This window comes from Reyranella sp. (assembly GCF_965229815.1).
GTDB lineage: Bacteria > Pseudomonadota > Alphaproteobacteria > Reyranellales > Reyranellaceae > Reyranella.
Genome location: NZ_CBDDJN010000006.1, coordinates 1405197 through 1517436 on the forward strand (window position 1 = coordinate 1405197; position 112240 = coordinate 1517436).

Here is a 112240-nt window from a genome sequence, read left to right on the forward strand (position 1 = left end):
GCGAAAATTGCCTCCACATATTACTTCTCCCCCGTTAATGTTGGATCAGTATACGGCGGCCTGACGAATATTGAACTGGTGGGATAGAGCTTGTCCGTTGGTGCTCCGGGTAACCGGTTGGTCAGCCCTTTCGCGCCTTGGGTCTCCTGATTGAGGCGTCCGACTCTTAGGATCGATGACCCAGACCACGGCTAGCCAAGGGTCAGGTGAGCGATTGTGATCTTATCTTAGGAGAGCCCCTACGGAAGCGGCGCGGGTTCCACGCTTAGGAACACGCCTAATCGTCCCTCGCGCACCATGAGTTCGTCAGCGGCCGATCAGCATCCTAGGGAGATTGCCTGATCAGAGTATCATATCTCCACGATCAACAAATGTCGGTCTCGGTCAAAACCCGCCCTCGTCCAGGGCATCGCTTCGCCAGGTATCACCGGCACGATGTCCGCCGATCAGGCGCTGTCGCGGATACTGGCCGGCACCGGCCTCTCCTACCGCATCCTTGGCGGCAATACCGTCACGCTGGAGAAGCTCGCGCGGTCCGGGGCCCTGGCTCCCGGTGTCGTGCAACTCGGCACGCTGCAGGTCGAGGGACAGAACGCCGACAATCCGCCGGAAACGGCGCTGGGACCGGTCCGCGTACTGGTAGTTGAACAGCACCGTGACGCTCGTGTCCGCGTCCGGCTTCAACGTGCCGATCGGCGGCGTGACGCCGTCCACGATCACGGGCCAGACGCTCACCCAGGCCGGCCTCTACGCCCAGGACCAGATCAAGTTCGACAGGTTCTTCCTGCTGCTGGGCTTGCGCAACGACTGGACCACGACTGTCACCGACAACCGCATGACTTTCACCTCGACCACGCAATCCGACAGCCACGTCTCCTGGCGGGCCGGACTGGTCTACGAGTTCGAGAACGGCATCGCGCCCTATGTCAGCTACTCGACGTCGTTCCAGCCGGCTATCGGCGTCGACCGGCTGGGCAATCCCTTCAAGCCGATCACCGCCGAGCAGTACGAGGCAGGCATCAAGTTCCAGCCGCCCGGCCACAAGAGCTTCGTCATGGGGTCGGTCTATCAGCTCACCCAGCAGAACGTCCTAACGACGGATCCGCTGAACGTGCTGTTCCAGACCCAGACCGGCGAGATCAAGTCGCAGGGCGTCGAGTTCAGTGCCACCATCGTGCCGACCGAGGGGCTGAACCTCGTGGAGGCCTTCTCGTACAACAATCCCAAGATCACCGAGGGGACGGCCAGCGAGATCAACCACATGCCGGCCTTCGTGCCCAACGTGATGGCCTCGCTGTGGGGCGACTACACGCTGCAGAGCGGACCTCTGAAGGGCCTGCAGTTCGGCGGCGGCGTGCGCTATGCCGGCTTCACCTACGCCACCTCGGCCAACACCTTGCAGATCCCCGGCTACAGCCTGCAGGACGCCATGATCGGTTACGACCTGGGCGCCATCTCACCGCGGCTGGAGGGCGTGATGGCCGCCGTGAACGCCACCAACATCCTCAACACGCAGTACGTCTCCGAATGCAGCAACGCGACCAACTGCCTGTACGGCCAGGGCGCCCTGGTGCTCGCGACACTGCGCAAGAAATTCTGAGGGGGATTCCGTCCCTCGGAGTGCCTGCAATGCCTGCACGGATTTGCGGCGCCCCGCGGTGCGCAAAAAACAAATAATGTTGCGCGCTTGATAAATAACCCAAGTTATTATACGCTGCCGTCGTCAGGCCAATGAAGCGGTCACCGCTGCCCTGATCGGTGCGGCCAGCCTGCTCCCCCAGGCCCGCGCGTCCGCCGGCGTGGCAATGAGGTCCTGCCGCACCTCGAGGGAGCAGTAGGGCAGCTTCCGGGGCCGCGGATGGGCGTTGAGCGTGTACTCGTAGGAATCCCGCGCCGAGTAGGGTTCGTTGTCGCCGACCACCAGCGTCGGGTCGCGGCGGAGTTCGGCCAGCAGCGGCAGCGGCAGGCGCGGATCGTCGTTCCACAGCACGCCGACATGCCACGGCCGGTCGACACCGTTCATGCGCGGCGTGAAGCTGTGCACCACGAGCAACGCCACGCGGCGTCCGCCCGCGGTCATGCGGTCGAGCTGGCGCGCGACCTCGCGATGGTACGGCCAGAAGCAGGCATCGGCGCGCGCCTTCGCCTCTTCCGGATCGAGGTTGCGGTTGGCCGGTACGGGCGTGCCGTCGCTGACCTCGGGAATCGACCCCTCGCCGCCCGGCCAGCGGTTGCAGTCTATGACAAGCCGCGAATAGCCCGAGGCGACCAGCGGGGCGTCGAGCGCCCCGGACAGCGCCTGCGCCGCCTCGAGGCCGCCGATGTCCCAGCCGATGTGCCGCGACAGCTCGGCGTCGCTGATGCCGAGCCCGGCCAGCGCCTGCGGCACCGCCTTGCTGGCATGGTCGCAGAGCAGCAGAAGCGGCGCCTGGCCCTGCTCGTTGAAGACGGAAAACGGCGGCGGATCGTCCGGCCCGAGCAGTGGTTGCATCGCGTCCCTATAGTGCGAAGATCGCGGCAATGAAAGATGCCCAAGCCCGCGCCCTGCTGCGCGACCTGTTCGACGCGGCTCTCGCCGCCGCCCGCCCCGCCACCTGCCTCGCGCCCCATATCGACGCGCTCGCGCCGCCGAAGGGAAAGACCATCGTGGTCGGCGCCGGCAAGGCGAGCGCGGCGATGGCCCGGGCGCTCGAGGACCGTTGGGCGCATCCGCTGGAGGGGCTCGTGGTGACGCGCTACGGCTACGGCGAGACCTGCCGCCGGATCGAGATCGTCGAGGCCGCGCATCCGGTACCGGACGAGAAGGGCCGCGCCGCGGCCGGTCGCATCCTCGACAAGGTCCGGGGACACGGGCCGGACGATCTCGTCCTCTGCCTGATCTCCGGCGGCGCCTCGGCCCTGCTGGCGCTGCCGGCGCCCGGCTTGACGCTCGCCGACAAGCAGGCGGTCAACCGCGACCTGCTGCGCTCGGGCGCCAACATCGGCGAGATGAACACGGTGCGAAAGCACCTCTCCGCCATCAAGGGCGGCCGCCTGGCGGTCGCCGCCCAGCCGGCGCGCGTGCTGAGCTGGCTGATCTCCGACGTGCCGAACGACGATCCCGGCGTCATCGGCTCGGGCCCCACCGTGCCCGACCGCACGACCTTCGCCGACGCCCTGGCGGTCCTGCGCAAGTACCGCATCGATCCGCCCGCGGCCGTACAGGCGCATCTCGACAAGGGCGCCGCGGGCGGCCTCGAGGAGACGCCGAAGCCCGGCGATCCGCGGCTCGCCCGCGTCGAGACGGTGATGGTCGCGACGCCGCAGCGCTCGCTCGATGCGGCCGCGGCGGTCGCGACGGAACGCGGCCTCGATGTCGTGATGCTGGGCGACAGGCTCGAAGGCGAAGCCCGCGACCTCGGCGCGACGCATGCCCGGCAGGCGCTCGGCCTGGCGCGACAGGCCGGACGGCCGACGGTGATCCTGTCGGGCGGCGAGACGACGGTCACCGTGCGCGGCAAGGGCCGTGGCGGCCGCAACGTCGAATACCTGCTCGGCGAGGCGATTGCGGCTGATGGCGCCGCCGGGATCTGGGGACTCGCGGCCGACACGGATGGCGTCGATGGCGCCGAGGACATCGCCGGCGGACTCTTCGCGCCCGATTCGCTGACCCGCGCCCGTGCGCTGGGCCGCGATCCACGCGCCATGCTGGACGACAATGACGGGCATTCGTTCTTCGGGATGCTGGGCGACAGTCTCATCACCGGGCCGACGAAGACCAACGTCAACGATTTTAGGGCAACTCTGATCGCGCCATGACCAATCGCACTCGTTCTCGGTGTCATCCTCTTGTGGACCGCGAGCCTCCGGCTCGCTTCGGATTCACGAGCGAGCCGGAGGCTCGCGGTCCGGAAGACCATGAGTGCCGCGGCGCGGCGCTTCCCCGGCCATGACCGTCTATCCCGGCTCCTGCCACTGCGGCGCCATCCAGCTTGCCTTCACCTCGGCCAAGGCGCCCGACGCGCTGCGCGTCGGGCGCTGCGCGTGCAGCTTCTGCCGTCGACACGGCGCGCGGACCTGCGGCGATCCCGACGGCTCGGTCGAATTTCGCGCCGCTCCCGGGAGCCTGTCGCGCTACCGCTTCGGTCTCGGAATCACCGATTATCTCCTGTGCGCGCGTTGCGGCACCTACCTCGGCGCCATGATGGAGGACGGAGACAGGTCGATCGGCATCGTCAATGTCAATGCGCTGGACATCCGGGACACGTTCGATCCCGCCCCGCCGCTGCACGTCTACGACGGCGAGGACGAGGCGCGCCGGCGCAGCCGGCGGCGAAAGTTCTGGATGACCGCGACAGTGCTGGCTTAGGGTCACATCATGGCCATTCTCGGAGTCATCGCCGACGATTTCACCGGCGCCACCGACATCGCCGGCATGCTGGTCAAGGGCGGCATGCGTACGATCCAGACGATCGGCGTCCCGTCGAAGGGGGCGATCCCCGACGATGTCGACGCCGTCGTCGTGGCGCTGAAGACTCGCTCGATCGCGGCCCGTGACGCGATCGCCCAGTCGCTCGCCGCTCTCGACGTCCTGAAGAGAGCGGGCTGCCGGCGCTTCTTCTTCAAGTACTGCTCGACCTTCGATTCCACCGATGCCGGGAACATCGGTCCGGTAGGCGATGCGCTGATCGAGGCGCTCCAGGTGAAGCAGGCGATCTACTGCCCGGCCTTCCCCGAGAACGGCCGCACGATCTTCTTCGGCCATCTGTTCGTCGGCGACGTCCTGCTGTCGGACTCGCCCATGCGGCACCATCCGCTGAACCCGATGACGGACGCGAGCCTGGTGCGCGTGCTGGCCCGCCAGACTCCGCACAAGGTCGGTCTGGTGCCGCTGAAGCAGGTCCAGTCGGGCTCGGCGACGTTCCGGGCTGCGCTCGACAGGCTGGCAGCCGACGGTACTCGCCATGTCGTGGTCGATGCTGTTGCCGACACCGATCTCGGGATCATCGGCGAGGCAGTGGGCGACGATCTGCTCGTGACCGGCGGCTCGGGCGTGGCGCTGGGGCTGCCCGCGGCGTATCGCCGGCGCGGCCTGCTGGCGCACAAGGCCAACGCCGACGCCTTGCCCGCGATCGCCGGCGCCAGCGCCGTCCTGGCCGGCTCCTGCTCGGCGGCGACGCTCGGGCAGATCGCCGCCTTCAAGGGACCGCATCTCCACCTCGACACCGACGCCATCTGCCGCGGCGATGCGGTCGGCGAGGCGGCGCTCGCCTGGGCGCGGGACAAGCTCGGCGACGGGCCGATCCTGCTGTCGGCCAGCGAATCGCCGGATGCGGTGAAGGCCCTGCAGGCCAGGTACGGCGTCGAGAAATCGAGCCACGCCATCGAGAAGACCATGGCAGGCCTGGCCAGGGGACTGGTCGCCGGCGGCGTGGGCCGCCTGGTCGTGGCAGGCGGCGAAACCTCCGGCGCGGTCGTGAGCGCGCTCGACGTGACCGCCCTGCGCATCGGACCCGAGATCGATCCCGGCGTGCCGTGGACGGCGTCTGTCGGCGACCGGCCGATCCTGCTGGCGCTGAAGTCGGGCAATTTCGGCGCGCCCGACTTCTTCACCAAGGCATTCGACCAGCTATGAGCGCCAAGGAAACCAGGACACGCGAGGCGATCTGCGCGCTGGGCGCCAAGCTCGCCGCGCGCGGGCTCTGCCCCGGCACCTCGGGCAACATCAGCGCCCGCATCGACGACGGCTGGCTGATGACGCCGACCAACTCCTCGCTGGGCGAGCTCGAGCCCGGGCAGCTCTCGAAGCTCGACCTCGACGGCAAGCATGTCGGCGGCGACCCGCCCACCAAGGAGGCGCTGCTGCACCGTTCGGTCTACGACGTGCGGCCGAAGGACGGCGCGATCGTGCACCTGCACTGCACCCACGCCGTCGCCATCTCGTGCCTCGACCCCTCCTGCCATCACAACGCCGAGACGACGCTGCCGCCCATCACGCCCTACTTCGTGATGCGCGTCGGCAAGCTGCCGCTCGTCCCCTACTTCAAGCCGGGCGACCCCAGGCTGGCCGATGCGATCCGCGACTATGCCAAAGGCCATCGCGCCGTCCTGCTGGCGAACCATGGTCCGGTGGTCGCCGGCACGTCCCTCTCGGCCGCCTCGGCCTCGATCGAGGAGCTGGAAGAGACCGCCAAGCTCCACCTGCTGCTGCAGGGCTTCAAGGTCCGCCTGCTGAGCGACACGCAGGTCCGCGACGTCGAGGAAGCGTTCCCGTCGTGAATTCCCCGCTGTCACCCCGAGCGAAGCGAGGGACCTTTCGCTTGCCTCCAAAGGCCCCTCGCTTCGCGCGGGGTGACAGCTTCACCTGGACATAGAACCATGCCCAAGCTCGCCGCCAACCTCTCCTGGATCTACCAGGAGGTTCCCTTCCTGCAGCGTTTCGGCGCCGCCGCCGCGCACGGCTTCGAGGCCGTCGAGATCCTTTTCCCCTACGAGGCCCCGGCAGCCGACATCGCTGCCGAGCTGAAGAAGCACAAGCTGACGCAGGCCCTGTTCAACCTGCCCGCGGGCGACGCCAGCAAGGGCGAACGGGGCTTCGCCGCCCTGCCCGGCCGCGAGGCCGACTTCGCCGCCGCGCTCGACAAGGCGCTCGACTATGCCAGGGTCCTGGAGTGCCGCACGCTGCACGTCATGTCGGGCATGATCGCCCCAGGCGCCGACGTGACGGCCATGCACAGGACGTTCGTCTCCAACCTGAAGATGGCCTGCGACCGGACCGCCAAGAGCGGCCTCACCCTGGTGCTGGAACCGATCAACCATCGCGACATTCCCGGCTACTTCACCAACACCACGACCCAGGTGAAGCAGATCATGGACGAGGTCGGCGCACCGCATCTCAAGCTGCAGCTCGACCTCTATCACTGCCAGGTCACCGAGGGCGACCTCACGCGGCGCACCGAGGCGCTGTTCCCGATCACCGCCCACGTGCAGATCGCCGGCAATCCCGACCGCAACGAGCCCGACATCGGCGAGGCCAATCACCTCTATGTCCTCGATGTGCTCGACCGGCTGGGCTACCAGGGCCATGTCGGCCTGGAATACAAGCCCAGGACCACCACGGCGGCCGGCCTCGGCTGGGCGGCCAAGTACGGCATCAGGGCCTGATCCCATGGCGGACAAGAACACACCGGTCATCGCCTTCGTCGGCCTGGGCTCGATGGGCCTCGGCATGGCGAAGAACCTCCTGAAGCATGGCCACAAGGTGATCGGCGTCGATCCGAGCACCGCCGCGCGCGACGCCTTCGCCGCCGCCGGCGGCAGCGTGGCGGCGACCCCGGCCGAGGCCGCCGCGACGGCCGACGTCGTCATCGTGGCCGTCGTCAATGCCCAGCAGGTGGAGACCGTGCTCTACGGCGAGGGCGGCGCCGTCGCTTCCCTGCGCAAGGACGGCCTGGTGATGCAATGCGCCACCGTGCCCGCAGCCTTCGCCAAGTCGCTGGGCACGCGCCTCGCGGCCTCCGGCCACGCTCTGCTCGATGCGCCGATGTCGGGCGGCCGCGCGCGGGCGGAATCCGGCGAGCTCACCTTCATGGCTTCGGGCGCGCCAGCCGCCTTCGCCGCCGCCGAATCGATCCTGTCGGCGACGTCGGCCAAGGTCTTCCGGCTGGGCGACGCGGCGGGCATCGGCTCGCTGGTCAAGACGGTGAACCAGCTCCTGGCGGGCGTGCACATCGCCACGGCCGCCGAGGCGATGGCGCTGGCCGCCAAGGCCGGCGCCGACACGCGCGAGGTCTACGAGGTGATCTCGGCCAGCGCCGGCAACTCGTGGATGTTCGGCAACCGCGTGCCCCACATGCTCGACGACGACTACACGCCGCTGTCGGCGGTCGAGATCTTCGTCAAGGATCTCGGCCTCGTTCTCGACACCGGCCACGAGCATCGCCTGCCGCTGCCGCTCGCCGCGGCGGCGCACCAGCTCTTCCTCGCCGCCGCCGGCGCCGGCTGGGGACGGCTGGACGACGCCGCCGTCGTGAAGGTCTACGAGCAGGCGGGCGGCTTCAAAGTGTCATCGGCGCGGAAGTAGACTTCCGGGATGCATCGCGACCGCTTCACCAAGATCGTCGCCACGCTGGGTCCCGCCTCGTCCGGCGCCGACCGCCTGCGCATCCTGTTCGAGGCCGGCGCCGACGTCTTCCGCCTGAACTTCAGCCACGGCACCCACGAGGACCATCGCCACCGCGTCGACCAGCTGCGCGCGCTGGAGAAGGAATACAAGCATCCAATCGCCATCCTGATGGACCTGCAGGGTCCCAAGCTGCGGCTCGGCACCTTCGCCGACGGGTCGCTCGACGTCAGGAAGGGCCAGACCCTGCGCTTCGACCTCGACAAGGCGCCGGGCACCGCCAAGCGCATCCCCCTGCCCCATCCCGAGATCTTCAAGGCGGCGAGGGCCGGCGGCCGGCTGCTGGTCGACGACGGCAAGGTCAGGCTGCGCATCGTGGCGCACGATGCGCGGACGATCGACACCGAGGTGGAGATCGGCGGCAGGATCAGCGACCGCAAGGGCGTCAACCTGCCCGACCTCGTCTTGCCCCTGTCGCCGATGACACCCAAGGACCACAAGGACCTGGCCTTCGGCCTGTCGCTCGGCGTCGACTGGGTGGCGCTCTCCTTCGTGCAGCACGCCCACGACATCGCCGAGCTGAAGAAGATCGTGGCCGGCCGCGCCGCCGTCATGGCCAAGCTCGAGAAGCCGGCGGCGATCGACCATCTCGACGAGATCATCGAGCAGAGCGACGGCATCATGGTGGCGCGCGGCGACCTCGGCGTGGAGATGCCGCCGGAAGTCGTGCCGCCGCTGCAGAAGCGCATCCTCGCCGCCTGCCGCGTGCTCGGCCGGCCAGCCATCGTCGCCACCCAGATGCTGGAATCGATGGTCAACTCGCCGACGCCCACCCGCGCCGAGGCCTCCGACGTCGCCACCGCCGTGTACGACGGCGCCGACGCGGTCATGCTGTCGGCCGAATCGGCATCCGGCGCCTATCCGGTCGAGGCGGTCACGATCATGGATCGCATCCTGAAGAGCGTGGAGGCCGATCCGCTCTACCGCCGGCTGATGGATGCGAGCCGCCGCGAACCCGAGGCGACGACCGCCGACGCCATCAGCGCGGCCGCGCGGCAATGCGCCCACACGCTGTCGGCCGCGGCCATCGTCACCTACACCAACACCGGCTCGACGACGCTTCGCGCCGCGCGCGAGCGCCCCGACGTCCACATCCTCTGCCTGACGCCCAACCTCGCGACGGCGCGGCGCCTCACGCTCGCCTGGGGCGTGCACGCGGTGCTGAGCGTCGACGCCCACAACTTCGCCGACATGGTGGCGCGGGCCGTCCGGGTGGCGCGCAAGGAAGGCCTGGCCGCCGAGGGCCAGCGGCTGGTGATCACGGCCGGCGTGCCCTTCGGCACGCCCGGCGCCACCAACATCCTTAGAATCGCCTACGTCTGACCGCCAAAAAGATCGGGGATGGCGTCAAAGGTTGCCGCGTAATTTCATCGGAACCCAATTGACGCAGAGGCGACAGTGAACGCCACCGACAACAAGCCGCGCAGCGCCGTCCGGCCCTACCGCCGCCCGATGCTCACCTGGATCGACTTCCTGGTGATCGCCGCCATCATCCTGACGGCCGCGGCCATCGTCAGCTCGACCGTGGGACGGGCGCGCGCCGCCGAATCCGTGAGCACCCGTGCCGCGATCACGTACGATCCGCCGACCTATTCGACGGAAGTGGGCCAGATCAGCGACGACCCGGGCCTCATCAAGGCCAAAATACGGCTGGCCGTCGGCGCGCCCTGGTCCTGAGCGCGCGTCACTCCCGCGGCCGGCGGTCGACCACCCGCCGCGCCTTGCCCAGCGACCGTTCGATGCCGCCGGGCGCGGCGATCTCGACCTCGGCCGACAGTCCGCACATGCCCTTGAGCCGGCGCAGCAGTTCGTCGGCCGTCCGTCCCGCCGCATCGCCGTCCAGCACGGTCCTCGCCTCCACCCGCACGAGGATCTCGTCGAGCGCGCCGGTCCGGCTCAGCTCGATGACATAGTGCCCGGTCAGCACCGGGTCGCGCAGGATCTGTTCCTCGACCTGACTCGGGAAGAGGTTCACGCCGCGCACGATCAGCATGTCGTCGCTGCGGCCCGTGATCTTGGCCATGCGCCGCATCGACGTGACCGAGCCCGGCAGCAGCCGCGTCAGGTCGCGGGTCCGGTAGCGGATCACCGGCATCGCTTCCTTGGTGAGCGAGGTGAACACCAGTTCGCCCGGCTCGCCTTCCGCCACCGGCGCACCGGTCTCGGGATCGACGATCTCCGGATAGAAATGGTCCTCCCAGATCGTCGGGCCGTCCTTGGCCTCGACGAACTCGCAGGCCACGCCCGGCCCCATGACCTCGCTCAGCCCGTAGATGTCGACCGCGTCGATGCCGGTCCGCCGCTCGATCTCGGCGCGCATGCCCTCGGTCCAGGGCTCGGCCCCGAAGATGCCGACGCGCATCGCGGTGTCGCGCGGATCGATGCCCTGTCGCTCGAACTCGTCGGCGACGGCCAGCATGTAGGAAGGCGTCATGAGCACCACCCTGGCGCCGAACTCCGCGATCAGCTGGACCTGCCGCTCGCCGAAGCCGCCCGACATCGGCACCACCGTGCAGCCCAGTCGCTCGGCGCCGTAGTGCGCGCCCAAGCCGCCGGTGAACAGGCCGTAGCCGTAGGCATTGTGGATGATGTCGCCCGGACGCGCGCCGCCGGCGTGCAGCGAGCGCGCCATCAGGTCGGCCCAAAGGTCGATGTCGCGCGCCGAATAGCCCACCACCGTCGGCCGCCCGGTCGTTCCGCTCGAGGCATGGACGCGCACGCAGCGCTCGCGCGGGACCGCCAGCATGCCGAACGGATAGGCGTCGCGCAGGTCGGCCTTGACGGTGAAGGGAAAGCGATGCAGGTCCTCCAGGCGCACGAGATCGTCGGGTTGGACCGATGCGGCCCGGCACTTGGCCCGGTAGGGCGCCTGGTTCTCGTAGGCGTGGCGCAGCACCGCGCGCAACCGCTCGAGCTGCAAGGCGCGAAGCGCATCGAGCGACAGCCCGGTCTCGGGAAACAACGGCTCCGTCATGGTCACCTGAATCCGAATCGGCGATAGGCATAGCCCAGGCCGACCAGCGCGGCGCCCAGGCCCAGGAGGGAGAATACCCGCAACAGGCCCTGCAGGCCCGCCATGTCCACCAGGAACACCTTGGCCACCACGACGCAGACCAGCGCCATGCCGGCGTGCCGCAGCGCCACGGTCTGGCGCAGGAAGCCCAGCGCCAGCAGGACCACGCCGAACAGCAGCCAGATCGCCGAATAGGCGTAGAGCTCGACACCGCTGGCGGCGAAGCCCGGCCGCTCGAAGCCGGGATCGAACAGGTGGCGGACCTCGAACGAGACGTAGGCGAAGGCGAGGATCGAGGCCACGCCCTCGGTCACCGCCGCCGCCGACCAGCCCGTTTCGACATCGATCCAGCGTCGCGCCAGGCCCGCCATCGCGGCCGGCACCGCATAGGCCAGCAGCAGCCCGTTGAGGACAGGCCACCGCCCCACGCCGGCCTCGTCGAACACCGGGTTCAGCAGCATGACCTGGCCGATCACCGCGAGGACCGCCGCCAGCGCGCCGCTGCCGCGCCAGGCCCAGAGGGCCACCGGATCGCGATGGCGGCGTGCCCACCAGAGTGCTGCCAGCGCAAAGGCGCCCCAGGCCAGCACGTACGCCGCGCGCTCCATGAAGCCGGTCTGCGGCGCGGTCATGTCGACGGGCTGGAAGAGGCTGCGCGTTTCCAGGGTGATCAGCGCGAAGCCCAGCAGCGCCACCGACGCCTCGGTCGCGGCCGTCAGCCAGCGGTCGCCGGTTCGGCGCACGACGCGCAGGCCGACCGCCAGCGAGGCGATCGCGAGCCCGTAGCCCCACAGGATCCAGTTGATCACCGGCGTCACGCCCAGCGGATAGGACAGCAGCTCGGGATTGAACACGAAGCGCACGACCACGACGGCCAGCAGCGGCCAGCACAGCCGGTACAGCGCCCGCAGGCCGAGCCGGTCGGCGATCAGGGCGATGGCGGCGAACTCGACGGCGTAGGCGACCGTGATCCATTCGCGGCGCAGTTCCAGCGCGATGGCGGCGGCGACGAAGAAGACGACGCCGGCCGCCAGCACGCCCACCGCCTCGGCCGCGCCCGGCATGGACTCGCGCCAGCGCATCAGCCGTTCCACGCCGACGAGGAACGGCAGTGCCAGCGCGATGCTGATCAAGCCCCACGGCGTGCCCGGCGCCCCGTCGCGCAGCATCCACCAGATCAGCAGGAAATGGCCCAGTGCCGCGCCGACGCTGAGGGCTGCCCACGCGCCGGGTCGCGCGGCATTCCACATCAGGGCAAACGCGGCGACGGCGTAGAAGCCGCCGAGCAGGCCGGCCGTCCAGCCGAACGAATCGGCCGGTCCCCACAGCGCGAGGGCTGCGAGCGACAGCAGCGGCGCCAGCCCCGCGACGTTCTGGAAACGCGGCGTCCATCGCCCGAGGACGAACAGTCCGGCACCATGGGCGGCGAGCGCCAGCCAGCCGGCAGCCTGCCGCCCCTCGTCCTGCAGGATGAGGGCGACGATCAGCAGGCCGGTGACCCCGAGGGCCGTCCAGACCAATGCCGCGACCTCGAGCGGCGGCCGGTCGCCCTCGCCCAGCCGGCGCCACGTCGCCCACACGAACAGGCCGGCCAGTCCCACCAGGAAGGCGCCCACCCAGGCGAGACCGCCGGCGAGCGACGACATCCAGAGCAGCGTCCAGGCGGCAGATCCGGCCAGTACGCCCCAGCCCAGCGGCCACCAGCCGCGCAGGCGGATCACGGCCAGGGTTCCGGCGGCGATCGCCAGCAGATATCCGAACAGGACGGGCGTGTTGGGCGTCGTCGCCCCGACGATCGCGGGGCTCACGAAGCCGCCGACGAAGGCCAGCACGGCCACGAAGAAACCGTGGCGCAACGACAGGCCGATGGCGAATGCCGTCAGGGCCGCGGCGCCGCCGCCGGCCGCCACCTTGGAGATCATGTCGTAGAGCGAGCTTGCGGCGAACAGCGCGCCGTAGAGCGCCGCGACGCCCGCCGCCGCGAGCGCCTGCGCGACGCGCCGGTCGCCCCGCGCCACCCGCTCTGCGACGCCGATCAGGGCGAACCCGAACAGCGTCGCCAGGATCACCCGCACTTCGGGCGACAGGTAGCCTTCCTCGATCGAGTAGCGCACGAGGAAGACGGCGGCGAGCGCCAGGGTCACCGCGCCCACCCAGACGGAGGCGCGGGCGCCCAGCCTCTGTTCCCAGCCGACCGCCACCGGCTCGACAAGCGGCGGCGGCGCGAAGGGGGGCAGGTCCATGGGCGGAGACTCGGCAGGCAACGCCCCGCCGACCGAAGTCTCTTCAGCCGATTGCCCGTCGGCTGGCGGCACGGCGATCGCCGCGACCTCGGCGGCCGGCGCCGCGAGCGCCGGCGGCGCGGCCGCCTCCGGCGCCGCGAAGGGCGGCGGCAGCGACGCTTCGGCCAGCCGCCGCTTCACCATCGCCAGATCGGCGGCCATCCGCTCGTTCTCGCGGCGAAGGCGCGCGGTACGCGCCAGCGCGACGATGGCGAGCAGCGGCGTGCCGAGCGCCCAGGCGATGGCGACCAGGATCAGGAAGAGGTCTTCCATCGGCCGGGACCGAGGGGCGCGCGGCCTGGCCGGTGCCGCCCCTACTCGGCGGCGACCCGCGTGGCCGTCGACACGAACTCGGCGCGGCGATCCTTGGCCACGGTGCCGCGCTTGACCACCAGCCGATGGTTCTCCTTGCGGGCGGCGCGCTTGATGTCGGCCAGGACGTCGCCGTCGCACAGGACGAAGTCGGCGCTGTTGCCTTCCTTGATGCGGCCCTGGTCGGCGAGCCGCATCAGGTCGGCGGCGCTCGCCGTCGAGAAGAACAGCGAATCGCGGGCCGAGACGCCGATCTCGCACATGTATTCGAGCTCGCGCGCATTCTCGCCGTGGCGGTTGTGCGGCGTGCCGGCGTCGGTGCCCATCGCGATGCGGCCGCCGGCCTTGTAGTACATCTTGATCGAGGCGATGTGGCGGTCGAACACCCGGCGCGCCTTCTCGATCACATAGTCGGGGATCGAGCGGTCGCCGTCGTCGTAGCCCTTGAGGATGTTCTTCACCGCGGCGAGCGTCGGCACCAGCCATACGCCGCGCTCCTTCATCTCGGTCACGCACTCCTCGGTCATGAAGATGCCGTGCTCGATGGAATCGATGCCGCCGCGCACGGCGTTCAGGATGCCGAGCGCGCCCTGGGCGTGGCTGGCGCAGCACTTGTGGAAGCGGTGCGCCTCGGTGATCCCGGCCTTCATCTCGTCGGCCGAGTAGTGCGCGTCCTCGGGATTGACGCCCGGCGTCATCACGCCCCCGGTCGCCATGATCTTGATCAGGTCCGAGCCGGCATGGACCTGCTCGCGCACCGCCTTCACCACCTCGTCGAGTCCGTCGGCGACGCGGCCTGTGCGGTTGCCGTGGCCGCCGGTCATGCAGATCATGCGGCCCGCGCAGCGCATCGTCGGACCGAGGAAGCGGCCGGCATTGAAGGCGTCGCGCAGCGCGAACTCGATATAGTCCTTGCCGCCGCAGTCGCGCACCGCGGTGATGCCGCCCTCGAGGGTAGCGCGCATGAACTCCATGCCGCGGACCGTGATCTGGGCCGGGGTCATGCGATCCTGCACCGCGCCCGGATTGCCCTCGGCGCCGCTCAGCGAATGGACATGGCAGTCGATCAGGCCCGGGATCAGCGTACCGCCCGAGGTGTCCACCTTTTCACCGGCGAAGCCCGCGAACTCGGCGGCAGGTGCGACGCGCTTGACCCTGCCCTCTTCTTCCAGGACTGCCTGCCCATCGTGAACCTTCTCGCCATCGAACAGACGACCGCCGACATACAACGTGGCCATGACCAACCCTTGGTGTTTCGAAAATCTGGCGGACTCTGCCCGCCCGCCCCCGCGGCCGCAAGGCATACGGCATCCTGAGCGCGTTCCGGGGCCGCGACCCGACGCGCGGCCCGCGGCAGCCGGGTCAGCGACCGGCCGTGCGCTGCTCGCAGCCCAGCGGATCGGCCGGAGTGTCCCCGCCCAGCGCCTTGAGACGCGCGATCTCGTCCTCGATTCCGGCGATGTGCGGATTGTACTTGCGCGCCAGCTCGAAGGCCGCGACCGCCCGCGAATACTCGCCGAGCTCGGCCCGGATCATGCCGAGGCCGGAATAGGCACCGAAATGGCGCGGCTCCCGCTTCACCGTCTCGCAGATGTCCGACAGCGAGGCCTTGAAGTTGCCGAGCAGCCAATAGGCTGTCGCCCGCTTGTTCCAGGCCTCCGACAGGTCCGGCGCGATCTCGATCAGCCGCGTGAAGGTCTCGACCGAGCCCTTGAAGTCGCGCTGCTGCATCTCCTCGATGCCCTGCAGCATCATCTGCCGCTGCGCGCCCTCGGGGACCATGACCCACTGCTCCCAGATGGCGGCCTCCAGCGACTGGATGGCCACCGGATCGGTCGCGCTCTGAAGCTTGGCAAACAAGGTGTCGAGCATGGTGTCGCTCCCGCCGCTCTGCGCCCCCGCGCCTGCCCCGAGCATCAGCCCGACGAGGGCCAGGAGGCAAGCGCGGAGAAGGTTCATCTCAATGCCCGCCCAGCGCGCGCGGCTGCGGCCCGCCGGTCGCCCAGTCCAGCAGTTCGACCGTGTGCACTACAGGAATGCCCGTCCCCGCGGCGATGTTGCCGACGCAGCCGAAGTTTCCCGCCGCGACGATGTCGGGCCGCACGCTCTCGATGTTCGCCACCTTGCGGTCGCGCAGGCGCCGCGAGAGCTCGGGCTGCAGGACCTGATAGGTTCCGGCCCAACCGCAGCAGAGATGCCCTTCCGGCACGTCCTTCACGGCGAAGCCGGCGTCGCGCAGGAGCGTCTTGGGCGGTTCGACGATCTTCTGGCCGTGCTGCATGGAACACGCCGCATGATAGGCGACGGTGAGCGGGCGCGGCGTCACGTTCGCGAGACCGACCTCCAGCATGACCTCGCTGACGTCGCGGGCCAGGCGCGCCACCTGCTCCGCCTTCTCCCGCCACTGCGGGTCGTCGGCGAACATGGCGCCATAGTCCTTTACGGTCGTGCCGCAGCCCGAGGCGTTGATGACGATGGCGTCGAGGCCCGCGCCGTCGATCTCGTGAATCCAGGCCGCGATGTTGCGCCGGGCCAGGCCCAGCGCCTCCTCGTTACGGCCGACATGCAACACCGAGGAGCCGCAGCAGCCCGAGCCCGCGACGTTCACGACCTCGATGTCATGGCGGGTGAGCAGCCGCACCGTCGCCTCGTTCACTTCCGGCGCCAGAACCTGCTGGCCGCAGCCGGGCATCAGCGCCACCCGCTTGCGGCGCAGTCCCACCGCCGGGAAGGTCTGCGGACGATCGACCGGCGAGGGCCCGGCCAGGCGATCCGGCACGGCCTCGAGCATGGCGCGGACCCGCCGCAGGAAGGTCGCGCCGCCGGGATCGGCGCTGGCCGCCGGCAGCAGCGGCGCCAGCGGCCGCGCCAGCCGCCCCAGCACCATGGCCCAGCGGAACGGCGTCGGCCGCGGCATCAGCCAGGCCAGCAGGCGGCGCAGCAACCGGTCCGGCCACGGCCGCACGTAACGTTCCTCGATATGATGCCGCCCGTGATCGACCAGGTGCATGTAGTGCACGCCCGACGGACAGGTCGTCATGCAGCTCAGACAGGACAGGCAGCGGTCGACGTGGCGCACTTCCGACTCGGTCGGCGCGCGGTCGCCCTCCAGCATGGCCTTCATGAAGTAGATGCGGCCGCGCGGGCTGTCGCGCTCGTCGCCCAGCAGCACGAAGGTCGGGCAGGTCGCCGTGCAGAAGCCGCAATGCACGCACTTGCGCAGGATGTGCTCGCTGCGCGCCGTCTCGGGATCGCTGAGCTGGGCCAGGGTGAAGTTGGTCTGCATGGTCAGCCCATCCGGCCGGGATTGAACAGGCCCCGGGGATCGAAGCTTTCCTTCACGCGGCCGGCGAGTGCGGCCAGGGCCGGGGGCTGCGGCTGGAAGACCGGCACGGCGGCGCGAACGGCCGCGTCGGCGCGGATCAGCGTCGCGTGGCCGCCGGCCGGGCCGATGGCGCCGCGGACGATCGCGTGGTCGCCGTCAACGCTTGGCGGTAGTGCCAGCCACACCAGGCCGCCCGACCAGTCGTAGAACGCCTTCGCAGCCGAACGCTGTGCCCGGATGCGCCCGACGATGGCGGGACCTTCGGTCGGCGGGCAGGAGATCTTCCAGACGATGTCGGCGGGCGCCGGCACGAGCGGCGCCGCGTCGCGCACCTCGCGCCAGAAGGCGCGACTCTCCAGCGTGCCGAGTTCCTCGAGCGCGGCACCCGTCCCGGCGAGCAGCCCGCGCAGCCCCTGGAGCCGGGCCTCGACCGACGGCGCCACGCCTTCGAGGCGCAGCGCGGTGCGGTCCCCGACATGCGCCGCGCCCGACACGTCGTGCGGGCTGCCCATGGCGGCGCACATCGCCGTCACCGCGGCTTCGTCGGAGAGCCCATGCAGCAGCAGCGTCCGGGTCTGGTCCGGCGCGGGAAGGACCTTGACCGAGACCTCATCGAGCACGGCCAGCGTGCCCCACGAGCCGGCCAGCAGCTTGGACAGGTCGTAGCCGGTCACGTTCTTCATGACCTTGCCGCCCGACTTGAACGCCTCGGCGCGGCCGTTGACGCCGCTGAAGCCCAGCAGATGGTCGCGCGCGGCGCCGGCCGAGAGGCGGCGCGGCCCCGCGAAGTTGCCCATGACGGCGCCGACCAGCGTGCCCTGCCCCGCCTCGCGGCCCAGCAGCGGCCCGAGATCGGGCGGCTCGAAGGCCAGCATCTGGTTGCGCTGGGCGAGCAGCGCCTCGACCTCGCTGAGCGGCGTGCCGGCGCGCAGCGTCACCACCAGCTCCTCGGGCGCATAGTCGACGATGCCGGAGAGGTCCGACAGGTCGAGCACCTGGTCGCACTCCATCGGCCTGCCCAGCGCGAGCTTGCTGCCTTCGCCGCGCACGTCCAGCGTCGCGCCCTCGGCCAGTGCCCATTCCACCGCCTGCCGCAGCTCCGCGGACGAGCGCGGCTTGATCGTGCCGGCCATGTCCTAGAACCGCGGGATGTCGGGAAACGGAATCTTGTTCTGGGTCACGACCAGCCGCCCGAGCTCGGCGCAGCGCCTCAGCTTCGGAAAGACCTTGCCGGGATTGAGCAGGTGGTCGGGATCGAAGGCGCACTTCACCCGCATCTGCTGGTCGAGGTCGATCTCGGTGAATTGCTCGCCCATCAGGTCGCGCTTCTCGATGCCGACCCCGTGCTCGCCAGTGAGGACGCCGCCCACCCGCACGCAGAGCCTGAGGATGTCTGCGCCGAATTCCTCGGCGCGGCTCAACTCGCCCGGATCGTTGGCGTCGAACAGGATCAGCGGATGCAGGTTGCCGTCGCCGGCATGGAAGACGTTGACCACGCGCAGCCCGTGGGCCTTCGACAGTGCGCGCATCTCGGCCAGCACCTCGACCAGCCGGCCGCGCGGCACCGAGCCGTCGAGGCACATGTAGTCGGGCGAGATCTGGCCGACCGCCGGGAAGGCGGCCTTGCGGCCGGCCCAGAAGAGCACGCGTTCCTGCTCGTCGCGGCTCACGCGGCAGGTCGTGGCACCGCGCTCGCGGGCGATCGCCTCGACGCGTCCGACCAGATGGTCGACCTCGACCGCCGGCCCGTCCAGCTCGACGATCAGCAGGCCCTCGGCATCGAGCGGATAGCCGGCGCCGACATAGGCCTCGGCGCACTGGACGGCATCCTTGTCCATCATCTCCATGCCGCCCGGGATGATGCCGGCGGCGATGACGGCGGCGACGCAGTCGGCGGCGCCGGCCTCGGTCGGGAAACCCAGCAGCACCGCCCGCGCCGTCGAGGGCTTGCGCAACAGGCGCACCGTCACCTCGGTGACGACACCCAGCAGCCCCTCGGAGCCGGTCATCAGCCCCATCAGGTCGTAGCCACCGGCGTCGAGATGCTTGCCGCCCAGGCGCACCACCTCGCCGGTCATCAGCACCATCTCGATGCCCAGCAGATTGTTGGTGGTCAGCCCGTACTTAAGGCAGTGCACGCCACCCGAGTTCTCCGCGACGTTGCCGCCGATCGAGCAGGCGATCTGCGAGCTTGGGTCGGGCGCATAGTAGAAGCCTTCGTGCTCGACCGCCTTGCTGATGCCGAGGTTGGTGACGCCGGGCTGCACGCGGGCGCAGCGGTTGGCGTAGTCGATCTCTAGCACGCGGTTGAACTTGCCGAGGCCCAGAAGGATGGCGTCGCCCACCGGCATGGAGCCGCCCGACAGCGAGGTGCCGGCGCCGCGCGGCACGACCTTGACCTGGTTGTCCTGGCAGTAGCGGAGGATGGCCGAGACCTGCGCCACCGTCTCGGGCAGCACCACGACCAGCGGCATCTGACGGTAGGCCGAGAGCGCATCGCATTCGTAGGGGCGCATGCCGCCCTCGTCGTCGATCACGCCCTCGCCTGGCACGATGGCGCGCAGGGCCGCGACGATCTCCGACCGGCGGGCCAGGATGGCGGGATCGAGCGGCGGCATCTCCATGCGCCGATCCTAGAGCACATTAGGGTCGGCTGGAATCGGCCCAACCGGATGCGCCCGTTGAAACGGGCATCTCCGATTCGCCAAATGAAAAAGCGGCGGAAGCCGGAGGCCTCCGCCGCTCTCGAACGGCAAAAGACGCGCGGGCGCTATCCCTGGCGAGCCTTGAAGCGCGGGTTGGTCTTGTTGATCACGTAGACGCGGCCCTTGCGGCGGACGATGCGGCTGTCCTTGTGGCGCGCCTTCACGGACTTGAGGGAATGACGGATCTTCATGGTTCTTCTCGACAAAAAGCCCCGGCCGAGCCGGGGGAATTCCGAAAGCGGCCGGAAAATAGGGACTGGGAACCCTCCCGTCAACCCTCGGAAGGGCGGATTCGGGGCCAAATCCGCCAATGATCCTAAGCACTTGGCAGCCTTGCCTGGCTGCGGGCCGGCCGTCACCGGCGAAACCGCCCTGCCGCGGCCCCGTCAGGCGGCCTGCTTCTTCATCTCCGCCGCCAGGTCGGCGAGCTGGTCGAGGCCCGAGCCGAGGCCTTCCGCCATGCCGGCGCCGACATGGGTCGCCCTCTGGGCGATCGAGGCGAACAGCGTCCGGATGGTGAGCAGCGTCCGGCCATTCTTCTCGTCGAACGTGACCGTCATGACCATCTTTTCCGCGCCGGGCAGCTCGAACCCGTTGCTAAAGACGATCCGCCGATCGGGCACGATCTCGAGATAGGCGCCGCCGAACGGCGTCTGCTGCTGGCCGCCCGGGCCGGTCATGGCGGCGCGCCACTGACCGCCGACGCGGAAGTCCATCTCGCACATCGTCACCGGATAGCCGACCGGACCGAACCACCGCTTGAGATGCTCGGGCCGGCTCCACGCCTCGAACAGCAGCCGGGCCGGCGCGTCGAAGCTGCGCGTGACGATCAGTTCCCGATCGGCTTCGGGCTCACTTGCTGCGGCGCCTGCCATGGCGTCCCTCCCTGCGCTTGAGTTCCTTCACGTAGTCGTCGAGCCGGTCGAGGCTCTCGGCCCAGAACCGGCGATAGTCGCCCAGCCACTCGGCGGCGCCTTCGAGCGGCGCCGCGTTCAGCCGCACCGGGCGGAACTGCGCCTCGCGGCCGCGCGACACCAGCCCCGCACGCTCCAGCACCTTGAGATGCTTGGAGATGGTGGGCTGGCTGAGCGACGACGGCTCGACGAGCTCGTTCACCGTCGCCTCGCCCGCCGCCAGCCGCGCCAGGATCGCGCGACGCGTGGGATCGGCGAGGGCGGCGAAGACGCGGTCGAGTTGTCCGTCCATATATTTCCCAATAGCTATATTCTCACATAGCTATCTACAGGATGCCGTATCGTCAAGCGGCTTTGACAGCTCCGTTGGCGGCATGACTATTGCGTCGACCGGCGCCAGTTGAGGGAGAGCCACGTTGGCGGAAGCATACGATCCGATCGAGCTGGAGCTGTTCAAGAACGCGATCTTCTCGATCGCCGACGAGATGGCGCTGACCGTGTTCCGCACGACCTACTCGGGCGTGCTCAAGGACAACATGGACTACTCGACGGGGTTCGCCGACGCCGACGGCAAGCTCGCGGCCCAGGGCCTCACCCTGCCCGGCCATCTCGGGTCGGTGCCGACTGCCCTCGATTCGATCATGCGCCACTTCAAGGACGACATGGCGCCGGGCGACGTCTTCATCATGAACGACCCGTTCGACGGCGGCATGCACCTGCCGGACATCTTCGTGTTCAAGCCACTGTTCCACGAGGGACGGCGTCTCGCCTTCGCCTGCACCGTCTGCCACCACATCGACGTCGGCGGCCGCGTCGCCGGCTCCAACGCTTCAGACTCCACGGAGATCTACGCCGAGGGGCTGCGCATCGCGCCGATGAAGCTCTACGAGGCGGGCAAACTCAACAAGACGATCATGACGTTCCTGGAGAAGAACGTCCGCCTGCCGGTCCAGCTGTTCGGCGACCTGCGCGCCCAGCTCGCCGCCTGCCACATCGGCGAGACCCAGTTCGCCGAGATCGTCGCGCGCTACGGGCCGGACAGGACGCGGGCCTACCTCAAGGAGGTCATCGACTACGCCGAGCGGCTCACTCGGGCGGCGCTCGAGAAGCTCCCCGACGGCGAGTGGAGCTTCGAGGACTGGATCGACGACGACGGCGTCGACTACGGCAAGCCGATCCGCCTGTTCGTCACCATCCGCAAGAAGGGCGGCCACATGGTGGTCGACTGGACGGGCACCAACCCGCAGGTCAAGGGCGCGCTGAACAACACGCTGTCCTTCACCAAGGCGGCCTCCTACACCGGCGTGCGCTCTGTCCTGCCGCCGGGCATTCCCAACAACGAAGGCGTCTTCCGCGCCATCGAGGTCGTCTGCCCGCCCGGCACGGTCGGCAACGGCGTGCTGCCGGCGGCCTGCGCGGCCCGCGGCCTCACCGGCTTCCGCATGGTCGACTGCATGTTCGGCGCGCTCGCCATGATGCTGCCGGACAAGGTCAAGGCGGCGGGCGACGGCGGCAATACCGGCATCTCGATCGGCGGCTACGATGCCGGGCGCAATCCCTTCGTCTATGTCGACTTCACCTGCGGCGCCTGGGGCGCGCGGCCGTGGGCCGACGGGCTCGACGGCAATTCGCACATGTTCGCCAACATGGCCTCGCACTCGATCGAGGTGACCGAGGCCGAGCAGCCGATGCAGCTCCTGGCCTACGAGTTCGTGGCCGACCGCGCCGGCGCCGGCAAGTATCGCGGCGGCGTTCCGTTCCGGCGCGACTACCGCTTCCTCGAGGACGAGGGGATGCTGCAGGTCCGCTCGGACCGTCGCGACCATCGGCCGTTCGGCCTCTACGGCGGCGGGCCCGGCGCCCCGTCGGAGAACTGGCTCAATCCCGACGGCGAGAACCGCCTGCTGCCGTCCAAGCTCACCATGACCATCCACAAGGGCGACGTGTTCCGCCATGTGCTGGCCGGTGCCGGCGGCTGGGGCGATCCGCTGGAGCGAGACCCGGCGGCGGTGCTGCGCGACGTGCGCAACGAACTGCTCTCCCCGGCCAAGGCGCTGGCCGACTACGGCGTCGTTGTCGACACCTCGACGTGGACGGTCGATGCCGAGGCCACGGCGCGGCGGCGCGGCGAGATGAGGAGCGCCCGCGGCTGGAAAGAGGTGCCCAAGGTCCAGTGGCAGGATCCCGAGCCTCTGCGGCGCGCCGCGGAGTAACCCCATGACCGTCTCCTTTCGCGCCGGTGTCGATATCGGCGGCACCTTCACGGATATCGTGCTGCTCGGCTCCGACGGCACCATCCACACCAAGAAGATCTCGTCGAGCGTCGGCAACTACGCCCAGGCGATCGTCGACGGGCTGGGCGAGGTGTTCACCGAGACCGGCCTGTCGGGCGCGGCGATCGACGAGATCCGCCACGGCACGACCGTCGCCTCCAACGCCATCCTCGAGCACAAGGGCGCCCGCGTCGGGCTGATCACCACCAAGGGCTTCCGCGACGTGCTGGAGATCCGCACGCTGCGCATGCCCAAGCTCTACGACATCGGCTGGACCAAGCCGCCGCCGCTGGTCGAGCGCTACCTGCGCCAGGTGGTCGACGAGCGCGTCGATCACCGGGGCCACATCGAGCGCGGCCTCGACCGCGCCGACGCCGAGCGCGCCGTCGATGCGCTGCTGGCGGAGAAGGTCGAGGCCATCGCCATCTGCCTGCTGAACTCCTTCACCAACCCGGCGCACGAGGCGCTGCTGAAGGAGGTGGTGGCCGCCAAGGCTCCTCAACTGCCGCTCAGCGTCTCGGTCGAGGTCCTGCCCGAGATCAAGGAGTACGAGCGCACCTCGACGACGGTGATCAACGCCTACGTCATGCCGATCGTCGCGACCTACCTCCGGGCCCTGCGCAAGGGGCTGGACGATGGCGGCATCGCGGCCCAGCTCCTGCTGATGCAGTCCAATGGCGGCCTCACGACCGACGCCGCCGCGGCCGAGAGGCCGATGAACATCATCGAATCAGGCCCTGCGGGCGGCGTGGTCGGCGCCCAGGCGCTCGCCCGCGCCAAGGGACTCGACAAGATCATCACCTTCGACATGGGCGGCACGACCGCCAAGGCCTCGATGGTCGAGCACGGCGAGGTCGCGCGCGCCCAGGAGTATGCGGTCGGCGCCGGCATCATGATCGGCTCGCGCCTGCTCACCGGCGCCGGCTACACGCTGAAGGTGCCGGCGATCGATCTCGCCGAGGTCGGCGCCGGCGGCGGCTCGCACGTCTGGATCGACGCCGGCGGGGCGCTGCAGGCCGGTCCCGAGAGCGCCGGCGCCTTCCCCGGCCCGGTCTGCTACGACAAGGGCGGCGAGGAGCCGACCATCACCGACGCCAACGTGCTGCTGGGCTATATCAACCCCGACCACCTGGTCGGCGGCGCCCTCAAGCTGAACGCCGCCAAGGCCCGCGCCGTCTTCGAGGACAAGGTGGCGAAGCCGCTCGGCATGTCGGTCGAGAGGGCGGCCTACGGCGCCCACCTGATCGTCGCCTCCAACATGATCCGCGCCATCAAGGCGGTCTCGACCGAGCGCGGCCGCGACCCGCGCGACTTCTCCCTCTTCGCCTTCGGCGGCAACGGCCCCCTGTTCGCGGCCGGCATGGCCGCCTCGCTCGGCATCGGCCGCGTGGTCGTGCCGCCCTCGGCCGGCCTCTTCTCCTCGTTCGGCCTGCTCTACGCCGACGTCGAGCACCACTATGCCCGGACCTTCCGGCGCCTGCTGCGCCAGGCCGACCTCGGCGAGATCGACGCCGCCTGGGCGGCGCTCGCGGGCCAGGCGACGGCGCAGCTTGCAGCCGAGGGCTTCACCGGCGCGAGCGCCCGCCTGCGCCGCTCGGCGGCGCTGCACTACAAGGGCCAGAGCTACGAGCTGGTCGTTCCGGTCCCCGACGGGCCGATCGACGCCGCGATGGTGAAGCATCTCGAGACGGCCTTCGCCGACGAGCACGAGCGCACCTACGGCCACCGCGCCGGCCCCGACGAGCCGGTCGAGCTGGTCTCGATCCAGCTCGTCGGATCGGGCCTGCGCGACGGCGGCGCGGTGCCGGCCCAGGCCAGGCCGAGCCGGCAGGCGCCGCCGGCGCAGCCCGCCCGCCGGGCCTGGTTCGGCGACGCCCACGGCTGGATGGAGACCCCGGTGGTCGGCCGGGCCGACCTCGACGGCGGCCGCGACGGGCCGCTGATCGTCGAGGAGTACGATTCGACCTGCGTCGTGCCGCCGGGTTGCCGCGCCGAACGCGACGCCGCCGGCAACATCGTGATCACGATCGCCTGAAGCAGCGGGACGGGCCCGGCCTTCCCGGCCGACCCGTCTCCCCAAGCTAAGGGTTGGCCGCGAGGCCGGGCAGCCAGAGCGCCACGTCGGGCCACACGACCAGCACGACGATCATAAGCATCATGGTGATGACGAAGGGCGCGGCGCCGATGATGACGTCGTCGATGCGGCCGCGCTTGCGCAGTCCCTGCACGACATAGAGGTTGATGCCGACCGGCGGGGTGATCATCGCCAGCTCCATCAGGATGATGACGATGATGCCGAACCACACCTGGTCGTAGCCCGCCTTGAACAGGATCGGCGCGATGATCGGCACGGTGGCGACCATCATCGACAGCGTCTCCATGAACATGCCGAGCACGAAGTAGAAGCCGACGACGACCAGCAGCAGCTCCAGCTTCGAGAGGCCGAGGCTGGTGATGAAGCGGTTGACCTGGCCGGTGAGGCCGATCGAGGTGATCACAAAGTTCAGGAAGTAGGCGGCGAGCAGGATCGCCATGATCATCGCGGTCGTGCGCATCGTGCCCTCGAAGGCGACGAGCAGCATGCGCACGGTAAGCCGACGATGCCAGGCGGCGATCGCGACGGCGGCGATGACGCCCAGCGCCGCCGATTCGGTCGCGGTCGCCCAGCCGGCGTAGATCGATCCCAGCACGGCGAGGAAGACGATCAGCGGCGGCAGCAGGTCGGGCAGCGCGGCGAAGCGCTGGGACCAGCTCGTGATCGTGGGCGTGCCGCCCATACCGGGCCGCAGCAGGCAGATCGCGATGACCGTCAGGCTGAAAAGACTGGCCAGGATCACGCCTGGCAGGAACCCCGCGAGATACAGCTTGGGGATCGAGGTGTCGGTCAGCACCCCGTAGACGATCATGTTGATCGAGGGCGGGATCAGGATGCCGAGCGTGCCGCCGGCGGCGATCGTGCCGAGGAAAAGCCGCTCCGAATAGCCCCGCTTCTCGACCTCGCCGAGCGCCACCGTGCCGATCGTCGCCGCCGTGGCGACGCTCGATCCCGAGGTTGCCGCGAACATGGCGCAGGCCGCGATGTTGGAATGCATCAGCCCGCCCGGCAGCCAGGGCACCCAGAGAACCAGCGCGTTGTACATGCGCTCGGCCATGCCCGAGCGCAGCAGGATCTCGCCCAGCAGCACGAAGAACGGGATGGCGACCAGCAGAAAGTTGTTGGACGTACCCCAGGCGATCTCGCCCATCGCCAGCGACAGGGGCAGCTTCGAGTAGATCGCCGACAGGGTGAGCCCCAGCACGCCGAGCGCCGCGGCGACCGGTATCGCCAGCGCGAGCAGCCCGATCAGGACCAGCAGCGTGATCAGCAGCATGTCAGGCGCCACCCTCGCGCGTCCGCCGCTCCTGCAGGTCGCGGATCTCCTCCTGGACCTCCTCCTCGGCCGAACGCGTGCTGATCAGGCGCGCCGTGCCGCGCAGGTCGCCGGCCGCGAGCCGGCGCAGCGCGTCCACCAGCAGCAGCACGCCGATCGCCACGAAGGCGACGAGGCCGGCCATCCAGACGAGCTGGGGGACGACCGTCGGGGTCTCGAGCGCCGACTGGCTGCGCGAGCCCGAGGTCCAGGACTGCTCGACGACGCCCCAGCCATGCCAGGCGGTCAGGGCGAAGAAGCCGACCAGCAGGACCAGGGCGACGAGGTCGAGGACCAGCCGCAGCCTCTGGGGAAACAGGACGTAGAGCGAATCGATGCGGATATGGGCGCGGTCGAGCAGTGCGGCGCCCAGGCCCCACACCGTGCCGATGGCCAGCGCGTAGCCCGCGAGCTCGTCGGCTCCGCCGATCGAGCGCGTCAGGAACTTGCGCAACAGCACGTCGATGCCGATCAGAATGGCGGCGAGCAGGACGAGCGCGCCGCCGAACCACAGGCCCCACTGGGCGAAGCGGCGCACCCCGCTCATCGAGCGCTCGTTGCGCGACCGGCTGGGATCAGGGCGTCGGCGCCGTCAGCCCCAGCGTCTTGCCCACGGTCGCGTTCCACTCCTTGGTGCACTCCGCGCCGCAGCGCTTGGCCCAGCCGGCCAGGACGGCGCCCTCGACCAGCTTCTTGTGGACCGCGGCCTCCTCCGGCTTGACCGGCACCAGAGTCATCTTGGCGAGCTTGCCCATGGTGCAGGGCTGCTTGCCCGTGTTGCAGTTGTCGGCCTCACCCACCGTGGTCTTGATGGTGGCCCACATCTTGTCTTCGTAAGCCTTGAACTGCTCGGTCAGGAAGGCCTGCGTCTTGGGATCGAGCCGCTTCCAGGTGTTGAGGTTCACCGCCACCACGTTGATGCTCCAGCCCAGCGACATCGGATACTGGGACTTGGTGACCTCGGGCCAACCGGCGGTGTTGCCCGACAGGCTGCCGGTGACGGCGCAGTCGACCACGCCGTTGTTCAGCGCCGGCACGACCTCGGCGAAGGCCATGCTGACCGCCGTCGCCCCGAGGCCGCCCAGGAAGTCGCGCATCGTGTTGTTGAAGACGCGGATCTTCTTGCCCTTGAAGCTGTCGAGCCCGGTGACGACGTCGCGGCACCAGAAGACCTGGGGCGTGTTGCCGCCGAAGGCGAGCAGCTTGGCGTTCCAGTTCTTCTGCATCTGGCGGTCGATCACGTCGCGGTAGGCGTTGCACGCCGCCCGCGCCTTGTCGGGATCGAGCGTGAGCCCGGCAAGGTCGCAGCCCTCGAAGCGGGGATCGTCGCCGGCCATCTTCGAGATGTCCATGCCGGCGAAATCCATCACGCCGAGCTTCAGCAGGCGCAGCATGGTCTTGTCGTCGATGCCCATCTGGTCGAGCGGCGTGACGTCGACGCTGATGGCGCCCTTCGAGGCTTCCGGAATGGTCTTGCGCCAGAACGGCAGCTCGTCGTGGATCGACACCGGGGTCGGGCTGTTGAGCCCGATGACCTTGAACTGGTTCTTGGGCAGTTCCTGGGCGGCAGCCGCCGACACCGCGGCAACGGCGAGCGCCAGACCCGATACAACGCGCTTCAGCATGAGCAACCCCTTCTCCGACTCCCCGTCCATCCGGTGGAAGCAGCAAAATGCATGCCACGCATTTCTGTGGTGGACGTCAGTCCCGCCGAAGGACGATCTCGCGTCAACGGTGGATCCGAAATGCCCCGCTTCGCCCGGGCGTGGCAGCGCAGCCCTATTCCTCGGGCTCTGTCGTGAACTCGAGCGGATGGCCGTTCTGGCGGCCGGCGTTGGTGCCCTCGCTTGCCTTGCTCTCCGCGATGTCGCGCGTGTAGGCCGCGACCACGCAGGCGCCGCGCTGATGGGCCGTCATCATGATCCGATGGGCCTGATCCTCGCTCATGTGGAAGACCATCATCAGCACGGCCGTGACGAACTCGCGCGGCGTGTAGTCGTCGTTGATGAGGATGACCTTGTAGAGCCGCGGCTGCTCGATCCTGGGCTTGGCGATGGTATCGGGCTTGACGTCGATATCGCTCATCGGCCGCCTCCTGCGCTCCGGTCCGCCGACAGATTGAGCCGGTCGGCGGAGGCATTGCAACTGTCCGGTCAGGCCGACGCTCCGGCGGCGGATCGCGCCGCCGCCTTCAGGTCCTTCACCAGGCCGAGGAAGGCTTCGCGCCGCGCCGCCTCGTCGGGCATGCGCAGGATGGCCGAGGGGTGGGCCGTCACCATGCCGCGCCGGCCGTCCTCGAACTCGATCACGCGGCCGCGCAGGCGGGAGATCACCACGCTTCGGCCGCAGAGCGCCACCGCTGCCGTGACGCCGAGCGCCAGGATCAGGCGCGGCTCCACCAGCGCGATCTCCCTTTGCAGCCAGACCCGGCAGACCTCGACCTCGCCCCGGTTCGGACGCCGGTGCAGCCGCTTCTTGCCGCGCGGCTCGTTCTTGAAGTGCTTCACCGCGTTGGTGATGTAGGCCGTCTCGCGCGGGATGCCCGCCGCGGCGAGCGCGCGGTCGAGCGCCGCGCCGGCGGGGCCGACGAAGGGCCGGCCGGCCCGGTCCTCCTGGTCGCCCGGCTGCTCTCCGACCAGCATCAGGGCCGCATCGGGCGGCCCTTCGCCGAACACGGTCTGCGTCGCATGGCGGTAGAGCGGACAGCGCGTGCACCCCGCCGCCTCGCGCGCCACCGCCTTCAGCCGGTTGGCGGCGGACGGCATGTCAGCCCTCCTCCAGCAGTCGCCTCAGCGCCTGCGCGTCGTGCGGCGCCTTGAGCTTGTCGGTGTTGTCGAAATAGACGAACACGTCGCGCGGCACGGGCTTGGCCGGCACGCCGGCAAAGGCCCCGTCGCGCATCGGCCGGCCGTCGCGCCAGGCGCGGATGCGTCGCGCCCAGCGCGCCAGTTCGTCCTCGCCGTAGCCGCTGCGGTAGAGCTCACGCGAACCGTGCAGCCGCACGTAGACGAAATCGGCCGTGAGGTCCATCAGCAGCGGCCAGTCGACGGTGTCGGCGCAGACCAGTGCGATGTCGTACCGCCGCAGCAGGGCGATAAACGCCGGATCGCGGAAGCTCTCGTGGCGCACCTCGATCGCGTGCCGGAGACGCTGGCGCGGCGCCGGTGTCCTGAGCCAGGCGCGCGCCTTGAGCCGCCGGTCGTGTCGGCGGCCGAGCGCGGCGGCGTCGCCCGCGGTGCGCGGCAGCAGCGCGAAAAAGGCCTCGAGCCGTTCGGCATCGAAGCGGAAGGTCGGCGGAAGTTGCCAGAGGACCGGCCCGAGCTTACCCCCGAGCCGCAGCAGGCCGGAGGCGATGAAGTTGGCCAGCGGCGGTCGCGGCTCCTTGAGGCGTTTCATGTGCGTCAGGAAGCGTGGCCCCTTCACGGCGAACACGAAGCCGGACGGCGTCTCGTCGGCCCAGCGGGCAAAGGAGGCCGGCCGCTGCATGCTGTAGAAGGTGCCGTTGATCTCGACCGTGTCGAACACCGAGGCCATATGCGCGAGCTCGCGGTCGTGCGCCAGGCCTTTGGGGTAGAAGCGCCCCCGCCAGGACCGGTAGGTCCAGCCCGAAAGGCCGATCCGGACCGAGCCGGACCGTATCCTGCGCGATGCCGCCATGACGTTGCGAACGCCGCGCCGTGTCGCCGGTTGCCCTCGCGGCCCGCGTCGCCCCGGTCCACCCGCGCCTTACGACAGCGGCTCCTTCAGGAAGCGGTCGACCAGCCGGTCGGCGCGGCTGCGGTCGGTGAACACGAGGTGCCGGGCGAGGTTGCGCGGCGAGGAAGCCAGATAGAAGCGCTCGTACTGCTCGTTGCGGCTGCCGAGGGCGCTGCCGGCGAAATCCCAGGCCAGGCGGAAGATGCGGATGCGTTCCTCGGCCGGCATGCCCTTGGCACCGGGCAGGTACTGGTCGATCAGGCGACGCAGGTCCTTGTCGGCGAGCTGCGCCGCCGTCGGCGCGGCGAAGACGTTGTGCGACCCGATCAGCCGCAGGATCTCGTTCACCCGCGGGAACCACAGCGGCAGCGTGGCGCGCAGCGCATGCAATGGCCCGACCGACGGAGTCCACAGGCCGCCCGGCCATTCGACCGCCTCGGCCTCGGCCGCGATCACCGCCGAGCGCGTGAACTCCGAATAGCTCCAGATCTCGCCGATCATCCGGTTGGTCTCGGGGTCCGCCGCATTGATGGCCGCCGCCATGCGCAGCGCCAGTCCCCAGGCGAAGTCGAGCTTCACCGAGGCGCGGATCATCGTCTGCTGCTGGATGTTGGGCGGCCAGCTCGTGGTCATCACCTTGTTGTAGGCGGCGAGATTGCAGTCGATGAACAGGCGGTCCCGCGGCACCTCGACGTCGTCGAAGATGACGAACGCATCCTGCTCGTCGAACCGGCTCGACAGCGGATGGTCGAAACGGTTGCCCGGTGCCGCGGCGCTGTCGCGGCACAGGAACTTGAGCCCCGGCGTGCCCATCGGGATGCAGAAGGACAGCGCATAGGCATCGGCGCCCGCCGGCAGCGGCGACGCCGGATAGACGGCGATCTCGTCGGCGAACGGCGCCAGGGTCGCCAGCACCCGCGCGCCGCGCACCACGATCCCGTGCTCGGTGTCGCCGACCTTGCGCAGGGCATAGGGATTTCCCGCCTGCGGCGCGTCGCCCGTGGCCTTGTCGACGGTCGGCTGGACGATCGTATGGGTGAGTGAGATGTCGTTGCGGCGGAGGAACTTCTGGTACTCGACCAGCCGCGCGGCGCCGGCCTCGTTGCCGTTCCAGCCCCATTCGTCCGGCCGGCCGGCAAAGCCGGCATAGGTCACGTTCATGTAGTCGGGCGTGCGCCCCATCAGGCCGACCGAATACTCGGCGACCTTGCGCAGGGCGCGGCCGCGCCGCGCCAGATCCTCGCGCGAGCGCGGGATCATGTGGCTGACGGCGACGGGCTCGCCGGTCTCCCCGTCCGGCATCAGCAGGATGTCCGGATGGCGATGCTGCAGGTCGAAGACCTCGGCCAGCGCGTGGGCCGCCCCGCTGAGCTTCGGATGGTCGACGACGTCGGTGATACGCTCGCCGTCGACCCAGATGTCGCGCGGGCCCCGGAGGCCCTTCAGGAACTGCTCACCCGTGCGTGCCGGCATCGTTTCCCCCTGTTCGGGGAAACTGTCACCCCACCGGCATGGTCTCGGCAAGCGGCGGCAGCTTGACGACCTTGGCATACCAGGCGTCGAGCTTCGGGTGACCGGGCCGCCATGGCTCGTTGGCGTAGCGGAAGTCGAGATAGCCCAGCGCGCAGGCAATGGTGATCTCGCCGATCGTCTTGAGGTCGCCCAGCGAATCGGCGTCCTTCTCGAGGGCTGCCAGCGCCCGCGCCACCTTGGCCTGCTGCGTCTCGATGTAGGTCTTGCGTCCCTCGTCCTGCGGCAGGGCGATCTCGCGGCGGCGCGGCTGGGTGGCATCGAGGATGCCGTCGCCCAGCGCCTGCTGGGTGATCGCCTTCCAGCGCGCCGGGCCGGCGGCAGGGAAAAGCTTCGGCGCACTGCCCACGCTGTCGAGATACTCGCAGATCACCGGGCTGTCATAGATCACCATGCCGTCGTCGGTGGTGAGCGTCGGCACCTTGGACAGCGGATTGACCGCGGCGAGCGCGGCGTCGGTCGTCGGCACCTTCCAGCGCTCGATCTGCTTGTCGATGCCGCGGGCGATGGCGCAGGCATTGACCTTGCGGACGTAGGGGCTGGCGGGCGAATAGGCGAGCTTCATGGGGGATCCTCTCTTGAGATTCATGGAAGCGGCGCGCACGTTATCCCGCCTCCCGGGAGCGACGCCATGACTTTCCAGACCGAGACGCGCGACGACATCGGGATCCGGGACAATCGCTGCACCATGCACAAGGCCACCGCCGACTATCCCGAGGGCGAGCGCCGGCTGATGCACCGCGTGGTCGTCGCCGGTACGCAGCCGCTCTAGCCGGACGGGCGCGTCTCCGCGGCGCTTCCATACGGAGTGGCGTCCGTCACGTAGCCCGCCGCGACATCGGCCGCGAGGGCCGCCCTGTCGCGCTGGCGCGGATCGCCATGGCCGCCGCCGCCGGGCGTGCCCAGCGAGACCGTGTCGCCTTTGGCGAGAACGTACTGCTTCTTGGGATCGGTCTTCTCGCCGTTGATGCGCAGCTCGCCGGGCGCCCCGTCGCCGCCGCCCTCGATGCCGAAGGCCGGGAACAGCGTTCGCTCGGCGAGGAACGACACCGCGATGGCCGAATCGCTGCGGCTTTCGATCAGGATCTCCTGGCCAAGGCCGCCGCGATGGCGTCCGGCGCCACCGGAATCCGGCCGCAGCCGCTTGTGATGGAAGCGCAGCGGCGCGATGTGCTCGCTGATCTCGATGGCGGTCGAGGAGACGTTGGACGGCCAGCTGAGGCAGGTCACGCCGTCGCCGCGCGTGTTGGCGCCCATGCCGCCATTGTAGAAGAACATGTTGGCGTAGGGCCTGCCCCCTTCCCGCACGCCCGACTGGTTCATGCCCCACATCGGCGAGCCGCAGGCGGCCATCACCCGCTCCGGCACGATCTGGCCGAGGCAGCCGAACACGAGCATCGGCACGTAGTGGCCGATCAGCATGCGCGAGCCGCCCGAGGCCGGGAACTGCGGGTTGACGATGCAGCCCTCGGGCGCCCTGAGCGCGATCGGCCGCCAGGCGCCTTCGTTGTTGGGCAGGTTGGGGCTGGTGCAGACCTTCACCCCGTACATCGCCATGGCGTTTGTGTAGCAGAGGGCGCAGTTGATCGCCCGGTCGACCTGGCGGTCGGTGCCGGCAAAGTCCATCTCGATCTCGTCGCCCTTGACCGTCAGCGCCAGCCTGAGCGTGATCGGTGTCTCCATCAGCCCGTCGGTCTTGAGCTCGCTGCGGTAGGTGCCGTCCGGCAGCGCGCGGATCGCCGACCGCATCGCCGCCTCGCAGCGGCCCTGGATCTCGCGCGCGAGGTCGGTGAGGTCGTCCAGCCCGTAGCCGTCCATCAGGCCGCGCAGCCGGTCCTCCATCAGGTCGAGCGCCACGACCTGGGCCCACAGGTCGCCCATCGTCTGGTCGGGCGTGCGCACGTTCTTGCGGATGATGGTGACCAGCGTCTCGTCGGTCCGGCCGGCGGCGATCATCTTCATCGGCGGGATCTGCAGTCCCTCCTCGAAGACCTCGCGCGGCTCGGGGCTGCGGATCTTGCCGCCGATGTCGGGCGCGTGCGCCGTCGTGGCGCTGAAGGCGACCAGCCTTCCGTCGCGGAAGATCGGCTTGGCCAGGGTGACGTCGGGCAGATGGCCGGTGCCGAGCCAGATGTCGTTGGTGATCAGCACGTCGCCCGGCTCGAGCCGGTCGGGCGGGAAGAAGCGCAGGAAGTGCTTCACCGTCTCGGGCAGCGTGCCGATGAAGCTCGGGATGCTCTCCGACGCCTGGACCAGCGACTGGCCCTCGGCATCGGTGATGACGCAGGAGAAGTCGTAGCTCTCGCGCACAAGAGTCGAGAAGCTGGTGCGCACCATGGCGGCCGCCGCCTCGTCGACCATCGAGATCAGCCGCCGCCACAGGAGCTCGAGCTCGATGGGGTCGAAGGTGCGGCTCATGGTCTTTCTGGCCTTTCTGTCATCCTGAGCGAAGCGAAGGATCTCATGGCGATTCGACCGCAGTGCCGATTGAGACGGCGATGAGGTCCTTCGCTTCGCTCAGGACGACACCTGGACCGGTGTCGACGAACGCCATCACGAGACCTCCGCCAGGATCGAGCCGTCGGGCAACAGGCGGGCCACCGCCCCCGGGCCGACGATGAAGGTGCTCTCGTCCTCCTCGAACACCGCCGGCCCCTCGATGTCGACGCCGGCCTGCAGCGCATAGCGGTCCCAGACGCGGGTCGGCAGCGTCTCGCCGGCATCGGGGAAGAAGACCGGGCGCGTGCCCTTGAGCGCATCGGCCGAGGGATGGCGCGGCAGTTCCAGCGCGCCGCCGCTGCCCGGCATGGGCGCGGCAGCCGAGAGCCGCAGCGCCACGAACTGGATGGCGGCTCCCGGCGGGGTGCGCGCGAACAGCGCCTTGTAGGCCGTCTCGAAGGCGGCCCTCACGCCGGCCTCGTCGAGCGGCTCGGGCAGGCTGACCGTGACCTCGCTGCCCTGGCCGATGTAGCGCATGTCGGCAAGGCGGCGCACCGTGCGGCCGGCGAGATCGGCGCCGGTCAGGCCCAGCACCTCGAGCGACTCCTTCTCCAGGCCCGCGAAGACGCGGCCGGCGGCGGCGAAGTCGGCGCCCGCCAGCGGCACGTTGAAGCTCGCGACGCGGTCGACGCGGGCCGGCGCCATCAGCATGCCGATGGTGCTGCCCGCGCCGGCGCCGGGCGGGCAGATCACGCGCTTGACGCCGAGCTTGCGGGCGACGTGCCAGGCATGCACGGGCCCTGCCCCGCCGGTCGCCAGCAGGGCGTACTCGGCCGGGATGCGGCCGCGCTCGGCGATCGCCACGCGGGCGGCGCCGGCCATGTTCTCGTTCACCACGTCGTGCACGCCGAACGCGGCGCGGCCGGGCGCGACGTCGAGCGCCCCGGCGAGGCGGCCGAAGGCGGCGTCGGTCGCGCCGCGATCGATCTTCATCGCGCCGCCCAGGAAGAAGTCGGCGTTGAGGTAGCCCAGCGTCAGGTCGGCATCGGTGACGGTGGCCTCGCTGCCGCCACGGCCGTAGCAGGCCGGCCCGGGCTGGGCGCCGCTGCTCTCGGGTCCGACGTTCAGCGTGCCGAGCTCGGACTTCCTCGCGATCGATCCGCCGCCGGCGCCGATCTCGATCAGCTCGACGGTCGCGATCTGGATCGGCAGGCCGGAGCCGCGCAGGAAGCGCTTCTCGCGCGCCGCCTCGAAACCGTAGGCGACCAGCGGCTCGCCGTCGTCGACCAGCGCCAGCTTGGCCGTGGTGCCGCCCATGTCGAAGGCCAGCACGCGCTCAAGCCCCGCCTTGCGGCCGAACCAGGCACCGGCCAGCGCGCCGGCCGCGGGGCCGCTTTCCAGCAGCTGCACCGGCGCGCGCTTGGCCTCGCTGACATGCGTCAGGCCGCCGTTCGACAGCATGAGGAAGAGCCCGCCCGGGATGCCCTCGGCGCGCAGGGCCGTCTCCAGCCGCTCGAGATAGACCTCGGCCAGCGGCCGCACATAGGCGTTGGCCACCGTCGTGCTCGCCCGCAGGTACTCGCGGATCTCCGGCGCGATGTCGGAGGAGAGCGAGACCGACAGGTCCTGGAAGCGCTCGGCGATGGCGGCGCCGACCGCGCGCTCGTGCGCCGGATTGGCGTAGGCGTGCAGGAAGCAGACGGCCAGGCTCTCGACGCCCTCGGCCACGAGGTCGGCGACCTCGGCCAGCGCGGCGTCGACGTCGAGCGCGATCTCGACCGTGCCGTCGGGCGCCAGCCGCTCCCTCGCCTCGCGCCGCCACGGCCGCGCCACCAGCGGCTTCGGCATCTCGATGAAGAGATCGTAGAGCTCGTACTTGCGCTCGCGGCCGATCTCCAGCACATCGCGGAAGCCCGCCGTCGTCAGCAGGCCGGTGCGGGCGCCCTTGCGCTCGATCAGGGCATTGGTGAAGAGGGTCGTGGCATGCACGACGCGCCCGACCTGCGCGGCGCTGGCGCCGGCCTTCTCGAGCACCCGCCGCGTGCCCTCGAGCGCGCCGCGCGCCGGATCGTCCGGCGTGGTGCTTTCCTTCCAGATGACGGCCCGGCCGTCGCGCGGGTCGTGGATGACGACGTCGGTGAAGGTCCCCCCGATGTCGATGCCGAGGGACAGGGGTGCGGTGCTCATTCCGCCTTGATATTGCCCTGCTTCACCACCTTCGCCCAGCGCGCGCGGTCCTTGGCGATGTAGGCTGCGAAATCGTCGGGCCCCTGGCCCAGCGCGATCAGCCCCTGCTTGTCGAGCGCCTCCCGGTTGGCCGGATCGCCGACGGCGTCGAGGAACAGCTTGGCGAGCGACGCCTTGACGTCGGTCGGCAGGCCGGACGGACCGACCAGGCCGAACCAGTTGTTGATGTCGAGCGCCGGGATGTCCCTGGTCAGCAGCGGCAGCTCGGGCGCCAGCGCCGAGGGCTTCGAGGCGGCCAGCGCCAGCACGCGGACCTTGCCGCCGCGCGCCATGCTGATCAGCTCCGAGACGTTTCCGAAGAAGATGTCGACATTGCCCGCCGCCACGTCGGCGATGGCCGGCGCGCCACCGCGATAGGGAACGTGGATCATCTTGAGCCCGCCGGCTTCCGCAGCAAGGAACTCGGCGCCGAGCTGGTTGGTCGAGCCGAGGCCGGTCGAGGCGTAGCTCACCTTGCCGGGATTGGCCTTGGCGTAGGCGACCAGCTCGGGAATCGTCTTGAACGGCGCATCCATGCGCACGATCAGCGCCATCGGCACGCCGACCAGGTTGCAGATCGGCACCAGCTCCTTGTCGAGGCCGGGCGGGACCTGCGAGCCCGGCACGACCGGGCCGACCGCGAGCTGGCCCATGATGCCGATGCCGACCGTGTAGCCGTCGGGCGCCGCCTGGGCGACTGCCTTGAGCGCGATGAAGCCGCCGGCGCCGGTCTTGTTGTCGACGATGACCGTGTAGCCGTGCTGGCGCTGGATGCTTTCGGCGGCGATGCGCGCCGTGATGTCGGCCGTTCCGCCTGGCGCATAGCCGACCAGGATCTTGATGGGCTGCCTGGGCACCCATTGGGCGCGTGCGGGCGCGGCCGCCAGGATGAACGGAGCAGCGAGCAGGCTTCGACGCAGCATGTGAGGTCCCCCGGAATGTCGGCGACCCTCCAGCAAGCGTCGTGCCGGGTCAAGGAAGCGAAAGCCGCGCTGCGATGCGCGCGCGCCGCCCGGCCGATTCCAGCGGGCCGCATTGTGATCTACTCTTCCGGCCGCATGCCCCTCGTTCATCCCGCGCCCGATGTCTGGACGCTGCTCGCCGACCTGGCCGAAGAGACTCCCGCGGCGCCCGCGTTCATCCACGGCGATCGCACGCTGAGCTTCGCCGAGCTGCTCGACGGCGCGGCGCGTGCCGCGCAGGGCCTGGCCGATCTCGGCGTCGGGCCGGGCGACCGGGTCGCGCTGTGGCTGCCCAACCTGCCGGCCTATCCCCTGCTCTACTTCGCCTGCGCGCGGCTCGGCGGCATCGCCGTGGCGGTGAACACGCGCTATCGCGCGGTGGAGGTGGCCGACATCGTCGGCCGTTCCGGCGCCAAGGTGCTGGCCTGCGCGCCGGGCTTCCGCGGCATCGACTTCCTGTCGATCCTGGCCGACATCGACCCGCCGGCGCTCGAGCGCCTCGCCGCCATCGTCACGGTCGGCGAGACGCCGGCGCGCGTGCCGCCCGCCCTCGAGCAGCGCCGCCGCGTCAGCTTCGAACGCCTGCTGTCGCGGCCGCGGCTCGGCGTCAATCACGCGTCGGCCCGCGCGCCCTGCAACATCTTCACGACCTCGGGCACGACCAGCGCGCCCAAGTTCGTGCTGCATCGCCAGGGCGCGATCGCCAGCCATGCCCAGCAGGTCGCCCGCACCTTCGGCTTCACCGCGCCCGGGACGCTGTCGCTCGCGGTGCTGCCCCTGTGCGGCGTCTTCGGCTTCAACCAGACGCTGGCGACGCTCGCCGCCGGCCGGCCGAGCGTGCTGGTCGAATCCTACGACATCGACACGATCGCCGGACTGATCGTGCGGCACCGGCCGACGACGATGTTCGGCAGCGACGACATGTATGCCCGCCTGTTCGAGACGATGCCCGGCCGCTGGCCGTTCCGCTCGGTCAAGTGGGCGGGCTACGCCGCCTTCAACGCCTCGCTCGAGGACCTGCCGGAACGCGCCCAGCCGCGCGGCCTGCGCCTGGTCGGCCTCTACGGCATGAGCGAGGTCCAGGCGCTCTACGCCCGCCAGCCGCTCAACGCGCCGGTCAAGCGGCGCAAGCAGGGCGGCGGTGTGCCCACCTCGCCGCTCGCCCATGTGCGGGTGCGCGATCCCGAGACCGGCGTCCTGCTCGGTCCCGGCCAGCCGGGCGCGCTGGAATGCGCCGGCCCCTCGCTGATGGTGGGTTACTGGGGCAACGAGGCGGCGACCGCCGCGGCGATGACCGAGGACGGCTACGTGCGCACCGGCGACCTCGCCGAGATCGACGGCCGCGGCGGCTTCACCTTCCTCAGCCGCATGGGCGACGTGCTGCGGCTGTCGGGCTTCCTGGTCAACCCGCTGGAGATCGAGATGCACATCCAGAAGGTGCCGGGCATCGTCGCCTGCCAGGCCGTCGCCGTGCCGCGCCCCGACGGCGTGCGGGCCGTCGCCTTCGTCACCCTCGACGCCGGCGCTGCGCTCGACGAGGCGGCGACCATCGATCATTGCCGCCGCGGCCTCGCCGGCTACAAGGTGCCGGTGCGCGTCTTCCCGATCGACGACTTCCCCCGCACCCCTTCGCCCAACGGCCTCAAGATCCAGCGCAACCGCCTGCGCGAGATGGCGGAGGCCCGCCTCCGGGCGGCTTCGCCGGCGTCCTGAGCCAACCGCCTGCCGGGACGGGATCGGTTTCGCCTGTACTCTCAGGAAATGCTCGTAACCCATTGATTTGTCAGCCGTCCCGGACGCTTGGGCCGGCCGTTCCCTGTCGCTTGAAACGCGACAGAGATGACAAGATCGGATGGACGATGAAGAGAGCAACCGAAGCGAAGAAGTGTAGCGCCGAGCGCGGTCCGATTCAATAACTCTAGTTTTGACGGACGGGCTGCTCCTGAGCGAGCCGGAGGCTCGCGGTCCCGGAGAGCATGACAGACGTCCTCGAAACTGGCTCATGGTCTTCTGGACCGCGAGCCTCCGGCTCGCTCATGGTCAGAAGAGCTGCCGGTTCGCGATCGCCGCTCGGTGGCCAGGACCTCGAGCTTACCCCTGGCGATGTCGCGGTGGACGCGGCCGACCAGGCGCGCGAAGCGGCCGATGCGCTCGGCGACCCGTTCGGGATGCTCGACGACCCTGGTGGCGAGGCGGACGACGCCCGGCAGGATCAGGCGCTCGTCGGTGAGCTTCGTATCCTCCCACTTCGTCCCCTCGTGCTCGTGGCGCGCGTTGCCGGCCTCGAAGGACAGGCGTCGGCGAAATTGGCCTGGTCGATCAGCCACTTGTAGGCCTTGACCACGGACGGCCGGGCACCCTCGTGCAGCGGCAGCAGCCAGTAGGCGATCGAAGCCGGCCGCGTTTCGGGCACCGCGACCACGAGCCGTCCGGCCTCGACATGCTCGCGCGTCAGGATGCTGCTCTCGAGGATGATGCCCACGCCGTTCACGGCTGCCTCGATCGCCACGTAGGACGGGTCTATCTGCAGCAAGTGCATCTTCGAGGCGTCGAGGGCGATGCCGCGGCGGCCGAGCCAGGCTTCCCACGAGACGGCGTTCTCGCGGCTCTGGATCAGCGGGTGCGCCAGCAGCTGCCGCGCGGTCAGCGACCGGACGCCCTGCAGCCGCGACGGGGCGCAATAAGGCTGGGTCCTTTCCTCGAGCAGCGGCCGTGCCCGCCCGCGCCATCGCGCGGCGTCGCCGTAGCCGATGGTGATGTCGAAGTCCTCGGCATTGCCGTCGGCCGTGCGGACCGCGAAGACACGCAGGTCGACTCCCGGATGGGCCTTGATGAAGGCCGGCAGCCGCGGCATCAGCCAGTGGGTCGCGAGCGACGGCGGCGTCATGATGCGCACGACGCCGGCCGAGGCGCGGCTCCAGCCGGGGGCCGCGATGTCGGCCGTGGCCCGGCGCATGCGCTCGAACAGGCCCTGCAGGATCTCCGCATACCGGGCCGCATCGGGCGTCAGCCGCACGCCCCGGCTCACGCGCTTGAAAAGCTCGACACCCAGTTCTTCCTCGAGCGCCCGGATGGCGTGGCTGACGGCAGAGGGCGACAGGTTCAGCTCGCTGGCCGCGGCCTTCAGGCTGCCGAGCCGGGCCACGGTCGCGAACACGGCAATTCCCCGCAACGGCAGCCGCGACTGTCTCATGGCTGCAAGATGCATATTTTTCACTCGGGCGACAATTCTTTGCGGTCGACCTGGCACCCGTCCTGCAAGAGGCTCAGCGTCGGCGCCCGTCTCCGGGACGCCTGGAAAGAGGTGCGGATTGGTCGATGCCAGCACGGACGGCGCCTTCAAGGGACGCGTCGCGCGAAGCCTTCTCCACTTCGGCTGCGAGTTCGCCGACTTCGTGCCGGTGCGGGCGAGCGGCTGCTGGCTCGAGGACGCCGGCGGCAACAGGATGCTCGACTTCACCTCGGGCCAGATGAGCTCGATCCTCGGCCATTCCCATCCCGAGATCCACGCCACCATCCGCGAGGCCTCGGGCACGCTCGATCATCTCTTCTCGGCGATGGTCTCCGAGCCCGTCGTGGCGCTCGCCGAGAAGCTGTCGGCGCAGCAGCCGGAACTGTCGAAGACGATGTTCCTGTCCACCGGCGGCGAAGCGAACGAGGCGGCGATCAAGCTCGCCAAGACCGTCACCGGCAAGTGGGAGATCGTCACCTTCACCAAGTCCTATCACGGGGTCACCGCCGGCTCGGCCGCCGCGACGTTCAAGGTGGGCCGCACGGGCGTGGGGCCGATGGCGCCCGGTTACCACGCCATCCCGGCGCCGAACGCCTACAAGCCCCGCTTTCCAGGCGTCGACTGGCGGCGCGAGCTCGACGACGCCTTCGAGCAGGTCGATGCGCAATGCACGGGCAACCTCGCGGCCTTCATCGGCGAGCCGATCCTGAGCAGCGGCGGCGTGATCGATTTGCCGCCCGGCTATCTCGCGGCGCTCAAGGCGCATTGCCAGCGGCGCGGCATGCTGCTGATCCTCGACGAGGCGCAGACCGGGCTCGGCCGAACCGGCACCATGTTCGCCTTCCAGCGTGACGGCGTGGTGCCCGACATCCTGACGCTGTCCAAGACGCTGGGCGCCGGCATGGCGCTGTCGGCCGTCATGACCACCGACGCGATCGCGACCCTGGCCGACGAGCGGAAGTACTTCTTCTACACGACCCATGTGAACGATCCGCTGCCGGCGGCCGTCGGGTTGAAGGTCCTGGAGATCGTGCTGCGCGACGGGCTGATCGACCGCGCCCGTACCGCCGGCGAGCGGCTGGGCGAGGGCCTGATGCGGCTGAAGCAGCGCCATTCGTGCATCGGCGACGTGCGCGGCCGCGGCTTGCTGCGCGGCGTGGAATTCACCGACGCGGGCCCGCGCGACGCGACCAGCCTCTCGAACGCGGTCACGGAAGCGGCGATGGCGTTCGGCCTGGCGGCCAACATCGTCCGCTCGGGCACGTCCGGCGGCACCATGCGCATCGCGCCGCCGCTCATCGTCAAGGACGAGGAGATCGACGAGGGGCTGGCGCTGCTCGACAAGGCGATCGCGTCCGTGGCCTGACCCCGACCGGGAGATGCAGATGGCCACGCGTCGCCGCCAGGGCTGATTTCATGGGACGGTTTTCCATCGCGGTCGATATCGGCGGGACGTTCACGGACTTCGTCCTGCTGGACGAAGGACGGAACAAGGTCGTCACGACGAAGGTGCTGAGCACGCCGCACGAGCCCGATGCCGCCATCTTCGACGGCCTCGGCCAGCTTCAGCAGACCGCCGGATTCGACCTGGCCGGCTGCGACATGTTCCTGCACGCGACGACCCTCATCACCAACGCCGTCATCGAGCGCAAGGGACACGACTTCATCCTGCTCCACACAGAGGGCTTCGGGACGACGTTGGAGACGGCGCGCGAGCATCGCTACAACCTGACGAACCTCCGGCTGCTCTTTCCGCGCCCGATCTCGAAGCGCGCACTCAAGCTCGCCGTGCAGGAGCGGGTTTCGTCGGCCGGCGCGATCGTAGCCGCGCCGGACCGGTCCCGGGTGCTCGCGGGCGTCCGCCGGCTCGTCGATGAAACGGGCGTCCGGAACTTCGCGATCTGCTTCCTCCACTCGTTCCGCAATGCCGCCAACGAACAGGCCGTCGCGCAATGGATCGGCGAGGAGATCGGCGACGCGACCCTGTCGGTCTCCAGCGCCATCGCGCCCCAGCAGAGCGAATACGAGCGATGGATGACCTGCGCGGTCAATGCCTACACCAAGCCCCTGCTGGTCGACTATGTCCGGCGCCTCGAGGGCACGGCGCGGGCGAAGGGCTTCGCCGGCCGGCTGTTCCTCATGACCTCCTCGGGCCTGCCCGTCGCCGTCGAGCATTCCGTCGGCACGCCCGTCCGGCTGATCGAATCGGGGCCGGCGGCGGGCGTCCTGGCCGCGAAGGAGATCGCCGACCGCAACCGCCCGTCGCTCGGCGACGACCCGACCGGCACCGGGATGATCCTCGCCTACGACATGGGCGGCACCACGTCCAAGGGCGCCTATCTGGTCGACGGCAAGGTCGACGTCCGGTCCGGCCTCGAAGTGGCGCGCGAGGGAGCGTTCGAGGCGGGCAGCGGGCTTCCACTCCGGATTCCGGCCATCGACCTGATCGAGATCGGCGCCGGCGGCGGCAGCATCGCCGAGATCGACGACCGGGGCGTCATCGGTGTCGGGCCGCGCAGCGCCGGTGCGGATCCCGGCCCAGCCTGCTACGGGCGCGGCGGCATCCGGCCGACCGTCACCGACGCGAACCTGGTCCTGGGCTTCCTCGGCGAGCACAATTTCCACAACAGCGGCATCTCCGTCAGGACGGCCGGCGCGACGGCGGCGATCCGCGCGACGCTCGCCGAGCCGCTCGCGATCTCCCCCCATCGCGCCGCCCTCGGCATCCACCGCACGATCAACGAGAATGTCGCGAGGGCCTTCCGCGTGCATGCGGCGGAGCTCGGCATCGACCATCGACGCGCCACGCTCGTCTGCACGGGCGGCGCGGCCCCCATCCACGCCCTCCCGATCGCCCGCCTGCTGGGGATCGAGCGCGTGATCTTCCCCTTCGCCGCCGGCGTGGCCTCGGCCATGGGGCTGTTCGCCGGCCACGAAGGCACCGTACTGCAGCGCTCGAAGCTCGTGCGCGTCGCCGACATCGTCGAGGGACTGGTCGCCCGCGAAGTGGCCGACCTGATCGACTCGGACGCCTATGCGCGGCGCCTCGCCGGCGACGGGGCGGTGACGGTCGTCAAGGCCGGCATGAGATACCAGGGACAGGATTCGGAAGTCACGGTCGAGATCGGACGGGACGGGCGATATCCGGACCGCGACGGCATCCGGTCGACGTTCCTGGAGACCTATCGCGGCATCTTCGGACTCGACTTCCCCTCCTACGAGATCGAGATCAGCAGCTGGTCCGTCGAGATCACCCGGCCGGCGCCGCTCAAGGGCATGCGCGCCTTCGCCTACGACGCCCTCAGGGCGACGGGACTCGCGCAGAAGGGACATCGCGATTGCTATCTCGGACAGGATCGACGCGAGGCGCCGACGCGGGTCCCGGTCTTCGATCGATATGCCCTGGCTCCCGGCTGGCGGGCGGAAGGCGCGGCGCTGATCGAGGAGAACGACACGACGATCTACATCCCGCCCGGCGCGCACGTCGACGTCGCGCCCAGCCTGGACCTGATCGCACGGTGGAGGAGATAGCATGTCGACCGCGGCGATCGATCCGGTGGATGCCGGCATCATCTGGTCCCGGCTCGTCTCGACGGCCGACGAGATGGTCTCGGCCCTCGTCCGCACCGCCTTCTCGACCATGATCCGGCAGAGCGGCGACTACTCGTGCATGATCTTCGACTCGCGCGGCAAGCTGCTGGCGCAGGGCGCGGCCAGCGTCCCGTCCTTCACCGGGACGGGGTCCCATACGCTCGGCCACATCCTCGACCGGATCGAACCGTCGCAGATGCGTGACGGCGACATCATCGTGACCAACGATCCGTGGATGGGCACGGGCCACGTCTTCGACATCAACGTCGTGAAGCCGGTCTTCCACCGGGGCGCGATCATCGGATACTGCCTGACCGTGTCGCATCTGGCCGATGTCGGCGGCGTCGGCATGAGCTCGGTCGCCCGGGACGTCTACGAGGAAGGGTTCTCGCTGCCGCCGGTGAAGCTCATCGACGCCGGCGAGCGGAACGAGTTCCTGTTCGAGTTCCTGCGCGCCAACGTCCGGATGCCAGACCTGGTGTTCGGCGACATCTATTCGAACATCGCCTCCTGCAACGTCGGCGCGGCCGGCCTGGTCGAGATCCTGGGCGAGTACGAACTGACGGACTTCGTCGGGGTCGCCGACGCGATCTTCGCCCTCACCCGGCGCGCGATCGAGGCGAAGCTCGACCGGATCCCCAAGGGGCGCCATGCCGCGACGCTGCCGGTGGAGGGCGGAGAGAATTTCCCCGACCTGAACCTGCGCGTGAGCGTGACGGTGAGCGAAAAGGGCTTCGCCTTCGACTTCGCGGGCACCGACGGCGTCGTCGCCGCCGGCGTCAACGTGCCGATCTGCTACACCCGCGCCTTCTGCTACTTCTGCGCCAAGGTCCTGCTGGCGCCGAACATTCCCAACAACCAGGCGCTGTTCGAGTTCGTCACCATCGCCGCGCCGGACAACTGCATCCTCAACGCCCTGCGGCCCCATCCGACCGGCGCGCGCCACGTGTTCGGCCATTTCGTGGCGCCGCTGATCTTCAAGGCCCTGGCCGAGGCGCTGCCGGACGACGTCCAGGCCGAGTCGGGCATGGTGTTCCAAGTCAATCTGCGCGGGCAGAACCGCCAGGGCCGGCGCTATTCGTTCATCTACTTCTCGCCGGGTGGCTACGGCGCGCTGGCCGGGTACGACGGTCGGGCCGCGCTGCCGGCGCCGTCGAACATGATCGGCGGATCGCTCGAAGTGTGGGAGGAACAGACCGGCTGCACCTTCCTGCGCAAGGAGATGCTTCCGGACTCCGGCGGTCCCGGGGAGTTCCAGGGCGGCAACGGCCAGGTCTTCGGGCTGCGCAACGACACCGGCCTGCCGCTGGAAGCGTCGTTCATGGCGTCGCGGACGCGGCTGGCGGCGAGCGGCTTCGCGGGGGCCTCCGACGGCGCGCCCCGGCGCATTTCCGTCGACGGCGTGCCGATCGATCCCAAGGCACGCGTGGTCGTGCCGCCCGGCGGCGTGGTCGACGTGCAGGATGCCGGCGGCGGCGGCTTCGGCGATCCCCGGCAGCGACCGGCCGAGAGCGTCGCCCGCGATCTCGACCAGGGCCTGATCACCCCCGCCTTCGCCGAGAAGCACTACCCGGTGCAGTTCGCAGCGCTGACCCGCGATCGATCGTGACCGCTGACGCCGGCGGTTGCTCGCCCGAGCGAGCCGCAAAGAGCATGAGTGCGTCATGGTCTTCAGGACCGCGAGCCTCCGGCTCGCTCATCCCCGAAGCCGAGCCGAGCTCCATCGCCAGCCGGCGGGCTCAGGAACCAGCCCGGCCTTCACCGGATTGTTCTCGACATAGTCGATCGTCCGCGCGAGATGCCCTTCGTCCCGGATGAACCTGTCGAAGTAGTCGCGATGCCAGAAGGGCCCGTCGCGACCTAGGAGCCGATTACCTCCATTTGCGGTGAAGGACTTCCAGCTCCGCACGATCGATCCCAGGCTGTGGCCGGGCGCTGGCTCGACCACCACGTGCACGTGATTGGGCATGATGCACCACGCGAGCAGCCGATAGCGCTCGCCGTCGAAGTGCAGGATCGCGTCCTCCACTGTGCTGGCGATCGCAGGCTGCGCGAGCCAGCAGGCTCCTCGTCCGCTATCGAGTGCGCGATCGATCTCCACCAGGCTGTCGGGGAGCAGAGCCAGGGCCGCAGCGACAGCCTTCGGCAGGCTGTCGGCCAGTCGGAACGTCACGAATTGGGTGGTTTCCGCCGAGTCGAAATGCGGCAGGTAGCCCCGCGAATGCCAGCCCTTGTGGCTCATGCTGTCACCCGCTTGGGATTTCGATCAACGGCCTGAGCGAGCCGGAGGCTCGCTCATGGTCAGAAGAGCTGCCGGCTCGCGATCGCCGCCCCCTGGGCCAGGGTCTCGAGCTTGGCCCAGGCGATGTCGCGATGGACGCGGCCGCCCAGGCCGCAGTCGGTCGAGGCGATGACGCGCTCGCGGCCGACCAGGCGCGCGAAGCGGCCGATGCGCTCGGCGACCAGCTCGGGATGCTCGACGACGTTGGTGGCGTGGCTGACCACTCCGGGCAGGATCAGCTTGTCGTCGGGCAGCCTGGTGTCCTGCCACACCGACCATTCGTGCTCGTGGCGCACGTTGCCCGCCTCGAAGGAATAGGCGCCGGCGTTGATCGCGAGCATGGGCGCCACGATCTCCCGCATGGGAATGTCGGTCGTGTGCGGACCGTGCCAACTGCCCCAGCAGAGATGGAAGCGGATGCGGTCCTGCGGCAGGCCCTTCAGCGCATGATTCAACGCCTCGATCTTGGGCATCGTGAACCTGCGGTATTCCTCGGCCGTCGGCTCCGGGTTGATCTGATCGAAGTTCTCGGCGATGGCCGGATCGTCGATCTGCAGCACCAGGCCCGCGTCGACGATCGCCTTGTACTCCTCGCGCATGGCGTCGGCGCAGGCGAAGACGAACTCGTCGTCGCTCTTGTAGTGCTCGTTGCCAATGCGGGCGCAGCTCGCCGGACCTATGGAGGTCATGAACCCTTCGCTGACGCCGCTGGCCGCAAGCGCCGCCTTGAAGTTGGCGATGTCGGCCGCAATCGCCGCGTGGCCGGTGTAGCTGATCGGCCCGACGCAGAACGGCCAGTCGTGGGCGCGCGGCCCTGTCGACACGCCCGAGTCGGGGTCACCGTAGGCGGTGGCGAAACGCTGGCGGTCGCGCCGGTCGGCAAAGCTCGACAGCACGGTGTTGCCCGGCGTCGAGCGCCGGGCCGGCATGTCGTAGAGGCCGAGCCCCTTCACCTGGAGGTTGGCCAGCCGCGAGAACGAGTAGCTCCACCAGGCACGGTAGTTGATCTTGTGGCCCATCGACTTGCCGTACTCGCCATCGCCCGGCACCGCGATGCCGGCCTCGACCTGCCGGCGCACGACGTCGGCCACCGCGCCCGTGAGCTTCCTCTGGAAGGTCGCCTCGTCGGCCTTCCCCGCTTCGCGCTCGGCGTTGGCGGCGATGAGGTCGTCCGAGCGCGGCAGGCTGCCGGCGTGGCTGGTCAGGATGCGATCGCTGCTCTTCCTCATGGTCAGCGCCCCTTGAATTTGGCGGGTTTGCGTTTCTCGGCGAAGGCGCGCGCGGCCTCGCCGAAATCCTCGCTGAGATAGAGCTTCTCCGGCGCGCCCATGAACATGACCTCGCGGCTGAGGCGATCCATGTAGTAGCGCCGCATGCGCACCGTCGAGCGGACGCTGAGCGGCGGGTTCTTCAGCACCTCGGCGGCGAGCTCGCGCGCGCCTTCCAGGTACCGGCCCTTGGGCGCCACGCGGTTGATCAGATTGGCCCGAAAGGCCTCCTCGGCGGTGAAGAAGCGGCCCGTGAGCGCGGCCTCCATGGTGAAGGCGCCGCCGCCGCGATAGTGCATCAGCGCCCAGTACTTGCCGGCCCCCAGGCCGCGCGAGGTCTCGGTGATCTGGAAGCGCGTGCCCTCCTCCGCGACGATCAGGTCGCACTCGAGCACGATGCCGACCGACAGGCCGAGCACGTAGCCATGCGGCGCGGCGATCACCGGCTTCCAGTTGACCGCCTTGGTCAGCAGGTCGGCGGAGTGCGTGCCGCGCCCCTGCGGACCGCCGAGCTTGAGGAACTCCTCGCGGCTGCGCAGCTGGCGCTGGTGAACGTCGGCGCCGCTCGAGAAGGCGCGGCCGGCGCCGCACAGGATGGCGATCTCGGCCTCGCCGTCGGTGTCGAAGCGGTGCAGCGCGTCGCCCAGCGCCCCCACCAGCTCGTCGCTGAATGCGTTCAGCTTCTCGGGACGATTGAGCGTCAAGGTGACGACCTGCCCGTCCCGCTCGTAATCCACGAGCGCCATCGTTTCCCCCTTTGCAGTCGATTGTGTTGCCCCATGGTGCCATGCTCCCGGCCGAAATGGCAGCAGACCACGACGGAGGGATCGCACCATGGCGCGGCGCAAGAGCATCAATTATCCGGGCTTCAAGCACGAGAACCCGATCCCCAACGCCAGCCGCATCGGCAACATCCTGATGTCGAGCATCATCAGCGGCCGCGATCCGCAGAGCGGCCAGATGCCGCCGGAGCTCGCCGATCAGGTGACCAACGTCTTCAAGCAGATCCGGCTGTGCGTGGAGGCGGCGGGCGGCAGCGTCGAGGACATCATCAAGGTCAACTTCTGGATGAAGGACCCGGCGACCGGCCGCAAGGCGCTGAACGGCGAATGGTCGGCCATGTTCCCCGATCCGGAGTCGCGCCCGGCGCGCCACACGCTGGCGCTACCCGCCACGGCCGCCAACCACGTGACCTGCGACTTCACAGCGGTCATTGGCGGGTGAAATCTTGAGCAACCGGGCAGAAGGGTAACACCGCAGAGGGGGAATCGACGTGCGCTACCCCCTCTCCCAACCTCTCCCCCCTAGCGGGCAGGGCTATCGCATTTGATCAATTTCTCCGTCATCCCGAGCGGAGCCGCCCGAAGGGCGGCGAAGCCGAGGGACCTTTTTTCGGGCCGCTTCCGCAAAAACAGGTCCCTCCACTCCGCCTCGCTACGCTCGGCTTCGGTCGGGATGACGGGGTTTTGCAGTCATATGCGATAGCCCTGCCCTAGCGGGGGAGAGGAGCATGAAGGAGAATCGCAGCGAGGGATCCTTCGGGCGGCAGGAAAGGTCCCTCGGCCTGCGGCCTTGGGATGACATCTTCTTCGGCCGGGCGAGTCCTGCCTGTCGCCACGCGCACCCTGTCATCCCGAGCGTAGCGAGGGACCTTTGGGCTGCAGGAAAACTCTTCAAGGTTGCCGGACTACCGGCCCGGGATCCTGAGGCCGGCGACCGCCGAGCCGAAGAAGGACTGCGGCATCGAGGAGCGGCGGATGCCCATGTCGCGCTCGAGCTTCAGCACGCAGTCGCGGGTCGTGCCGGCGAGCTGCTGCCAGGTCGTGGCGCCGTCGAACTGCTGCAGCAGGCACTGGTCGAAATAGGTGTACTGGTCGCCGGCGCCGCAGCCGAAGCTCACCCGGTCGGCCGCCGCCGCACTCAGCACGATGCGGTTGGGCTGGCGCATCGCCGGGCTCAGGAAGACGCCGCTGTGGCAGGCCGACACGACGACCACGGTCGGCCGCGTGCCGCAGCCGGCATCCAGCGCGGCGTCGAGCGACGACGGCGCCACCGTGCCGCGCGCCTGGCGCAGCACGAAGCCGCTCTCGTCGCCGTGGCTGGTGATGAAGGCGAGGCAGGCCTCGCCGCCCGGCGTGCGCAGCGCCCCGGAGACGTTGGCGGCGGTCGCCACCGGCTTGCCCGGGTTGGCTGCGGGATCGGAGGTGAAGACGCGGATGTCGCGCACGCCGCGCCGCGCCAGCTTGGCGCGCAGCGCGTCGACGCCGTTGTCGAAGGCCTGGGTATTGTTGTCGCCCGCGATCAGCACGACCCGCCAGCCGGCCGCCGGCACCGACGGGCCGGCCATCGCCGGGCCGGAGGCCCGCACGACGGGCGGCGGGGCCTCGACCGACTCGGCCGTGCAGGCGCCGACCAGCAGGGACAGGAGAAGCGCCTTGAGGCGGACCGTCATTCGTGCACCCGTCGCGGCGGACCGACCTCAGGAGGGCGACTTCGCTCCGACGGCCCGCAATGCCATGTCGGCGTAGAGCTTCGCCATCTGCTCCTCGCCGAGTTCGCCGCCGGGACCGTACCACATCGACACGTGCGTGCACTGATCGAGCAAGGCCATGGCCATCGCCTTGAGATCGTACCGGCCCTCGACCTGCGGCGGCTCGAACACGCCGCTTTCCACGCCGCGCGCCAGGATCGCCACGACGATGTCACGGATCGCGCGCCGGCTGCGCCTGATGTCGGCGACCCGGTCCGCGCCCAGCCAGCCGATCTCGCGGTTGGCGACCAGAGCCTCGACCCGCAGGCGGCAGTGGCGCATGACGTAGACGCGGACGAAGGCGGCGAGCTGGGCGCGGGCATCGTCGCCGGCCGCCGCCACGGCCTGCTGGCACTGACGCTCGAGCTCGACCTGGGTGGACGAGATGATGTCGTGCAGCAGCTCGTCCTTGGACTTGAAATGGTTGTAGAGCGCCCCCTGCGTCAGGCCGCAGGCCCGCATGATGTCGCGTACCGTCACGACCGGATAGCCGCGCTCGGCAAACTGCGCGAAGGCCGCTGCCCGGATCGCCTCGACCGGCGGGCGCGACTCGCGCTCGGCCAGCGTGTCGGACGCCGACGTCCCGACCGGCTTGCGCTTGCTCATGGCCCGCCTCCCCCCATCCCGTCGACGATCTGCCAGGCCAGGTCGGCCGCCGGCCGGACCAGCTTGCCCGAGTCGGCCGCCCGCACGTTGGAGGCCGTGCCGTCGAGGGACCGGGCATAGACGCCCTGGCGGATGCACGACACGCGAAAGAGATTATACGCCATGTAGAATTCCCAGGGCTTCGGGTCGGGAACGGGCCGGCCCGACAAACGGCAGTAGTAGGCCACCATCTCGGCCTCCGATGGCAGGCCCAGCGCCGCGAGATCGTGTCCGTGAAGGCCGCCCCAGTCCTTGGGCGTGCGCCAGAGCATGCAGAGATAGGACAGCTCCGCGAGGGGGTCGCCCAGGGTGGAGATTTCCCAGTCGATGATGCCCAGCACGCGCGGCTCGGTGGCGTGGAAGATCATGTTGTCGAGGCGATAGTCGCCGTGGACCAGGACGGTCTCGTCGGCCGTGGGCAGATGCGCCGGCAGCCAGTCGAGCAGCCGGTCCATCGAAGCGATCGTCTCGGTCTCCGACGCCTTGTACTGCTTGCCCCAGCGCGAGATCTGGCGGGCGACGTAGCTGCCGGGCCGGCCGAAGTCGGCGAGCCCCAGGGCGGCATAGTCGACGGCATGAAGCCGCGCCAGGGTCTCGAACTTGGCCTGGTAGATCGCCAGCCGTCCCTCCAGCGGCACTTCCGGCAGCAGCGGGTCCCAAAGGACCCGGCCGTCGCAGTACTCCATGATGTAGAAAGGCGTCCCGACCACGCTCTCGTCCTCGGACAGGACATAGGCCCGCGGGGTCGGCACGTCGGTCCGGTTGAGGGCCGAGATGACCCGGAACTCGCGGTCGACGGCGTGGGCGGACGGCAGCAGCTTGCCGGGCGGCTTGCGGCGCAGGACGTAGCGGCGGCCGGCGCCGTCGGTCAGGCGATAGGTCGGGTTGGACTGGCCGCCCTTGAACTGCTCGACCGTGACCGGGGCGACGAAGCCCTCGACATGGTCGGCCATGAATCCGGCCAGCGACCGCTCGTCGAAACGATGCTTCTCCTGCACCGCCATGGTGCCGATATATTCTGCCCCGCGTCTCGCCACCCGATGCCCCTGAACGGTCGTTCACATTGGCCCCGAGTTTGCTCGCCGCCTCCCGCGCATGCAATATGGACCTACGGACAATCCCGTGCTCGACCTGTTTTCGGCTTACTCTCCCCTGATCTGGCTGGCGTTGCTGGCGACCGGCTCCCTGATCGGCCTGCTTGCCGGTCTCCTTGGTGTCGGTGGAGGCGTCGTCGCGGTCCCCGTCCTGATCGAGATCTTCGAGGCCATGGAGGTCGACAGGCCGACGGCGCTGATCCTGGCCGTCGGCACCGCCCAGGCCAATATCGTCGTCGCATCGATCTCCGCTGCCACGGCCCATTGGCGGGCCGGCACGATCGACGCTGCGCTGGTCCGGACCTGGCTGCCCGCCCTCCTCGCCGGCACGGTGGCGGGGCTCTGGCTGGGCTCCCACGCCTCGGCGGCCGTGCTCACCGGGACGTTCGCGGCCGTGGCGCTGGCGCTGGCCGTCCAGCTCGGCGCCAGCGACCGGCTGGTGCTGGGCCCAACCCCGCCGCGCGGGCCCCTGGGCCAGGTGCCGCCCACGATCGTGGGCGTGCTGGCCTCCGCCGTCGGTGTCGGCGGCGGGACTCTCAGCACCCCCGTCCTGACCCTCTTCTCCTTCCCGCTCAAGCGGGCGATCGGGGCCGGCGCCCTGTTCAATCTCGTGATCGCCGTCCCGGCGACGGTGTTCTTCCTGATCCACGACATCGGCCGGCCGGGCCGGACCTCGGACGCCATCGGGGACGTCGCCCTGATCTGCGTGGCGGCCCTGTCCCTGCCGGCACTCTTTGTCGCTCCTATCGCGGTGCGATGGGCGATGCGTGCTCCGGTCTTGATGCTGCGCCGTCTCTTTGCTTTCTGCCTCGTCGTCGTGGCCGTCCGGCTGCTGCTGCGGGCCTGAACGGGCGTCCGGACCAAGACAAGGGCGGCAGGTTTGTGTAGCGTATGCGCGGCTTAGGGGAGCAAGCCCAACAAGGTCGCGTAAAAGGTGTGTGTAGGGGGAGGCGTCGTTGATTCGATTCCTGAGCAAGGATCTTTTGTCGGGACTGATGTTCATCGGTTTCGGCGTGATCGCGCTGTACTTCGGCCAGAAGCTGGCGCTGGGGACGCCGGTCCGCATGGGGCCCGGCTTCGTGCCCCACATGCTGGCCTACATCCTCCTCAGCCTGGGCAGCGTCATCGCGCTCGGCACGCTGTTCAGGACCGCCGACAAGAAGGAGAAGGAGCGCTACTGGATTCCGGTGGCGGCCCTCTCCCTCGTTGTCCTGGTCTTCTCCCTGATCCCCTGGGGCTCGGCCTTCATCGCCAACAACGTGCTGGGACCCGAGAGCCAGCAGACCTTCAAGACCATGTCGGTCCCCTTCATGGTCGCCTCCATCCTGGTGGCCGACGTCGTGATCCTGATGCTGCTGGTCTCGCTGTTCGGCCGGCCGGGTGCGGAGGCCGAGGATCTCGTCGAGATGCCGAAGTGGAAGCCGATCACCATGGTGACGATCGGCATCATCTGCTTCGCCCTGCTGTTCGAGCGGGCGGGCCTCATTCCGGCGCTGGTTGCGCTGATCCTGATCGCCTCGCTGGGCGGCGAGGAGTTCAAGCTCACCGAGGTCATCGGCAACATGATCGTGCTGTCCGTCCTGTGCACGCTGGTCTTCAAGGTCGGCCTGCAGATGAACATCACGATCGTGCACGGGATCTGGTGACATGGACCTGCTGCACAATCTGACGCTGGGTCTCGAGGTCGCGCTTTCCTTCCAGAACCTGGCCTACGCCCTGCTGGGCTGCATCCTCGGCACGCTGATCGGCGTCCTGCCCGGCATCGGGCCGGTGGCGACCATCGCCATGCTGCTGCCGATCACCTTCCACCTGCCGCCGACCGCCTCGCTGATCATGCTGGCCGGCATCTACTACGGCGCGTCCTACGGCGGCTCGACGACGTCGATCCTGGTCAACCTGCCGGGCGAGGCCGCCTCGGTGGTGACCTGTCTCGACGGCTACCAGATGGCGCGCAACGGCCGCGCCGGCGCCGCGCTGTCGATCTCGGCCGTGGGCTCGTTCTTCGCCGGCACCGTCGGCACGATGCTCATCGTCCTGTTCGCCGAGCCGCTGACGCAGATGGCGCAGAAGTTCGGCCCGGCCGACTACTGCTCGCTGATGGCGCTGGGCCTGGTGGCCGCCGTCGTGCTGGCCAGCGGCTCAGTGGTCAAGGCGATCGCCATGATCTTCCTCGGCCTGCTGTTCGGCCTGGTCGGCACCGACGTCAACACCGGCGCCCAGCGCTTCACCTTCGATCTGCCCGAGCTCAGCGACGGCATCGACTTCGCCCCGATCGCCATGGGCCTGTTCGGCATCGCCGAGATCGTGGTCAACCTCGAACGGCATCTCGAGCGCACCGGCGGGACGATCAAGGTCGGTTCGCTGTGGCCGACGCGGGAGGAGATCCGCCGGGCCATTCCCGCCGTGCTGCGCGGCACGGCGCTGGGCTCGGCGCTCGGCGTGCTGCCGGGTGGCGGCCCCACGCTCGGCGCCTTCTCGTCCTACACGCTCGAGAAGAAGATCTCGAAGACGCCGGAGCGCTTCGGCAAGGGCGCGGTGGAAGGCGTGGCGGCGCCGGAATCGGCCAACAACGCCGCCGCCCAGACCTCCTTCATCCCGATGCTCACCCTCGGCATCCCGTCCAACGCCGTGATGGCGTTGATGGTCGGCGCCATGATCATCCAGGGCATCCAGCCCGGCCCCGAGGTGATGACCAAGAAGCCGGACCTGTTCTGGGGGATGATCGCCTCGATGTGGATCGGCAACCTGATGCTGGTCGTCATCAACCTGCCGATGATCGGCATGTGGGTGAAGCTGCTGACGGTGCCCTACCGCTTCCTCGCCCCGGCCATCCTGCTGTTCTGCTGCATCGGCGCCTACAGCCTGCAGAACAGCACCTTCCACGTCATGCAGGTCGCCGCCTTCGGCGTGCTGGGCTACGTCTTCGTGCGCCTGGGCTGCGAGGGCGCGCCGTTCCTGCTGGGGCTGGTGCTCGGTCCGCAGATGGAGGAGTATTTCCGGCGCGCCATGCTGCTGTCGCGCGGCGACCCGTCGGTGTTCATCGAGCGGCCGATCAGCCTGGGGCTGCTCATCACCACCGTGCTCCTGCTGATCCTGATGGCCCTGCCCGGCATCAAGAAGGCCCGCCAGGAGGCCTTCCAGGAAGAAGGCTGACGACCGAAGGAGTCGAGCGATGTCCGACCTGCCCAAGCGCGTGGAGATTTCCGAGGAAGGCCCTCGCGAGGGCTTCCAGTCGGAGAAGAAGATGATCCCGGTGTCCGACAAGGTGCGTCTCATCGAGGCGCTGGCGGACGCCGGGCTCAGGCACATCGCCTGCGTCTCCTACGTCAATCCGCGGCGCGTGCCGACCATGGCCGACGCCGCGGAGGTGGCGGCGGCCATCCGACAGAAGCCCGGCGTCGAGTACAGCGCGCTCTGGCTCAACCGGCAGGGTCTCGAGCGGGCGCTCGACGGTCCCCTGCACGTCGACGGCGGCGTCCGCGTCACCGCCTCCGACACCTTCTCGCGCAAGAACCTCGGCAAACCGGTCGCCGACGCCCTGGTCGAGCAGCGGGGCTCCCTGCAGCTCCTCAAGGAGCGCGGCGTCCCGGTCGAATGGGGCATCATCCTCGGCGCCTTCGGCTGCAACTTCGAGGGCGAGCTGCCGACCGGGCTGATCCTGCAGCGGGTGCAGTCGGCCCTCGACGAGGCCGAGCTGGCCGGCTTCCGGCTGAAGGGCATCAAGCTGACCGACGCCATGGGCTGGGCCACGCCGCGCTCGGTCGAGCGCCTGATCGACGCCATCCGCTCGAAGTGGCCCGAGCTCGAGATCGGCCTGCACCTGCACGACACGCGCGGCACCGGCCAGGCCGCCGCCTATGCCGGCCTGAGGCTGGGCGTCACGAAGTTCGACGCCTCGATCGCCGGGCTCGGCGGCTGTCCGTTCGCGGCCACCGACGGCGCCGCCGGCAACATCTGCACCGAGGACTTCGCCTTCATGTGCGAGGAGATGGGCGTCGACACCGGCCTCGACGTCGACCGGCTGATCGAGGTCGCCCGGCTGGCCGAGGAGGTCGTGGGCCGCCCCCTGCCCGGCCACGTGATGCGCGGCGGCACGCTCGCCGCCGCCAAGCAGAGGGCCACCGCATGAACGCCGAGACCCTGCCGGCCGGCTCGATCCCCGATTCGACCTATGTCGACGTGGCCTCCGTGCCCTGGAAGGCGACGCGCTTTCCCGGCGTCGAGGCCAAGATCCTGATGGAGAATCCGGCGACCGGCATGTCGACGGTGCTGATGCGCTGGGCGCCCGGCGCCCGCCTTCCGCATCACGAACACGTCGCCATCGAGCAGACCTACGTCCTCGAAGGGTCCTTCGCCGACCATGCCGGCGTCTGCAGCGCCGGCAACTATGTCTGGCGCCGCCCCGGCAGCCGCCACGACGCCTGGACCGACGAGGGCTGCCTGATGCTGGCCTTCTTCATCAAGCCCAACACCTTCTTCGACTGAGACGGTGGGCGCGCGCCCGCGCGCCGCGCCGCCCTTCTTGTCGCCGCCGCCGCTGCCGCGCTATTGCTGGGCCGGCGCCGCGTCGCGGCTCCCGACAACAAGCGAGGAAACGGATCGATGGCTGGCGTCCTGGAGGGCATTCGCGTACTCGACTTCGGCCGGTACATCGCCGGCCCGTTCTGCGGCACCATGCTGGGCGACCTCGGCGCCGAGGTCATCCGCATCGAGAAGCTCGAAGGCAGCGAGGACCGCTGGGTGACGCCGGTCGCCGAGGGCGGCGAAGGCGCGATGTTCCTCCAGATGGGCCGCAACAAGCTCGGCCTCACGCTGAACCCGATGAAGCCGGCCGGCCGCGAGATCGTGAAGAAGCTGGTCGCGGTCTCCGACGTGGTGATCGCCAACCTGCCCTACGAAGACCTGAAGCGCATGGGCATCGACTACGAGACGATCTCGGCGATCAACCCGCGCATCATCCTGGCGACCAACTCGACCTTCGGCTCGGAGGGCCCCTACGCCACGCGCGTCGGCTTCGACACGATCGGCCAGGCGATGTCGGGCGCCATGCACCTGTCCGGCGACGGCGCGGTCCCGACCCGCATGAACGCCCCCTATGTCGACTTCAGCTCGGCGCTGCTCAGCACCGTGGGCGTGCTCGCCGCCCTGATGGACCGCGCCCGCAGCGGCAAGGGCCAGAAGGTCGAGACGGCGCTGCTGCGCACCGCGATCAACATCACCAACGGCCACCTGATCGAGCAGGCCCTGCTCGGCCTCGACCGCACCGCCACGCTGAACCGCGGCTTCACCGCCGGTCCGTCGGACACGTTCAAGTGCAAGGACGGCTGGATCTACGCCATGACCATCGGCCAGCCGCTGTTCGTGCGCTGGTGCCGCCTGATGGGCAACGAGGACCTGGCCGCCGACCCGCGCTTCAAGGACGACCTGGCGCGCGGCGACAATGGCGAGGCGCTGTCGGCGATCATGCAGAAATGGTGCGCCGACCGCTCGGTCGCCGATGCGCTGGCCGAGCTCGAGGCCAACCGCATCCCGGCCGGGGCCGTCTATACGCCGCAGCAGACGCTCGACGACCGCCACGTCAACGAGGCGGGCTTCTTCCACCAGATGGACTATCCCGGCATGGCGAAGCCAGCGCCCGTGCTGCAGGAGCCGGTGATGCTGTCGCGCACCCCGCTCAGCATCCGCCGCCGCGCGCCGCAGCTCGGCGAGCACACCCACCAGATCCTGCAGGAGCTGGGCTACGACGACGCCGCGATCGGGAAGCTGCGCGCCGACCGGGTCGTATGAGCGCGGGCGCATGAACGCGGCAGACCGCTTCGCCGCCCTGCCCGGCCTGCTCGCGGCCGACGCCGATCTCCGCCGCCGCGGCCGCTGGGTCGAGACCGACTGCCGCGTCGACATCGGCGACGAGCCGTTCTGGCTGTCGTTCGGTGGCGGCGCACTCAAGGGCTTCGAGCGAGGCCCGCGCCTGATGCGCTCGGCCATCTTCACCTATCGGGCGACCGACGAGGCCTGGACGCGGTTCTGGGAGCCGGTGCCCGAACCGGGCTGGCACGACCTGCTCGCGCTCACCAAGCGCGGCGCCGCCTCGCTCGACGGCGATCTCAGGCCGCTGCTGCAGAACCTGCAGTTTTTCAAGGACTTGCTCGCCTTGCCGAGAAATGCGCTTTAATAGTAACCACTTAATTAGCCTTAACCACACGGCGAATAGCACCCCGCAAGCACCGCGCCCTACGCGCTGGCAACCAAGGCGCGGCCTACCCCTCCACGTATGGGATTTTCGAGTTCGAGGTCGGCGCCGAGAGGTCGAAGCCGCTTACCTCAAAATCGGCGTTTGCCGGCGAAACTCCAAGTTGTGTTAGCCTGCAAGTTCAGTCGCAAGGAATCGTCAGCCCGTGCCAATCCCGGACTATCAGACCCTCATGCTGCCCGTGCTTCAGTCGGCGGCAGGCGGCGAAGTCAAAATCAGTGACGTCGTTCACAAAATGGCCGCCCGCTTCGACCTCACTCCCGAGGAAGCAATCCAACTGCTGCCCAGCGGCAAGCAAACATTCATCTCGAATCGCACCCATTGGGCGAAGTCCTATCTGACTCATGCTGGCTTGCTGAGGGGGACCAAGCGGGGGTTCTTCGAGATCACTGACGAGGGCAAGAAGGTCCTCGCCAACCCTCCCCCCAAGATCAATAACCAGTTCCTTTTGCAGTTTCCCGAATTCCAGAAGTTCCACTCGGCCGTGAGGACCATGAGCCCTGTCGCTCCCAAGACAGAGCCGGTCCCTGTGCCACCGGAAGCCGAACAAACTCCCGACGAGCTTCTTCGCACCACTGTCACCCATCTCGCGGACGAGCTTCGTGCCGACCTTCTTAATCGGCTACTGACATCCGATCCCTCCTTCTTCGAGCACGCGGTCGTTGAGCTCCTGCTAGCAATGGGATACGGCGGCGCACGCGAGGATGCTGGCAAGATCATCGGCAAACCAGGCGATGGCGGCCTTGACGGTGTGATTGACGAGGACGCGCTGGGGCTCGACCGAGTTTATGTTCAAGCTAAGCGTTACAAGCCGGAGAACAAAATCGGTTCTACCGACGTCCAAGCCTTCTTCGGCGCGATTGCCGCAGCAAAAGCAACGAAAGGCGTGTTCGTCACGACCTCCAGCTTTACACCTGCGGCCCTGAAGTTCGCCGAGAGCGTAGCTGTGAAGCTAGTGCTGATTGACGGCGACCAACTGACTCGACTCATGTTTCGCTACAATGTCGGCGTCCGAATCCACGAGACGATCCACGTCAAGAAGCTGGACGAAGACTTCTTTGACGAAGATTGAGACGAAGTCTCAGAGATTTGTCATGTGTCACCTGTCGGTGCCTCTCCCCCAGCCCCAACAGCTTCCGGGTAAATAAGACCGTCAATGGCAGGTCGCGCCACCTCAACTACGCCTGCACGCAGGGTACCCCCCGGCGCATAGGTTAGCGGAAAAACCAAAATCTCTTCCGCTCCATCACCATCAAGATCCGCGCGAAACAACTCGCTCACGATGACGGCGAGGCCATACTTGCTACGAACGTCAAAATGCCAATCCGAAAGTGACACCACTTCGCAAGCTCCACGTTCGACCAAATCGCGAATGCTCGTGCCCAGAGTGAATAGGACCTTCGCCTCCGCGTCTTGGATATCGATGGATATGCTCCGAACCCACTCACCGGACCAACGATCCAAGTCCTTACAAGTAACCCTTGGATAGCGAATCAACGATGCCGGCGCATACCGAGCGTGTTCAAGCGCACGCAGCATATCGCAATTTTGGCTCGCCATGCTGTAGCAGTTGATATCGAATTGCGTCTTCGGCCAATACTTCTCTTTCACCGCTTCTAAGAAAGCGTTGCAATCTCTGCACTTCACCTCATGACCGTCATGCGTTTGCAGGACCACCTCAGTGATGTGTCCGCCGCCCAGCGCAAAAGGCTTCTTCATGAGCTCAGCTGCAAGCTCCGCATTCAGTAAGGTCGAATCTTGCGCGCCCTGAACCTGAGGTGATAGTCGAACACGGGTTACCCCATCCGCTTGCTGCCGCTGAATATCAATGATGTCGTCCACAGTGAGATCGTTTTGCTCTGCCTGCGCTTTAAGTCTCAGAAATGCCGAGAGGACCTTGTCCTCTCCGGTACTCGCCCGAATGTAGTGCTCCACCGCCGAACGATACTGCTCTGCAACGCCAAGGAAGTGCAGCAGGTGGCTCTTGGTCCTTACATTTGCCCTCTTTCGGTTATTCTGAAATCGCGTTGTGGGTAGCAAGTTCCCCAGTCCATCCAAGTCGAAGTCAGTTGGAATGACCCCGTCGGCCTTCAACTCGTCCAACTCCTTGGCATCGACGGAGAACGGAATGATGTGATCAATCTCTAGGTCGCTTAGTGGCACTTGGACGCCCGTGTATGCACATCGTCGGTTATGTGCCTGCCAGATAGCAGCTCTCTCGGTTGGAGAGAGATTTCGGCGCGCCAACTGCTTCCCCATCTGCAATGTCCTCAAAAAGGGAAGAAAGCCTATCCTTGTTCGCGCGCGTTATTGAATGAAAATCCATTGCCGCAGGCAGTCGACCACTACCGGCTTATCGTCAGGGCAGTGGCGACCCGCCTTGATCCCAGCCTGCGCCTCGGCCTCAAATATCTCAAGTGAACCGCCGATGCCGCGCAGCACTAGGGAAGTTTTGGGGTCCAGCTTGCGCACTCGGCCCAGGAGCCCCCTTCACGCTCACGTCAGGCTTGTGGGTGGTCTGGGGGGCGCTACACAAAGGCCACTTACAGCAAATCAAGGATCTGCCGGCGCCGCCTCGCCGGGAGCCCGCGCCATGATCCGGCGATGCGCTGGATCGTCGGCGGCAAGGCGGTTCAGGGCAGCGCGGCATCGCCCGCCCGGATAGGACGCTTCGAGACGCGCTGGCTGACGTCGGCAAGGATCCCTTTCGGGGCAATACGTTCGTCGTCATGGGTTCGGATGGCCGGCGGTCCTGCCCCCCCAGGCCCGCCCTTGTGGCAGGCCGCCAAGCACTGCACTCTTGCCCTGCAAAGCCGATCATCCGATGGAGGTCGGCCAAGTGCGATTGCGTATCCCGGCACGCAGTTGCCGTAGTGAGAAGGGCATGGCCTACCTGTTCGAACGAGCGCCTCACGCGACGCCGTCCGGCAAGGCGGCGGCATCGGAGCCGTCGGCAACTGCCGCCGCGACACCGGCGCGTCGGCCGAAACGACTGCGGCCCTTCTGGGCGTTGACGGGCTTTCTCCTGGTGGTGTCCCTCGCGTCGGCCATGGCCTACTACGCCTACGAGGGCAATCGCCGGCTCGAGTTTCTCCTCTCCGGCAAACTGGGCGATTCCGAGCGCCGTCTGGCGTCGCAGGTTCGGGGCTACTTCAACCCGGCACAGCAGTTCCTCGAGATCGCCTCGGTCGCCGCTTACGGGCGCAGCGTCACGGACGGCGGCTGGGAGATCGCCCGGCTGGCGGAGCTTGTCCTGCCCCGCACGCCCCAGGTCGTGGCCTTCACCTACGTCGATCCCGCAGGGGACTACGTCCGCATCGTGCGCAACGAGCGCGGCACCATGGACACGATCTGGGGCAATCGCAGCAAGGGCCAGATCGAGACCACGCGACGCGACGCGGAGGGGCTGCAGTCGACCACGAGCCGGCCGGTGGACGCCTACGACCCGCGAACCCAGTCCTGGTATCGGGAGGCCGAACGAACAGGCCAGCAGGTGTGGACGGATGCCTACATTCTGCCGCCCTGGGGCAAGGCGCGCGCTGCCACTCCCGGCGTGACGCTGGCGATTCCCCAGTTCGTGAAAGGCGACAGCAGGCCGCGCAGCGTCATGGCGCTCGATGTCGAGTTGGCTTCCGTCTCGAGCATCCTCAGGGACAACGAATATGTCGGCCCCGGCGGCAAGGCCCTCATCATCGACGGCGCCGGCCGCATCGTCGCCTATCCCGACCCGGGATGGTTCCCGACCGGGCCGGATGCGCGGGCGCCTCTGATCGACCAGGTGGGCGATCCGATCCTGGCCTACATCTACGATCAGTGGCGCGTTGCGCCGTTCGACAGGAAGATCATCGATGTCGGCGGCGGCGAGCACGTGGTCGTCGCCGCCCAGCGCATGCGCCGGCTGACCGACAACGAGTGGCGGGTCCTGAGCTACACGCCGACCACCGAATCGGCGGGCCTCTCCAGCCAGGACATCCTCTACGGCTCGATCGCCGCCTTGTTCCTCGTCGCCGGCATCTCGGGATCGCTGGCCTGGCGCAGCGTGCGTGCGGACCGGCGCTCGGCCGCCGCGCTGGCCCGCCAGCAGACGGCGGAACTGCAGGTGCTGAGCGCAGCCGACCTGGTGCGCGAGGCCTCGTCGCAGGACTCCACGGACCGCGCGCTGCAGTCCGCCACGGAGGGCGCGGCGCGGGCCTGCGACGCCAAACGGGTCGCCGTCTGGCGCCTGTCGGCGGACGGACGGACCCTGCGCTGCGAGGACTGCTTCGACCGCGCGGTCGAAGGGCACACGTCGGGCCTGGAGTTGCGCCATGACGAGCTGTTCGAGCTCTTCAGCGCGCTGGCGACGGGTGCGCCGATCGATGCGCAGGGCGCGGAGCGTGAGCCGAGAACGGCGGGGCTGTTCGCGAGCTACCTGTCGCCGCTCGACATCGGGCGAGTCTATATCCAGCCGCTGCAGTCGAACGGCCATCTCGTCGGCATGCTGACGGTGGAGGATCCGCCGACCGGCGATTCGGCCCGTGGGCTCGCTGCCTACTGCGAAATGCTGGCGATTCTGCTGGCGATGCGTTTCACCGGTGTGGCACCGGCAGCCGCGCCGTCGCCCGCGGTGCGCACCGAGGCGATCCGTCCCGCCATGCCGGACGCCGTCGCGCCCGACGGCCTGGCGCGTCGCCGGACGCGCGTCGAGCGCACCCTGTTTCGGCAGAGCGGGCTGCTGGAGTCGCTGGGCGACCGCGTTGTCGACGCGGCAGCGGTCGGGGTCGTCAGGCTGCCGGAGTGGACGACGATGGTGCAGCGGTCGGGCAGCGCGGAGGCGCCGACGGTGATGGACACGATCATGCGGGATCTGCATCGCATCATCGAGTCGAGCGGGCTCGACTATGCCGCGCGGCTGGACGATCAGATGGTCGTGGCTGCCCTGGCGGACGGCCCCGACGGTGCGGGCGAGGGTGCCCTGCGCGTTGCGCAGGTGATGGTCGAGCTTCGCGACCGATTCGTCGAGCTCGAGGAGGAGCTGGGCGCGAGCCTCGATTTCGGCCTGGCGGTCGATGTCGGCATGGCGATGTGCTCGAGCGACGGCGGCGACCCGCCGGGTCGTCATCTCTGGGGCGGATCGGTCGGTGTCGCGCGCGTGCTCGCCGGCACGACGGCGCGGCGAGGCATCGCGGTCTCGGAGCCGGTCTACGAGCTGCTGGCCGACGCCTTCCTGTTCCGGCCGCGCGGCAGCTACTTCCTTCCGGAGACCGGCAGCATGCGCACGTTCGTGCTGGTCGGGCAGCTATGACCTCCACCGGTGCGAGTCGGGAAGGCCGGCGCCCCTGGGTGCTGCGCGGCTTGGGGAGGATCGGCGCGGCGACCTCGGAGAACGTTCGCAGCCTGCTGCTCTTCATGGCCTTCGCGGCGACCGTCGTCGCCGCGGCCTTCCGGCGGGGCAGCTGGAGCGCCCCGGTATGGAACGAGTTCCAGCGCGTGCTGCGCCATGTCGCCCTGGGCTCGCTGCCGACGACGATCGCCACCGGCCTCCTCGTTGGCTTCACCCTGGTGTCGCAGGCCGTGTACTGGCTTGCACAGACCGGTACGACCAGCGCAGTCGGACCGGTGATTGCGGCCGTGCTGGTGCGCGAGCTGGTGCCGATCCTGGTCGGTCTCATCGTGTTCGGCCGCAACGGCACGGCTACCCTGATCGAGCTCGGGGAGGCGCGGATCAACGGCTGGCTGCGCCTCTACGAAGTCCAGGGGCTCGATGCGATGGAGCTTCTGATCATGCCGCGGGCGCTGGCGTTCGCCGTCGGGGCGTTCTGCCTTGCAACCGTGCTCGTGGTCACTACTCTCCTCACCGGCTATCTGGTGGCGCATACGTTGGGGCTGGTCGCATACTCCATTTTCGATTTCGTCGACCTCGTGTCGCGGTCGCTCGCCGGGCGTGACTTCATCTTGCCGCCGCTCAAGTGCCTGGCCATCGGATTCTTCGTCGGCGTGACCTGCTGCGCCACCGGCCTCACCCGCTACGGCGAGAGCGACGAGCTGCAGCGTCTGGTGCCGCGCGGTTTCGTGCGGTCCGCCCTCGCCATCCTCGCCGTCAACAGCCTGCTCGACCTCGCATGACTTCTCTTCCGGCCGGATCGGTCCTTTCGCTGCGGAGCGTGGCGCTCGCTGGTCGCGACGGCACGCGGGCCGGCACTGCCTTCAGCCTGGACCTCGGACGTGGCGACGTGGCGATCGTGCAGGTCGAGGATGCCTTCGATGCGGTGTCACTGGTCGGCCTTTGCCTCGGCCTCTCCGATCCCGCGAACGGCCATGCGCGCTTCCTCGGAGTCGACTGGACGACGCGGACGCCGGTCGAGCGCCTGCGGCGGCGACGCCGGATCGGCGCCGTCCTGCAGGCGGAAACCTGGCCGACGCACCTCAGCGTGGACGAATCTGTGCTCCTGGCAAGAACCTTCCGGTCGGGACAACCGCGAGCGGAGGTGCTGGCCGAGGCGACCGGCCTCGCGCGGATGTTCGGGTTGCCCGGCCTTCCCGTCGGCCCGCGGGAGACGATCCGCCGCGCGACCCTGCTGCGCGCCGCCTGCGTGCGCGGCTTTCTGGGAGAGCCCGACATGGTGGTGATCCAGGAGCAGGCGGTCGAGGAAGTGTCCGACCTGGCGTTGCCCATGGCGCAGGCCATCGCCGCCGCGGCGGGCCGCGGTGCCGCCGTGTTGTGGATCATCGCGAACCTCGCCGCCCGGGCCGCGCGGCTCGTCCAGACCGATCGGGTGCTCCGCCTCGACGGCCGCGGCCTGATGCCGGCGCGGATCCGGCCGTGAAGCGCTCGATCCTCGGCATCCTGCAGTTCGACGAGAAGGTCGGACTTGTCGTGGTGCTGTGCGTCGCGGCCTTCGTCGCGGCGCTGATCCATGTCGGCTTGCTCAAGGAGTGGTTCCAGCCTTCGACGACCCTGCGCATCATGCTGCCGGAAGAGGGCGTGTCGGGCCTCGCGCCCGGTGCCGAGGTCCTCGTGCTCGGCACCCGCGCCGGCGAGGTGCGCCGCATCGTCATCGATCCCGACGAGGGCATGCACGCCGTGGCGCGCGTCGACGACCGCATGAAGTACTTCATCCGGCAGGACTCGACGGTTTCCATCCGACGCCAGTTCGCGGTGGCCGGCGCGGCATACATCGAGATCTCGCGGGGCAGCGGCCCACCGCTCGACTGGAACCGCGCGATCCTGTCGGCGCGCAGCGAGAAGGCGCCCACCGACACGCTCGACGGTATCCTCATGGAGGTGCGGGGCAAGGTGATGCCGCTGCTCGATGACGTGCAGAGGGCCACCGCTGCCTTCACCGAGGTGGCGCGGCGCGCCGCCGACCCGACCGGGCCGCTGGAGCGGACGCTGTCGTCCACCGCCGTCATCGCCGAACGCCTCGAGAAGGGCGAAGGGACCGTCGGCCAGCTTCTGGCCAGCGACAAGCTGGTGGCCGAGCTGCAGCTCACCGTGGAGAACACTCGCTCGCTGATCGCACAGCTGGAACGCACCGCCAAGGACCCGCAGATCGGCCAGGTGCTGCGCAAGACCGACTCGGTGCTGACGTCGTTGCAGACCACCATGCGCAGCCTTGCCTCGAGCACGCCGAAGATCGCCGACAACGTCGTGGCGACGACCGACGCGTTGCCGGCGACGCTGCTGCAGGCGCAGATCGCCGCCCACGAGCTGGAGCTGCTGCTCGGCCAACTGCGCCGCAGCTGGCTGCTCGGCGGCTCCGGCACCCCGCCTGCTGCCCCGAGCCGGCGGCTTCCCCCGGTGGAGGTAAGGCCGTGACCGTGCTGCGGCTCATGGGCGTCGTCGTCGTGGCCTCGGCGATGGCCGCCTGCGGCGGTGGGAGCGAGGAAAAGGGTCCGCCAGTCGACCAGACGCTCGAGCAGGCGAGCCGCGCAGGCGCGCAGGCGATGTCGATGGGACTGTCGGCGCTGGCCGTGCGCGAGTACAAGGCCGCGCTGGCGCGCGCCTACGAGCGCGATGACGCGGGCGCCATCGCCGATTCCGGCTTCAACCTGGCGCTCGCCCTGATGCGGGCCAACGATCCGCGGGCAGCCATGGCGACCATCAACGAGGTGCGTGCCGAGCTCGACCGACGCGGCGTGGCAACGCCCGCGGCACTTTTCCTCGCGGAGGCGGCCGCCGCCTACCGCAACGGCGCTCCCGATGCGGCCCTGGCGGCTCTGCGGCCTGTCCTGGACGACGCTGGCGGCGACCCCGACACGCTCGCCCGTGCCTGGTTCATTCGCGGGTTGATCGCCGCCGATCGCGGCGACGGCGCAACCTTGTCGCGCGCCATCGGGGCGCTGACGACACGCAAGCCGTCCGCCGAAGGCGCCAGTGACTTCGCCGCCGATCTCGCGGAACTGCAAGGCCGTTCGGCGCTGCTGCAGGGACGTGACGTCGATGCCCTGGCGCTGTTCGAGCGCGCCGCCGCCGACCGGCAGCTGGCGCTCGACTATCGCGGCATGGCCCGGGCGCTGGCATGGGCGGGTGACGCCGCGGGGCGCGCCGGCCAGACCGCCCGGGCGGCCGGTCTCTACCTGCGCGCCGGCCGCAGCGCCCTTCTGCAGGGAGACCCGGCGACCGCGCGTCCGCTTCTGGAACGGGCCGACTCGCTGGCCCGGCAGACCGGCCAGGGCGATGTCGTCGACGAGGTCCAGCGTCTGCGCAAGGCCGCCCCGGCAAACACCCGGTCGTGATCGCGCGCCCGGCGGCCAACTTACGGAAGATGGATTGGTTCGAAAATGACCACGAACGCTGATTTCATGGTGCATACGCCAGGCCTCGCAATGCCTCGCCGACCCAGCCTACAGAAATGCAAGGACCGGCCAGCCCTGCCGCGCCGGGCGCCGCGGGAGTCCTGAGCATGGCACCTGCACTCGATCCCGTGGTGGGCCGCTACCTGCGGCTCGACATCGAGGGTGTCGCCCACCGGCTCTATTTCGAGGAAGCCGGTCCGCCGGACGGCATCCCGCTGGTCTGCCTGCACACTGCCGGCGCCGACGGCCGGCAGTACCGCCACCTGCTGGCCGATCCCGAGATCACGGCGCGCTTCCGCGTGCTCGCCTTCGACATGCCCTGGCACGGCAAGTCGACGCCGCCCGACGGATGGGAGAAGACCGAGTACCGGCTGACGACCGGGTCCTACACCGCCGCCATCCGCGCTTTCTGCCGCGCGATGGAACTCGACCGGCCGGCGCTGATGGGCTGCTCGATCGGCGGGCGCATCGTGCTCAACCTCGCGATCGCGCACGCGGCGGAGTTCCGCGCCCTGATCGCGCTCGAGGCCGCCGACTTCCAGCAGCCCTGGTACGATACCGCCTGGCTGCACCGGCCCGACGTGCACGGCGGCGAGGTCTGCGCCGCGCTGGTCTCCGGCCTGATCGCGCCGCAGAGCCCGCCGGCCAGCCGTCACGAGACGCTGTGGATGTACATGCAGGGCGGCCCCGGCATCTTCAAGGGCGACCTCTACTTCTATCGCGTCGACGGCGACCTGCGCGAAAAGGTGAAGGCGATCGATACGTCGGTGTGCCCGCTCTACCTGCTGACCGGCGAATACGACTTCTCCTGCACGCCCGAGGACACGAGGCGCACGTCGGCACAGATTCCCGGCGTCGAGATGACGATCATGAAGGAAGTCGGCCACTTCCCGATGATCGAGAACCCGGCGAAGTTCCGCGAGTACATCCTGCCGGTGCTGGCGAAGATCGCCTGACTCTTGCCGACCCCGAGCCTCCGGGCCCGCTCTTTTCTGTCGTCCTGAGCGAAGCGAAGGACCTCATCGCCGTTCGCCACGGGCATGAGATCCTTCGCTACGCTCAGGATGACATGAAGCGGGCCTGGAGGCCCGCGGTCCGGCGAGAGCCTACAGGACCTGGAAGACCTCGTAGACCGGGCCGGCGGGCTCGCGGCGGCCGGTGGCGACGGAGACGATGCGGTTGAGGAAGCGGTACTTCTCCGATGCCGTCTCGAACCATGGCGTGGTGCGGAAATAGTACTGGCCGGGATCGACCTTCTCGCCCTTGTTGAGCTGCTCGATCACCCAGGCCGGGCCGTGGCGCATGCCGCGGTAGCTCATGTAGACGAGATGGTCGTCGTCGGTCTTGAGCGTGATGCGCACGTCGAGCTGCAGGATGCCGTCGTTGCGCAGCAGCAGCCAGTCGCCGCCCGGCGAGGGCAGGACGGTGCCGCGCAGCTCCTCGCCCTCGAAGTGCCCGCCGGTCACGGTGGCGATGCGGCGGCCGCCGTAGGGCGTCTTGCCGATGTCGGTGGCCTTCGGATCGACCTCGAGGGTCAGGGTGAAGAGATGGGACGTCCGCAGGGTTGGTTCGCTCATGGTGCCTCAGATCCTGGCCGTGCGACCGGCCCAATAGGGTTCGCGCAGCTCGCGTTTCATGATCTTGCCGATGGTGCTGCGCGGGAGCGAGTCACGGATTTCCACCGCCGCCAGGCGCTGCGTCTTGCCGAGCCGCCCATTGGCCCAGTCGCGCAGCTCCTCGGCCGTCGTCGCCGCGCCGGGCCGCAGCACGCAGAGCCCGAGCGGCGTCTCGCCCCACTCATCGCTCGGGATGCCGATCACGGCCGCGTCGATCACGTCGGGGTGCTCGAGCAGCAGCACCTCGAGGTCGGCGGCATAGACGTTGAAGCCGCCGGAGATGATCATGTCCTTCTTGCGGTCCAGGAGCACGACGAAGCCGTCCTCGTCGATGCGCCCCATGTCGCCCGAGCGGAAGAACAGCCTTCCCTCGGCATCGTGCCAGAACAGCTCGCGCGTCTTGCCGTCCTGCCCATGGTAGCCCTTCATCATGATCTGGGCGCGGCCGGCCAGCTCGCCGACCTCGCCCTGGGGCAGCACCCGGCCGGCCTCGTCGAGCACGACGATCTCGCTGCCGAGGCCGGGCTTGCCGACCGTATGCAGCTTGTCGGGATGGAGGTTGGCCTCGAGGGTGCAGCTCGCGCCACCCTCGGTCAGCCCGTAGATCTCGATCAGCCGCCCCGGCCAGCGCGCCAGGCAGTCGGCCTTGATGTGGGCGCGCAGCGGCGCGCTGGTCGACAGCTTGGCCTTGAAGGCGCCGAGGTCGTACCGCGCGAAGTCCGGATGGGCGAGGATGCGCTGGTACTGCACCGGCACCAGCATCGCGTGGGTGACGCGCTCGCGCTCGGCGATCTCGAGGAAGCGCACCACGTCGAACCTCGGCATCAGGATGGTGGTACCTCCCCCGCCCAGCGTCGCCAGCACCGAAACCAGCGTCGTGTTGGAATAGAGCGGCGTCGAGGCGAGCGACACCGTATCCGGCCCGTAGTCGAAGGCGGCGAAGCGCACGGCCAGCAGGTCGCGCATGGCATGGCTGTGCAGGATGCCCTTGGGCAGGCCAGTCGTGCCCGAACTGTAGATGATGTTGAAGTCGTCGAGGCGATCCAGGGGCCGCTCGAAGGGCGCGTCGTCGGCCAGCGCCAGCCAGCCCTCGAAGGCGCGCCAGCCCGGCCGCTCGAAATCGTAGGCGATGCGGCCGCCGGGGATCAGCTTCGACAGCCGGTCCTCCCAGGGCTCGACCAGGCCGCGATACCGGTCCGACAGGAACAGCACCCTGGCGTCGCAGTCGTCGAGCATCTTCTCCAGCGCGTCGGCGGCGGCCATGGTCGACAGCGGCACGACGCAGGCGCCGGCGCGCAGCGCGCCCATGAAGGTCTCAAGATACTCGCCCGAGTTGGCCGCCAGGATCGCGATCTTGTCGCCGCGTCCCAGGCCCATTGCCGCCAGCGCCCGCGCGACCCGGCCGACCCGGCGGTCGAATTCCCGCCAGGTGCGACTCGTGTCGCCGCAGACGACGGCGCGCCGTTCCGGGAAGTCGCGCGCATGCCGGGCGATGCGCCCGGGAATGGAAACGAAATCGGGGAAGTCTTCGGCAGAAGGCTGCGGCACCAGGACGGCGTCGGGACCCATCGCCAACCCTACTTCCTGGGTTCGACCTTCTCGACGGGACCGCCGGCCTTCTTCCAGGCGCCGAAGCCGCCCTCGAAATGCGCCACCGGGGTGAGGCCCATGTCCTGCGCCGTCCGCGTCGCCAGCGCCGAGCGCCAGGCGCCGGCGCAGAAGAAGACGAACTTGTTGCCGGTCTGGAAATAGTCCTTGGCGTAGGGGCTCTCGGGATCGATCCACATCTCGAGCATGCCGCGCGTGACGTTGATCGCTCCCGGGATCGTGCCGTCGCGCCACAGCTCGCGCGGATCGCGGATGTCGATGAAGGTGACGCCCGCCTGGCCGTGCATCTTCATCGCCTCGGCGAGCGGCAGGGTCTCGATCCTGGCGTTGGCCTCGTCGACCATCTGCTTGACGGTCTTGGTGATCTTGAGCGGCATCGACCTTCCTCCCGATCGCTACTTGTACTTCAGGGACTTGTACTTCAGAGGCTGGCCGGCGCGGAAGTCAGCCCTTGGGGACGGCCTGTTCCAGCTCCGCCAGCCAGACGTCGGGACTGCCGTCCGACGGGGCGCGCCAGTCGCCGCGCGGCGACAGCGATCCGCCCGACGAGATCTTCGGCCCGTTGGGCAGCGCCGAACGCTTGAACTGGTTGGTGAAGAAGCGGCGCAGGAAGAGCTGCAGCCAGTGACGGATCTCGGCGAGATCGAAGGCGCGCCGCGTGCCGTCCGGCAGGTTGGCCGGCCAGGCCCCCCGGTCAGCGTCGTGCCAGGCGTTCCAGGCCAGGAAGGCGATCTTCGAGGGCCGGTAGCCGAGCCGCGTCAGGTAGAAGAGATTGAAGTCCTGCAGCGCGTACGGGCCCACCGACTGCTCGGTCGACTGGATGGCACCGCCGGCGCCAGCCGGGATCAGCTCGGGCGAGATCTCGGTGTCGAGGATGTCGTGCAGGACGGCGGCGGTCTCGGCGCTGACGTCGCCCGAGGCGGCGACGAAGCGGATCAGGTGCTGGATCAGCGTCTTCGAGACCGAGCCGTTGGGATTGTAGTGCGACATGTGATCGCCGACGCCGTAGGTGCACCAGCCCAGCCCCAGCTCGGACAGGTCGCCGGTGCCCACCACCAGCCCGCGATGCTGGTTGGCCAACCGGAACAGGTAGTCGGTGCGCAGGCCCGCCTGCACGTTCTCGAAGGTGACGTCGTAGACCTTCTCGCCCTTGCCGAACGGATGGCCGATGTCGCCCAGCATCTGGCGCGCCGCCGGCTTGATGTCGATCTCCGCCGCCGTCACACCCAGCGCCTTCATCAGCCGCCAGGCGTTGCGGTAGGTCTTGTCGGACGTGCCGAAGCCCGGAAGCGTGTAGGCGAGCACGTTGCTGCGCGGCAGCCCGAGCTGGTCCATGGCGCGGCAGACCACGATCAGCGCCTGGGTCGAATCGAGGCCGCCGGACACGCCGATGATCGCCCGCTCGGTGCGGCTCGACTGCAGGCGCTGCACCAGGCCCTGGATCTGGATGTTGTAGGCCTCGTAGCAATTGTCGCGCAGCCTGGCCGGATCGGACGGCACGTAGGGAAAGCGCTCGATGGCCCGGTCGAGCGCGACGCTCTGCGCCGGCGCGTCGAGCACGAAGTCGAGCTTGCGGAAGCGGCGCACGCGCTCGCCCTCCAGCATCGCGCAGTCGGCGAAGCCGTTGTTGCGCAGCCGCTCCTGGCGGATGCGGCCGAGGTCGATATCGGCGCGCACCGTCGTCGAGTCGGGGTCGAAGCGCTGCGTCTCGGCGAGCTGGTCACCGCATTCGAAGATCGCCGCGTGGCCGTCCCAGGCGAGGTCGGTGGTCGATTCGCCCGGCCCTGCCGCCGAATAGGCGTAGGCCGCGATGCCGCGCGCCGACTGGCTTCCGCACAGGAGACGCCGCGCCTCGGCCTTGCCGATGGTGATGTTGCTGGCCGACAGGTTGACCAGCACCTCGGCCCCGGCGAGCGCAGCATGGCTCGACGGCGGCACCGGCACCCAGATGTCCTCGCAGATCTCGACGTGGAAGGTGAGCGGCACCGAGCCCGTGGAGCGGAACAGAATGTCGGTGCCGAACGGCACCTCCTGCCCGGCCAGCCGGATGCGCGGCTCGATGACATTGGCGCCCGACACGAAGTGCCGCTTCTCGTAGAACTCGCGATAGTTCGGCAGGTAGGTCTTCGGGACCACGCCCAGGATGGCGCCGCGATGGACGACGATCGCCGTGTTGTAAAGCCGGCCGGCGACGCGCAGCGGCGCGCCGACGATCAGGATCGGGAACAGCGCGGCCGAGGCGGCCACGACCGCTGCCACCGACTCCTCGACCTCGTCGAGCAGCGCGTCCTGCAGCAGCAGGTCCTCGATGGCGTAGGAGGACAGGCCGAGCTCGGGAAAGACCATGATCGCCGTGCCCGCCGCATCGCCCTCGCGGGCCAGACGCAGCGTCTCGGCGAGATTGAAGGCGGCATCGGCGACCCGGGTGCGAGGCACGCAACAGGCGATCCGCACGAATTCGTGGGAATAGAGGGAGAAGAAATCGGACAAGGGATTGTGGTGGGCGATGGTGGGCGCGACAGGGATTGAACCTGTGACCCCTGCCATGTCAAGACAGTGCTCTACCGCTGAGCTACGCGCCCCCGATTTCTCAGGGCATCGCCGGAAAGAGCGGTCGTCTACATCGCAGCCTGGCGGTTGGCAAGTGCGCCGGTGCAATCGAGGGCGCCGAGGCGTGACGCGCCGGCCGTGCCGCGCTATGACGCAGGGCATGGAGTCCTTGCCGGCCGCGTTCGATCACGAAGCCCTGGATTATCGTCCCCCGCTGCGCCAGACCGTGCCGGTGGTGGTCGCCTCACCCCACAGCGGCGCGGTCTACCCGGCGACATTCCTGGCCCAGGCGGCGGTTCCCCTGTCGGCCCTGCGGCGCGCCGAGGATGCCTTCGTCGACGAGCTCTTCGCTGCGGCCCCCTCTCTCGGCATGCCCCTGCTCGCGGCCCGCTTTCCGCGCTCCTACGTCGACGTCAACCGCGAGCCCTACGAGCTCGATCCGGGCATGTTCGAGGGGCCCTTGCCGCGCCCCCTGAACCACCGCACGACGCGCGTCGCGGCCGGGCTGGGCATGATCCCGCGCGTCGCCGCCAGCGGCGAGGCGATCTACCGCGGCCGCGTCTCGTCCGACGAAATCGAGCGCCGCCTCGAGACCTGCTGGCGCCCCTATCACGGCGCGCTGTCCTCCCTGGTCCTCGCGACCCAGCGCCAGTTCGGCGGCGTCCTGCTGATCGACGCCCATTCCATGCCCTCCTCGGCCTCGGGCAGCGGGCATCGCGACCGAGACCAGCGGGTCGACATCGTGCTGGGCGACAATCACGGCGAGGCCTGCGCGCCGGCGCTGGTCGACGCGGCCGCCCGGTGGCTGTCCGGCCAGGGGCTCAAGGTCCTGCGCAACCAGCCCTATGCCGGCGGCTTCACGACCCAGCGCTACGGCCGCCCGGCGCTCGGCCATCACGCTTTGCAGATCGAAATAAACCGGGCGCTCTACATGGACGAGAACCGCCACCGGAAGCTGGCGGGTGCGACAGCCCTGGCGCGGCTGATGGCCGGCCTGCTCGAGGAGATGGCGGCCCAGGCCCTCTCCCTGCCCGTCGGCCACTCGCTGGCCGCCGAATAGGCCTCTCTGCCGAGCCCCTCTGGCCGGGTCAAAAAAAAGGGGCCGTGACTAGCACGGCCCGAGTTTAGGGAGGAAACGCCCAAGACGGGCATACGGCAAACAAAGAGGTCGCTGACGCGACGTTTGCCGCAGGCAGAGAATGGTGCACCTGCGAACGAAATACAAGAGGGAAAAAAGCGCCTGATTTCACAGCCTTAGGGAGTTTCGTGGATCGGACTAAGTGTTGCCTTTTTGCAACGCACAAGAATCCCGAGAGGCAGGTTTGCAGTGCGTGCAAGGCTATATCCGGGTACGCAACGGGCGATTCGTTAGATTACTCAATGGTTTGCTGATCGGTGGAGGTAGCGTTGGCGAAGAAGAAGTTCGTTGTGGCCATGATGATGCACGAGACCAATACGTTCTCGCCGCTTCCCACCCCGATCGAGTCGTTCGCCCGCTGGGGTGCGCTAAACGGTCCCAGCGCCATCAAGGACGCCGAGGGGACCAACACGTCCCTGGGCGGCTTCATCGAGGTCGCGCGGCAGGCCGGCGCCGAGTTCACCGTGCCGATGGCCGCCTCGGCCCATCCGTCGGGCCTGGTGACCGAGGCCGCCTACGAGCAGATGACCGGCGCCATCGTGGACGCGGTGGCCAAGGGCTGTGACGCCGTCCTGCTCGCTCTGCATGGCGCCATGGTTGCCGAGCATTTCGACGACGGCGAGGGCGAGCTGCTCAACCGGCTGCGCAAGATCGCCCCCGACGTGCCGATCGCCGTGGCGCTCGATTTCCACACCCAGATGACGGACGCCATGGTCAAGGGCGCCTCGATCATGACGGGGTACCGGACCTACCCCCACATCGACATGGCCGACACGGCCCGCCGCGCCGGCCGCACGCTGATGCGCATGCTGGCCGGCGAGGTCGAGCCCCGGATGGTCTGGGGCAACCGTCCGATCATGAGCAGTTCGCTGGTCCACACGCCGTCGCGCGAGCCGATGAAGACCCTGATGGGCATGGCCAACCGGGCCGAGGACAGCGGCGAGGTGCTGAACGCCTCTGTGTTCGGCGGCTTCCCGCAGGCCGACATCCCTCACCTCGCCCTCTCCTCGGTGATCGTCTGCGACAAGCGCACCGCCGAGGGCGAGATCCTGCTCAACCGCATCCTCGACACCGCCTGGGAGAAGCGCGAGGGCTTCCTGTTCCATCCCGAGCCGCTGTCGGTCCAGGTCGGACGCGCGAAGTCGCTGGACGGCGGGCCGATCGTGATGGCCGATCACGGCGACAACACCGCCTCCGGCGGCACGCAGGACGTCATGAGCGTGATCGAGGAGGCGATGAAGCAGGGTCTCGAGGACGCCTGCGCCGGACCGATCTGCGATCCGGCCTGCGTCGAGCAGATGATCAAGGCCGGTGTCGGCGCCGAGGTGACGCTCGATCTCGGCGGCAAGATCGACATGCCGGCCATGGGCCTGAAGGGCAAGCCGCTCAAGGTCACCGGCACGGTCAAGGCGATCACCGACGGCGAGTTCGTCGTGACCGGGCCGATGGCCACCGGCACCACCGTGCGCATGGGCCGCACCGCGGTGCTCGACACCGGCAAGATGCAGATCGTCGTCTCCCAGAAGCGCGCGGAGCCCTACGATCTCGGCGTCTTCACCCATTGCGGCATCGATCCGCGGCGCAAGAAGTACGTTCTCATCAAGTCGCGCCAGCACTTCCGTGCCGGCTTCGAGCCGATCGCCAAGCATATCGTCATGTGCGACGGTGACGGCTGCACCGCGTCCGACCTGAAGCTGTTCAAGTACGAGAAGGTCAAGCGGCCGCTCTATCCGTTCGACCTCGACATGCGGCTCGGCCGCAACGAAGCCTGAGGAACCCGCTGACATGGCCAATTACGACATCGTCATCCGCAACGGCCAGGTGGCCGACGGAACCGGCAAGAAGCTGTACGCCGCCGACGTGGGCCTGAAGGGCGACCGCATCGCGGCGATCGAGGCGCCGGGCGCGCTGAAAGGCGACAACGAGATCGACGCCACGGGCAAGGTCGTGGCGCCGGGCTTCATCGACGTCCACACCCACGACGACACGGCACTGATCGACAACCCGACCATGGCGATGAAGGCGAGCCAGGGCGTCACCACTGTCGTGTGCGGCAACTGCGGCGCCTCGGCCGCGCCGTTCGTGCGTGACGATATCGGCCACTTCCTCAGCCTGATCGTGAAGAAGCAGGAAAACGTCTCGAAGAGCTTCGCCGAGTTCGCCGGCAAGGTCGAGGCGGCGCGGCCGGCGATCAACGGCGCCTTCCTGATCGGCCATTCGACGCTGCGCATGAATGCGCTCGGCAACGACCTCGCCCGCCAGGCGACGGCGCCTGAGATCAAGGTCATGCACGACCTGCTCGACCAGAGCCTCGAGCAGGGCGCCATCGGCATGTCGAGCGGCCTCTTCTACCCGCCGGCGATGGCCGCCTCGACCGACGAGGTGGCGGAGGTCGCGATGCCGCTCGGCAAGTGGGGCGGCGTCTACACCGCCCACATGCGCGACGAGGGCGACCATATCCTGAAGTCGATGGACGAGACGTTCGAGATCGGCCGCCGCGCCGGCGCGCCGGTCATCGTTTCTCACCACAAATGCTCGGGCCGCACCAACTTCGGCCGCATGAAGGAGACGCTGCCGAAGTTCACCGAGGCGATGAAGCAGCAGGACATCGCCTTCGACGTCTATCCCTACGTCGCCGGCTCAACCATCCTGCGCAAGGAGATGCTCGACCGCGCCGACAAGGTGCTGATCACCTGGTCGGACACGGTGAAGGGCGTGAGCGGCCGCGACCTCAAGGAGATCGCCGCCGAGATGGGCTGCTCGATCCACGACGCGGCCGACCGGCTGCAGCCCGCCGGCGCCATCTACTTCATGATGGACGAGAAGGACGTGCAGAGCGCGATGGCGCATCCGGGCGCCATGATCGGCTCCGACGGCATCCCCTTCGACACCCATCCGCATCCGCGCCTGTGGGGCACCTTCCCGCGCGTGCTCGGTCACTATTCGCGCGACCTCAAGCTCTTCCCGCTCGAGGACGCGGTGCGCCGCATGACGTCCTACTCGGCGCAGCGCTTCAAGCTCGCCAAGCGCGGCGAGCTCAAGCCCGGCTACTATGCCGACATCTGCGTATTCGATCCGGCGACCGTGATCGACACCGCCACCTTCGAGAAGCCGATCTCGCCGGCCCGCGGCATCGACACGGTGCTGTGCAACGGGGCGATCGTCTGGCGCGACGGCAAGCCGGGCGACGGCCGAGCCGGCCGCGTGCTGCGGCGGCAGGAGTTGCAGGCGGAGAAGTAGGCGAAGCCCTGAGCGAAGCGAAGGGCCTGAAGAGATCCCTCGCTACGCTCGGATGGCGGCTTCGCCGTCAGTCCGCGCCCTCGTCGCGGCGGGTGCGCTCGAGACGCTCGTGGCGCTCCTGCGCCTCGACCGACAAGGTGGCGATCGGGCGGGCCTCGAGGCGCTTCAGGGAGATCGGCTCGCCGGTCTCCTCGCAATAGCCGTAGGTCCCCTCCTCGATCGACTTCAGCGCCTGGTCGATCTTGGAGATCAGCTTGCGGAAACGGTCGCGGGTACGCAGCTCGAGCGAGCGGTCGGTTTCCGCGGTCGCCCGATCGGCGAGATCGGGCTGCGCCAGGCTTTCCTCCTGCATGTTCTGCAGCGTCTGGTTGGACTCGTCGATCAGCTCACCCTTCCACTTCAGCAGCTTCTGGCGGAAATATTCCTGCTGCATCGGATTCATGAACGGCTCGCGTTCCGTCGGCCGGTAATTCTGCGGCAACGTGATCGACATCGTCGGCAACTCCACTCGCAGGCACCACACCAGACCGCCAAGGGGGATGGCGGCCTTCAAAGGCGCGCGGAGTATAGGGATGGCGGGTCCCGCCGCAATATTCTTCGCCGTCGGTGCAGCCGACTTGTCGTGCACTGCAACATCAGCGGATCCGGAAAATCTCTACAGATTCCGTGCGATTATGGCCCCGGCGCGGCAGTGGCTACCGCAGTGCAGCAAAGGCGCCCAGGGAGATCAGGCGGGCAAAGCTCGTCATCAGGTCGAAAGCTTGGGTCGACGCAGCCACCGCCACGGCCGCCTCCTCGAGCGTTCCCCCGTCCGCGAGGACAGCGACGAACGCGCCCTCGCCCGGCTCCAGGACGACGAAGGCCGAATCGTCGGGCCGCCGCAGCACCAGCAGGTCGGTCCCGCCGGACGCGGCCTCGACCGGGTCGGCGGGCGCCCCGGGCTGCGAGGCTGCCCAGATCCGGTCGAGGGGATAGGACGAGCGCAGGAGCGAGGTGCCCGGCGCCAGCGCGGGCCTCAGCGCGGGCAGTTCCTCGGCCGGACGTGACGCCAGGTCCGCCGCCGCGAGCCGGCCGTCCGCCGGGGCGTGGAAGGCGACGTTGAGCGCCCAGTCCAGCCGCGCCACGTCGGCCAGGTAGGCGAGGTCGCGCGCCGCCGGGTAGCCGGCGACGAAATCGGGAAAGCCCTCCCCGTATTCCGCCAACACCGGCTGGGACGGCGGCGACTGGGCGACGAAGGCGTGGGCCATCGACCGGAAGAAGCCGGCGCCTACCACGGCTTCGACCGTGGGAAAGGTCGCGGCCAGCGCCGCGCCCAGGCTCTCGAGGATGTGGTGGCGATAGACGCGCAGCCGCGCCGCTGCCGGGATGGTGTCTCCCGTGACCTCGGCGAGCACGCCGGATGGATCGCCGGTCATGACCCCGGCGACGAAGCGGGCCTGCAGGTCACGCAGCGCGGTCGACATGCTGCGCTCCGGCGCCGAGCGCCCGACGGGCGCGATCGGCCTCTCCGACCAGGACGGACAGGGCCGGCACGTCGGTATCCCATTCGACCAGGGTGGGACGCGGCCCGAAGCGCTCCACGGTACGGGCGAACAGCGCCCAGACCCCGTCGCTCACCCGCGAGCCGTGATCGTCGATCAGGATCGCCTGCCCGTCGGCATCGTTCACCGCATGTCCGGCCAGATGATACTGCGTCACGGCGTCCGCCGGCAGCGTGTCCAGCCAGGCGAGCGGATCGAGACGAAGGTTGTGGGCCGTCACGACGATGTTGTTGACGTCGACCAGCAGGCCGCAGCCGCTGCGGGCGGAAAGCTCGGCCAGGAACTCGCCTTCGCTCAGCGTCGAGCCGGCGAAGCCCAGGTAACAGGACGGATTCTCCACCGCGACCTGGCGGCCGAGCGCATCCTGCAGCCGCTGCACGTTGCGCACGACGACTGCCAGCGCTTCCTCGGTGTAGGGCAGCGGCAGCAGGTCGTTGAAATAGCGGCCATCGAAGGTGCTCCAGGCCAGATGCTCCGAGACCCAGGCCGGCTCCAGCCGACGCACCAGTTCCGCGACGCGGGCCAGATGCGCGGCATCGAGGCCGTCGGGCGAGCCCAGCGACAGGCCGACGGCATGGATCGACAGCGGATGGTCGGCGCGCAGGCGCTCGACGGCCGCCCGCGCCGGCGACGCCGCGAGGTAGTTCTCCGCATGGATCTCGAGGAAGTCCACCGCCGGACGGTCGCGCGCGATCTCCGCCAGGTGCGGCGCGCGCAGACCGATGCCGGCGAGGCTCCCGGTCACGTCAGCCCGCCTTGAGGCTGCCGCCCACGATCTTGTCGCAGGTCCCCTTGGGGACCGCGATCCAGGCGTCGGCCTGGCCGTCCTTCTTGGACGTGCCGGCACAGGACGAGTTCGCCGTCTGGCAGTCGTTCTTGCCGGCCTTGGCGACGCCGAAGCATTTCTCGCTGCCCTGCGCCTGGGCTGCCGCCGGCAGGGCCAGGGCAGCGGCGAGGGCCGTGGCGATGGCAATGCGGGTGGTATTCATCAGCAACCTCCTGGGTGACGATGCGGACCTTATAGGTCAGATTGACCTCTCCGCCTCCTCAAACGGCGGCTATCGTATCCATACGCCGGAGTCACGAAAACGTGTTGCGCAAGCCGGGTAATGCGCTGCTCTCACCAGGCGACTTCGTGCGTCATCCGGAGCGGCCCGACTGGGGCCTCGGCCAGATCCAGTCGATGATCGGCCATCGCATCACCGTCAATTTCGAGAATGCGGGCAAGCTCGTCATCGACGGGAGCGTGGTCGAGCTGGCTCCCGCCGGGGACCTGCCGGCGCCATCGTCAGGCGGCGCGCCGCCGCGCTGAGGTCGGCCGGCGTGTTGACGTTGAGGAAGGGAGAGGCGCCGCCCGGCCAGGCGAGCTCGTGCAGCGTGTAGCGCCGGGCGAACTCCTCGACGCGCCGCAGCCCCTCCTCCAGCAGCGCCCGCCGCAGGTCGGCCGCCAGCCCGACCGACCAGACGGCGAGCGTATGCTCGCGCCGCCCGCGATGGGCGACCATCAGCACGTCGGGCTCCGGCACGTGCATCAGCCCGCACAGCCTCACGCTGAGATCGAGCGGCAGGAACGGCACGTCGGCCGGCGCCGTGAGAATCCAGCCGGCATGCGGATGCTGGCGGCGCGCCCATTCCATGCCGGCGAGGATCCCCGCCAGCGGACCGAGCCGCCGCCCCTCGCGCGCGGCCGCCGCCTGGATGTCGGGCGGATCGGAGACGACCGCCACGCCCATCGCCTCCACCTCCGGCATCGGGTCGTTGGCCACGACCACGAGGTCCATCACCTGCGGCCGCAGCCGCTCGACGACGTGGCAGACCATCGGCCGGCCGCCCAGTTGCCGCAGCGGCTTCAGAGGCCCCGGCCCCATGCGGCGTCCCTCGCCGCCGGCCAGCACGACGCCGACCAGTGCGCCGGCCCGCACCGGCCCGAAATGTTGCTCCGCTTTGGTCGCCATGGTGGCACTATGCGACCCGCGCATCGCCAAGCAAGGGGAGGAAACGCATGGCCTTCAGCATCGCCCGGGCCGCCAACTGGCTCCATCAGGTCCACCGCGCGCGCGCCGTCGTCGGCTGGTGGCCCGAGCAGTTCGCGACCGACGACGAGCGCGCCGCCTACAAGGTGCAGGACGCGCTGCTGAAGAAGCTGGTGCCGCGCCAGGGCCCGCTGGTCGGCTACAAGATCGCGCTCACCTCGCCGCAGATCTGGGAGCAGACCGGCCTCAAGGGGCCGGCCTACGGACCGATCCGCAAGCGGCGCGTGTTCGAGCACAAGGCCGTCGTGCGCGCCGACCAGTGGTCGCGGCTGGGTGTCGAGCTCGAGATCATCCTGACGCTCAACGCCGACGTGCCGCGCCCCCGCGGCAAGGCCTACGACAAGGACTCGATCGCGCCGTTCGTCGGCGAGGCGCGTGCCGGCTTCGAGCTCATCGACGACCGCGGCGCCGACTACAGCCGGCTCACCGTGCCCTGGCTGGTCATGGACGTCGGCTGGAACGGCGGCTCGTTGCTGGCGAAGCCCGGCCGCGACTGGAAGAAGCTCGATCTCGGCAATCTCGAGGGTTCGATCGCCTTCGACGGCAAGGTCGTGCGCACCGGCCATTCCGGCGACGTGCTCGGCCACTGCTACAACTCGCTGGCATGGCTCGCCAACAAGCTCGGCGAGCACGGCAAGTCGCTGAAGAAGGGCATGATCGTGTCGACAGGCAGCATGGTCGCCTGCCAGTTCGTGCCGCCGGGCAGCACCGCGGTCGGCCGCATCGAAGGGCTGGGCGAGGTCACGCTGAAATACGCCTTGCCGAAATAGCTGCCGCGACGGCCGTTGCGGAGCGCCTTCGCAAGGCCTTGCCGGCGGCACCATTTCGCCTCCGTCACGCGGCAACTGGGCCGCCAACCTGTCGTTGGCCTTTCATGGTCCCCCCAATATCCCAGGAGGTCACCGTGGAAACACCCAAGGAGCGCGTGGCGGAGAGCAATCGGAAGGCCGCGGCCGAGCGCCGGCCCGGCGATCCAAGGCCGGTCGAGCCGCGCGACAGCCGTCCCCTGATCGCCATCATCTGTGCCGGTCTGGCGATCGCCTTCGTCCTGCTCGGCGTGATGTACGTCAACAGTACGGGAGAGACGCCACAGCCGCCGATCGCCGAGCAGCGCTGACGGATCGCGCGGTCACACCAATGTCATCGGGCAATACAACCCGAGGCCTGCCGCTTTGTCCTTGCAGCGCCCGGGCCGGGGCATCACAGTTATTGCATGCCCTTGCAGTGGACGGTCTCCCATCGCCTCCGGCTCGTCGTTGCCGTAGCCAAGGGTGACGTTCGCCCGCGCGACCTGATCGACTTCCTCGCACGCCTCGACGACGAACGGGCGCGTCCCTACGGCAAGATCTTCGGCGTCACCGATCTCGTCACGGTCTTCAGCGAGGACGATATCCACAACCTCGCCGCCCTCGTGCGCCGCCGTGAAAGCGAAAGCCTTGTCGGGCCGCTGGCGATCGTCGCCACGGAGGACCGCTGCCATCGCCAGGCCGAGCTGTTCGCCGAAATCGGCCGCCTCGTGCGGCCCATCGCGGTCTTTCGCGAATGGCACCTGGCGCGCCGCTGGGTCGAGAGCGAGCAGGCCCGCCAGGCCGACCAGGACAGCCGCGCCGTCGCCTGACACGCTACCGCCGCGCGGCCTCCCGCTCCCATGCCAGCGTGAGGTCGGGACGAAGCTGGCGCCACGACAGGCGACGCACGGCGTCGCGGCCCACCACCAGCGCGTCATAGTCGTCGGGAAAAAGCTGCGCGATCGCCGGATCGAGCGCGTTCAGTCCGCCGGCATAGGCGCCGAAGGCCGGCAGGATCAGCCGCTGCCCGTCGGTCAGGAAGCAGCGACGGCGCAGGCCACGGCCGCGCACGGTCAGGGCCGCCACCGGATGGAAATGGCCGGAGACCTCGCCGGCGGCCGGGCCGAAGCGCGCCTCGTGGCGGAACACCAGCGGCCCCTCGACCTTCTCCTCCGCCACCTCGCCCCAGCCCACCGGCGGCGGTGCGGGATCGTGATTGCCGGCGATCCACACGAACCGCGTGCGCCGGGTCAGTCCCTCGATCGTCCGCCGCTCGACCTCCTGCAGGCGCGCGATGGCACTGCGATCGTGGAACGAATCGCCGAGGCAGATCACGGTGGCCGGCTCGAGCCCGTCGATCAGCGCGGTGAGCATGGCCAGCGTCTGGCGCGTATCGTGCCGCGGCAAGAGCTTGCGCGCGTTGACGGCGTAGGACGAGCCCTTCTCCAGGTGGAGGTCGGCGACGGCCAGGATCCGACGCGCCGGCCAGAAGAGCGCGCCTGCAGGCAGTGCCTGCAGGGTCTCGCCGGCACAGGCGAAGGCGAAGGGCATCATGGATGCGCATCCCCATGCGCGCGGGTCGGCCCGCATTCCGGCAACGGCGCGCGGCGCCGAAATATGGCCACGATGTCACGCAAACTCATGGCGCGCACGATTGACCCGCTCGCGGGCCCTGCGCAAGGTGGTGCAATGCGTCGTTCGGTGGGTATCGTTCTTGCAGGCCTCCTGCTCGCGCCGGCCATGGCCCTGGCGCAGGTCCAGCCGCATCGCGCCGAGTACGCGCTGCGCCTGGGCGTCGGGTCCGGCGCACCGCGGATCGGCACGGCGGTGAACGACCTCAAGCTCGATTGCGCCGGCTGGCATCTCACCCGCGACATCAAGACGGAGATCGCCCTCACCGCTTCCTGGAAGATGCGGCTGGCCTCGACCCTGGACGGCGAGGAGACGCGCAGCGGCAACCGGTTCCGCTTCAGCACGCGGCAGAGCCAGAACGGCAGCGAGCGCGAAGCCCGGGGCCGGGTCGAGCGTCGCGACGGAGAGGTGCGTGCGGAGATCGTCCGCGGCGACGGCCCGGCCGACCAGCTGGTCCTGCCGGCCCCCACCATGATGCCGGTCGCCGCCGTCGAGCATCTGGTCGGAAGACTTCAGGCCAAGGCGCTGTCGTTTCCCGCCCTGATGTTCGACGCCGAGGTGCTGGGCGATGCCTTCCTCGTCGAGGTGACCGAGCAGGAGGGCGGCCCGCCGCGCGCGTCGAAGCCGGGCGCCAAGGGGATTTCGGGATTGCCCTCGAAGTCCTGGCCTGTGTTCATGAGCTTCACGCGCGGCCGCTCCCAGCAGCAGGAGCCGCTGTTCACCGTGAGCGCGCTGGTCTTCGAGAACGGCGTGCTCGACCGGCTGACCGTCGAGACCGGACTGGTGACCGTGACGGCCGACCTGCAATCGCTCGAGATGCGTCCTTTCCCGAGCTGCCCCCGGTCGTAGCCTCCTCTCGACCGGCGGCGAATCCGGGCCATCCGGAGCGAGTTCTCCGCCGTATCTCATGTCATGCCCTGCGCCATCGCCTGGTTCCGCCGTGATCTCCGGCTTGCCGACAATCCCGCCCTCGCCACCGCCCTCGCCTCGGGCCAGCCGGTGCTGCCCGTCTATGTCCTGGACGACGAGACCGAAGGTGTGCGGCCGGCGGGAGCGGCGTCGCGATGGTGGCTTCACCACAGCCTGGAGGCACTGGACGCCGACCTGCGCCGTTTCGGCTCGCGCCTGATCCTGCGCCGCGGTCCGGCGGAAGAGACGATCCTGGCGCTGGCGGCCGCGTGCAATGCCGCGTCGGTCGACTGGAACCGCGCCTACGACGAGGGCAGCCGCAATCGCGATGCGGGCCTGAAGCGCACGCTGGCCGAGCGCGGCATCGCGGCCCGCAGCCACAATGGCAGCCTTCTCTTCGAGCCCTGGGAGGTCGCGACCAAGGCCGGTCAGCCCTTCAAGGTGTTCACCGCCTTCTGGCGCGCCTGCCGCGCCCTCGACGCGCCCTCCCGGCCGCTGCCGCGACCCGACCGCGTGGCTGGCCCCGGCGTCTGGCCGGACAGCGACCGGCTCGACGAGTGGATGCTCCTGCCGCGCAAGCCGGACTGGGCCGGCGGACTGCGCGCGGACTGGACTCCGGGCGAGGCCGCGGCCCTGGCGAGGCTCGGCGACTTCGTCGATGACGACCTGCGCCACTATCCTGCTGCGCGTGATCGGCCCGCGTTGGACGGCACGTCGCGCCTGTCGCCGCATCTCGCCTTCGGCGAGCTGTCGCCCCGCCAGGCGTGGCATGCCGTGACGACGCGCAGCGGCTCGGCCGCTGCGGAGAAGTTCCTCGCGGAGCTGGGATGGCGCGAGTTCTCCTACAACCTCATGTTCCATTTCGGTCCGCTCGACCGTCGCAACTTCCGACCGGAGTTCGACGACTTCCCGTGGCAGGCCACCGACGAGGCGATCGAGGCCTGGCGGCGCGGCCGCACCGGTTATCCGATCGTCGACGCCGGGATGCGCCAGCTCTGGACCACGGGCTGGATGCACAACCGCGTGCGCATGATCGTGGCGTCCTTCCTCACCAAGGATCTGCTGGCCGACTGGCGCATCGGCGAGCGCTGGTTCTGGGATACGCTGGTCGATGCCGACCCCGCCAACAATGCCGCGAGCTGGCAGTGGGTCGCCGGCAGCGGCGCCGATGCCCAGCCCTACTACCGCATCTTCAATCCCGTGCTGCAGGGCGAGAGATTCGATCCCGACGGCGACTATGTGCGCCGCTGGCTGCCCGAGCTCGCCCATCTCCCGGCCAAGACCATCCATCAGCCATGGACCGCCGATTCGCCTCCGGACCCAGGCCTCTATCCGTCTCGCCTGGTCGACCATGCCGCCGCGCGCGGTCGCGCGCTGCAGGCTTTCAAGGAGCTGAAGCGCGCCGCCTGAAGCCCGAGTCATCCGCACTGCCGGCCGTGACGTATCACCTCGCAATGTTTGCCTGGGGTGTTCGATGAAGATCGCCGTCGTTGGCGCGGGCGTGGCCGGACTCGGCGCTGCCTGGCTGCTCAGCCGTCGCCACGAGGTCGTGATCTACGAGCGCGAGGGCCGTTTCGGCGGCCATGCCTGCACCGTCGACGCGCCGGCCGCTACCGGTCGCCAGCCGGTGGACATGGGTTTCATCGTCTACAACGAGCGAAACTATCCCAACCTGGTCAGCCTGTTCGATCATCTCGGCGTGCCGACCGATCCGTCGGACATGTCGTTCGCCGTCAGCCTGGATCAGGGGCGCTTCGAGTATGGCAGCTCGTTCGCGGGCTTCCTCGGACAGCGGCGCAACCTGTTCCGGCCGGCGTTCCTGCGCATGACCCGCGACATCCTGCGCTTCAACCGGCTGGCCCCGCGCCTGCTGGAGGAATGCCAGGATCTCGATTTCACGATCGGCGACTTCGTGTCGGGCGCGCGCTTCAGTCCGGCCTTTCGCGATCACTACCTCGTTCCGATGGCCGCCTGCATCTGGTCCACGCCGCTCGGCCGCATGCTCGACTATCCGGCGCAGACCTTCGTGCGCTTCTTCCACAATCACGGGCTGTTGACCGTCGGCGCACAGCTCCCGTGGCGCACGGTGAGCGGCGGCAGCCGCAGCTACGTCGAGCGGCTGGTGGCGCCGCTGCGCCGGGCGGCCCGCCTGGCCACGCCGGCCACCGCCATCCGCCGCGACGGCGCCGGAGTCGAGGTCCGCGATGCCGCCGGCCATCGCGACCGCTTCGACAAGGTCGTGCTCGCCTGCCACGCCGACCAGGCCCTGTCGCTGCTCGCCGACGCCGACGAGCGCGAGCGCGAGCTGCTGGGCCGCTTCGCCTATTCCTCGAACGAGGTATGGCTCCACGCCGACGAGACGTTGATGCCGCGGCGGCGCAAGGTATGGTCGAGCTGGAACTACGTTGCGGACCGGTCGGACCGCGAAAGCCCGGTGAGCGTGACCTACTGGATGAACCGCCTGCAGAAGCTCCCCGATGCCTCACCGCTCTTCGTGTCGGTCAATCCGGCGCGCACGCCGCGGGCGGCGCTGCAACGCTTCACCTTCGAGCACCCGACCTACGACGCCGCCGCCATACGGGCGCAGCGCGGGCTGCATGCCATCCAGGGCGTGCGCGATACCTATTTCTGCGGCAGCTACTGCGGCTACGGCTTCCACGAGGACGCGCTGTCGGCGGGCCTCGACGTCGCCGAGCAGCTCGGCGTCCGGCGGCCGTGGCTGACGCCGGCCGAGCACCGCCGCATCGGCGATCCGCCGCGCGTCGTGGCGGACCGGCCGATCGACCCGCTGCCGCTGCCCGCCGCCGCCCGCGTCGCGACGCCATGACCGGCGGGGGCCACGGCATCGTCGCCGCGACGGTCGTCCATCACCGGCACCGCCCGAGACCCAACGCCTTCCGCTACCGCGTCGCCTATCTCTGTCTCGACCTCGCTTCGCTGGAGAGCGCGCGCGGACGCTGGCTCGGCATCGACCGGCGAGGCATCGTCTCGTTCCGGCGCGCCGATCACGGCGCGCGCGACGGATCCGACCTCTCGGCCTGGCTGCGGCGGATCCTCGTGGAGCACGGGCTGGGCGAGGCCTGCGACGGCGACGTCACGCTCATGACCCTGCCGCGCCTGCTGGGCTACGTCTTCAACCCGGTGAGCTTCTGGTTCTGTCGCGATCGCGCCGGCCGCCTGCGTGCGGTGCTGTGCGAGGTCAACAACACGTTCGGCGAGCACCACTGCTATCTCGTCCACCACGAGGACCGGCGCCCGATCGAGCCCGACGCCTGGCTGTACGGCCGCAAGGCGTTCCACGTGTCGCCGTTCCTGCCGGTCGAGGGCGGCTACCGGTTCCGCTTCCGGCTGGAGGCCGAACGCGCCCATGTCGACGTGAACTACCATGACGCGGACGGCCTGATGCTGGCCACCTCGGTCGGCGGTCGCCGCGAGCCCCTCACCGATGCCGGCATCCTGCGCCGCTTCGTCGGCAATCCCATGATGACCCTCGGCGTCGTGGCGCGGATCCATTGGCAGGCCTTGCATCTTTGGCGCAAGCGGGCGAGCCTGCACGCGAAACCTCCGCCGCCCAGGCAACTCGTGACCCGCTGACTACCGCCGGATGCCCATCGCCGCCCGCTTCCTCTTCAAGGCCCTCGAACGCCTGTCCGTCGGACGGCTGACGCTGCAATTGCCCGACGGCCAGGTCCGCGTCCTCGGCGGCGATCACGACGGGCCCGACGCGAGGCTCGAGGTCCGCCGCTGGCGCTTCTTCCGGCGCGTCCTGGCCGACGGGGACATCGGATTCGCGGAAGCCTACATGGACGGCGACTGCGATTCGCCCGACCTCGCCCGGCTGATCGCGCTGCTGGCCGAGAACGAGGGCGCCCTCGGTCGCGTCGCCCAGGCCAACCCCATGCACAACCTGTTGCTCAGGCTGGCCCACTGGCGGCGGCGCAACTCGCGCGCCGGAGCGAAGCGCAACATCCACGCCCACTACGATCTCGGCAACGAGTTCTATGCGCTCTGGCTCGACGGCTCGATGACCTATTCCTCGGCCCTGTACGAGGCCGGCACCGGGCAGGCGCTCGAGGCCGCCCAGGCAGCGAAGTACGAGCGGATCCTCGCCCGGCTGGACGCCCGCCAGGGCGACACGATCCTGGAGATCGGGTGCGGCTGGGGCGGCTTCGCCGAGGCGGCGGCCCGCCGCGGGCTGCGGGTGACGGCCATCACCATCTCGCGCGAGCAGCTCGACTATGCGCGGCAGCGGCTCGGCCGCGCCGGCCTCGGCGACCGGGTGGACCTGCAGTTCCGGGACTACCGCGACATCGAGGGCCGGTTCGATCACATCGTGTCGATCGAGATGGTCGAGGCGGTGGGCGAGCGCTACTGGCCGGACTATTTCGCCACCCTGAAGCGCCACCTGGTGCCGCACGGTTCGGCGCTGGTCCAGGCGATCGTGATCGCCGACGAGATGTTCGAGCGGTACCGCCGCCACCCCGACTTCATTCAGACACATGTCTTCCCGGGCGGCATGCTCCTGTCGCCCGACAGCGTGCGCGAGCAGGCGAGGCAAGCCGGCCTGAAGATCGCGGAACTGTACAGTTTCGGCCTGGATTATGCCCGCACCCTGGAGACCTGGCTGGGCCGGTTCGACCGGGCCGCCGACCAGGTGACCCGGCTGGGCTTCGACGAGCGATTCCGCCGCATGTGGCGATATTACCTCGCTTACTGCGCCGCCGGCTTCGCCACGCGGCGCACGGACGTATTGCAGGCGCACTTCCGGCCTATATAAGTAGCGGCAGCAAGGCGCCCGAAGCGGTGCCGGACAGGAAGGCATTTCGCGTGCATCGGGCAGGGATCGGAACCGGCGCAGCCGCTTCCATAAGACTGAGCTTCGACCGCCTGGTCGCCTACTCAACCAACCAACTTCCGCTCAACATGGCGGCCTTGCCGGTGGTGCTGAACGTCAGCCACTTCTACGGCGAGGTCCTCAAGATGCCGCTCGGCGTCATGGGGCTGATCTTCATCGCCGCCCGGACGATCGATGCGATCCAGGACCCGGTGATCGGCCTGGTGAGCGACAGCTTCACCCATCGCGGCCGGCGCGGCCGCCTGGTCTTCGTCGCGCTGATGCTGCCCCTGCTGATCGGCGGCTTCTACATGCTGTTCCATCCGCCGGCGGCGATCCTGACCCAGCATACGATGCTGGCGGTCTGGCTGTTCGCGGCACTGTTCGTCGTCCATCTCGGCTATGCCGGCGTGTCGATCAGCTACCATGCCCACGGCGCCGAACTGACCGACGACTACAACGAGCGAACCCGCGTCACCGTGGGCCGCGAGATATTCGGCCTGCTCGGCATGACGCTGGCCGTCGTGTTGCCCACCGTGCTCACCGGCAGGTTCGGCGAGAACCAGGGCTATGCCTACATGGGCGCGCTCTTCATCCCGATCGCCATACTGTTCGCCATGCCCACCCTCCTGTGGTCGCCGCCCTCGGTGCATCCGCCGGTCCGGCGCGAGAACCCCGAGATCCATGTCCGCTACTTCCGCGACTGGCTGGTCGGCCTGGCGCCGCGCCTCGCGCGACCGACCCGCACCATGGAGGACAACACCGCGTTCCGCGCGCTGGTCCCCTTCTTCGCCCCCCTCAAGAACCGCCTGTTCCGCCGCCTCCTCCTGGTCTTCGTCGTCAACGGCGCGGCGCTGGGCGTCGCAGTCTCGGTGATGCTCTTCTACGTCGAGCACGTGCTGAAGGGGAACAAGCTGCAGGCCGGCATCATCCTGCTGGTCTATTTCGGGGCGGCGGCGCTGAGCGTGCCCATGTGGCTCATGCTCTCGCGCCGCTACAGCAAGACGGTCGCCTGGTTCATCGCCATGATCCTGACCGTCGGCGCCATGTCGGTGGCGGTGTTCTTCGGTGCCGGCGACTTCGCCCTGTTCGTCCCGGTCGCGATACTCACCGGGATGGGCATCGGCGCCGACTACGGACTGCCGCCATCGGTACTGGCCGACATCATCAACTCGGAGGAAGGCAAGGACACGCGCGGCGACACCGGCGCCTATTTCGGACTGTGGGCCCTGGCCACCAAGCTCGCGACCGCCGTCGGCGCCGCCGGCTCCCTGCCGGTCGCGGCGCTGCTGGGCTTCAATCCCAGTCGCGGCGAGTACGGGAACTTCGCCCTGGTCGTCGTCTACGTGATTGTGCCGGTCGCCATCAAGGTGGTGGCCGCCGTGCTGCTCTGGCACATCCGCGTCGAGGCCGAACGCGGCTCCGTGCGGGACGAGATGCTGCGCCGGCGGTGAGCCGGCAGCCTCAGGCGTCCCCGAACAGCGCGAGCCGGCGGGGGCTGCGCACGCCGAAGTCCTCCGACAATCCCCAGCAGCCGCGGGCCAGCGTCGCGAAGACGTCCCGGAAATCCACCGTATGGCGGAGGTCGCCGTCTTCGAGATCGGCCAGCGACGCCGCGGCGCCGTGCAGGCCGCCCTTCACGCCACCGCCCATGACCAGCATCGGCGCCGCCGTGCCGTGATCCGTGCCGGCGCTGGCATTCTGGGCCGCCCGCCGGCCGAACTCCGAGTAGGTCGCCACCACGACCTCGTCCCAGCAGCCCGCCGCGATCAGGTTCCGCCGCAGGAGGGCGAGGTTCGCCGCCAGCACCGACAGCAGCCGTTCATGGGTCGGCGCCTGGTTGGCATGGGTGTCGAAGCCGCCCAGCGCGCCCTTGAGGGCGACGACGGGAACGCGCGCGGCCAGCAACCGGGTGGCGAGGTCGAACTGGCGCCCGAGCCGCAGGTCCTCGGGGTAGGCCTCGGCCGGTGCGGGCGCCGACCGCAAGCGCTCGCTCAGGTCCTGGGCGGCGGCATTGATCTCCTGCCGCACGGCCAGGAGATGGCGCAGCGCCGGATTGCCGTCATCGCTCCGGCCCCCGGCAGCCTTGAGCGCCCGTGCCTGGTGCAGGAAGTTCTCGGCATCGCGCATCACGATGGTGCGCAGCGCCGGCCCGGTGCTGGGCAGGGCATTGCTGTCGAGGACGATGCTGTCGACGCCCGGGCCCGACGGACGGCTCGCGCCCTTGAAGGCCTGCGCGATCCAGCCCTCGCCGAGGGTCTGGCTGGCCGACGAGGCGGTGTCCCAGATCTCGATGGAGCGGAAATGCGAGCGGTTGGGAGCGGGATATCCGACGCCCTGCACGATCGCGAGGTCGCCGGCCTTCCACGACTCCATCAGCGGCTCGAGCTTGCCGTTGAGACCCGTCGCCTCGTCGAGCTGGATCGTCTGCTCGCGCGCCACGGCTATCCCCGGGCGCAGCTCGCGATAGCGGGGATCGGCATAGGGCACGATCGTGTTCAGGCCGTCATTGCCGCCCTTCAGCTCGACCAGGAGAAGGATCCGGCCCATCCCTCCTCACTTCAGTTGGTACGCGGTGTCGAGCAGTGCCGCTGCCGCCGTCGCGCCGGCGGACCGCGGCGTCTCGGCCATATCGATGGGCGCGCAGGGTAGCAGCGTCTGCAGCAGGGTCGGCGGATCGGTGCCGGCCAGGGTCGGCCCCAGCCGTGCCGCGTTGCCCGCCTGGCGCAGGCTCCTTCCCTCGATCGGCCGATCGGCCATCGACATCGCGTTCCCGCCCGCCGTACCCGCCATCGACGGCCGGCGCTCCTCGGGACCGTCGGCCGATGCCACGGTCGTCGCCTCGATGATGCGGCGCAGGAATTGCTGGCGCAGCAGCAGGGTGTAGGTCGTGACCCAGCTTTCGCCGCCGGCCCAGCCCCGCACGTTGGGCGGGTCGAAGGGCATCTGGCCGAGGCCCTGCATCATGCGCACGAGCGGAGTCTTCTCCGGCACCGGCAGCCCGAGCAGCCGCACCGTGCCGACGATGAGGTCGACCGGCGACTTGATCAGGCCGGCCCGGTTGGCGGGATCGTGGAACGCGGGCGTCAGCAGCAGCGCGCGCAGCAGCGGCCGGATCTCGTAGTCTCGGCGGAAATCCGACGCGAGCTGCTTCACGGCGGCCGGATCGGGCGTCAGCGAGACGAATTCCCGCCAGAGCTTCTCGACCACCGTCTCGGCGGTGCGCGGGTGGCGCAGCAGGATCGCGATGACGTCGTCCCCGCCGAACCGGCCGGTCTGCCCGAGCACCGTCTTCAGCCCGTCGTCGTGCGCGCCGTCGCGGGTCTTGAACAGGCCGGTCTCGCGATCGACCGTCCAGCCCGTGAAGGCGCGCGCAGCCTCCTTGATGTCGGCCTCCCCGTACTGCCCTTCCCCCAGCGTGAACAGTTCGAGCAGCTCGCGGGCGAAGTTCTCGTTGGGCTGCCGGGCCACGCTGCGCATGCCGTCGAGGTAGATCAGCATGGCGGGGTCGCGCGCCACCTCGCGCAGGAGCGTCGCGAAGTTGCCGAGCGCCTCGCGGCGGAACAGGGCGTTCTGGCGGAAAAGCGCCGGCGCGTAGCGGACCTTCAGGAACGAAGAGGTGAAGTGGCCATGCCAGAACAGCACCATTCGCTCCACCAGCGGCCGGTCGGTGACCAGCATCTCCTCGACCCACCAGTTGCGCAGCTCGCGCCCCTGCTCCTCGACCGGTCGCGTGACGAGCAGGACCTTGCCGTCGACGCCCACCTTGCGTTGAGCCTCGGCGCGCTCGGCGTCGGCCGCCTGTTGGCGACGGCGCAACGACGCCGGTCCCTCGCCCAGCCAGGAGGGTGGCGAGGTGATCGCCTCGCGACGCTCAGCCGACTCCGACAGGAGGTGATCGACGGCGGCCACCGGGTCCTGCATGGCGATGGAGTCGATATCGGCGGGCGTCCCGCCGAAGCCCGTGCGGGACAGGAGATGGCGGGCGGCGGCAAAGCCCATCGGCCGGGCGGCGAACGGGCGCCGCGGCGACCACAGGACCGTCGACACAGCGGCCGCGCCGCCGCCCACGAAGCCACGCCTGCCGACCGGTCCCGCCATGGACGATCCTATTCCGGTGGCCGCGGTGGCGGCCGCCCCGGTCGGGCGGGCCCTCGCCACGGAGGTCCGCTCAGCCGGTCGGCCAGAACGTCGTGCAGGCGCGCGGCCTGGTCGGGCCTCAGACGGGCCTCGACCTGCGCCAAGGCCTGCAACGTGTCCTTTTGCTGGTCGGCGCGAAGCTGGGAGAGGCGATCGATCAGGGGATCGATGCGGACGGGATCGAGCGGGACCTTGCGGTGCTCCGCGACGATCTCCTCGCGGACCTTCTGGATTTCACGTAGCCGCTCGCGACGCGAGACGGTGTAATGGTCGAACACGGCGCGCAGCGCATCGCGCTGACCGGCATCGAGGTCGACCTCCTTGGCCAGCATGTCCAGGGGACTGGGACGAGGACCCGGCGGCGGCGGCGGTCGGCGTTCCTCGAACGGCAGCGGCGCGATCCAGCCGCGAAACACGAAGCCGGCGACGAAGAACGCGTTCAGCAGCACGGACAGTGCCAGCAGCACCGAGACCCAACGCCAGGACATGTCTAGTAGCCGTCCAGGCTCATGAACTCGGTGAACTCGCTGGTCGTGTCGGTCGAGGTCTGGGCCGCCGTCGAGGCATAGCGCTCCTTGGCGAGCGACGTGCCGAGGCCGCCGCCCAGCATGAAGCCGCTGATGGCCACCACCACGGCGGCGGTGAACGCCGCGGCGCGCTGCAACGCGAACCGACGGTCTGTCGAGAACAGCCAGCCGAACAGGCCGCCCCGTCCGCCGACGCGCTCGGCGGCGAAGCCGACCAGCGCCCTTGCCCTCACCTCGAGGCGCGCCGGAGCCGCCGGCAGCGGCTTGCCCAGCACATCGGCGAGATCCAGCGCCGCCCGGCGCAGCTCGGGATCGGCTGCCACGGCCGCCTCGACCCGCGCCGCCTCGGTGCCGGACAGGCGCCCGTCGAGCCAGGCCGCGAAATCGAGATCCGGGACCGCTGAGGGCGCGACCGCGGGTGCGGTGACGAGGCTGCGCCACAGCTCCCTGTCGCTACGGTTGGGCCAATCCGTGCTCATTGGTGATCTCCTGGTGAACAATACGCCAGAAACGCGCGCGGCATCCCTCTTTATTGAGCATCTTCCTTGAAATGGGCCCGCAGGCGCAGCAACGCCTTGTGGTGGGTGCTGCGAACGGTCTGGGCGTCGATCTTCAGAAACTGTGCGACCTCGGCCACGTCCTTCTCCTCGTCATAGAGGCACTTCAGCACCAGGGTCTGGCGCTCGGTCAGCAGGCCCTGGGGAATCCTGAGCTTTTCCACATGCCGGTCCTCGACACCCAGATGCCCCTCGGGCACGTCGTCCAGCGGCTGGGTCGCTTGCCGCCGACGCCGGGCATGGTCGATGGCCGCCGAGCGGGCGACCACGGCCAGCCAGGTCGACAGGCCGGCCCGGGCGGGGTCGTAGGTCTTGAGCAGCCTGAACTCGCTGGCGCACAGCCGGACGAACACGTCCTGGGCGGCATCCATCACGTCGTCCTCGCTCAGCCGATAGGAAGACAGGGCCCGACGCACGACGGCATTGATCAGGGGAGCCGCCGCCGTGACGAAGTTGTCCCAGGTCCTCTTGTCCCCCGACGACAACTTCCGCAGGTCGGTCTGGTTCAGGTCCGTCACGCCCCGCGATCTTTCTCCGCCTGTTCGCCCCGCAGTGTATCGGGGTTTGTGGCGAAATCAGGCCCAGCTATTGTGGTGCCCGACCATAAGGAGAGTCGATGAGCGAGTCGCTGACACGTCAATGGCATGTCACCAAACGAGCCGTTAAGGGCAAAGGTGTCGTGGTGGCCCAGAACTCCCGGGCCGCGGAGGTCGGGGCGGAAATCCTGCGCCAGGGCGGCAACGCCATCGACGCCGCCGTCGCCACGGGCATGGCCATCGGTGCCCTGGAGCCCTGGATGAGCGGCATCGGCGGCGTCGGCTTCATGACCCTCTGGAGCGCCAAGGACCGCCGCTGCTGGACCATCGACTACGGCCCGATCTCGGCCGCCAAGCTCGATCCCGCGGTCTACAAGATCGTCGGCCCGGGCCCGGCCAATCCCTTCGCCTGGCCCGACATCCTCGAGCAGCGCAACGAGGTGGGCTACCATTCGATCGCCGTCCCGGGCATGGTCGCCGGCCTGGGCAAGGCCCTGGAGCGGTTCGGCACCCTGCCTTGGCAGACCGTCATGGCGCCGGGCACGGCGATCGCCAAGCGGGGCATGGAGCTCGACTGGTACATGCAGGTCATGCTGGCCCAGGGCGCCCGCGACCTCTCCCGGTTCCCGGCGTCACGCGCCGCCTACCTGTGCGACGACGGCCGCGTGCCGATGATCGACTGGCAGGCCAACGTGCGCCACATCAAGCTCGGCAATCTCGGCGAGACCTACCAGCGCCTGAGCGACGGCGGGCCCCGCGCCTTCTACGAGGGCAGCCTGGCGCGCGACATCGCGGCCGACCTCCAGGCCGGCGGCTCGGCCATCTCGGTGGACGACCTTGCCGCCTACGAGGCGCGCGTCGTCGACCCTCTGTCCTTCGAGCATCACGGTACGACCATCAACGTCGCCGGCGGCCTGACGGCCGGTCCGACGCTGAAGCGCACCATCGAGCTGACCGGTGCCGCCACCCGGGGCTCGGGTGCGCCCGGCGCCGACTTCTTCGTCGCCATCGCCGAAGGCATGCACCGCGCCTACCAGGAGCGGCTCACCAGCCTGGGCGACAAGCCCACCAACACCTGCACGACGCATTTCTGCGCCGCCGATTCCGAAGGCAACATGGTCGCGCTGACGCAGACCCTGATGTCGCTTTTCGGCTCCTGCGTGATGCTGCCCAAGACCGGCATCACGATGAACAATGGCATGCTGTGGTTCGATCCCGAGCCCGACCGTCCGAACTCGATCGCCGCCGGCAAGCGGCCTCTGTGCAACATCTGCCCGGTGGTCGTGACCAAGGACGACCAGCCGTGGTTCTGCATCGGCGCGTCGGGCGGCCGGCGCATCGTCCCGGCGGTCACGCAGCTATCGCTGATGCTGATCGATCGCGGCATGGACGTGGAAGCCGCCTTCCACCAGCCGCGCGTCGATGTCTCCGGCGTCGGTCCGATCCGCGTCAACCGCGACCTGCCGGACGAGGTAAAGAAGGCGATCGCCGGCCGCCTGCCGATCGTGGAGGTCGGCAACCATGTCTCGCCGCTGGGCTTCGCCAATCCGTCGTGCATCGTGCGGGACCCGGCCAGCGGAAATCTGACCGGCATGAACGAGGTGATGTCGCCATGGGCCGGCGGCGCAGCGCAGTAGCCGCCCTCCTCGCCCTCCTCGCCGCAGCGCCTGCCGCGGCGCAGGACGTGCGCCTGCCGGTGCTGGTGCCTCTCACCGGCTTCGTGGCGCTGGAGGGGACGAGCCAGCGCAACGGCGCCCTGCTGGCGGCGAGCCGCCTGCACGACGTCGCGTTCAAGCCCGACGTGCTCGACACGCAGTCGACACCGGAAGCCGCCGTGACGGCCTGGGAGCGGGCCATGGGCGGCCCGCTGCCGCCGGCGGTCATCGGGCCGATCCTCGGCACGCAGATGCTGGCGCTGCTGCCGCTGGCGCAGGAGCGCGGTGTGCCCCTGCTGACGATCTCCGGCACCGCGCGCCTGTCCGAGCTCGGCAACCCGTGGTTCTTCCGGTTCTTTCCCAGCGACGCCACGGTGAAGGTGGCGCATGCGCGCTACGTCGTGGAGAAGCTCGGCGCCAGGCGGCCGGCCGTGATCTACCAGAGCACGGCCTATGGCCAGTCGGGACGTGCGCAGCTCGCCAAGACTCTGGCCGAACTCAAGGCACCTCCAGTCCTGGAAGAAAGCGTGGCGCCGACGGTGAACGACTTGTCGCCCGCCCTGCTGCGCGCCAAGGAGGCCGGCGCCGATGTCATCGTGCTGCACCTGCATGCGCCCTCGACCGTGCTGGCGGTCCGCCAGGCCCGCCAGCTCCTGCCCGACATCCCGATCGTCGCGGGCTCGGCGATGCATCAGCCGGCAACCGCCGCCCTGCTCGAGCCCGGCGAACTCAAGGGCGTGTGCGCCGAAACCGCCGCATCGCCGAACTCGGCGACCGACGGCCCCATGCACGACTTTCTCGTCGCCTACCGGGCGGCCTATGGCGGTGACCCGGATGCCTTTGCCGCCGCCCAGTACGACGCCGTCGGCATGCTGGCCGAGGTCGTGGCGTCCCTGCGAAAGGCCGGCCAGACGGTCACGCCCAAGGCCGTCCGCGAGGGCCTGGCGACGGGCACATATCACGGGCTGGTCACAACCTACCGGTCGGATGGAAAGGGCAACATGGCGCACGAAGCCGTGATCGTCTGCTATGACGGACAGAACCGGACGCCCAAAGCGGCGGCGCGCTATACCATCTCTCCCGCCGGCTAGAACGGCGCGAAAATCGCCGGAATCGCCCGTAATTCCGCCCTGTTCCGGCGTTGCGCGCGGCCGGCGCGCCGGGGCGGAGATGCGACCGGTAAAAGCCACTCCGCGCGAGCCACATCACGCCTTCGTTGCATGATCTCCGGAGATGCTGGTGAGGCACGCAGCCAGTTGCACCGCGGGCCGGCGCCCGCAACCCGTGCGCGATCGAGGACGTTTTCTCCCCGTCAAATCTGCAGTCCGTCCTAAGGATCGATGGGATGAAGTCACATCTTCGATCGCACCGCCTCGTGACGCTGGCGGCAGCGCTCGCCACGCTTTTGGGCGCAGCGGCACAAGCGCGCGACATCCGCTCGTCCGATGTCTTCCCGTCCGGCTATCCTACCGTCCAGGGCGTCGTCGAGATGGACAGGCTGATGCGGTTGCGAAGTCACGGCAGGCTGCGCATCACCACCATCGGCCAGAACGACCAGGATACCGAAAGCTACACGGTTGCCCAACTCATCAGCGGTGCGCAGGAGATGGCGAGGGTCAACCTCTCGGTGCTGTCCCGCATCGCCCCGCCGACTGCCGCTCCCTCGCTGCCCTATCTCTTCGAGAACGAGGAAGAGGCACGACGCGTCCTCGACGGGCCGATCGGCGATGAGATTCTGGCCTCGCTGCAAGCCGAGGGGCTTGTCGGCCTGTGCTTCTACGACGGTGGCCCGCGCGATTTCGTCAGTGACATGCGCGCGATCCGCCGACCGCAGGATCTGAAGGGGCTCCGAATCCGCGTGCAACAGTCCGACCTGTGGTCCGAGCTGCTGCGCAATCTCGGCGCCACGCCGGTCACGATCCCGTCCAGCCGCGTGCGTCTCAGCCTCGAAACGAAAGTCGTGGACGGCACCGAGAGCAGCTGGCCGGCCTACGTATCGACCCGCCAGTACAATGTTGCCCGCTATTTCAGCCGGACGCGCCATTCGATGGCGCCGGGCGTGATCCTCTTTTCGAAGAGGATCTGGGACACTCTCACAACCGAGGAGCAATCCATCATCCGGCGCGCCGCGCGAGACTCGGTACCGGTCATGCGCCGACTGTGGGACGAAGAGCAGACCGCGAGTCGCGCAGCGGTCGAGGCCGGCGGTGCCACGATCGTGGCGAATGTCGACCGCGAGGCTTTCGCCCAGGCATTCGTGTCCCTCTATCCCCGCGTCATCGCGAACGAGCAGCTTAGAAAGCTCGTGCGTCGCATTCGCGACAATGATTGATTCTGCTGCATTTTGTTGGCGTACGAACGACCATGTGCTTCAATGCAGTGTGGGTGTGACAAGTGAAGAACCAAAGGGGCCGGGCAGGCGTCGACGTCTGCCAGCCGGCAGCATGGTTCCGGTAGATGGCAGGCGACAGCGCAGCGTCCGGACACGGATTGCGATGATCGAGGCGTTCCTCGATCTTCTGCGCCAGAACCAGACCGTTCCTACGTCACGCGAGGTAGCTGCCCGTGTCGGGTGCTCCAAGCGTCTCGTGTTCGAAAGGTTTGCCGACTTCCGGGAGCTCGCGGTCGCGAGTTTCGACCATGTGCTGGCGCTGGGCCTGTCTACGCCGGTCGGAGACATGCCGAGCCGGGACCGGCGCGTGCGAATCGACTTTCAGGTGCGTGTCCGGGCAACGAACTGCGAGCGATGGCTGCCGCTGTGGCGCGTCCTGCTGCGAACGCCGGCGAGCCGGGTCGAAGATCTCGCGACCCGGATGAATTTGGTGCGCCAGATGACTCGGGCTCGCATCGAGTTGATGTATGCGACGGAGCTGGACTCACTTCCCGTGGAAAGCCGCGAGATCACGGTCATCACCCTCGAGGCGCTGATGGACTATGAGGCCTGGGGCCGGCTGCGGGAGCACTACGGACGTTCCTTCGAGGATGCCTGCGCGATCTGGAAGTCGGCGGTCGACCGGATCCTGCCGCCGTCCGCCGAGGTCTCGGCAGTGACGGAGAACGAAGCCGTCGAGACCGAGGCGGAGGCTGCCATCAGTGAGGAGGCGGAGTCCGACGAGCCCGCGGACGAACGCCTGTCCGTCGTCCCCAACGAGCCCGACGACAGCTCACTGCATTGCTGAGTGCCTGCGGACCCGGGCCGGCGGCAACGCGAGGCCGGGCGTCTCGACCCGCATCCGGAAGATGCTGCCGCAATTCTCGCCGGGTCCGCCGCGCGAGCCGGTGACGATATAGAGGTCGCGCAGATCCCCGCCCCCGAAGCACAGGCTGGTCACCATCGGCAGCGGGATCGCGATGTCGCCGCGGTGGCTTCCGTCCGCCTCGAACACGGCGACCCGGCCGCCGTGGGCGTCGGCCACCCACACGGATCCGTCGCTCGCCACCTTCAGCCCGTCCGGCACGCCGGCCGCTCCGAGATCGGCGAACCGGCGCCACTGTCCCACCGTGCCGTCGGCCGATACGTCGTACACCCGCACGAGCGGGGCCCGGGCATCGCTGTGATAGAGGCGCCGCCCGTCCGGCGAGAAGCCGAGTCCGTTCGTCAGGAGGACGCCGTCGGCCACCGTCCGCGCGCCGCCGTCGACATCGATCACATGAAGTTTCCCCGGTTTCGGCGTCTCGCCGCCGAAGACCCGGAAGGACGCGACCCGACATAGATCCGTCCGGTTCGGTCGGTCGTGAGGTCGTTGAACCCGGTCGCGCCGGGGACCTGGTCGAGCGACAGGAGCTGCCTTGCAGGGCCGCCCTCCCCAGGCAGCCAGGCAATATCGCGACCACCGACCACCAGCCCTCCGTCGGCGTGAAGGGCCATGCCGCCGATACCCCGCCGCTTCGGCACCGCAAGGCTGATCCCGCCCGCCGCATCGAGCAGATGCACACCGCCGTTCAGCACGTCGCTGAAGTAGAGTCCGCGCGCGGCATCCCATACCGGACCTTCGATCAGGCCATAACCCGTCGCCACGCGTTGCATGCGTCCTCCCTCGATCGCCACCGTTGACCGAGCATGAAGATCGCCACCTTCAACATCAACAACGTCAACCGTCGGCTACCGAACCTGCTCGACTGGCTGGACCGCGCCCGTCCCGACGCCGTCTGCCTGCAGGAGCTGAAGGCCGCCGACGCGGACTTCCCCGCCGCGGCGCTCGCGGCGGCGGGATATGGAGCGGTCTGGCGCGGGCAGAAGACCTGGAACGGCGTGGCCATCCTCGCTCGCGGCGCGACGCCAGTGCTCATTCGCAACGCCCTCCCCGGCGACGCGACCGACATGCAGAGTCGCTACATCGAGGCCGCGGTCTCGGGCACCGTCGTCGGATCGATCTACCTGCCCAACGGCAATCCCCGCCCCGGCCCGAAGTTCGCCTACAAGCTCGACTGGTTCGCTCGCCTGCAGGCGCACGCCCGTACTCTGCTCGACAGCGGAGCGCCGGTCGTGCTGGCCGGCGACTTCAATGCCGTGCCCACCGACCTCCACATCGACATCTATTCCATGCGGTCGTGGAAGGACGATGCGCTCGTGCAGCCCGAGACGCGCGCCGCCTATGCCGAGCTGCTCGCCCAGGGCTGGACGGATTCTCTGCGGATGCTGTTTCCCGAAGCGCCGATCTACACCTTCTGGGACTACAAGCGGCGGCGCTGGGAGCGCGACGCCGGGCTGCGCATCGACCATCTCCTGCTCTCGCCGTCCGTGCGCGACCGGCTGAAGGAGGGCGGCGTCGACCGCGAGGAACGCGGACGGGAGGGCGCGAGCGACCACGCCCCCGCCTGGATCAGCTTGAAGCGCGCACGCCGGTCGCGCCTCTTCGGCTGACGCGCCGCACGATGGCGGGGAGGCGACGGCGGCGCGCGAGGCCCGCCGTCCGCCGCCCCGTCACCACCGAGGCGTCAGGCCGGCTTCAGCACGGAAACCCGCCGCGGAAAGCGATGCTGCCGGAGGTTCTCGACCAGGCCTTCGCCCAGCGCCCCGCCCTCTGCGATCGCCAGCCCCTCGGCGTCGGTCGGCACGCCTGCGGCCTTCAGGAGGACTTCGGCGTCGCGCGCCACGGCGATGGGCTTGCCGTGCCGATAGGCCTCGTGAAGGAACCGCTGCGCCAGGGTCATCTTCGCGAGAGCCTCGCCGATGCCGGTCGGCACGAGGACCGCGTCGTAGACCACCGAGGGCGCGTTGGGCGCCGCGCGGTTGACCTTCATCGGCCCCTCCGAGGCCGCGACCGTCCCGGCCCGCGGACCGATCGTCTCCGGCACCAGCTCGGCCGCCTTGAGCGCCTCGAGCAACCCTTCGACCTCGGCGGTGTCGATCCCGTCGCCGACCAGGACCGCCACTTTGCGGCCTTTGATGGTCGGCGGCGCCTTGTCCATGCTGAGCGCCGGCGACTTCAGCCGGGCGGCGTTCTTGCGCAGCGGGCCGGACGGCGTGGGCGCCGAGGGGGTCGGCGCCTCCGGCGTGCCCGCAGGCTTCACGGCGAGGCCGGTCGCCTCCGAGACCATCTTCGCCAGGTCCGCGTGGATGTTGACCAGGATCTCGTTCATCACGCGGTTGCGCACGCCCTCGTCGACCACCTGGTTGAGCTCGAAGGAGAAGGCGCCGGCGATGTGGTCCTTCTCCCAGTCGCTCATGCTGTTCCAGAACTGAGTCGCCTGGCTGAAATGGTCGGCGAAGCTCGGGCTGCGCTCGCGCACCTTGTTGCCCGTCTCGCGCACCGCGACCGAACGGAACGCCGCCGCGGCGGCCGGCGAGTGCATCGGGCAGCCGCCGCCCAGGCTGTTGGGGAAGTAGGCGACCCGGCCCTTGTTGATCGTGACCCGGCCGAATCCGTCGCGCTGGTTGTTGTCGACCGGCCGCAGCGAGCGGTTGATCGGCAGCTCGTGGAAGTTCGGGCCGACGCGGCGAAGCTGGGTGTCGATGTACGAAAACAGCCGGCCCTGCAGCAGCGGATCGCTTGTGAAGTCGATGCCGGGGATGATGTGGCCGGTATGGAAGGCCACCTGCTCGGTCTCGGCAAAGTAGTTGTCGGGATTGCGGTTGAGCGTCATCTTGCCGACGATCTTCACCGGCACCTGCTCCTCCGGGATGATCTTGGTCGGATCGAGCAGATCGAAGCCGAACTTCTTCTCGTCGGCCTCCTCGACGACCTGAAGGCCGAGCTCCCATTCCGGATAGTCGCCGGCCTCGATCGCCTCGAACAGGTCTCGTCGATGAAAGTCGGGATCCTTGCCGGAGATGAGCTGCGCCTCCTCCCAGACCGTCGAGCAAATGCCCTTCAGTGGCTTCCAGTGGAACTTGACGAAGCGCGACACGCCTTCGGCATTGACCAGCCGGAACGTGTGGACGCCGAAGCCTTCCATGGTGGCGAGGCTGCGCGGCAGCGCGCGGTCGCTCATGACCCACATCAGCATATGGGCGCTCTCGGGCGTCAGCGAGGCGAAGTCCCAGAACGTGTCGTGCGCCGACGCGGCCTGCGGGATCTCGTTGTTCGGCTCAGGCTTCACCGCATGGATGAGATCGGGGAACTTCACGGCGTCCTGGATGAAGAACACCGGCATGTTGTTTCCGACGAGGTCCCAGATACCGTCCTGGGTGTAGAACTTGACCGCGAATCCACGCACGTCGCGCGGCGTGTCGCTCGAGCCACGCGAGCCCGCGACGGTGGAAAAGCGCACGAACACCGGCGTCTTCACGGCGGGGTCCTGGAGCGGCGCCGCCATCGTGAGGTTCGCCTGGCTCTCATAGACCTGGAACACGCCGTGGGCCGCGACGCCGCGGGCGTGCACGACGCGCTCGGGAATGCGCTCGTGGTCGAAATGCGTGATCTTCTCCCGCATCAGGATGTCCTCGAGCAGGCTGGGCCCGCGGACATTGGCCTTGAGCGAGTTCTGGTCGTCGCTGACGCCGACGCCCTGGTTGGTCGTCATCTCGGCGCCGGGCGCCATCGTGTCCTGGCGCAGGTCGAAGGTCTTGTCGGTCTCCTGGGTCGGTGCGGGCCCGGCGTCCATGGGCGTGACCTGGCCGGACGTGCGCGGCGGCGCGGGCGGCAGCGTTTCGCCCGCGGGCGCCGCGAGGCTGTCGGGGCGGGCGCTACGGCCGGCCGGCTTGCCGGGCATGGGCTTGCTGGACGCGGGCTTGCTGGAGGGCTTGCTGGTCTTGGCGCGCGGTGACGGCATGAATATCCCCTTCGTGTGACGTGTCGACCGATTGCCGGTCGAAGTCCGAGGACGAACGCCGTCGGTGCTTTAGAGTTCCTCTAAAGAAGGAAATTCGACGACCGATCGCCCGTCGAGGTCCTGCGCGGGCGCTTCGACGCCGAAAACGCTGCGCCCTCCGTACCCGGGCGACGCTCGCCGCTCCTCGGCGATCAGCGTTTCAACGTCGGGACCGCGGGCATGCCGGTCGAGGCGTCGCGCCTCGACGTCCAGCCGCTTGATCGCTCCCAGCACCTCGTCGCGTCCCAGCTTGGCCTGCCCGACGGCGGCCTTCAGCACGCGGATAGTCTCGTCATAGACGCGGATCGGCACCGGGAAGGGATGCCGGTCCTTGCCGCCGTGAGCGAACGAGAAGCGCGCCGGATCGGCGAAGCGATAGGGCGCCCCATGCACCACCTCGGACACCATCGCCAGCGCCCGCACCGTGCGGGCGCCGACGCCGGGCACGAGCAGCAGCTCGGCGAAATCCGCGGGGCCACGATCGGCCGCAGCCGCGAGGTTGCCGTGGAGGCGCCGCAGGTTCACATCGGCCGGCCGGACATCGTGATGCGCCGGGAGCTCGAGGTGCGGCAGCGCGAGCTGGTCGGCGGGCGCCGGAGCACGCGCCCTGCCCTCGCCCAGCTTCCCGAGTTCGCTGGCGATGCGGTCCGGACCCAGGTCCCGCAGCAGGTCGAGCTGGCTCTGGCGCGAGGCGGCCGCCCGCGCGTCGGTCAGGTTGACGATCGTGCCCTCCCCCTGTCCCTCGATCGCCGCGTGCGGCCGGTCGACAAAGCTCGTGAGGCCTTCCGACAGCCAGTGGTAGCGGCGCGCCTGCCGGTTGGCGTCGTTCATGCCCTGCTGGACGACCGTCCACTTGCCGTCGTCGGCGACGATGAAGCCGTGCAGGTAGAGACCGTAGCCGTCTTGGACGGCGGCGCTGTCGACCTTGGCGACCAGGCGGCTGGCGGTCGCGAGCGCCGGGCCGTCGAGTCCCACCCTCTCGCCCACCGCGACCAGCTCGGCGGGCGTCAGCCGGGAGTGCCGGCCGCGGCCGCCGCAGACATGGAGGCCGAGCTCGCCCTCAAGAGGCTTCAGGCCGCGCTTCAGCGCGCCCAGCACGCTGGTGGTGATGCCCGACGAATGCCAGTCCATGCCCATCACGGCGCCGAACGACTGGAACCAGAAGGGATGGGCGAGCCGGCGCAGCAGCTCGTCGCGGCCGTAGTGATGGACGATGGCCTGGCTGATGACGGCACCCAGCCGCGTCATGCGGTCGGCGAGCCATCCGGGCACCCGGCCGCCATGCAGCGGGAGGTCGGCGCTACCCGTCCGTTGGACCATGGCGGAGCATCGCGATGTCGCCGATCACCGGCAAGTGGTCGGACAGGGCACGCGCCTCGGGATCCGTGTGGCTGCGCACCAGCGCCTCGCGCGGCCACGTATAGAGCCGGTCGAGATGGAAGAGCGGCCAGCGCGCCGGGAACGTGCTCTGCCGCGAGTAGCCCGGCAGGGCCCGCTGCAGGCAGCGGCGCACCGAGCCGGCCCAGAACCAGTCGTTGAAATCGCCCAGCGCGACCGTGGTGGTCCGGAGCGTCCCCAGCATCTTCAGCAGCGCGGTCGACTGGCTGCGGCGTTCGCGCAGGCTCAGCCCGAGATGGGTGGCGATCACCCGCAGCGGCCCGCTCGGCGTCAGCACGTCGGTGCAGATGGCGCGCCGCGGCTCGCGGTTGCCGAACGACAGGTCGTGGATCTGAGTATCGTGCAGCGGCCAGCGGCTGATCAGGGCCTGGCCGTACTCCCCGTCTGCCGTCGTCACCGTCTTGGCGCCGATGCCGTGGCCGCCCAGCGCATGCTGCAACACCTCGAAGGGATTGCCGACATCCGCCGCGCGCGCCCGCCGTGAATCGACCTCCTGGAGGGCGACGATGTCGGGCCGGTGGCGTCGCACCAGCGAGACCACGCGGGCGAGGTCGAAGCGCGGGTTGCGGCCGACCGCGCCGTGGATGTTCCAGGTCATCACGCGCACGAGACCCTGGGCCGGCCGGTCATCGGCTTCCGTCAAGAGGCGCGGCCCCGTCGCTGCGAGAGGAGGAACTGCGCGCCGAATGCCAGGGCGAGATAGGCGACGATGCAGAGAACGAGGACCGAGATCTCGCCCAGGCTCGGATCGGTAACCGCCCGCACGATGCGGTCGCCGACGAACGACAGCAGGGCCAGTCCGGGAGCGAGCCCGATCAGCGATCCCGCAACGAAGTCCACCAGCGAGATGCCGGCGGCGCCGGCCGCGAGGTTGACCAGCGTGAAGGGGGCGACGGGCACGATGCGCAGCGTGATCACGGTCAGCAGGCCGCGCGATCGCACCCCTTCGATCGCCCGCTTCCACCGCTGGCCGAGCAGGCGCGCCAGCGCGTCGCGGCCGATGAGGGAGCCGACCAGGAACATCAGCACCGCGCTGGCCAGGGCGCCGACCGCCGAGTAGGCCATGCCGAGCCACGGGCCGAAGGTGGCCGCGGTCGCCAACACGAGGATGTTGAGCGGGAACACCATGGCGCCGGCCAGCACGAACACGAGCACGACCATCGCCACCGCCCAGGGCTCGTCGCGGCCGGCCGCCAGGAACTGGCCGATGCGCGCCGGATCGGCGACCTCGGAAAGCGACGTGAACTTCCAGGCGAGCGCGAGGCCGATGATGAAGAGCGCGGCCGCTGCGGCGGCCATGAGCGCCCGTCCCGGAACGAAACGGCCGACGAGATGGCGCAGCAGCCGCGGGATGCGCAGCGGACGCGCCGGATCGGCCACCTTCTCGACCAGCCGCGAGACGGTGTCCTCGTCCGGCTCGCCGTCGTCGATCGGCCGCAGGCGGTGGCCGCGATCGCCGAGCTCCAGCGCCGCGCGGACCAGGGACCCGTGGACGGAAAGCGCTTCGGCCACCTGCTCGGCGCCGACGCCGCAATGCTCGCCGAGCAAGCGGTTGCGCATGCCGACGATGGCCGAACGGTCACGGTCGGTGCGCGCCTCGATGGCCAGGTCGCATTCGGTGTCGGCCCCCATCGAACGGTTATTGAGGTTGGCCGAGCCGACCCGCAGGAACCAGTCGTCGACCACCATGACCTTCGAATGAATCATGGTGTCGGTCTTCTTCCCCTCCTGCTCCACCGCCGGATAGAGCAGGCGGACGCGGTCGCCGCCGGCGCCGTGGACCCGGCGCCAGAATCGGATGCGGCCGTTGCGCATGGTGCGCCGCTCGACCCAGGAATCGTGGCTGCGCGGCGCCACCATGACCAGTTCGAGCTGTGGCCGCTCGCGCAGGCGCTGTGCCAGGCGGTCGGCGACCAGGGGGGCGCTCAGGAACTGGTTCTCGATATAGATGGTGCGTTCGGCCCGGGCGATCGACTCGACGAACAGGGTCTCGACCTCGCGCACGGCCTCGTCCCCGTTATAGCGGGGCTGGGTGCGGGCGATGCCGATCTCGACGTCCTCGAACTGCGGATGCACCGCATCCGGCCACGGATCGCCGCAGGGTTCGATGGCCGGCCGGTCGCCGTTGGCCCGGCACCAGCGTTCGCGCGCCAGCTCCGCCAGCGCCCGCGCGGCATCGCCGTCGACCATCATCTGCACGTCGTGGAACGGCCGGTACGGCTCGCCCGCCGGATCGACGCGGTGCGGGTTGATGGCGTCGTGCGCGCTCGTGTCCCAGCGCCGGATGGTGAGGTCGAGGCCACCCGACATCGCCACGGCATCGTCGACGACGATGATCTTCTGGTGCTGGGAACTGCCCAGCGGCACCGTGTTGTCGAGGCAGAGGGTGATGCGCTCCGGCGTCTGCCAACCCAGCGACAGGCGCGGAAGCAGCTCGCGTTCGCCGGCATAGAGCAGCGAATAGTCCCAGAGCAGGAGATGTACCTCGAGCTCGGGGCGGCGCTCGACCAGGGCGGAAAGGAAATCGGCAACCCCTGCCGGCAGGCCGTCGTCAGGCTCGCCCGCAGCCCCCACGAGCCGCGTCCGGCTGTCGATGTCCCAGCCGACGATCAGGATGCGGCGCTGCGCCTTGAGGAACGCTGCTCGCGCCGCGGCGTAGAAGTTGGCGCCATCGACCAGGACCGCCGCCCGGCTAGCCCGCTCTTTCCGCCAAACGGTCTGGTCCGGTCTCAGGATCGTCATGGCGCATCAACGCACGAGCGGCCATTTGGTTGTGCGCCGCCGGCAGGGCCCGCCGCGCCCACGGGCAAATTCACGGCTCCCTTCGCCGGGAAGGACGCTATAGTGCCCTCCGGGCGGAGCCCGCAGAAACGGCGAGGGAGGCAGTGATGGCGTACAAGATCCTGATGTTGGGGGCGTCCTACGGCTCCCTCCTCGCGTCGAAGATCCTGTTTGGCGGCCATTCGGTCCATCTCATCTGTCTGCCCGCCGAGGCCGACCTGATCAACAGCGAAGGTTTCCGCGTCCGCCTCCCGGTCCGCGGCCGCAAGGATCCGGTCGAGATCGATTCGCGCAAGCTGCCGGGCAAGGTGACGGCCGGCGGCACCGCCGGGGTCGATCCCGGCGACTACGATCTGGTCGGGCTGGCCATGCAGGAGCCGCAGTACCGCTCGCCGGGCGTCCGCGAGCTCCTGGACGCGGTCGGCAAGTCGCGGGTGCCCTGCATGTCGATCATGAACATGCCGCCGCTCGCCTACCTGCGCCGCATCCCGGGCCTCGACTGCGACAAGCTGAAGCCCGCCTATACCGACGCCTCGGTGTGGGACAGCTTCGATCCCGAGCGCATCACCCTGAACAGCCCCGACCCCCAGGCCATCCGCCCGCCCGAGGAGAAGGTGAACGTCCTGCAGGTGACCCTGCCGACCAACTTCAAGGTCGCGCGCTTCAAGGACGCCAAGGCGACTGCCATCCTTACCCAGCTCGAGAAGGACATCGACGCCATCCGCTTCGACACGCCGGAGGGCAAGATCGAACTGCCGGTCAAGCTGCGCGGCTACGACTCGGTGTTCGTCCCGCTCGCCAAGTGGGCGATGCTGCTGGCCGGCAACTACCGCTGCGTCACCGAGGACGGCATGCGGACTGCGCAGGAAGCGGTGCACAGCGACATCGAGACGTCGCGCTCGGTCTACAATTTCGTGATCGACCTCTGCGTCAAGCTGGGCGCCGACCCGAAGGACCTGGTACCGTTCGAGAAGTACGCCGCCGCCGCCCAGAGCCTGGTCCGTCCGGCCTCGGCGGCCCGCGCGCTCAGCAACGGCGTGCCCTACATCGAGCGCGCCGACAAGCTGGTGCAGCTCATCGCCCGCGAGAAGGGCATGAGTCATCCCGAGATCGACCGCGGCGTCGCCCTGGTCGATCGCCGCCTCGAGGCCAACCGCAAGAAGGCCGCAGCAGCCTAGAGACTCACGGATTGAGCGCCGGCAGAACGGCGGCGGCCGGCGGCGCCTGAGCGCGACCGCGCCAGGCCGCCAGCCCGTCGGCAAAGGCGCGCGAGGCCGCCGGCGACCAAGGGCGACCGGCGAAGACTGCAAGCTCGACCTGCTCGGCGAAAGGCGCCAGGTCGGCCGGCTGCGCGACCCGCTGGCGCCAGGTCGTGAAGGCCCCGTAGATCGCGTGCGCGTCGCCGCCGCGGCACGCGTGCCGCAGCTCACGATAAGCGCTCCCTTCCGAGGCCTGCCATCGCGTGCGGCGGGCCACGATCGCAGCGCGGATCCGCGGCCCCGACCAGCCGGCGAGGGCCAGCAGGCCGGCCGCGGTGGTCGCGACATAGATCCAGAGGGCGAGGCGCGCGTCGCGCGACGCCGGCGTCGCGACGGCCGCGACGGCGACGGTCACGCCCTGCCCCTCGGCCTGACGCAGGCGCTTGCCCGCGAGATCCCACCAGGGCTGGACCACCGCCTCGATCGGGAAGGAGCCGCCGCGCTCGAAGACGTAGGTCGCCCGGTCGGTGCGCTGCCCCGTAAGGTCGCCGCGGTTGAAGCGGTCGTCGATCTGCGGCGGGTCGACATAGACCCGCACGCCGGCCGGCGCGGCGAAGGACAGGTCGAGCATCGCCATTCCGGGAATGTCGGCGGCCTGCCGGGTGATCGTGCGCACCAGCGCATCGCCGGCCTTGAACGTCCCGGTCGGCGCAGGTTGCCAGCGTTCCGTCAGCGTGAGGCTGGACGTGGCGACGACCGGCTTCGACGGGTCGACACCGGGCGGAACGGTGACGTCGAGGGTGACGGGACTCCCCTCCACGCGGCCGGTCTCGCCGCCGGCACGGTCGAACAGCGTGACCTGCGGCGCCGGGATCTCCAAACGGCCGCCGCGTCGCGGGAACAGGGCGAACTCGAAGCGCTGCCCGATCCGGTCCTCCTCGTCGACCCGCTCGTGCAGCGTCGTGGCCTGGGTCTCGTAGCGCAGGACCTGGGCGCCCGGCATGTCGGGCAGCGCGACCCGCGGCGGCCGGGGCATGCCGCCGGCATAGAGCACATCGACCAGAAGCCTGACGTGCTGGCCGATGACCACGTCATGGTCGGGCTTGAGCGTCGTGCGCACGATCACCTGCGCGGCGGCCGGCCAGGCGACCGACACGAGCGCAAGCGCGAGCAGCAACGGTCTCACGGCGTCTTCTCCTCGAGCTGGTAGGCGAACCGCGCCCTCAGGAAGTCGGCCGGCCGTGTCTGCACGCGCTTCAGCCAGAGCGCGCGCACGGCCTTGTCGCTCATCGGCGCGCCCTCGACCCGCGTCTCCTGCCCGTCCTGCCGCTTGGCGTCGCGGTCGAAGATGATCTGGTCGGCGCCCAGGCGCTGGTCGCCGGCATCGCCGCCGGCCTGGCGCACCCGCTCGGCGCGCAGGCGGGCGAGGGTCCGGTTGGCCTCCGCATCGGCCCAGCCCGGCCGCAGCGCGAGCGCGCGGTCGAAGCGCGCCACCGCCTCGTCGTACTTGCCGAGCATGATGAGCGCCGTGCCCTGGTCGTAGGCGGCTTCGGCCGTGTCGAGGCCGCCGAAGGCCTGCGCCGCTCCCTTGAAGTCGCCGGCGCGGAAGCGGGCGACGCCCTGCCACATCGGATCGGCGAAGGCGGCCGCGGCCTCGGCGTAGCGCCCCTCTTCCATCAGGTGTCTGCCGCGCTGGTCGGGTGTCGACCAGAGATTGCCCCAGCCCACGATCCCGCCGGCGGCCGCCAGCGCCACGGCGGAAAGGGCCGCGATCGCGCCCAGGCCGGTGAAGAGCGGCCTCATGCCGGCAGGACCCAGCCGCGCCGGAACCACAGCAGGGCCATCAGGGCGATCAGCGGCGTCAGCCAGTAGCCCGCTTCCTGCCACCGCTCGGCCGAGCCCGGCACCGGCGCGCCCGGCGCCTGGGCCAGCCGCCGCGCGATCGTCGCCACGTCCTCGCCATCGACCGTCGTCGACACGAGCCGCGCGCCGAGGGCCGAGACGGAGGCCGCCAGGTTGGTGTCGGCAGCCACGGCCTGCGGCGGTGCCGTGGCGAGAAAGGTCACCGGCACGCCATCCGCCGCCCCGCGCAGGCGCTCGGCCTCGCCCGGCGCCACCGTATCGGCGACCACGACGATGGAGCCGCCCTGCCCGCCGTCCTCGAGGGTGCGAGCGGCAAGCTTCACCGCGTCGGCAAGGTCGTCGCCCTCGCGCGGCATGATGGCGGGCGAAAGAGCACCCGCCATGCCGGTGACGACCGAGGGGTCGGCAGTCGGCGGCAGGACGAGATGCGCCGAACCGCTGTAGGCGATCAGCCCCGACGACAGGCCGTCGCGCGCCTTGAGCACATCGGCGATCTTCTGGCGGGCCCGATCGAGGCGCGTCGGCGCCAGGTCGGTCGTCGTCATCGACGGCGTCACGCGCAGAACGAACATCGCCGGCGGCACCTGCTCGCCGAACGGCGACGGCAGGCGCCGCCATGTCGGCCCTGCGACGGCCACGACGACGACGAGCGAGGCCAGCAGAAGCACGTCGTGCGGTGCGATCCGCCGTTCGCCACGGCCTACGACCAGGAACTTCAGCAGGTCGGGATCGATCACAGACCGCCAGCGCCGCGTCGTGTCGCCGGCGTTGCGGACGAACCACCAGAGCGCCGCCGCGGGCAGCAGCAGCAGCAGGCCCCACGGCCGCAGCAGATGGAAGTTGGCGGCGAACTCGCTCATGCCGGCACCTTGCGCGCCGCTCTTGGCCAGCGGATCAAGGGTAACGCCTGGCCCAGCATCGTCACCACGGCCAGCGCCAGGAGGGGCAGCCAATAGAGCTCGCGGCGCGGCTGGAAGCTCACCGTGTCGACCTTGTGCCCCTCGACCGCATCGAGCCGGCGGTAGATGTCGGCAAGCTGTTCGCGGTCGAGCGCCCGGTAGAAGCCGCCGCCGGTGATGCGGGCGACGTCTTTCAGCGCCGCCTCGTCGAGCTTGTCCTCGCCGGCCGCCGCGGGATCGCCGACCGCCACCGTGTGGACGGTGATGCGCTGGTCGTGCGCCACGCCGGCGGCCTCCGCCGGCGGCACCTGGCTTCCGGTATCGTTGCCGTCGGTCAGGGCAATCATGGTGCGCGCCGGCGCGGCGGAATGGGCGAACAGGGTGACTCCGAGACCGATCGCGTCGCCCAGCGCCGTGCGTGGCCCGGCCATGCCGACCTGCATCTCCTGCAGGAGCTTTCGCGTCAGGTCGAGGTCGGTCGTGAACGGCACCAGGGTGAAGGCGGCATTGCCGAACACGACGACGCCGACACGGTCGCCCTTGCGGCGGCTGAGGAAGTCGTCGAGCACCTGCTTCACCGCCGCCAGCCGGGTCACCTTCTTGCCCGCCACGTCGGTGAAGTCCT

At 69.3% G+C, this 112240-nt stretch carries 106 protein-coding genes and 1 tRNA gene (1 of these 107 running past the window's edge); 50 read left to right on the forward strand and 57 right to left on the reverse strand.

Going from position 1 to position 112240, the window contains the following annotated elements; all coding sequences use genetic code 11:
• Positions 1 to 655 precede the first annotated feature (655 nt).
• Complete coding sequence (locus ACO073_RS18085; protein ID WP_421999073.1) at positions 656 to 1600, forward strand: TonB-dependent siderophore receptor; 945 nt, start codon at positions 656 to 658, stop codon at positions 1598 to 1600.
• 123 nt (positions 1601 to 1723) lie between these two features.
• On the opposite strand, the gene ACO073_RS18090 is transcribed toward ACO073_RS18085, so the two are convergent.
• Positions 1724 to 2491 carry an N-formylglutamate amidohydrolase gene (locus tag ACO073_RS18090; protein WP_421999074.1) on the reverse strand — a complete coding sequence of 256 codons (768 nt, stop codon included), beginning with the start codon at positions 2489 to 2491 and terminating at the stop codon, positions 1724 to 1726.
• A gap of 29 nt (positions 2492 to 2520) precedes the next feature.
• On the opposite strand from ACO073_RS18090, the gene ACO073_RS18095 reads away from it, so the two are divergent.
• The 8 genes from ACO073_RS18095 to ACO073_RS18130 all read left to right on the forward strand — a co-directional run bounded on the left by ACO073_RS18095 (position 2521) and on the right by ACO073_RS18130 (position 9838).
• Positions 2521 to 3798, forward strand: coding sequence for a glycerate kinase type-2 family protein (locus tag ACO073_RS18095; RefSeq protein WP_421999075.1), 1278 nt, complete (start codon positions 2521 to 2523; stop codon positions 3796 to 3798).
• Positions 3799 to 3928: 130 nt separating this feature from the next.
• Entirely contained in the window at positions 3929 to 4348 is a 420-nt protein-coding gene (locus ACO073_RS18100; protein WP_421999076.1) for a GFA family protein, read from the forward strand.
• A gap of 6 nt (positions 4349 to 4354) precedes the next feature.
• Complete coding sequence (otnK, locus tag ACO073_RS18105; protein ID WP_422002172.1) at positions 4355 to 5614, forward strand: 3-oxo-tetronate kinase; 1260 nt, start codon at positions 4355 to 4357, stop codon at positions 5612 to 5614.
• Positions 5611 to 6258, forward strand: coding sequence for a 3-oxo-tetronate 4-phosphate decarboxylase (gene otnC, locus ACO073_RS18110; RefSeq protein WP_421999077.1), 648 nt, complete (start codon positions 5611 to 5613; stop codon positions 6256 to 6258). The genes otnK and otnC overlap by 4 nt, the downstream gene beginning before the upstream one ends.
• A 99-nt stretch (positions 6259 to 6357) precedes the next feature.
• A complete protein-coding gene (otnI, locus tag ACO073_RS18115) occupies positions 6358 to 7143 on the forward strand; it encodes a 2-oxo-tetronate isomerase (RefSeq protein ID WP_421999078.1) in 786 nt (261 codons plus the stop codon).
• A gap of 4 nt (positions 7144 to 7147) precedes the next feature.
• Positions 7148 to 8062: an L-threonate dehydrogenase gene (ltnD, locus tag ACO073_RS18120; protein ID WP_421999079.1), complete on the forward strand. Its 915-nt coding sequence runs from the start codon at positions 7148 to 7150 to the stop codon at positions 8060 to 8062.
• 9 nt (positions 8063 to 8071) lie between these two features.
• Positions 8072 to 9484, forward strand: coding sequence for a pyruvate kinase (pyk, locus tag ACO073_RS18125; RefSeq protein ID WP_421999080.1), 1413 nt, complete (start codon positions 8072 to 8074; stop codon positions 9482 to 9484).
• A 75-nt stretch (positions 9485 to 9559) separates the two neighbouring features.
• A complete protein-coding gene (locus ACO073_RS18130; protein ID WP_421999081.1) occupies positions 9560 to 9838 on the forward strand; it encodes a hypothetical protein in 279 nt (92 codons plus the stop codon).
• A gap of 7 nt (positions 9839 to 9845) precedes the next feature.
• Here the strand turns inward: ACO073_RS18130 and paaK are convergent, their stop codons facing one another.
• The 10 genes from paaK to ACO073_RS18180 all read right to left on the reverse strand — a co-directional run bounded on the left by paaK (position 9846) and on the right by ACO073_RS18180 (position 21004).
• Positions 9846 to 11135 carry a phenylacetate--CoA ligase PaaK gene (gene paaK / locus ACO073_RS18135; RefSeq protein ID WP_421999082.1) on the reverse strand — a complete coding sequence of 430 codons (1290 nt, stop codon included), beginning with the start codon at positions 11133 to 11135 and terminating at the stop codon, positions 9846 to 9848.
• Positions 11136 to 11137: 2 nt separating this feature from the next.
• Positions 11138 to 13729, reverse strand: a complete 2592-nt coding sequence (locus ACO073_RS18140; protein WP_421999083.1) for a DUF2339 domain-containing protein — start codon at positions 13727 to 13729, stop codon at positions 11138 to 11140.
• A gap of 41 nt (positions 13730 to 13770) precedes the next feature.
• Entirely contained in the window at positions 13771 to 15006 is a 1236-nt protein-coding gene (locus tag ACO073_RS18145) for an amidohydrolase family protein (protein WP_421999084.1), read from the reverse strand.
• Positions 15007 to 15130: 124 nt separating this feature from the next.
• Positions 15131 to 15640 carry a tetratricopeptide repeat protein gene (locus ACO073_RS18150; protein WP_421999085.1) on the reverse strand — a complete coding sequence of 170 codons (510 nt, stop codon included), beginning with the start codon at positions 15638 to 15640 and terminating at the stop codon, positions 15131 to 15133.
• An 88-nt stretch (positions 15641 to 15728) separates the two neighbouring features.
• On the reverse strand, positions 15729 to 17054 hold the full coding sequence (gene glcF / locus ACO073_RS18155; RefSeq protein ID WP_421999086.1) for a glycolate oxidase subunit GlcF: 1326 nt from the start codon (positions 17052 to 17054) through the stop codon (positions 15729 to 15731).
• 2 nt (positions 17055 to 17056) lie between these two features.
• Positions 17057 to 18226, reverse strand: coding sequence for a glycolate oxidase subunit GlcE (gene glcE / locus ACO073_RS18160; protein WP_421999087.1), 1170 nt, complete (start codon positions 18224 to 18226; stop codon positions 17057 to 17059).
• 3 nt (positions 18227 to 18229) lie between these two features.
• A complete protein-coding gene (locus tag ACO073_RS18165; RefSeq protein WP_421999088.1) occupies positions 18230 to 19717 on the reverse strand; it encodes an FAD-linked oxidase C-terminal domain-containing protein in 1488 nt (495 codons plus the stop codon).
• A gap of 146 nt (positions 19718 to 19863) precedes the next feature.
• Positions 19864 to 19989 carry a type B 50S ribosomal protein L36 gene (gene ykgO, locus ACO073_RS18170; RefSeq protein WP_395714906.1) on the reverse strand — a complete coding sequence of 42 codons (126 nt, stop codon included), beginning with the start codon at positions 19987 to 19989 and terminating at the stop codon, positions 19864 to 19866.
• Positions 19990 to 20184: 195 nt separating this feature from the next.
• Positions 20185 to 20673: an SRPBCC family protein gene (locus ACO073_RS18175; RefSeq protein WP_421999089.1), complete on the reverse strand. Its 489-nt coding sequence runs from the start codon at positions 20671 to 20673 to the stop codon at positions 20185 to 20187.
• Positions 20651 to 21004: an ArsR/SmtB family transcription factor gene (locus tag ACO073_RS18180; protein ID WP_421999090.1), complete on the reverse strand. Its 354-nt coding sequence runs from the start codon at positions 21002 to 21004 to the stop codon at positions 20651 to 20653. Before ACO073_RS18180 ends, ACO073_RS18175 begins: the two co-directional genes overlap by 23 nt.
• Before the next feature lie 124 nt (positions 21005 to 21128).
• Between ACO073_RS18180 and ACO073_RS18185 the strand changes: the two genes are divergently transcribed.
• Positions 21129 to 22925, forward strand: coding sequence for a hydantoinase B/oxoprolinase family protein (locus ACO073_RS18185; RefSeq protein WP_421999091.1), 1797 nt, complete (start codon positions 21129 to 21131; stop codon positions 22923 to 22925).
• Positions 22926 to 22929: 4 nt separating this feature from the next.
• The gene (locus ACO073_RS18190) at positions 22930 to 25020 is read left to right on the forward strand and encodes a hydantoinase/oxoprolinase family protein (RefSeq protein WP_421999092.1); all 2091 of its coding nucleotides are present in this window, start codon (positions 22930 to 22932) and stop codon (positions 25018 to 25020) included.
• 46 nt (positions 25021 to 25066) lie between these two features.
• On the opposite strand, the gene ACO073_RS18195 is transcribed toward ACO073_RS18190, so the two are convergent.
• From ACO073_RS18195 to ACO073_RS18230, 8 genes are all read right to left on the reverse strand, one after another.
• Entirely contained in the window at positions 25067 to 26356 is a 1290-nt protein-coding gene (locus tag ACO073_RS18195) for a TRAP transporter large permease (RefSeq protein ID WP_421999093.1), read from the reverse strand.
• 1 nt (position 26357) lies between these two features.
• Positions 26358 to 26942: a TRAP transporter small permease subunit gene (locus ACO073_RS18200; protein ID WP_421999094.1), complete on the reverse strand. Its 585-nt coding sequence runs from the start codon at positions 26940 to 26942 to the stop codon at positions 26358 to 26360.
• 28 nt (positions 26943 to 26970) lie between these two features.
• Positions 26971 to 28020, reverse strand: coding sequence for a TRAP transporter substrate-binding protein (locus tag ACO073_RS18205; protein WP_421999095.1), 1050 nt, complete (start codon positions 28018 to 28020; stop codon positions 26971 to 26973).
• A gap of 154 nt (positions 28021 to 28174) precedes the next feature.
• Complete coding sequence (gene clpS, locus ACO073_RS18210) at positions 28175 to 28480, reverse strand: ATP-dependent Clp protease adapter ClpS (protein ID WP_421999096.1); 306 nt, start codon at positions 28478 to 28480, stop codon at positions 28175 to 28177.
• A 68-nt stretch (positions 28481 to 28548) separates the two neighbouring features.
• Complete coding sequence (locus ACO073_RS18215) at positions 28549 to 29160, reverse strand: UdgX family uracil-DNA binding protein (protein WP_421999097.1); 612 nt, start codon at positions 29158 to 29160, stop codon at positions 28549 to 28551.
• A gap of 1 nt (position 29161) precedes the next feature.
• Positions 29162 to 30052, reverse strand: a complete 891-nt coding sequence (locus ACO073_RS18220; protein WP_421999098.1) for a DUF72 domain-containing protein — start codon at positions 30050 to 30052, stop codon at positions 29162 to 29164.
• A 69-nt stretch (positions 30053 to 30121) separates the two neighbouring features.
• On the reverse strand, positions 30122 to 31564 hold the full coding sequence (locus tag ACO073_RS18225) for a 4-hydroxyphenylacetate 3-hydroxylase family protein (RefSeq protein ID WP_421999099.1): 1443 nt from the start codon (positions 31562 to 31564) through the stop codon (positions 30122 to 30124).
• 25 nt (positions 31565 to 31589) lie between these two features.
• Positions 31590 to 32186, reverse strand: coding sequence for a glutathione S-transferase N-terminal domain-containing protein (locus ACO073_RS18230; RefSeq protein ID WP_421999100.1), 597 nt, complete (start codon positions 32184 to 32186; stop codon positions 31590 to 31592).
• A 66-nt stretch (positions 32187 to 32252) separates the two neighbouring features.
• On the opposite strand from ACO073_RS18230, the gene ACO073_RS18235 reads away from it, so the two are divergent.
• Positions 32253 to 32393: a hypothetical protein gene (locus ACO073_RS18235; RefSeq protein ID WP_421999101.1), complete on the forward strand. Its 141-nt coding sequence runs from the start codon at positions 32253 to 32255 to the stop codon at positions 32391 to 32393.
• Here the strand turns inward: ACO073_RS18235 and ACO073_RS18240 are convergent.
• From ACO073_RS18240 to ACO073_RS18250, 3 genes are all read right to left on the reverse strand, one after another.
• Positions 32390 to 34039 carry a hydantoinase B/oxoprolinase family protein gene (locus ACO073_RS18240; protein ID WP_421999102.1) on the reverse strand — a complete coding sequence of 550 codons (1650 nt, stop codon included), beginning with the start codon at positions 34037 to 34039 and terminating at the stop codon, positions 32390 to 32392. The genes ACO073_RS18235 and ACO073_RS18240 overlap by 4 nt on opposite strands.
• A 135-nt stretch (positions 34040 to 34174) precedes the next feature.
• Complete coding sequence (locus ACO073_RS18245) at positions 34175 to 36247, reverse strand: hydantoinase/oxoprolinase family protein (protein ID WP_421999103.1); 2073 nt, start codon at positions 36245 to 36247, stop codon at positions 34175 to 34177.
• Positions 36244 to 37209, reverse strand: coding sequence for a Bug family tripartite tricarboxylate transporter substrate binding protein (locus ACO073_RS18250; protein ID WP_421999104.1), 966 nt, complete (start codon positions 37207 to 37209; stop codon positions 36244 to 36246). Before ACO073_RS18250 ends, ACO073_RS18245 begins: the two co-directional genes overlap by 4 nt.
• Positions 37210 to 37344: 135 nt before the next feature.
• On the opposite strand from ACO073_RS18250, the gene ACO073_RS18255 reads away from it, so the two are divergent.
• Positions 37345 to 38961 (forward strand): AMP-binding protein, encoded by a 1617-nt coding sequence (locus ACO073_RS18255; protein ID WP_421999105.1) that lies wholly within the window; start codon positions 37345 to 37347, stop codon positions 38959 to 38961.
• 499 nt (positions 38962 to 39460) lie between these two features.
• Here the strand turns inward: ACO073_RS18255 and ACO073_RS18260 are convergent, their stop codons facing one another.
• Positions 39461 to 40441: a LysR substrate-binding domain-containing protein gene (locus ACO073_RS18260; RefSeq protein WP_421999106.1), complete on the reverse strand. Its 981-nt coding sequence runs from the start codon at positions 40439 to 40441 to the stop codon at positions 39461 to 39463.
• Between the two features lie 118 nt (positions 40442 to 40559).
• Here ACO073_RS18260 and ACO073_RS18265 point away from each other — a divergent pair, with 118 nt between their 5' ends.
• Genes ACO073_RS18265 through ACO073_RS18275 form a run of 3 tightly spaced genes read left to right on the forward strand, consistent with a single transcriptional unit; the run spans position 40560 to position 45680 of the window.
• Positions 40560 to 41846: an aspartate aminotransferase family protein gene (locus tag ACO073_RS18265; protein ID WP_421999107.1), complete on the forward strand. Its 1287-nt coding sequence runs from the start codon at positions 40560 to 40562 to the stop codon at positions 41844 to 41846.
• Between the two features lie 50 nt (positions 41847 to 41896).
• A complete protein-coding gene (locus tag ACO073_RS18270) occupies positions 41897 to 44011 on the forward strand; it encodes a hydantoinase/oxoprolinase family protein (protein ID WP_421999108.1) in 2115 nt (704 codons plus the stop codon).
• A gap of 1 nt (position 44012) precedes the next feature.
• Positions 44013 to 45680 (forward strand): hydantoinase B/oxoprolinase family protein, encoded by a 1668-nt coding sequence (locus tag ACO073_RS18275; protein ID WP_421999109.1) that lies wholly within the window; start codon positions 44013 to 44015, stop codon positions 45678 to 45680.
• A gap of 87 nt (positions 45681 to 45767) precedes the next feature.
• On the opposite strand, the gene ACO073_RS18280 is transcribed toward ACO073_RS18275, so the two are convergent.
• From ACO073_RS18280 to ACO073_RS18290, 3 genes are read right to left on the reverse strand one after another with little or no spacing between them, the layout of a single operon-like run.
• Positions 45768 to 46313 carry an REP-associated tyrosine transposase gene (locus ACO073_RS18280; protein WP_421999110.1) on the reverse strand — a complete coding sequence of 182 codons (546 nt, stop codon included), beginning with the start codon at positions 46311 to 46313 and terminating at the stop codon, positions 45768 to 45770.
• Between the two features lie 59 nt (positions 46314 to 46372).
• Positions 46373 to 47581, reverse strand: coding sequence for a cobalamin-independent methionine synthase II family protein (locus ACO073_RS18285; RefSeq protein WP_421999111.1), 1209 nt, complete (start codon positions 47579 to 47581; stop codon positions 46373 to 46375).
• A gap of 2 nt (positions 47582 to 47583) precedes the next feature.
• Complete coding sequence (locus tag ACO073_RS18290) at positions 47584 to 48366, reverse strand: enoyl-CoA hydratase/isomerase family protein (RefSeq protein ID WP_421999112.1); 783 nt, start codon at positions 48364 to 48366, stop codon at positions 47584 to 47586.
• Positions 48367 to 48454: 88 nt separating this feature from the next.
• Here ACO073_RS18290 and ACO073_RS18295 point away from each other — a divergent pair, with 88 nt between their 5' ends.
• The gene (locus tag ACO073_RS18295; RefSeq protein WP_421999113.1) at positions 48455 to 48844 is read left to right on the forward strand and encodes a RidA family protein; all 390 of its coding nucleotides are present in this window, start codon (positions 48455 to 48457) and stop codon (positions 48842 to 48844) included.
• 463 nt (positions 48845 to 49307) lie between these two features.
• Here ACO073_RS18295 and ACO073_RS18300 read toward each other — a convergent pair whose 3' ends face one another.
• Genes ACO073_RS18300 through ACO073_RS18310 form a run of 3 tightly spaced genes read right to left on the reverse strand, consistent with a single transcriptional unit; the run spans position 49308 to position 51799 of the window.
• Entirely contained in the window at positions 49308 to 50072 is a 765-nt protein-coding gene (locus ACO073_RS18300; RefSeq protein ID WP_421999114.1) for a C13 family peptidase, read from the reverse strand.
• A gap of 27 nt (positions 50073 to 50099) precedes the next feature.
• Entirely contained in the window at positions 50100 to 50756 is a 657-nt protein-coding gene (locus ACO073_RS18305) for a TetR/AcrR family transcriptional regulator (RefSeq protein ID WP_421999115.1), read from the reverse strand.
• Positions 50753 to 51799, reverse strand: a complete 1047-nt coding sequence (locus ACO073_RS18310) for a phosphotransferase (protein ID WP_421999116.1) — start codon at positions 51797 to 51799, stop codon at positions 50753 to 50755. The genes ACO073_RS18305 and ACO073_RS18310 overlap by 4 nt, the downstream gene beginning before the upstream one ends.
• A 118-nt stretch (positions 51800 to 51917) precedes the next feature.
• On the opposite strand from ACO073_RS18310, the gene ACO073_RS18315 reads away from it, so the two are divergent.
• The 8 genes from ACO073_RS18315 to ACO073_RS18350 all read left to right on the forward strand — a co-directional run bounded on the left by ACO073_RS18315 (position 51918) and on the right by ACO073_RS18350 (position 59211).
• Positions 51918 to 52736, forward strand: coding sequence for a sulfite exporter TauE/SafE family protein (locus tag ACO073_RS18315; protein ID WP_421999117.1), 819 nt, complete (start codon positions 51918 to 51920; stop codon positions 52734 to 52736).
• Positions 52737 to 52845: 109 nt separating this feature from the next.
• A complete protein-coding gene (locus ACO073_RS18320; protein WP_421999118.1) occupies positions 52846 to 53535 on the forward strand; it encodes a tripartite tricarboxylate transporter TctB family protein in 690 nt (229 codons plus the stop codon).
• A 1-nt stretch (position 53536) separates the two neighbouring features.
• Positions 53537 to 55042, forward strand: a complete 1506-nt coding sequence (locus ACO073_RS18325) for a tripartite tricarboxylate transporter permease (protein ID WP_421999119.1) — start codon at positions 53537 to 53539, stop codon at positions 55040 to 55042.
• A gap of 19 nt (positions 55043 to 55061) precedes the next feature.
• Positions 55062 to 56018: a hydroxymethylglutaryl-CoA lyase gene (locus ACO073_RS18330; RefSeq protein WP_421999120.1), complete on the forward strand. Its 957-nt coding sequence runs from the start codon at positions 55062 to 55064 to the stop codon at positions 56016 to 56018.
• The gene (locus tag ACO073_RS18335; protein ID WP_421999121.1) at positions 56015 to 56374 is read left to right on the forward strand and encodes a cupin domain-containing protein; all 360 of its coding nucleotides are present in this window, start codon (positions 56015 to 56017) and stop codon (positions 56372 to 56374) included. The genes ACO073_RS18330 and ACO073_RS18335 overlap by 4 nt, the downstream gene beginning before the upstream one ends.
• Before the next feature lie 117 nt (positions 56375 to 56491).
• Positions 56492 to 57676: a CaiB/BaiF CoA transferase family protein gene (locus ACO073_RS18340; RefSeq protein ID WP_421999122.1), complete on the forward strand. Its 1185-nt coding sequence runs from the start codon at positions 56492 to 56494 to the stop codon at positions 57674 to 57676.
• A gap of 10 nt (positions 57677 to 57686) precedes the next feature.
• Positions 57687 to 58061 carry a hypothetical protein gene (locus ACO073_RS18345; protein WP_421999123.1) on the forward strand — a complete coding sequence of 125 codons (375 nt, stop codon included), beginning with the start codon at positions 57687 to 57689 and terminating at the stop codon, positions 58059 to 58061.
• A gap of 250 nt (positions 58062 to 58311) precedes the next feature.
• A complete protein-coding gene (locus ACO073_RS18350; protein WP_421999124.1) occupies positions 58312 to 59211 on the forward strand; it encodes a restriction endonuclease in 900 nt (299 codons plus the stop codon).
• Between the two features lie 20 nt (positions 59212 to 59231).
• Here ACO073_RS18350 and ACO073_RS18355 read toward each other — a convergent pair whose 3' ends face one another.
• Both ACO073_RS18355 and ACO073_RS18360 read right to left on the reverse strand, forming a co-directional pair.
• The gene (locus ACO073_RS18355; protein ID WP_421999125.1) at positions 59232 to 60398 is read right to left on the reverse strand and encodes an HNH endonuclease; all 1167 of its coding nucleotides are present in this window, start codon (positions 60396 to 60398) and stop codon (positions 59232 to 59234) included.
• A gap of 48 nt (positions 60399 to 60446) precedes the next feature.
• The gene (locus ACO073_RS18360; protein WP_421999126.1) at positions 60447 to 60611 is read right to left on the reverse strand and encodes a hypothetical protein; all 165 of its coding nucleotides are present in this window, start codon (positions 60609 to 60611) and stop codon (positions 60447 to 60449) included.
• A gap of 412 nt (positions 60612 to 61023) precedes the next feature.
• On the opposite strand from ACO073_RS18360, the gene ACO073_RS18365 reads away from it, so the two are divergent.
• The 6 genes from ACO073_RS18365 (at position 61024) to ACO073_RS18390 (ending at position 67873) form a co-directional block, all read left to right on the forward strand.
• Positions 61024 to 63423 (forward strand): GAF domain-containing protein, encoded by a 2400-nt coding sequence (locus ACO073_RS18365; protein ID WP_421999127.1) that lies wholly within the window; start codon positions 61024 to 61026, stop codon positions 63421 to 63423.
• Positions 63420 to 64244, forward strand: a complete 825-nt coding sequence (locus tag ACO073_RS18370; protein ID WP_421999128.1) for an ABC transporter permease — start codon at positions 63420 to 63422, stop codon at positions 64242 to 64244. Before ACO073_RS18365 ends, ACO073_RS18370 begins: the two co-directional genes overlap by 4 nt.
• Entirely contained in the window at positions 64241 to 64945 is a 705-nt protein-coding gene (locus ACO073_RS18375) for a hypothetical protein (protein ID WP_421999129.1), read from the forward strand. The genes ACO073_RS18370 and ACO073_RS18375 overlap by 4 nt, the downstream gene beginning before the upstream one ends.
• A complete protein-coding gene (locus tag ACO073_RS18380) occupies positions 64942 to 65937 on the forward strand; it encodes an MlaD family protein (RefSeq protein WP_421999130.1) in 996 nt (331 codons plus the stop codon). The genes ACO073_RS18375 and ACO073_RS18380 overlap by 4 nt, the downstream gene beginning before the upstream one ends.
• Positions 65934 to 66857, forward strand: coding sequence for a hypothetical protein (locus ACO073_RS18385; RefSeq protein ID WP_421999131.1), 924 nt, complete (start codon positions 65934 to 65936; stop codon positions 66855 to 66857). Before ACO073_RS18380 ends, ACO073_RS18385 begins: the two co-directional genes overlap by 4 nt.
• A gap of 167 nt (positions 66858 to 67024) precedes the next feature.
• Positions 67025 to 67873 (forward strand): alpha/beta fold hydrolase, encoded by an 849-nt coding sequence (locus ACO073_RS18390; RefSeq protein WP_421999132.1) that lies wholly within the window; start codon positions 67025 to 67027, stop codon positions 67871 to 67873.
• Positions 67874 to 68023: 150 nt separating this feature from the next.
• Here the strand turns inward: ACO073_RS18390 and ACO073_RS18395 are convergent, their stop codons facing one another.
• From ACO073_RS18395 to ACO073_RS18415, 5 genes are all read right to left on the reverse strand, one after another.
• On the reverse strand, positions 68024 to 68494 hold the full coding sequence (locus ACO073_RS18395) for a DUF3237 domain-containing protein (protein WP_421999133.1): 471 nt from the start codon (positions 68492 to 68494) through the stop codon (positions 68024 to 68026).
• Positions 68495 to 68500: 6 nt separating this feature from the next.
• Complete coding sequence (locus tag ACO073_RS18400) at positions 68501 to 70102, reverse strand: class I adenylate-forming enzyme family protein (RefSeq protein ID WP_421999134.1); 1602 nt, start codon at positions 70100 to 70102, stop codon at positions 68501 to 68503.
• A gap of 8 nt (positions 70103 to 70110) precedes the next feature.
• Positions 70111 to 70518, reverse strand: a complete 408-nt coding sequence (locus ACO073_RS18405) for a rhodanese-like domain-containing protein (RefSeq protein ID WP_421999135.1) — start codon at positions 70516 to 70518, stop codon at positions 70111 to 70113.
• Between the two features lie 67 nt (positions 70519 to 70585).
• Positions 70586 to 72688 carry an NAD(+) synthase gene (locus ACO073_RS18410; protein ID WP_422002173.1) on the reverse strand — a complete coding sequence of 701 codons (2103 nt, stop codon included), beginning with the start codon at positions 72686 to 72688 and terminating at the stop codon, positions 70586 to 70588.
• Positions 72649 to 72723 (reverse strand) — tRNA-Val (locus ACO073_RS18415). Before ACO073_RS18415 ends, ACO073_RS18410 begins: the two co-directional genes overlap by 40 nt.
• A gap of 128 nt (positions 72724 to 72851) precedes the next feature.
• On the opposite strand from ACO073_RS18415, the gene ACO073_RS18420 reads away from it, so the two are divergent.
• From ACO073_RS18420 to ACO073_RS18430, 3 genes are all read left to right on the forward strand, one after another.
• The gene (locus ACO073_RS18420; protein WP_421999136.1) at positions 72852 to 73751 is read left to right on the forward strand and encodes an N-formylglutamate amidohydrolase; all 900 of its coding nucleotides are present in this window, start codon (positions 72852 to 72854) and stop codon (positions 73749 to 73751) included.
• Positions 73752 to 74098: 347 nt separating this feature from the next.
• Entirely contained in the window at positions 74099 to 75601 is a 1503-nt protein-coding gene (locus tag ACO073_RS18425) for a M81 family metallopeptidase (RefSeq protein WP_421999137.1), read from the forward strand.
• Between the two features lie 13 nt (positions 75602 to 75614).
• Positions 75615 to 77069 carry an N-acyl-D-amino-acid deacylase family protein gene (locus tag ACO073_RS18430; RefSeq protein WP_421999138.1) on the forward strand — a complete coding sequence of 485 codons (1455 nt, stop codon included), beginning with the start codon at positions 75615 to 75617 and terminating at the stop codon, positions 77067 to 77069.
• Positions 77070 to 77136: 67 nt separating this feature from the next.
• Here the strand turns inward: ACO073_RS18430 and dksA are convergent, their stop codons facing one another.
• The 4 genes from dksA to ACO073_RS18450 all read right to left on the reverse strand — a co-directional run bounded on the left by dksA (position 77137) and on the right by ACO073_RS18450 (position 79599).
• Complete coding sequence (dksA, locus tag ACO073_RS18435; RefSeq protein WP_421999139.1) at positions 77137 to 77562, reverse strand: RNA polymerase-binding protein DksA; 426 nt, start codon at positions 77560 to 77562, stop codon at positions 77137 to 77139.
• 202 nt (positions 77563 to 77764) lie between these two features.
• Positions 77765 to 78532: a putative DNA-binding domain-containing protein gene (locus ACO073_RS18440; protein ID WP_421999141.1), complete on the reverse strand. Its 768-nt coding sequence runs from the start codon at positions 78530 to 78532 to the stop codon at positions 77765 to 77767.
• Positions 78513 to 79355: a DUF692 domain-containing protein gene (locus ACO073_RS18445; RefSeq protein WP_421999143.1), complete on the reverse strand. Its 843-nt coding sequence runs from the start codon at positions 79353 to 79355 to the stop codon at positions 78513 to 78515. The genes ACO073_RS18440 and ACO073_RS18445 overlap by 20 nt, the downstream gene beginning before the upstream one ends.
• Position 79356: 1 nt before the next feature.
• A complete protein-coding gene (locus ACO073_RS18450; RefSeq protein WP_421999144.1) occupies positions 79357 to 79599 on the reverse strand; it encodes a DUF2282 domain-containing protein in 243 nt (80 codons plus the stop codon).
• A gap of 146 nt (positions 79600 to 79745) precedes the next feature.
• Between ACO073_RS18450 and ACO073_RS18455 the strand changes: the two genes are divergently transcribed.
• A complete protein-coding gene (locus ACO073_RS18455; RefSeq protein ID WP_422002175.1) occupies positions 79746 to 79922 on the forward strand; it encodes a DUF3553 domain-containing protein in 177 nt (58 codons plus the stop codon).
• Here ACO073_RS18455 and mobA read toward each other — a convergent pair.
• On the reverse strand, positions 79843 to 80565 hold the full coding sequence (gene mobA, locus ACO073_RS18460; protein ID WP_421999146.1) for a molybdenum cofactor guanylyltransferase: 723 nt from the start codon (positions 80563 to 80565) through the stop codon (positions 79843 to 79845). The two genes, ACO073_RS18455 and mobA, sit on opposite strands and share 80 nt — an antisense overlap.
• 47 nt (positions 80566 to 80612) lie before the next feature.
• On the opposite strand from mobA, the gene ACO073_RS18465 reads away from it, so the two are divergent.
• The 3 genes from ACO073_RS18465 (at position 80613) to ACO073_RS18475 (ending at position 82261) form a co-directional block, all read left to right on the forward strand.
• Positions 80613 to 81413, forward strand: a complete 801-nt coding sequence (locus ACO073_RS18465; RefSeq protein ID WP_421999148.1) for a 2-keto-4-pentenoate hydratase — start codon at positions 80613 to 80615, stop codon at positions 81411 to 81413.
• A 134-nt stretch (positions 81414 to 81547) separates the two neighbouring features.
• Positions 81548 to 81760: a hypothetical protein gene (locus ACO073_RS18470; RefSeq protein WP_421999150.1), complete on the forward strand. Its 213-nt coding sequence runs from the start codon at positions 81548 to 81550 to the stop codon at positions 81758 to 81760.
• 96 nt (positions 81761 to 81856) lie between these two features.
• Entirely contained in the window at positions 81857 to 82261 is a 405-nt protein-coding gene (locus ACO073_RS18475; protein ID WP_421999151.1) for a hypothetical protein, read from the forward strand.
• Between the two features lie 4 nt (positions 82262 to 82265).
• Here the strand turns inward: ACO073_RS18475 and pdeM are convergent, their stop codons facing one another.
• On the reverse strand, positions 82266 to 82985 hold the full coding sequence (pdeM, locus tag ACO073_RS18480; protein WP_421999153.1) for a ligase-associated DNA damage response endonuclease PdeM: 720 nt from the start codon (positions 82983 to 82985) through the stop codon (positions 82266 to 82268).
• 147 nt (positions 82986 to 83132) lie between these two features.
• Here pdeM and ACO073_RS18485 point away from each other — a divergent pair, with 147 nt between their 5' ends.
• From ACO073_RS18485 to ACO073_RS18510, 6 genes are all read left to right on the forward strand, one after another.
• Positions 83133 to 83912, forward strand: coding sequence for an EipB family protein (locus ACO073_RS18485; RefSeq protein ID WP_421999155.1), 780 nt, complete (start codon positions 83133 to 83135; stop codon positions 83910 to 83912).
• Positions 83913 to 83975: 63 nt separating this feature from the next.
• The gene (locus tag ACO073_RS18490) at positions 83976 to 85382 is read left to right on the forward strand and encodes a cryptochrome/photolyase family protein (protein WP_421999156.1); all 1407 of its coding nucleotides are present in this window, start codon (positions 83976 to 83978) and stop codon (positions 85380 to 85382) included.
• A 64-nt stretch (positions 85383 to 85446) separates the two neighbouring features.
• Positions 85447 to 86799, forward strand: coding sequence for an NAD(P)/FAD-dependent oxidoreductase (locus ACO073_RS18495; RefSeq protein WP_421999157.1), 1353 nt, complete (start codon positions 85447 to 85449; stop codon positions 86797 to 86799).
• Entirely contained in the window at positions 86796 to 87566 is a 771-nt protein-coding gene (locus ACO073_RS18500; RefSeq protein ID WP_421999159.1) for a DUF1365 domain-containing protein, read from the forward strand. Before ACO073_RS18495 ends, ACO073_RS18500 begins: the two co-directional genes overlap by 4 nt.
• A gap of 10 nt (positions 87567 to 87576) precedes the next feature.
• Entirely contained in the window at positions 87577 to 88749 is a 1173-nt protein-coding gene (locus ACO073_RS18505) for a class I SAM-dependent methyltransferase (RefSeq protein WP_421999161.1), read from the forward strand.
• A gap of 146 nt (positions 88750 to 88895) precedes the next feature.
• Positions 88896 to 90260, forward strand: coding sequence for an MFS transporter (locus ACO073_RS18510; RefSeq protein ID WP_421999162.1), 1365 nt, complete (start codon positions 88896 to 88898; stop codon positions 90258 to 90260).
• A gap of 10 nt (positions 90261 to 90270) precedes the next feature.
• Here the strand turns inward: ACO073_RS18510 and ACO073_RS18515 are convergent, their stop codons facing one another.
• The 5 genes from ACO073_RS18515 to ACO073_RS18535 are packed head-to-tail and all read right to left on the reverse strand — an operon-like array spanning position 90271 to position 94548.
• Entirely contained in the window at positions 90271 to 91356 is a 1086-nt protein-coding gene (locus ACO073_RS18515) for a DUF1501 domain-containing protein (RefSeq protein WP_421999164.1), read from the reverse strand.
• A 6-nt stretch (positions 91357 to 91362) separates the two neighbouring features.
• On the reverse strand, positions 91363 to 92907 hold the full coding sequence (locus tag ACO073_RS18520; RefSeq protein WP_421999166.1) for a DUF1800 domain-containing protein: 1545 nt from the start codon (positions 92905 to 92907) through the stop codon (positions 91363 to 91365).
• Positions 92908 to 92915: 8 nt separating this feature from the next.
• Positions 92916 to 93434, reverse strand: a complete 519-nt coding sequence (locus ACO073_RS18525; RefSeq protein ID WP_421999168.1) for a periplasmic heavy metal sensor — start codon at positions 93432 to 93434, stop codon at positions 92916 to 92918.
• A gap of 2 nt (positions 93435 to 93436) precedes the next feature.
• Entirely contained in the window at positions 93437 to 93952 is a 516-nt protein-coding gene (locus ACO073_RS18530; RefSeq protein WP_421999169.1) for a hypothetical protein, read from the reverse strand.
• 50 nt (positions 93953 to 94002) lie between these two features.
• Entirely contained in the window at positions 94003 to 94548 is a 546-nt protein-coding gene (locus tag ACO073_RS18535) for an RNA polymerase sigma factor (RefSeq protein ID WP_421999170.1), read from the reverse strand.
• 164 nt (positions 94549 to 94712) lie between these two features.
• On the opposite strand from ACO073_RS18535, the gene ACO073_RS18540 reads away from it, so the two are divergent.
• The 4 genes from ACO073_RS18540 (at position 94713) to ACO073_RS18555 (ending at position 99400) form a co-directional block, all read left to right on the forward strand.
• Entirely contained in the window at positions 94713 to 96203 is a 1491-nt protein-coding gene (locus ACO073_RS18540) for a gamma-glutamyltransferase family protein (protein ID WP_421999172.1), read from the forward strand.
• Positions 96179 to 97312 (forward strand): ABC transporter substrate-binding protein, encoded by a 1134-nt coding sequence (locus ACO073_RS18545; RefSeq protein ID WP_421999173.1) that lies wholly within the window; start codon positions 96179 to 96181, stop codon positions 97310 to 97312. Before ACO073_RS18540 ends, ACO073_RS18545 begins: the two co-directional genes overlap by 25 nt.
• A gap of 254 nt (positions 97313 to 97566) precedes the next feature.
• Positions 97567 to 98553, forward strand: coding sequence for a TRAP transporter substrate-binding protein DctP (gene dctP / locus ACO073_RS18550; protein ID WP_421999174.1), 987 nt, complete (start codon positions 97567 to 97569; stop codon positions 98551 to 98553).
• Positions 98554 to 98716: 163 nt separating this feature from the next.
• Positions 98717 to 99400 (forward strand): TetR/AcrR family transcriptional regulator, encoded by a 684-nt coding sequence (locus tag ACO073_RS18555; RefSeq protein ID WP_421999176.1) that lies wholly within the window; start codon positions 98717 to 98719, stop codon positions 99398 to 99400.
• Here the strand turns inward: ACO073_RS18555 and ACO073_RS18560 are convergent.
• Positions 99386 to 99871, reverse strand: a complete 486-nt coding sequence (locus ACO073_RS18560; RefSeq protein ID WP_421999177.1) for an SMP-30/gluconolactonase/LRE family protein — start codon at positions 99869 to 99871, stop codon at positions 99386 to 99388. The two genes, ACO073_RS18555 and ACO073_RS18560, sit on opposite strands and share 15 nt — an antisense overlap.
• Positions 99868 to 100248: an SMP-30/gluconolactonase/LRE family protein gene (locus ACO073_RS18565; protein WP_421999179.1), complete on the reverse strand. Its 381-nt coding sequence runs from the start codon at positions 100246 to 100248 to the stop codon at positions 99868 to 99870. Before ACO073_RS18565 ends, ACO073_RS18560 begins: the two co-directional genes overlap by 4 nt.
• Positions 100249 to 100281: 33 nt before the next feature.
• Between ACO073_RS18565 and xth the strand changes: the two genes are divergently transcribed.
• Entirely contained in the window at positions 100282 to 101085 is an 804-nt protein-coding gene (gene xth, locus ACO073_RS18570) for an exodeoxyribonuclease III (protein WP_421999181.1), read from the forward strand.
• Positions 101086 to 101159: 74 nt separating this feature from the next.
• Here the strand turns inward: xth and ACO073_RS18575 are convergent, their stop codons facing one another.
• The 4 genes from ACO073_RS18575 to ACO073_RS18590 all read right to left on the reverse strand — a co-directional run bounded on the left by ACO073_RS18575 (position 101160) and on the right by ACO073_RS18590 (position 107615).
• Positions 101160 to 103436, reverse strand: a complete 2277-nt coding sequence (locus tag ACO073_RS18575) for a catalase (protein ID WP_421999182.1) — start codon at positions 103434 to 103436, stop codon at positions 101160 to 101162.
• Between the two features lie 69 nt (positions 103437 to 103505).
• Complete coding sequence (locus ACO073_RS18580; protein WP_421999184.1) at positions 103506 to 104795, reverse strand: DUF763 domain-containing protein; 1290 nt, start codon at positions 104793 to 104795, stop codon at positions 103506 to 103508.
• Positions 104776 to 105516 carry an endonuclease/exonuclease/phosphatase family protein gene (locus ACO073_RS18585; protein ID WP_421999186.1) on the reverse strand — a complete coding sequence of 247 codons (741 nt, stop codon included), beginning with the start codon at positions 105514 to 105516 and terminating at the stop codon, positions 104776 to 104778. The genes ACO073_RS18580 and ACO073_RS18585 overlap by 20 nt, the downstream gene beginning before the upstream one ends.
• On the reverse strand, positions 105513 to 107615 hold the full coding sequence (locus ACO073_RS18590; RefSeq protein ID WP_421999189.1) for a VTT domain-containing protein: 2103 nt from the start codon (positions 107613 to 107615) through the stop codon (positions 105513 to 105515). Before ACO073_RS18590 ends, ACO073_RS18585 begins: the two co-directional genes overlap by 4 nt.
• A 146-nt stretch (positions 107616 to 107761) precedes the next feature.
• Here ACO073_RS18590 and ACO073_RS18595 point away from each other — a divergent pair, with 146 nt between their 5' ends.
• On the forward strand, positions 107762 to 108832 hold the full coding sequence (locus ACO073_RS18595; RefSeq protein WP_421999190.1) for a hypothetical protein: 1071 nt from the start codon (positions 107762 to 107764) through the stop codon (positions 108830 to 108832).
• 4 nt (positions 108833 to 108836) lie between these two features.
• On the opposite strand, the gene ACO073_RS18600 is transcribed toward ACO073_RS18595, so the two are convergent.
• The 4 genes in view from ACO073_RS18600 to ACO073_RS18615 are tightly spaced (each overlapping or abutting the next) and all read right to left on the reverse strand, a layout consistent with a single transcriptional unit that may run on beyond the window.
• Complete coding sequence (locus ACO073_RS18600; RefSeq protein ID WP_421999192.1) at positions 108837 to 110039, reverse strand: hypothetical protein; 1203 nt, start codon at positions 110037 to 110039, stop codon at positions 108837 to 108839.
• Complete coding sequence (locus ACO073_RS18605) at positions 110036 to 110656, reverse strand: tetratricopeptide repeat protein (protein WP_421999194.1); 621 nt, start codon at positions 110654 to 110656, stop codon at positions 110036 to 110038. Before ACO073_RS18605 ends, ACO073_RS18600 begins: the two co-directional genes overlap by 4 nt.
• Positions 110653 to 111576, reverse strand: coding sequence for a vWA domain-containing protein (locus tag ACO073_RS18610; protein ID WP_421999195.1), 924 nt, complete (start codon positions 111574 to 111576; stop codon positions 110653 to 110655). Before ACO073_RS18610 ends, ACO073_RS18605 begins: the two co-directional genes overlap by 4 nt.
• Positions 111573 to 112240 carry the 3' portion of a VWA domain-containing protein gene (locus ACO073_RS18615; RefSeq protein WP_421999196.1) on the reverse strand. Its footprint extends 325 nt past the window's final position, so the window shows 668 of its 993 coding nt (coding positions 326–993); its start codon lies beyond the right edge, outside the window; its stop codon occupies positions 111573 to 111575. Before ACO073_RS18615 ends, ACO073_RS18610 begins: the two co-directional genes overlap by 4 nt.

Bases quoted from the DNA above. Each gene is read 5' to 3' on its own strand.
- ACO073_RS18090 (WP_421999074.1), bottom strand. From the start codon at position 2,491: ATGCAACCACTGCTCGGGCCGGACGATCCGCCGCCGTTTTCCGTCTTC.
- ACO073_RS18095 (WP_421999075.1), top strand. From the start codon at position 2,521: ATGAAAGATGCCCAAGCCCGCGCCCTGCTGCGCGACCTGTTCGACGCG.
- ACO073_RS18100 (WP_421999076.1), top strand. From the start codon at position 3,929: ATGACCGTCTATCCCGGCTCCTGCCACTGCGGCGCCATCCAGCTTGCC.
- otnC (WP_421999077.1), top strand. From the start codon at position 5,611: ATGAGCGCCAAGGAAACCAGGACACGCGAGGCGATCTGCGCGCTGGGC.
- otnI (WP_421999078.1), top strand. From the start codon at position 6,358: ATGCCCAAGCTCGCCGCCAACCTCTCCTGGATCTACCAGGAGGTTCCC.
- ltnD (WP_421999079.1), top strand. From the start codon at position 7,148: ATGGCGGACAAGAACACACCGGTCATCGCCTTCGTCGGCCTGGGCTCG.
- pyk (WP_421999080.1), top strand. From the start codon at position 8,072: ATGCATCGCGACCGCTTCACCAAGATCGTCGCCACGCTGGGTCCCGCC.
- paaK (WP_421999082.1), bottom strand. From the start codon at position 11,135: ATGACGGAGCCGTTGTTTCCCGAGACCGGGCTGTCGCTCGATGCGCTT.
- ACO073_RS18140 (WP_421999083.1), bottom strand. From the start codon at position 13,729: ATGGAAGACCTCTTCCTGATCCTGGTCGCCATCGCCTGGGCGCTCGGC.
- ACO073_RS18145 (WP_421999084.1), bottom strand. From the start codon at position 15,006: ATGGCCACGTTGTATGTCGGCGGTCGTCTGTTCGATGGCGAGAAGGTT.
- ACO073_RS18150 (WP_421999085.1), bottom strand. From the start codon at position 15,640: ATGCTCGACACCTTGTTTGCCAAGCTTCAGAGCGCGACCGATCCGGTG.
- glcF (WP_421999086.1), bottom strand. From the start codon at position 17,054: ATGCAGACCAACTTCACCCTGGCCCAGCTCAGCGATCCCGAGACGGCG.
- glcE (WP_421999087.1), bottom strand. From the start codon at position 18,226: ATGGCCGGCACGATCAAGCCGCGCTCGTCCGCGGAGCTGCGGCAGGCG.
- ACO073_RS18165 (WP_421999088.1), bottom strand. From the start codon at position 19,717: ATGGAGATGCCGCCGCTCGATCCCGCCATCCTGGCCCGCCGGTCGGAG.
- ykgO (WP_395714906.1), bottom strand. From the start codon at position 19,989: ATGAAGATCCGTCATTCCCTCAAGTCCGTGAAGGCGCGCCACAAGGAC.
- ACO073_RS18175 (WP_421999089.1), bottom strand. From the start codon at position 20,673: ATGGCAGGCGCCGCAGCAAGTGAGCCCGAAGCCGATCGGGAACTGATC.
- ACO073_RS18180 (WP_421999090.1), bottom strand. From the start codon at position 21,004: ATGGACGGACAACTCGACCGCGTCTTCGCCGCCCTCGCCGATCCCACG.
- ACO073_RS18190 (WP_421999092.1), top strand. From the start codon at position 22,930: ATGACCGTCTCCTTTCGCGCCGGTGTCGATATCGGCGGCACCTTCACG.
- ACO073_RS18195 (WP_421999093.1), bottom strand. From the start codon at position 26,356: ATGCTGCTGATCACGCTGCTGGTCCTGATCGGGCTGCTCGCGCTGGCG.
- ACO073_RS18200 (WP_421999094.1), bottom strand. From the start codon at position 26,942: ATGAGCGGGGTGCGCCGCTTCGCCCAGTGGGGCCTGTGGTTCGGCGGC.
- ACO073_RS18205 (WP_421999095.1), bottom strand. From the start codon at position 28,020: ATGCTGAAGCGCGTTGTATCGGGTCTGGCGCTCGCCGTTGCCGCGGTG.
- clpS (WP_421999096.1), bottom strand. From the start codon at position 28,480: ATGAGCGATATCGACGTCAAGCCCGATACCATCGCCAAGCCCAGGATC.
- ACO073_RS18215 (WP_421999097.1), bottom strand. From the start codon at position 29,160: ATGCCGTCCGCCGCCAACCGGCTGAAGGCGGTGGCGCGCGAGGCGGCG.
- ACO073_RS18220 (WP_421999098.1), bottom strand. From the start codon at position 30,052: ATGGCGGCATCGCGCAGGATACGGTCCGGCTCGGTCCGGATCGGCCTT.
- ACO073_RS18225 (WP_421999099.1), bottom strand. From the start codon at position 31,564: ATGCCGGCACGCACGGGTGAGCAGTTCCTGAAGGGCCTCCGGGGCCCG.
- ACO073_RS18230 (WP_421999100.1), bottom strand. From the start codon at position 32,186: ATGAAGCTCGCCTATTCGCCCGCCAGCCCCTACGTCCGCAAGGTCAAT.
- ACO073_RS18235 (WP_421999101.1), top strand. From the start codon at position 32,253: ATGACTTTCCAGACCGAGACGCGCGACGACATCGGGATCCGGGACAAT.
- ACO073_RS18240 (WP_421999102.1), bottom strand. From the start codon at position 34,039: ATGAGCCGCACCTTCGACCCCATCGAGCTCGAGCTCCTGTGGCGGCGG.
- ACO073_RS18245 (WP_421999103.1), bottom strand. From the start codon at position 36,247: ATGAGCACCGCACCCCTGTCCCTCGGCATCGACATCGGGGGGACCTTC.
- ACO073_RS18250 (WP_421999104.1), bottom strand. From the start codon at position 37,209: ATGCTGCGTCGAAGCCTGCTCGCTGCTCCGTTCATCCTGGCGGCCGCG.
- ACO073_RS18255 (WP_421999105.1), top strand. From the start codon at position 37,345: ATGCCCCTCGTTCATCCCGCGCCCGATGTCTGGACGCTGCTCGCCGAC.
- ACO073_RS18260 (WP_421999106.1), bottom strand. From the start codon at position 40,441: ATGAGACAGTCGCGGCTGCCGTTGCGGGGAATTGCCGTGTTCGCGACC.
- ACO073_RS18270 (WP_421999108.1), top strand. From the start codon at position 41,897: ATGGGACGGTTTTCCATCGCGGTCGATATCGGCGGGACGTTCACGGAC.
- ACO073_RS18275 (WP_421999109.1), top strand. From the start codon at position 44,013: ATGTCGACCGCGGCGATCGATCCGGTGGATGCCGGCATCATCTGGTCC.
- ACO073_RS18280 (WP_421999110.1), bottom strand. From the start codon at position 46,313: ATGAGCCACAAGGGCTGGCATTCGCGGGGCTACCTGCCGCATTTCGAC.
- ACO073_RS18285 (WP_421999111.1), bottom strand. From the start codon at position 47,581: ATGAGGAAGAGCAGCGATCGCATCCTGACCAGCCACGCCGGCAGCCTG.
- ACO073_RS18290 (WP_421999112.1), bottom strand. From the start codon at position 48,366: ATGGCGCTCGTGGATTACGAGCGGGACGGGCAGGTCGTCACCTTGACG.
- ACO073_RS18295 (WP_421999113.1), top strand. From the start codon at position 48,455: ATGGCGCGGCGCAAGAGCATCAATTATCCGGGCTTCAAGCACGAGAAC.
- ACO073_RS18300 (WP_421999114.1), bottom strand. From the start codon at position 50,072: ATGACGGTCCGCCTCAAGGCGCTTCTCCTGTCCCTGCTGGTCGGCGCC.
- ACO073_RS18305 (WP_421999115.1), bottom strand. From the start codon at position 50,756: ATGAGCAAGCGCAAGCCGGTCGGGACGTCGGCGTCCGACACGCTGGCC.
- ACO073_RS18310 (WP_421999116.1), bottom strand. From the start codon at position 51,799: ATGGCGGTGCAGGAGAAGCATCGTTTCGACGAGCGGTCGCTGGCCGGA.
- ACO073_RS18325 (WP_421999119.1), top strand. From the start codon at position 53,537: ATGGACCTGCTGCACAATCTGACGCTGGGTCTCGAGGTCGCGCTTTCC.
- ACO073_RS18330 (WP_421999120.1), top strand. From the start codon at position 55,062: ATGTCCGACCTGCCCAAGCGCGTGGAGATTTCCGAGGAAGGCCCTCGC.
- ACO073_RS18335 (WP_421999121.1), top strand. From the start codon at position 56,015: ATGAACGCCGAGACCCTGCCGGCCGGCTCGATCCCCGATTCGACCTAT.
- ACO073_RS18340 (WP_421999122.1), top strand. From the start codon at position 56,492: ATGGCTGGCGTCCTGGAGGGCATTCGCGTACTCGACTTCGGCCGGTAC.
- ACO073_RS18345 (WP_421999123.1), top strand. From the start codon at position 57,687: ATGAACGCGGCAGACCGCTTCGCCGCCCTGCCCGGCCTGCTCGCGGCC.
- ACO073_RS18350 (WP_421999124.1), top strand. From the start codon at position 58,312: ATGCTGCCCGTGCTTCAGTCGGCGGCAGGCGGCGAAGTCAAAATCAGT.
- ACO073_RS18355 (WP_421999125.1), bottom strand. From the start codon at position 60,398: ATGGGGAAGCAGTTGGCGCGCCGAAATCTCTCTCCAACCGAGAGAGCT.
- ACO073_RS18365 (WP_421999127.1), top strand. From the start codon at position 61,024: ATGGCCTACCTGTTCGAACGAGCGCCTCACGCGACGCCGTCCGGCAAG.
- ACO073_RS18370 (WP_421999128.1), top strand. From the start codon at position 63,420: ATGACCTCCACCGGTGCGAGTCGGGAAGGCCGGCGCCCCTGGGTGCTG.
- ACO073_RS18375 (WP_421999129.1), top strand. From the start codon at position 64,241: ATGACTTCTCTTCCGGCCGGATCGGTCCTTTCGCTGCGGAGCGTGGCG.
- ACO073_RS18390 (WP_421999132.1), top strand. From the start codon at position 67,025: ATGGCACCTGCACTCGATCCCGTGGTGGGCCGCTACCTGCGGCTCGAC.
- ACO073_RS18395 (WP_421999133.1), bottom strand. From the start codon at position 68,494: ATGAGCGAACCAACCCTGCGGACGTCCCATCTCTTCACCCTGACCCTC.
- ACO073_RS18400 (WP_421999134.1), bottom strand. From the start codon at position 70,102: ATGGGTCCCGACGCCGTCCTGGTGCCGCAGCCTTCTGCCGAAGACTTC.
- ACO073_RS18405 (WP_421999135.1), bottom strand. From the start codon at position 70,518: ATGCCGCTCAAGATCACCAAGACCGTCAAGCAGATGGTCGACGAGGCC.
- ACO073_RS18410 (WP_422002173.1), bottom strand. From the start codon at position 72,688: ATGGCAGGGGTCACAGGTTCAATCCCTGTCGCGCCCACCATCGCCCAC.
- ACO073_RS18420 (WP_421999136.1), top strand. From the start codon at position 72,852: ATGGAGTCCTTGCCGGCCGCGTTCGATCACGAAGCCCTGGATTATCGT.
- ACO073_RS18430 (WP_421999138.1), top strand. From the start codon at position 75,615: ATGGCCAATTACGACATCGTCATCCGCAACGGCCAGGTGGCCGACGGA.
- dksA (WP_421999139.1), bottom strand. From the start codon at position 77,562: ATGTCGATCACGTTGCCGCAGAATTACCGGCCGACGGAACGCGAGCCG.
- ACO073_RS18440 (WP_421999141.1), bottom strand. From the start codon at position 78,532: ATGTCGACCGCGCTGCGTGACCTGCAGGCCCGCTTCGTCGCCGGGGTC.
- ACO073_RS18450 (WP_421999144.1), bottom strand. From the start codon at position 79,599: ATGAATACCACCCGCATTGCCATCGCCACGGCCCTCGCCGCTGCCCTG.
- mobA (WP_421999146.1), bottom strand. From the start codon at position 80,565: ATGGCGACCAAAGCGGAGCAACATTTCGGGCCGGTGCGGGCCGGCGCA.
- ACO073_RS18465 (WP_421999148.1), top strand. From the start codon at position 80,613: ATGGCCTTCAGCATCGCCCGGGCCGCCAACTGGCTCCATCAGGTCCAC.
- ACO073_RS18475 (WP_421999151.1), top strand. From the start codon at position 81,857: ATGCCCTTGCAGTGGACGGTCTCCCATCGCCTCCGGCTCGTCGTTGCC.
- pdeM (WP_421999153.1), bottom strand. From the start codon at position 82,985: ATGATGCCCTTCGCCTTCGCCTGTGCCGGCGAGACCCTGCAGGCACTG.
- ACO073_RS18490 (WP_421999156.1), top strand. From the start codon at position 83,976: ATGCCCTGCGCCATCGCCTGGTTCCGCCGTGATCTCCGGCTTGCCGAC.
- ACO073_RS18495 (WP_421999157.1), top strand. From the start codon at position 85,447: ATGAAGATCGCCGTCGTTGGCGCGGGCGTGGCCGGACTCGGCGCTGCC.
- ACO073_RS18500 (WP_421999159.1), top strand. From the start codon at position 86,796: ATGACCGGCGGGGGCCACGGCATCGTCGCCGCGACGGTCGTCCATCAC.
- ACO073_RS18505 (WP_421999161.1), top strand. From the start codon at position 87,577: ATGCCCATCGCCGCCCGCTTCCTCTTCAAGGCCCTCGAACGCCTGTCC.
- ACO073_RS18510 (WP_421999162.1), top strand. From the start codon at position 88,896: ATGGCGGCCTTGCCGGTGGTGCTGAACGTCAGCCACTTCTACGGCGAG.
- ACO073_RS18515 (WP_421999164.1), bottom strand. From the start codon at position 91,356: ATGGGCCGGATCCTTCTCCTGGTCGAGCTGAAGGGCGGCAATGACGGC.
- ACO073_RS18520 (WP_421999166.1), bottom strand. From the start codon at position 92,907: ATGGCGGGACCGGTCGGCAGGCGTGGCTTCGTGGGCGGCGGCGCGGCC.
- ACO073_RS18525 (WP_421999168.1), bottom strand. From the start codon at position 93,434: ATGTCCTGGCGTTGGGTCTCGGTGCTGCTGGCACTGTCCGTGCTGCTG.
- ACO073_RS18530 (WP_421999169.1), bottom strand. From the start codon at position 93,952: ATGAGCACGGATTGGCCCAACCGTAGCGACAGGGAGCTGTGGCGCAGC.
- ACO073_RS18545 (WP_421999173.1), top strand. From the start codon at position 96,179: ATGGGCCGGCGGCGCAGCGCAGTAGCCGCCCTCCTCGCCCTCCTCGCC.
- dctP (WP_421999174.1), top strand. From the start codon at position 97,567: ATGAAGTCACATCTTCGATCGCACCGCCTCGTGACGCTGGCGGCAGCG.
- ACO073_RS18555 (WP_421999176.1), top strand. From the start codon at position 98,717: ATGATCGAGGCGTTCCTCGATCTTCTGCGCCAGAACCAGACCGTTCCT.
- ACO073_RS18565 (WP_421999179.1), bottom strand. From the start codon at position 100,248: ATGCAACGCGTGGCGACGGGTTATGGCCTGATCGAAGGTCCGGTATGG.
- xth (WP_421999181.1), top strand. From the start codon at position 100,282: ATGAAGATCGCCACCTTCAACATCAACAACGTCAACCGTCGGCTACCG.
- ACO073_RS18575 (WP_421999182.1), bottom strand. From the start codon at position 103,436: ATGCCGTCACCGCGCGCCAAGACCAGCAAGCCCTCCAGCAAGCCCGCG.
- ACO073_RS18580 (WP_421999184.1), bottom strand. From the start codon at position 104,795: ATGGTCCAACGGACGGGTAGCGCCGACCTCCCGCTGCATGGCGGCCGG.
- ACO073_RS18590 (WP_421999189.1), bottom strand. From the start codon at position 107,615: ATGACGATCCTGAGACCGGACCAGACCGTTTGGCGGAAAGAGCGGGCT.
- ACO073_RS18595 (WP_421999190.1), top strand. From the start codon at position 107,762: ATGGCGTACAAGATCCTGATGTTGGGGGCGTCCTACGGCTCCCTCCTC.
- ACO073_RS18605 (WP_421999194.1), bottom strand. From the start codon at position 110,656: ATGAGGCCGCTCTTCACCGGCCTGGGCGCGATCGCGGCCCTTTCCGCC.
- ACO073_RS18610 (WP_421999195.1), bottom strand. From the start codon at position 111,576: ATGAGCGAGTTCGCCGCCAACTTCCATCTGCTGCGGCCGTGGGGCCTG.